The following is a 111,572-nucleotide window of genomic DNA, read 5'->3' on the forward strand; positions in this document are numbered from 1 at the left end:
CGGTTCCGCCGAGGCCCGTGATGCCGCCAGACACGCCGGACTGTCCCGCGCTGATCGCGCGGATGCTGGTGAGGCGCGTCTGCGTGAACACGAAGCCGACCGTGGCGGGGCCGAACCCGTAATTCAGGCCGGCGCCCCAGGTGCGCTGCACGCGCGACGCGAAGGTCCAGTCGCCGGTCACCGCGCCCGGATCGGTCGCGGCCTGCGCGAGTGCGTTCACGTTGCTGTTCAGCTGCAAATAGGCCGCGGCGAAGTTGAAGCCCAGGTAGCTGTACGACACGCCGCCGCTATACGCGCGGTTGTTCGCGAAAGACGTCGAGTTCGAGAACCCGTACAACGCACCGAATTTGAGGCCGCCGTAGTTCGCGCTCTGGTACTTGACCGAGTTGTTGATCCGGAACGAGTTGTTCAGGTTGTCGTTGTCGAACGGGTGGGCGAACTGGGTGCCGCCGTACTGCGTCCCGGTCAGCGACAGCGGCCCGAGATAATCGACGACGCTGTCGTACTGACGGCCGAGGGTCAGCGAACCGTAGCTGTTGTGCGATAGGCCGACAAACGCCTGCCGGCCGAATTCGCGGCCGTTTTGCTTCAGCGCGCCGTTATTGATGCCGAAACCATTTTCCAGCGTGAAGATCGCTTTCAGGCCGCCGCCGAGATCTTCGGTGCCGCGCAAGCCCCAGCGGCTGCCGTTGACCGAACCGCTCGTTTCCTGCCAGTTGCTGTGACCGCCCTGATTGTTCGTGTAGGTGATGCCTGCATCGATCAGGCCGTATAGCGTAACGCTGCTTTGTGCATGTGCTGCAGTAACGAATACACCCGACAACGCGGTGACGATCAGGGTTTTTTTCATGGATCTGTCTCCAAACAGGATGATGTCGATCGAACCTGCTGCGGACTGGCATGTTTTGCTTGACGCTTTTGCCGGCCCGGCAGAGCGGCGGTGCGCTTATCAGAAAGCCATCTTCAGTGTACGGAGTGCGCGGAGCGGGGGAGGATCACGCTTTAAGCAATAATGTATTTTGGAATCCGCAAAGATCGGCTGGCTGGCGCAAACGATTGCCCATCAAGGGTTTGCGGCGGTGCAGCGAAAAAAATGGCGATCAGGACTACGTAACGGGCGTTGCGTGATCGCGACAACGATCAGCGGCGGACGGTGGGGGCCGTAGCGCGATTATTGACACATCGGCAATAGAGGTTTGTGTGGAGCATGAATAATGAAAGGTTGTTATCTCGTTATACTGCGATCTCTGCTTTCCGAAGCAGACTTTTTCGTTGACGGAAAAGATCTCCAAACCTTTGTCGGCGCGACTTCCCAGTTGCGCTTTTTTTTTGCCCGGCTTCCGGTGCGCTATTGCGCGTACGAGCGCCGCTTGCGCTTGGCCGCAGGCGCGGCTTCCTCGGTTTCGGTCGTCGGGGGCGTGTAGGTCCAGTCTTCCATCACGTAGTGACGGGCATCCAGTGGCGATGCGAGCAGGTTCTGCCAGTGATCGCCGTGCCAGGTCGTATCGAACTCGGTGTCGCACGGCGCTTCGCGAGCGGACTCGGCCAGGGCGCGGGACTTGCGGCGTACGCGTCCGAGCCGGCTCGCGAAGCGCTTGATTCCGTCCAGCCACATGACCCTCTCCTTCCTTTCGGCGTTGAGGCAGCATGTCAATGTCCCCGGGTTTGCGCAACCCGAAAAAACCCCGAGGATTTTACCGAGTCGATTTGTCCCCGGTAGGAATTTCATGGGAAAGATTATCGGTGAGCCGATCCCGGTAATGTTGACAGGTTTTTGGTGCGAATCAATTAATTAAAGGCGACGGTGTACCGATTCCAATGGCATTAGCTCTTTTTTGATAAAACGGTCGCTAAAAATTTCCTTGACGCACCCGGATTGTCCAATTTATAAAGTCAGCACTCCGTCCTCGGGCGGCGTGCTGGTGCAGGTGCTGGCGCAATGTTTCGGGATTTCGGGAAACGGCTATAAAAATAGCTTTTTTGATCTAATCGAGTGGGGAACGAAGACATGGATACCGGTATCGTGAAATGGTTTAACGATGCTAAAGGTTTCGGCTTTATTACGTCGGACAATGGCGGTGAAGATTTGTTTGCGCACTTTTCCGAAATCAAGATGGACGGCTTCAAGACGCTGAAGGAAAACCAGCGTGTTTCGTTCGACGTCAAAGTCGGGCCGAAAGGCAAGCAGGCAGCGAATATCCAGGCGGTCTGACGCGCCGCGCATTGCCGATCACGTCCGGCCCCCGCTTCGCGGGGGCTTTTTGCTTCGTGGGGACGGAACATTCCGGTCCGGGCTGGCCGGGAGCCCGCATGCCGGTGCATACTCACGGAAGCACCGTTTTCCTGTCTCTTCATGTCCGATTCCCGTCCGTCCGATCCCGCCAGCGAGCAGCCGCTCGTCTTCGTCGACCTTGAAACCACCGGCGGATCGCCTGCCGAGCACCGCATCACCGAAATCGGCGTGGTCGAAATCGGCCCGCTCGGCGTGTCGACGTGGACGACGCTCGTCAATCCGGACCAGTCGATTCCGCCGTTTATCCAGCAACTGACGGGCATTTCGGACGCGATGGTGCGCGACGCACCGTCGTTCGCGTCGCTCGCGCCGGCGCTGTTCGAGCGGCTCGACGGCAAGCTGTTCGTCGCGCACAACGCGAGTTTCGACCGCGGTTTCCTGCGCGCCGAATTCGAGCGCGCCGGCCTCGCGTTCAATCCCGATGTGCTGTGTACGGTGCGGCTGTCGCGCGCGCTGTTTCCGCGCGAGTCACGGCACGGGCTCGACGCGTTGATCGAACGGCATGGCCTCGTTCCGGCTGCGCGCCACCGGGCGTTGGCGGATGCCGACCTGATCTGGCAGTTCTGGCGCCAGTTGCACGACATCGTGCCGCTCGAGCGGCTGCGCGACCAGATCGCGCGCACGACGCGCCACTTCCGTCTGGGCGGCGACTTGACCGAGGCCTGGCTCGATACCGCGCCCGCCGGGTGCGGCGCGTATGCGCTGTTCGGGGAGGGTGACGCGGCGCTCTACGTCGGCCGGAGCGTGCGCGTGCGGCAGCGGCTGCGCGCGTTGCTGACCGGCGAGCGCCGATCGTCGAAGGAAATGCGGCTCGCGCAGCAGGTGCGGCGCGTCGAATGGCGCGAGACCGGCAATGAATTGGGTGCAATGCTCGCCGAAGCGCAATGGATCGCGCGGCTGCGCCCGTCGTACAACCGGCGTCCCGCGGCGGACACCGCCCGTGCCGGCGGTGCGGCCTGGCCGTTCGAGGGCGCCGTCGCGTTCGAGGCGCACGGCGAGCGCCGTCTGTTTCACGTGATCGACGGCTGGCGTTATCTCGGCTCGGCGGAGTCACTCGACGCGGCTGCGCGGCTCGTGGCTGACGCGGAAGAGGGTGCGTTCGAACCCTTCACCCACCGCCTGCTGCAGACGCATCTCACGCGCGGCCTGCAATTGATTCCGCTCGCCGCGCTCACGCCCGCGGGTTGAGCGCAGCGGCGCGACACGCGCCTCGCCGTGTCAGCCGATCGCGCTTGCGCCGCCGGCCGAGCAGACGTGCGACAGCGCGGTGTCGAGTGCTTGGGTCTGCGTGGCGTCGTAGCGCGTGAGCGTCTTCCAGTTCGTGATGCTGCGCGCGAGCCGCGCCTGGCAATCGGGCGCATTGCGCAGTGGCCCGACCTGGGCGAGGCCGGCGAGCATTTTCTGCGTCAACCGGTCGAGCGCCGGGCGCGTGCTGGTCGCGAGATCGGGCGGCGTGCCTTCGGGCGGCCGCGTCGCGCGCCACGTCGCGAACAGGGCGTTCTGCACGTCCTTGCTCGCGGCGATCTGATCCTCGAAGAACTGCCGTGCGAACGCAGGATCGACGCCGGCCTGTGCCGCGCGCTTTTCGACCGATGCGAGCAGGGCCGCTTCGCGCGGCTGGTCCTCGATCGCCTTGTGATTCGCCCATTTCCAGCGCGCGACCGGTTCGGCGAGCGCGAGGCGCTGCGACGCGAGCGCGACCACGTTGGTGAGGGCGGTGTCGTCGCCGTCCGCGCTGGCGATGCGCGGCGACGACAAGAGGGCGACGCCGAGCGCGGCGACAGCAACGCTGGCACGAATGGCTTGCTTCATTGGAATGATCGGGAGAGCCGGGCGGGCCGGAGGTGGAAAACCAGAAGAATAGACGAAGACAGTCGCGCGGCGTAGCGACGCGACAGGAGAATCAGCAGGCGAGCTGATCCGGCACCGTCAGGCTGTTGCGGCCCGGGTGCGAGGCGAATTGCGCGCGATGCGCAGAGATGAACCGCACGATAGCGATGATCGACACGTGGCGGTTACAGAACCGAACAGGCGTTCACTTCGGCGAGTACAGCTTGTGCTGCTCGTCGAAGAATGCCCGAACGTGCTCGGGCAATTCGGCGAGGAATTCCACGCCGACGGGTTCCGGATCCGGGCTCATCACTTGCTCGGGCGGTGGCATGCGAGTTGGTCTTTCGTCCATGGTCGTTTCTCCAGCAGGTTGGATAATTATCAACCTCGTGCTTGGATTTATGCCAGAGGCGAATCGTTAGATTTTGTCTCTGTTGTATTAACGGCACATGCGCTGTGATGCGAAGTGCGATGCCGACTATTGCATTGTGCGCAATCGGCAACAATCGGGCCGCTTGTTATACTTGCGCGCACTTTTTCCTGGGCCGCGATGAAACGAACGACGCGATGGATCAGCCTCGTCTGGCTGGCGCTGGTACTGAACGTACTGTCGCCCGTCATCGGCTACGCGCGTCTTGCGTCGAGCGGTTCCGGCGAGCTCACGCTCGAGTTGTGCAGTGCAGCGGGCGCCCGCCAGATCGTGCTCGCGCAGGCGGGCGACGACCGCGACACGTCGTCGTTCGACCATGCCGGCGTACCGCACTGCGTGTACTGCCCGGGCTTCGCGGCGAACGTCGCGCTCGGCACGAGCCTGCCCGCGATGCCGGGCTTCGTGCGCACTTTCGCCTACCGCGCGGCCGCCCCGGCCGTTCCCGATTTTCCCCGCAAGGGCATCCGTCTCGCGCAGCCGCGCGCCCCGCCTGAAAACGCCTCGATCTGATTGATGTCGTTCGCGCGCCCCGGTGGCGCGCGTGCCGCCCGCGGCCGGGTCCGCGTGCCACGCCGTCCGTGCGCGGCGCGCGCTCGCGTCCGGCGGCGTCCGATCACGTTTTCAGGAAATCATTCATGTTGTCTACCTTCGCCGCGCGGCCGTCGCGCGGACGGCTCGCGCTCGCGTGCGCGGCCGCTTTTGCGTGGCCTGCCGCCCATGCGGCCTCGACGGACGACGCACGCGTCGATCCCGCTCGCAGTGGTGTCGATCGTCCTGCCGGTGCCGCCGTGCCGTCCGCGCCGGCCGGCGATACGCTGACCGCCGTCAGCGTCACCGCGCAGCGCCAACCCGTCGATCCGGATACGCCGGCCGTCGTCCAGTCGATCACGCGCGAGCAGATCGATGCGCACACCAACGTCACCACCGAGGACGCGCTGAAGTACGCGCCGAACCTGATGGTCCGCAAGCGCTATATCGGCGACCGCAACAGCGTGTTTGCGGGCCGCGACTTCAACGAACTGCAGAGCGCGCGCGGGCTCGTCTACGCCGACGGCGTGCTGCTGTCGAACTTGCTCGGCTCGAGTTATGCGTACCCGCCGCGCTGGTCGCTGATCCCGCCCGACGACATCGCGCGCGTCGACGTGCTCTATGGCCCCTTTTCCGCGCTGTATCCCGGCAACTCGATCGGCTCGACCGTGCTGCTCACGACGCGCCAACCGGAAAAGCTCGAGGCGTCGCTGTCGACGCAATTCTTCACGCAGCGCTACCACGACGGCTACGGATTCGCGGACAGCTTCGGCGGCAACCACCAGACCGCGCGGATCGCGAACCGCGTCGGCCGGTTCTGGTTCGCGTTGTCGCTCGACCGGCTGGAGAACAACGGCCAGCCGATGCAGTATGCGAGCCCCAATTCGGCCTACAACCCGAAGCTGGGCGCCGCCGTGCCCGTGACGGGCGCCGCGACCGACATCGGGCCCAACGGCAAGTCGCGGACGATCGTCGGCGCGCAGACGATCGAGCGGACCGAGCAGATCAACGAGACGGTCCGGATGGGCTACGCGTTCACCGACCACGTCGATGCGACGCTCACACTCGGACACTGGGAGAACCACTACCGGCAGCACGGCGAAACCTTCCTGCGCGATGCGGCCGGCAACCCGGTCTACGGCGGCAACGTGTCGATCGGCGGCCGGAACATGACCGTCGCGCCGAACGCGTTCGCGCCGCAGCGCGGCGACCAGGAGAACTGGCTGTACGCGCTCGGCCTGAACGGCCGGCTCGATTCCGGCTGGCGGCTGTCGGGCGTCGTGTCCGCGTACGACGTGTCGCGCGATGTGCTCCGCGCGGCGTCGACCGTGCAAGGCGGCGCGGGCACGCTGTTCCAGGGCGACGGCACCGGCTGGCGCACGCTCGACCTGAAGGCCGAGGCGCCGGAAGTGAAGGGCCACACGTTCACGTTCGGCTATCACTACGACAACTACTTCCTGCGCAACGTCACGTACAACACGGCCGACTGGCTGGCCGGGCCGACCACGTCGCTGTCGAGCGTCTATCGCGGCGACACGCGCACGCAGGCGCTGTTCGGGCAGGACGCGTGGCGCTTTGCGCCGGGCTGGCTCGCGACGCTCGGGCTGCGCTACGAGCGCTGGGATGCGTACGGCGGCGCGCTCGGCAACGCGGCGGGCACGCTCGGTTATGCGGACCGCGGCGCGAACGCGCTGTCGCCGAAAGTCGCGCTGCAATGGGACGCGACGGACGTCTGGCGCTTCCGGCTGTCGTTCGCGACCGGCACGCGTTTCCCGACGGTTGGCGAGCTGTTCCAGGGCACGATCTCGAACAACGCGATCGTCAACAACAACCCGAACCTGCGGCCTGAAAAGGCGATCGACTGGGACTTCACGGCCGAACGCGACGTGGGCGTCGGTGTCGTGCGCGCCAGCGTGTTCCAGAGCGACCTGCGCGACTCGATCTACAGCCAGACGACCGTGTCGGGCGCGTCGACCGTCACCAACATCTCGAACGTCGACCGCGTACGCGTGCGTGGCGTCGAACTTGCGTTCAGCGGCGAAAACGTCGGGCTGCGCGGGCTCAATCTCGATGCCAACGTGTCGGCAAGCAATGCGCAGATCCTCGCCGATGCCGCGAACCCCGCGTATGTCGGCTCGCGCTTTCCGCGTATTCCACGCATGCGCGCGAACCTGCTCGCGTCGTATCGCTTCGACGAGCATTGGTTCGCGAGTGTCGGCGTGCGTTATTCGGGCCGCCAGTTCAACACGCTCGACAACAGCGACGTGAATCCGGATGTCTACGGCGGCACGAGCTCGTTCACGGTCGTCGACCTGAAGGCGCGCTACCGTTTCGATCGTCACTGGACCGCGTCGGTCGGCATCGACAACCTGACGGACCGCCGTTACTACGTGTTCCACCCGTATCCGGGCCGCACTTTCTATGGAGAACTGAAATGGTCGCTGTGAAGTCGTTCGCGGCAGGCTGCGCGCTGTGGCTCGCGGCGCTGTCATCTGCCGGCGCGCACGACGTGCCGAAGGCCGTCGATCCGCATGCCGCGCACATGAGCATGCAGGCTGCGCCTGCGCAGCAGAAGCAGCCGCTCGCGACGGGCGCGACGTTCGACGCGCGTCACCGGTTGTGGGTCGCGTGGGTCGAAGGCGCGCACGTCGTCGTCGCGCATTCCGACGATGCGGGCCGCACATTATCCGCGCCCGTCACCGTCAACGCGATGCCCGAGCCGATCTACACGAGTGCCGAGAATCGCCCGAAGATCGCGACGAGTCCGGATGGGCGAGCGGTGTACGTGTCGTGGTCGATGCCGCTCGATGCGCCGTACACGGGCATGGTGCGCTTCTCGCGATCGCTCGACGGCGGCGCGACCTGGAGCGTGCCCGTTACCGTGCACCGCGACCGGCAGGCGATCACGCACCGCTTCGACATGATGGCCGTCGATCCGGCCGGCAACATCGCGATCGCCTGGATCGACAAGCGCGATCTCGTTGCGGCGAAGGCGGCGGGGCAGGCGTACGAAGGCGCGGCCGTCTACTACGCGGTGTCGCGCGACGGCGGTGCATCGTTCGAACCCGAACGCAAGGTGACCGACCACACGTGCGAATGCTGCCGGATCGCGATGGCGATCGATCCGGCCGGACGCATCGAGGCCGTGTGGCGCAACGTGTTTCCGGGGCAGATCCGCGATCACGCGCTTGCGGTGCTGCCCGCATCGGCATCGGAGCCGGTCGTGCCGGTGCGCGCGACGTTCTCGAACTGGCACGTCGAGGCGTGCCCCGAGCATGGGCCGGCGCTGGCGATCACGCCGGACGGCACGCGCCATCTTGCATGGTTCGGCGTCGTCGACGGTCATGCCGACGTGTTCTATTCGCGCATCGGCGCCGACGGCCGGTCGCGCGGTACGCCGTGGGCATTCGGCGCGAATCCTGCGGTGCCCGGCGAGCAGGCGTCGCATGCGGCGCTCGTCGCGCGCGGCGACGTCGTGTGGCTCGCATGGAAGGCGTTCGACGGCGACACGATGCAGATCAAGCTGCGCCGGTCGGACGATCGCGGCGAGCACTGGTCGGCGCCGCGCGTGATCGCGTCGACGTCGGGTGCGAGCGACAACCCGCAACTGCTCGACGACGCGGGCCGCATCTACCTGTCATGGCGCACGCGCAACGACGGCTATCGGCTGATCGCCGTGGAGGGCGGGCAATGAAACGGCTGATTGTGTTGATCGGCATCGTCCTCGCGAGCGTGCCGGCGTGGGCCGGCGGCGAACTGCAGCCGCTGCGTGCGGCCGATGTCGCGCGGTTATATGCGACGGCGCACGAGCGGCCGCTGGCGGTCGAGATCTGGTCGCTCGATTGCGGATACTGTCGCGAGAACGCCGCGCATCTGGTCGCGTGGCAGCGCCGTCATCCGGAGGTGCAACTCGCGATGGTCGCGATGGATGCGTACGACGACAACGGTGCGGCGATTACGCAGGCGCTCGCGCAGATGAGCCTGCCGTCGCAGGTCGCGCAGTATGCGAACGCGGAGCCGATGCCCGAGCGTCTGCGGGCGGCGCTCGATGCGGGATGGCGAGGGGAAATGCCGCGTACCGTGTGGATCGGACGCGATGGCGCACGCGAAGCGCGCAGCGGATTGCTGACGGCCGACGTGCTCGACGGCTGGTTGCAGCGCGTGAAGCGCTGAAACAGCCGGTGGCGCGCGGCGAACGGGCCGCGCGCCGGCCTGATGCGAAAACGCGCCCGAAGGCGCGTGGAGAGAATCGTCAGGCCGCTCGCTTGAATAGCCGGATCACGAACAGCAGGATCACCGCGCCGACGACCGCGACGATCACCGAGCCGATGAAGCCGCTGCCGATGCTGATGCCGAGCAAGCCGGCGAGCCAGCCGCCGATCACCGCGCCGACGATCCCGACGATGATGTCGACGATCAGCCCGAAGCCGCCGCCCTTGACGAGCAAGCCGGCAAGCCAGCCGGCGATCGCGCCGATGATGAGCCACATAATCAAGCCATGAGTCATGGTGATGTCCTCTCCTTGGGTTGAGTCGAAATGACCGGACGCCGGCTGTCGCGCCGCTAGCTGGGTGAGGGCGGCATTGCGACCCGCCGCGCCGCCCACGCAATGTAACGCGATAGACGGGTCAGAATCGTTAAGTAATGTTATGCACCCTTATCCGGATTTTCCAGGAAATTTGTCTGCCCACGGTGCGGCGCGTGCGCGGACGACGCGCGGCGAAATGAATCTGTAAGAAATGGCTGACGGTGACGTCGGTGGTTCGGGCGCCTCACCGTCCCTGCGTCGATGGCAGCATGCCCGTCTCGGGCAGTCCGTCGCTTGCGTCGGCGATCAGCCGTGCGACGGTCGTGGTATCGCCGATCGCCTCGATCGACAGCAGTGCGAAACGGGCGAGAAAGAGCGACGCATCGGCTTCGCCGACACGGGTCATCGTGCGGCACAGGTCGGTGTAGAGGGTGTCGCGTTCGGCGTCGGTCATCATGCGGTCTCCTGAAGATCGGTTGCTGCGCACGGATGGAGTGCGCGCTCGAGCGCGGCGGCCACGTCGTCGGCGCGAGCGTCGTGCCAGCGGCCGAGGACGTGCCCGTCCGGACGCACGAGATAGACGGTGCCGTCGCGCGCGCCGTACAGGTCGAACAGCCGGCCGTCGTCGTCATGGCCGCCGCAGGCCGGTTGCTGCGGCGCCGTGTGCCGTGCGAGCGTGACGAGCGCGAACGGGATCCGCGCATTCTGCAGACGCCGTTCGAGATCGGCCAGCGATGGATCGGGGGTACCGTCGGCCGTAAAGCAGAGCGCGGTGAAGCGCGCGGCGACGAGATCGGTCAGGTGGCAGTGGCGCGTGTCGCGGCCATGCGTCGCGTACAGCGTCAGCGGGCACTCCGCGAGCACCGTGCCGGGTGCCGGGCCGGCCGAGAACGTATCGCGTTCGGCCGCGTTGAGCGGCGACGTCGAATACGCGATTGCCGACGTCTGGCGCGGGTTGATCAGCGAACGCAGTGCCGGATGCCGGACCGCGAGCGTCAGCACCGCCTTGCGCATCAGCTCGAATGCAAACGACGGCGGCGCCATGAACTCGGTGCTCTTCGTGCCGTAGCGCAGGTTCTCGTGCGTCGCGAACACGCGCTCGTCCGAGTAGCTGTCGAGCAGCGCATCCGATGCGATGCCGTGGAGCACGTACGCGAGTTTCCACGCAAGGTTGTCCGCATCGTCGATGCCCGAATTCGCGCCGCGCACGCCGAAGATCGGTACGAGATGCGCGGCGTCGCCGCAGAACAGCACGCGGCCGTGCCGGTAGCGCTCGAGCGTCAGCGCGTTCGCCTTGTAGATCGTGATCCAGATCGGTGACCAGTCGCCGCGCTCGCCCATCATGTCGAGCAGGTTCTGCACGCGCGGGATCACGTTCTCCGGCTTCACGGCCGCTTCGGCATCCTCGTCGTCGCGCAGCTGGTAGTCGATCCGCCACACGTTGTCGGGCTGCTTGTGGACGAGCACGGTCGAACCCGGGTTCGACGACGGATCGAAGTACGCGAGCCGTTCGGTCGGCCGGTCGCTGTCGAGCGCGATGTCGACGATCACATAACGGCCCTCGTAGCTCGTGCCCTGGAGCGACAGGCCGAGCGCGTCGCGCACCGTGCTGCGTCCGCCGTCGCACGCGACGATCCAGTCGGCGTCGAGCGCGTAGCCGCCGAGCGGGGTGTCGACGTCCAGACGCACGCCGTTGGGCTGCCGGGTCACGCCGGTGACCTTCGTCTGCCAGCGGATCTCGATGAGTTCGGGGCGGCGCAGCGCGGCGTCGAGCAGGAATTGCTCGATGTGATACTGCGCGAGATTCACCATCGGCGGCAGCTTCTGGTTCTCGTCCTGCGGCATCGTGAAATGCAGCACTTCGTCGCGACGGTAGAAGCTGCGTCCGCCGGTCCATGGCAGCCCTACGCGCAGGAAGTCGTCGAGCGCGCCGAGCCGCTCGATGATCTCGAGGCTGCGGCGCGAGATGCAGATTGCGCGGCTGCCGTGGCAGACCGCATCGTCGGCCTCGATCAGCACGCTGCGGATGCCGTGGTTCGCGAGACCGAGCGCGACGGTGAGGCCCACGGGGCCGCCGCCGACGATCGCGACGCGATGCCGGTGCGTATCGATGCCGGCGTCGCAGGCCGGCAGGTGCGCGGGATGGCGCTCGGCGACGAACGGATAGGGCTTGAATTCGATGGCCATCGTTGGCTTCCTGGGTAGTCCGGTTCGACAGGCACGCATCGGTGGCGCGATGCGTGCAACAGGTCGATGCAGTATGGAAGCCGGCCGGCCCGCCGCTGTCCCCATTCCGGGTACAGCGGCGCGCTGGAATCATCTCGCTGCGCTTGCGGCGGGCAGATCGGGCAGGGGCAGGCTCAGGGCTGCATGCACAGCACGAACAGCTCGCGCTGGCTCGAGATGCCGAGGCGCCGGTATGCGCGCTTCTGGTAGGTGACGACGCTCGATGCCTTCACGCCGATCGTCTCGCCGATCTCGTGCGCGGTCCGGCCTTCGAGTACGCCGCGCAGCACGTCGAGTTCTCGCTTGGACAACGCGGGGCATGCAATGCGCAGTCGCGCGAGCATCCGTTGCGGGATGTCGATCTGCGCCGTGCCGGCAAGCGCGTAGTGATGCTTCGCGGCCTGCACGATCAGCGGCGCGAGCGCCTCGATCGACGCGATCTCGCGCGGCTGGAACGCGCCGCTGCGATGTGCGCGGTACAGGTTGAGCGACAGCCAGACCGCATCGCCGGGCTGCATCAGCAGCGCCAGCCGGTCGGACACATCGGGGCCGCGATAGCAGGCGGCGCGATACGCTTCGTGACCGATTTCGTCGCCGGTCTGCTGATGCAGCAGAACGTCATGACGACGTGCACCGCGATGCGCGGTCGACACGATCTGCTGGTTGCCGTCGAGCGCGTAGAAATGTCGCGCGTAGGTGTCGGCGATGTCGCGCAGATAGCGGCCGCCGCGATGATCGGCGACCGACATCGTGCGCGGGCGGTTGCCGAATTCGTACGCGAAGATCGTGCACTGCGTGATCGACAGCGCATCGTCGAACAGTTTCAGGACCTCGGCCGCGAACGCGTTCGGATCGTTGCCGCCGATCGCGGCGACGAGGCTCGTTGCGCGGGATACGTCCAGTTGCCCGGTGAGATTCGGTCGCTCGAGACGCCAGGTGCGCATGATGCGAAGGAGAGGGCGGAGTGGTCCGGCGATTGTAATCGGCGGCGCGCGGCGCGTGAGTCGGGAGATGCCCGCAAGCGGAGATGGCGCGGGAGAGGACGGGCGCGCGATTTCGGCGCCGGAAAAGAGAAAAGGTCTGACAAGCGATGCTTGTCAGACCTTTATGTCTTGGTGCCGGAGATAGGAGTCGAACCTACGACCTTCGCATTACGAATGCGCTGCTCTACCAACTGAGCTACACCGGCAGCAGAGAAATGAAATTATATGGTCAAATCCGAGATCTTGGCAATAGGTTTTGCGAACTTTTTTCAGCTTGCTGCTGCTGCTTCGCGAAACCATCGATCCGGCGGACCTTCCGCTTTCACTTCACTGCGATGCGACCGGTCAGGGCCACATCGCGAGGCGCGATTCTACTTGTGTCTCGCACCTCCGTCCAGTGCTGCAGTGCAAATTATTTCGCGTCGTCGTGATAACCGGTCACACGCTCGACTTCGTTCTTCGAACCGAGGAACACGGGCACGCGCTGGTGCAGGCCCGTCGGCTGCACTTCCATGATGCGCTGCGTGCCGGTCGTCGCGGCGCCGCCTGCCTGTTCGACGATGAACGACATCGGGTTCGCTTCGTACATCAGGCGCAGCTTGCCCGGGCGATCCGGCGTGCGCTTGTCGGCCGGGTACATGAAGATGCCGCCGCGGTTCAGGATGCGGTGCACGTCGGCGACCATCGACGCGATCCAGCGCATGTTGAAGTTGTCGCCGCGCGGGCCGTCCTTGCCGGCGTTCAGTTCGTCGACGTAGCGCTTGACCGGGTCGTACCAGTGGCGCGCGTTCGATGCGTTGATCGCGTATTCGCGCGTGTCGGCCGGGATCTGCATGTTGCTTTGCGTGAGCACCCACGAGCCGACTTCGCGGTCGAGCGTGAAGCAGTTCACGCCGTTGCCGGTCGTCAGCACGAATACCGTCTGCGGGCCGTAGACGGCGTAGCCGGCCGCGACCTGCTGCGTGCCGGGTTGCAGGAACGATTCCTCGGTGGCCTGCTTGCCGTCCGGGCAGCGCAGCACCGAGAAGATTGTGCCGATCGACACGTTCACGTCGATGTTCGACGAGCCATCGAGCGGGTCGAACACGAGCAGGTATTCGCCGCGCGGGTAGTTCGCGGGGATCGGGAAGAACGTTTCCATTTCTTCCGACGCCATTGCGGCGAGGTTGCCGCCCCATTCGTTCGCGTCGAGCAGGATCTCGTTCGACAGGATGTCGAGCTTCTTCTGCACTTCGCCCTGGACGTTCTCGGTGCCGGCAGTGCCGAGCGCTTCGCCGAGCGCGCCCTTCGACACGTTGTAGCTGATCGCCTTGCACGCGCGTGCGACGACTTCGATCAGCAGGCGCAGGTCGGCGGGGAGGTTGTTGGTCTCACGTTGCTGTTCGATCAGGAATTTCGACAGCGTGGTGCGGCGGGCAATGGACATGACAGGCTCCGAAAGGCCAAAAGAATCCTTGAATGGCCGTAATTTTACCCGCCGCGCTTTCCGTGCCGCCGGCTTTTTTCGTCCGGTTACATGGCCGGGCGGCCGAGTCGGCCCGGTTTCAGGCGTCGGCGCCAGGCGGAATGCGCATGGTCGCGGCGGCACCACGCGCGGTCAGACCCCGCGATCGGCCCCGGGTCCAGTTGCATTCGCGCAATAAAAAAGCCGGCGCCGCGACAGGCGGCGCCGGCTGTATCGCGCGTACGCGATGCGGTCGATTGCGTTATGCGAGCGCCTTCTCGACGATCTCGCGCACGTCGCGCGATTTCGCACCGGCGGCGACCTGCTCGAGCGCTTCGCGCATCCGGTCGCGCAGGGCAGGCGTGTAGCGGCGCCACAGTTCGAGCGAGCGGGCGAGGCGCGCCGCGACCTGCGGGTTGATCGCGTCGAGCGCGAGCACCTGTTCGGCCCAGAACGCGTAACCCGAGCCGTCCGCCGCGTGGAATTGCGCGGGGTTGGCCGCGCAGAAGCTGAAGATCAGCGAGCGCGCGCGGTTCGGGTTCTTCAGGTTGAACGCGGGGTGCGCGAGCAGCTTGCGAACCTTCGTGAGCGTCGGCTGCGCGGGCGTGCCGCGTTGCGCAGCCTGCATCGCGAACCACTTGTCGATCACGAGCGCTTCCTTCTCGAAGCGACGGTAGAAGTCGTCGAGCGCATGCTCGGCCGACCCGTTCCCGCCCGCGGCCGCCGCGGACAGCAGCGCGCCGAGCGCAGCCGCGCGATCGGTCATGTTGTTCGCCGCGTCGTACTGCGCGGTTGCGAGGCGCACGGCGTCGGCCGGGTCGTCGAGTTCGGCGAGATACGCGAGCGCGAGGTTCTTCAGCGCGCGGCGGCCGGAGGCCTCCGGCGTCGGCTCGTAGGCGCCGGGCGTCTGGTGCTGTTCGTAGGCGGCGAGCCAGTCGGCGCGCAGCGCGGTCGCGAGCTGGCGGCGCACGAACAGGCGTGCGCGATGCACGGCGGCCGGGTCGGCCTCGGCCATCTGGTCGGCGAGATAGGTTTCCGACGGCAGCGTCAGCGCGAGTTCGCGGAACGCCGGCGACAGCGTCGCGTCGGTCAGTACGCGGCGGAACGCGGCGACGAAGTTCGCGCCGAGCGTGAGCGGTTCGTTCGCGGCGGCGCGTGCGGCGAGCGTCAGCAGCGCGCGCGTCGCGAGGCGCTGGCCGGCCTCCCAGCGGTTGAACGGATCGCTGTCGTGCGCGAGCAGGAACGCGAGATCGTCGTCGCTGTAGTCGTACTCGACGATCACCGGCGACGAGAAGTTGCGCAGCAGCGACGGCAGCGGTTGTTCCGGCACGTCGACGAACGTGAAGGTCTGCTCGGTATCGGTGAAGTCGAGCACGCGCGTCGTGCCCGCCGCGGCGGCTTCGCCGTCGAGACGCAGCGGCAGATCGCGGCCGTCGCGGCCGATCAGGCCGATCGCGAACGGGATCAGCAGCGGTCCCTGCTGCGTTTCTCGCGCGGCCGGCGACGCGTCGCCGTAGCCCTGCGCGAGCGTGACCGTATAGCGGCGCGCGGCCGCGTCGTACGCGGTCTTCACCGTCACGCGCGGCGTGCCGGCCTGGCTGTACCAGCGCTCGAACTGCGCGAGGTCGCGGCCGTTCGCGTCGGCCATCGCGTGACGGAAGTCGTCGCAGGTCACCGCATGGCCGTCGTGGCGCTTGAAGTACAGGTCCATCCCCTTGCGGAAGCCGTCGCGGCCGAACAGCGTCTGGTACATCCGCACGACTTCCGAGCCTTTCTCGTAGACTGTCATCGTGTAGAAGTTGTTGATCTCGACGTAGCTTTCCGGGCGCACCGGGTGTGCCATCGGGCCCGCGTCCTCGGCGAACTGCAGCTGGCGCAGCACGCGCACGTCCTCGATGCGCTTGACCGCGCGGGCTGCCGATTCGACCTCGTCGCCCGCGGCCATGTCGGCCGAGAATTCCTGGTCGCGGAACACCGTCAGGCCTTCCTTCAGGCTCAACTGGAACCAGTCGCGGCAGGTCACGCGGTTGCCCGTCCAGTTGTGGAAGTACTCGTGGCCGACCACCGATTCGATGTTCGCGAAGTCGGTGTCGGTCGCGGTCTCGGGGTTCGCCAGCACGTACTTCGTGTTGAAGATGTTGAGCCCCTTGTTCTCCATCGCGCCCATGTTGAAGTCGCCGACCGCGACGATCATGAAGCGGTCGAGATCGAGCTCGAGGCCGAAGCGTTTCTCGTCCCAGCGGATCGAGTGGATCAGCGAATCCATCGCGTGACGCGTCTTGTCGAGATCGGCCGGCTCGACCCACACCTGCAGCAGCTTTTCCTTGCCCGAGCCGGTCGTGATCTTCTCCTCGATCGCGACGAGCTTGCCCGCGACGAGCGCGAACAGGTAGCTCGGCTTGCGGAACGGGTCTTCCCATTTCGCGAAGTGGCGGCCGTCGGGCAGGTCGCCCGAATCGACGAGGTTGCCGTTCGACAGCAGCACCGGGTACGCGGCCTTGTCGGCGCGCAGCGTCACCGTGTAGGACGCCATCACGTCGGGGCGGTCGAGGAAGTAGGTGATGCGGCGGAAGCCTTCGGCTTCGCACTGCGTGAAGAAGTTGCCGCTCGACACGTAGAGGCCCGACAGCGTCGTATTCTGGTCGGGCGCGCAGGCGCTTTCGAGCGTCAGTTCGAATGCTTCGGGGACGTTCTCGACGGTCAGCCCGTGCTCGTGCGCGCGCACGGCGCCATGCGGCGCGCCATCCAGCCATGCGCCGACGAATTCGAGCGCTTCGCCCAACAGCTCCAGGTGCGGCGCGGGCGCGGCGTCCGGGTTGCGGCGCACGCGCATCGTATTCCTGACGATCGTGCGGGCCGGCGCGAGATCGAATTCGAGCGCGACGGAGTCGATGAGGAAGGCCGGCGGCGTGTAGTCGGCGCGGCGGATCACGGTGGAGGAAGCGTTGTCGGACATGGTCGTCGAGATCGGTGGAGTGGGGGACGGGCCCGCGGCACGGGCCGGGCGAACCGGGCCATTGTACAAAGGCTTGCGGCTGCGTGCCGGGCGAACTTTTTACCGGTTCCGGGAGTCCGCGTATTATCGGCATCCCGTCCGGTTCGCGCGGTGCGACCAACGGGTGACGGATCGACGAGGATCAACATGAAACGCGAATGGATTTTTCGCGGTGCGGGCTGGGCGGCGGCGCTGTGCGTGGCGCTGCTGACGGGCTGCACCAGCTACGTGACGACCCAGGTCACGGCCTTCTCCGACTGGAGCGGCAGCGACGCGACACGCACCTATGCGTTCACGCGCACCGATGCGCAGAAGAACAGCATCGAGCAGTCGACCTACGAGCCGATCGTCGGGAACGAACTGTCCGCGTACGCGTTCCGGCAGGTGCCGCAGGCGCAGGCGCGGTATCTGGTCGGGCTGACCTATGCGGTCGGCAGCGATCTCGTGACGGTGCCGCAGCCGGTCTATTACGACCCGTGGTTCGCGCCCGGGCCGTACTGGGGGCGCGGGCCGTGGGGCCCGTGGGGGCCCTGGGGGCCGATGCCGGCCGGCTATGTCGCGCAGACGTACCAGGTGTTCGATTACACGCTCGGCATCCGCATCACCGAGCGCGCGACGGGCAAGGAGGTCTACAACGTGACCGCGCGCACGACCGGCGACAACGGCACGCTGCTGTACGCGATGCCGTTCCTCGCGCGCAGCGCGCTCGCCGATTTCCCGTTGTCGAACGGCGCGGTCCGCTCGGTCCGGCTGCCGGTCGACAAGCACGGCGGGCCGGCGGCGCCGGCCGCCAACGAGCGCGCGGTGCCGGCTGCGCCGGCTTCGGGCGCGGCCGTCGCGAAGTAACGCGGCGTTTGCCTCGGCGCGGCCGCCCGGCCGCGCCGGCCACCTCCGTTCGTCAGGCCCCGATGCCCAGCAGCGCCAGTGCGCCGAGCACGACGAACAGCACGGCCGCGGTCCCGTGCACGAGCTTCGTCGGCAGACGGTGCGCGAAGCGGTCGCCGAGCAGGATCGCGGGCACGTTCGCGAGCATCATCCCGAACGTCGTACCGGCCACGACCCCGATGTAGTCCTGGAAGCGCGCGGCAAGTGCGACGGTCGCGATCTGCGTCTTGTCGCCCATTTCCGCGAGGAAGAACGCCACGAGGGTCGCGCCGAACACGCCGAGCCGCGAACGGTTGGCATTCGCTTCGTCGGCATCGAGCTTGTCCGGCACGAGGATCCACAACCCCATCGCGATGAACGAGAACGCGAGCGCCCAGCGCATGATCGACGGCGTGACGAGCACGCCGAGCCATTCGCCGAGCGCGCCGGCGAAACCGTGGTTGACGAGCGTCGCGACGAGCACGCCGAGAATGATCGGCACCGGCTTGCGATAGCGCGCGGCCAGTACGAGGGAAAGCAGTTGGGTCTTGTCGCCGATTTCAGCGAGGGCGACGGCGCCGGTGGAGATCAGGAAGGCTTGGGACACGTATGGGGTTCCGCGGGCCGATGTTGTGCGTGCGAGCGACGATCCACGGCGCGCCGGGCCCTGATGCGGCGCGCTATGAACCATCGGTCTCGCCAGGCCAAGGTGGCTGCGCCCGCCATGGCCAAATGGCCAAGTCTGTTGACGGACGCCTCCGTCACGATGCGCGCCGGGGGCGCGGGACATCGAGCGGAGCGGCTACTCCCCAATGAGGGGCGAATTCTAGCACGGTGCGCGATGCGCGCGAAAGCGTGCCGGGTAGCGCCGCGCGAAGCGTCGGGGCGCGATCGGCGCGTGGCAGGCTGCGCGCATGCCCGGCATGCGCGGTGACGGATATGCCGCCGCGCCTGCCGGGACGTGCGCCCCGGCGCGCAGTGACGTGTTACGCGGCGGCGCGGCGTGCGGCGCCGCGCTTGTGGACGAGCTCGCCGGCCGCGTAGGTGCGGTACACCGCGCGGTCGTCGCCGAGCAGCGCGAACGCGAACAGCAGTTCCTCGAGCGAATCCGCGCGTTTCGTGCGGCGCGCGAGCAGCGGCGTGGCCTGCGGATCGAGCACGACGAAGTCGGCCTCGGTGCGCGGCGCGAGCGTGCCGACCGTGTCGGCGAGGTCGAGTGCCTGCGCGGCGCCGGCCGTCGCGAGCCAGAACATCCGCGTGGCGGTCAGGTGGTGGCCCGACAGCCGCGCGACCTTGTGCGCCTCGTTCATCGTCTGCAGCATCGAGAACGACGTGCCGCCGCCGACGTCGGTGGCGAGCGTGACGGGCACGTCATATTCGCCGGCCTTGTCGAAATCGAACAGCCCGCTGCCGAGGAAGAAGTTCGACGTCGGGCAGTGCGCGACGACGGTGCGCGTCTCGGCCATCCGGCGGCGGTCTTCGTTGTCGAGGTGGATGCAGTGGCCGTACACGGCGCGCGGACGCAGCAGCCCGTAGCGGTCGTAGATATCGAGATAGCTGCGATGGCCGGGGAACAGCTCGGCCACCCATTTCACCTCGTCGACGTTTTCCGCGACGTGGCTCTGCACGAACACGTCCGGATGGCGGCGCGCGAGTTCGCCGCACGCCTCGAGCTGCGCCTCGGTCGACGTCGGCGCGAAGCGCGGCGTCAACGCGTACATCTGGCGGCCCTTGCCGTGCCAGCGGTCGATCAGCTCGGCGCTGTCGTCATAACCCGATTGCGCGGTGTCGCGCAGGAATTCGGGGCAGTTGCGGTCCATCAGCACCTTGCCCGCGATCATCCGCAGGTCGCGCGCGTCGCTCGCCGCGAACAGCGCGTCGGCCGACTGCTTGTGCACTGTGCAGTAGACGAGCGCGCTCGTCGTGCCGCAGGCGAGCAGTTCGTCGACGAAGAAGTCGGCGACTTCGCGCGCATGCTCGGGATCGCCGAACTGGCGCTCGGTCGGGAACGTGTACTTGTCCAGCCACGGCAGCAGGCCCGGCGCCGGCGACGCGATCATGTCCGTCTGCGGATAGTGGATGTGCGTGTCGATGAAGCCGGGCACGATCAGCTTGTCGCGCAGGTCATGGACGATCGCGTCGCGCGCGAGCGTCGCGGCGAGCTGCGCATACGGGCCGGCCGCGACGACCTTGCCGTCGTCGACAATCAGGAGACCGTCGGTCTCGTAGTTCGCGGCCTGGCTCGATTGTGCCGGGTCGCCGTTGAAGGTCAGCAGTTGGGAACGAAAAGCGGTTTGCGTCATGACGAATGGTCCTGCATCAAGGTAAGGCGAACAGAAGAAAACGATCGACGCCGCGCGGGCGACGGCATGGATGACGCCGTCCGCGCGGGGGCGGGACGGCGCTTCGCGAGCGGCCGCGACGCACGGTGTGCGGCATGGCCGGATGCGATTGCGCGGGCGTTCGTGGCGGCCGAAGCCGCCATCGCGTGGTTGCCGGCGAACCTCGCAACAGTCGCGAGCGCGACCGGTGCGGCGGCGCACGGAGCGGCAAGCCGCGACGGCACGCGCGGGCAGGCGACGATCGCGCTGCACGCGTTCGCGCCGGGCGCACGCATGCGATCGGCCCGGCGCGTGGCCGAACCGGTGGTCGCGAAGCGGATGCCGTTGCCGTGATTCATCTGTCTAGCGCGCCTCGATGCCGGCCGTCACGCGGCCTGCCAGTACGCGTCGAGGCGCGCGTACAGTGCGTCGCGCTGCGCGGGGTCGATGAACGACGCCTCGAAGCCGTTGCGGATCACCGCATGGACTTCGGCATCCGTGAGGCGCAGCCCTTCGGCCGTCGCGAAGTAGTTTTCATTGACGTAGCCGCCGAAATACGCCGGATCGTCGGAGTTGATCGTCACCGCGACGCCGCGCTCGAGCAGCGCCTTCAGCGTGTGCTTCGCCATGTCGTCGAACACGCACAGCTTCAGGTTCGACAGCGGGCAGACGGTGAGCGCCGTGCGCGTCCTGGCGAGGCGTTCGACGAGCGCCGCGTCCTCGATGCTGCGCACGCCGTGGTCGATCCGGTCGACCTTCAGCACGTCGAGCGCTTCGTAGATGTAGGCGGGCGGGCCTTCCTCGCCCGCATGCGCGACGAGCTTCAGCCCGAGCGCGCGCGCCTTCTCGAACACGCGTGCGAACTTCGTCGGCGGATGGCCGAGCTCGGACGAGTCGAGGCCCACGCCGATCAGCCGGTGGCGATAGCGCTCGAACAGCGGCAGCGCGGATTCGAACGTCGCGAGCGCGTCCTCTTCGGACAGGTGGCGCAGGAAGCACAGAATCAGTTTGCTCGACAGCCCGCGCTGCTCCGCATCGGCGAGTGCGCGCTCGATGCCCGCAACGACCGTCTCGATCGGCACGCCGCGTTCGGTGTGCGTCTGCGGGTCGAAGAACAGTTCGGTGTGGACGACGTTGTCGGCGAGCGCGCGTTCGCAGTACGCGGCCGTCATGTCGTGGAAATCCTGCTCGGTCAGCAACACGCTCGCGCCTGCGTAATAGATGTCGAGGAACGACTGCAGGTCGGTGAACGCGTAGGCGGCGCGCAGCGCGTCGATCGAGTCGTACGCGAGCTTCACGCCGTTGCGCTGCGCGAGCGCGAAAATCAGTTCGGGCTCGAGCGAGCCTTCGATATGGATATGCAGCTCCGCTTTCGGCGCGCGGGCAATCTTGTCCTTGAATGTCGGGGTCATGGCGTCGTTCTTGGTCGGTCAGTGGGTAGGGGAAGCCTGCGCGGGTGCGTTCGCCTCGACGGCCTGCAGCAATTGTGCAGCCACCGAGATCGCGATCACTTCGGGCGCCTTGTCGATGATGCCTTCGACACCGATCGGGCAGCGCATCCGCGCGACCTGGGCCGGGTCGATGCCGATGGCCGCGAGGCGATGATCGAACTGCACGCGTTTCGCGTGCGAGCCGGTCATCCCGAAGTACGCATAGTCGCCGCGCCGCAGGATGCGCTCGGCCAGCACGAAATCGAGTGCGTGGTCGTGCGTCATCACGACGAAGTAGGACTGCGGCGGTGCCGTGTCGACGGCGTCGGCCGGGGCAGCGGCCGCGTCGATCGCGAGGTTGCCGATGCCGGCGAGCGCTTCCGCCGGCGGGAACACCGCATCGGCGCCGTCGACCCAGCGCACGTGGCACGGCAGCGTCGCCAGCACCTTCACGAGCGCGGTGCCGATGTGCCCGGCGCCGAACAGCATGACGGGGAACGCATACGGCGCGATCGTTTCGGTCATCAGCGACACGCCGCCCGTTTCCCACAGCAGGCAGTCGGCACGCGCGGCCGGCGATTCGGGCTCGCTCAGCAGCGGCGCGCCCGGCGAGGGGCCGAATGATACGCTACGCACGGTCGCGGCGCCGGCCGCGACGCGTTTCGCCAGCGACATGATCCAGCCGAGATCGCCGACGTCGAGCCGCTCGAACGCGAGCACGACCGCGCCGCCGCAGCACTGGCCGAGGCTCGGGCCGAGCGCGAGCCGCTCGAGCCTGCGCGCGTGGGGTACGTGCGCGCCATCCTTCAGCAGATGCCGCGCGATCTCGATCGCCTTCCATTCCAGATGACCGCCGCCGATCGTATGGCGCGCCGTGTCGCGCGTGACCAGCATCTTGGTGCCGGCTTCGCGCGGCGCGGAGCCGTCGGTATGCGCGACCGTCACGAGCACGGCCGCTTCGCCGTGCGCGAGCAGTTGCTGCAGATCGCCGAGCCAGGCTTCCATCAGCACGCTCCGTTCGGCAAAACGCGGCACGACACGCGACGCGGGCTGGCGAGCGCGGCGGCAACGAGGACGGACGGGAGCGGGGCAGGCCGGCCGCACGGCTGATGCGGTGCGGCGGCAGCGCACTGACGGCGCGCGCGAACGGCGCCGCCGGTCGCGCGGACGCCATGAGGGTGACGGATGCGGATGGTTTGCGTTGTCATGATGAATTCACTCGACATTGCGGATCGGGCGCGCGTTACGCAGGGGTGGTGAGACCGCCTGGCCTCGCGCACGTAGATCGCCATCCAGTCGCGAAGATAGCACCGCAATACGGCGGGAACATTGCCGGGCGGTGATCCGGGCTATCAGGAGGCGATCATGTCGATCATAGGCCCGTCGCGCGGTATCGGGGCGCCGATGCGTGCACATCGGGCCGAAACGCAGGCGTGACGGGGCGTGGGCGCGAAAGTCGCGCGACGCGCGTTCGCCCGGAGATCCCGGCGGCGGCGGAGTAGGTGTTTACGCGTGGCCGGCCAGGCGCGGCCAGCCAGGCGTGACCGGCAAAAGCGTCAGTCAGAGCCGAATGATGGCAAACCGGCGTGCGCGGCCCGGTCGATCGGGCCGCGCGCGCCTGAGGCCGCGATAGCGGCCGGCCGGTCAGGCCGCGAGCTTGCGGCGATGGCGCCAGAGGCTCGCGACGACGGCAAGCAGGATCGCGGCGAAGCCGATCAGCGCCCAGCCGGGCAGCAGGATGCCGAAGATCGGCGGGTAGACGGTTTCGCACAGCCCGGCGACCTTGAACATGCCGGGGAACCACTGTGCGGGCGGCAGGCTGTCGACGATCGGCTGCAGCGTGTCGAAGCCGCAGCTGAAGCCCGGATTCATCTGGATCGACAGGTGTCGCGCGGCCGTGCCGACGCCGCCGGCCGCGGCGACCGCGATCAGCAGCTCGAGCACCCAGATGACGCGCCAGTTGCGTATCCCGGCGGCCAGGAACGCGAAGATCCCGATCGCGGCGAAGAAATAACGCTGGATGATGCACAGCGGGCACGGATCTTCGTTCTTCACGTACTGCAGGTACAGCGCACCGGCCAGCAGGGCGATGCACACCCATCCGAGCAGCATCAGCAGGCGGCGTTCGCGGCGTAGCGCAAGCGTGTAGTCGTTCATGTCGGCGGGGTTCCTCGTGGGGTCGGTCCGGAAAACAATCGCGCGATTTTAGCGCGAACGGTCTGGCACGAAACTGACAGCGCGCGTGCGGCACCCTGCCGCACCGCGCGGACTGCCCGCCGGCGCTCGGTCTGCGCGGTCAGCGGATCGTGTTCAGCACCGCCTCGACCGCCTGGCCGATCGCGAGCAGCGCGTCGTCGCGATGCGGCGCCGCCGCGAGCATCAGGCCGACCGGCGCCGCGTCGCGCGGATGGCACGGCAGCGACAGCGCGCATGCATCGAGGAAGTTGAACGCGCTCGGGTTGCGCAGGATCAGCGCATTGGTGCGCGTGAACGCGGCGTCGTCCGCTTCGAGTTCGGCGATGCGCGGCGGCACGACCGGCACCGTCGGCGCGACGAGCGCATCGAAGCGCGACCAGACCGTGTGCGCGGCTTCGTCGAGCATCGCGGCGCGCGCGGCAAGCAGGTCGAGATAGTCGGCCGCGCTCGCGGGTTCGCCCTTCAGGATCCGCGTGAGCACGCGCGGGTCGTACTGGTCGCGATGCTGCGCGAGCAGCGGGCGATGCCACGCGTACGCCTCGATCGGCGAGAAGCCGAAGCGGTTGATGTCCGGCAGCCGGTCGAGCGCGGGGAAGCGCACTTCCGTGACGATCGCGCCGGCGGCTTCGAGATGCTTCAGCGCGGTGTCGAGCGCGGCCGCGACGTCGGCATCTACCCCGTCCGTCACGTGGTTCGTCAGCACGCCGAGCCGCACGCCTTCGAGCGGCCGTGCGGCCGGCACGTGCGGTTCGAGGCCCGCGAGCATCCGGTCGACCAGCGCGCAACAGGCGACCGTCAGGCCGATCGGGCCGAACGAGTCGAGCGTGGTCGACAGCGGCACGCCGCCTTGCGTCGGGATCCGGCTCGCGGTCGGTTTGAAGCCCGTCAGCCCGCACAGCGCGGCCGGAATGCGGATCGAGCCACCCGTGTCGGTGCCGAGCGCGACGGCGGCCATCCCGTCGGCGACCGACGCGGCCGCGCCGGACGACGAGCCGCCGGAAATCCGCGCATCGCCCGGCACGTCGCGGTGGTACGGCGAGCGCGGATTGCCATAGTGCGGATTCAGCCCGAGCCCCGAGAACGCGAACTCGCTCATGTTCGTGCGGCCGACCAGCACCGCGCCCGCGCGCTTGAGCCGCGCGACGGCGACCGCATCGGTGCGCGCGGCCGGCGCGCCGTCGAGCACGCGCGAACCCGCGCGTGTCACCTGGCCCGCGACGTCGAACAGATCCTTGACCGACACGGGAATGCCCGCGAGCGGCGACAGCACGGTGCCCGCGGCGCGCAGCCGGTCGTGCGCGTCGGCGGCCGCGCGCGCGTTGTCGGCATCGACCTGGGTGAAGACGGCGGCGCCCTGGCCGGACGGATCGGCGATCCGGTCGAGCGCGGTGTCGACGAGCGCGCGGCTCGTGGTCCGGCCGGCGGCGAGGTCGGCGGCGAGCCGGGCGAGCGGGGGGAAGGGCGTGAAAGTGGTCATGGGCGGCTCAGGGGCGAAGATGTTGAAGAAGCGTGGAGCGGAACGAATCGATATGGCCTTCGACGGCCGCGCGCGCGCCGGCGGCGTCGCGCGCGGCGAGCCGTTCGAACAGCTCGCGATGCTCGTGCTGGACGTCGGCGAGATGGCGCGGTTCGGACAGCGTGACAAACCAGAAGCGCAGCGAGCGCTCGTGCAGCGCGCGGAGGATCTCGGCAAGGACCGCATTGCGCGCGGCCGCGGCAATCGCCTGATGAAACGCGCGGTCGAGCTCCATCATGCCCTCGACGTCGTGCGTATCGACGCAGGCCTGTCCGTCGTCGAGCAGCGCGGCCATGCGTGCGAGATCGTCGGGTGTTGCATGGCGCGCGGCGAGTTCGGCGCAGTGCGCTTCGTTGATGCGCCGCACGTCGATTACCGCGACGATGTCGTCGAGCGACAGCGGCTGCACCATCAATCCCTTGCGCGGCATCACGGACAACAGTCCTTCGAGCACGAGCCGATGGACGGCCTGGTGCACCGGCGTGCGGCCGATCCCCGTGCGCGCGACGAGGTCGGCTTCGTTGAGCGCGGCGCCCGGCTTCAGGCGCATCGTGATGATGTCGCGCTGGATCAGCGCATAGGCGCGGTCGGCGAGACTCGCCGCCGGCGCGACGGGCCGGTCGCGGATGACGTCGGTCAGCGCATTCATGCGGGTTGCGGCGCGGCGGCCGGATGGGGCGCGATCATGGCGCGGGCGATCGGGAAGCGTGGACGATGCCTGGATATTATTGTGATATATCACTGGTGTCCAGTGCGGGCGACGGGACATCGGTGTGGTCCGCACGCGAACCGGGACGCTCCCCGGTGTGGTTTGCCACCGGCTTGCAACAATATCGACAGGATGTTGCAGGTTTACCGCGCGATCGTGCACTGAAGCATAATGAATCCTCGTCTATCCATACGCGTGAGCGACGTACCAGACCATCGTCATGAGCGAAAACACGCCTTCCCCGGCCGGTCTGCCCGGCAACTCTTCCGTTTCTTCCGATTCCCTCCGTTCCGATCCGGCGAAAGCGCCCGATGCGCCGGCAGCACAGGCCGCCGCGCAGAACGTGGCCGTTGACGGCGCGTCGCCGGTCACGGCTGCGTCCGAGCCGGGCGCCCCGGGTTCGACGAACGCCGCCGGCGCCGTGCCGCCGAAACCTGGCGCGCCGCCGCCCGGCTTCGGCGCGCCGCCCGATTTCGATACGCCGCGGCCGCCGCCCGCGAGCGCGCAGAATGCGCCGCCGGCGTACCTGAAGCAGAGCGACACGCCGTGGTCGGTGTTCGGCCGGATCGTGGCCGCGCGTGCGCGCCGGTGGTTCGACCGCGCGGGCCAGCGCATCACGCAGCGCACGCTGCGCATCGGCGTGTCGGCGCGGATCTTCCATCCGGAACCGGGCGCGAAGGGGCTGCGAGGCAAGACGCTGCAGTATCTCGAGGAATCGATCGCACACTGGGTGATGTCGCGTGACGTGCTCGTGTTCATGATTCCGACGGTCGGCCACCAGGGCATGATTCACCCGAGCAACATCCGCCTGCGCGACTACGCGAAGCATCTCGACGGCCTGCTGCTGCAAGGCGGCGCCGACGTGTCGCCGCAAACCTACGCGGCGTCGGACGCGCGCCCCGAATGGCCGGGCGATCGTGTGCGCGACATGTACGAACTCGAGCTGCTGCACGAGTTCGTCGAGTCCGGCAAACCGGTCCTCGGCGTGTGTCGCGGTTGCCAGCTGATCAACGTCGCGTTCGGTGGCTCGCTGTATCAGGACATCGCGACCGACGTGCCGACCGCGAACGTGCACGTGAGCGAGCATTACGACCAGCATCGTCACGCGATCCGCTTCCCCGATTCGTCGACGCTCGCGAACATGTTTCCCGGGCGCAGCGAAGCGATCGTCAACTCGATCCACCATCAGGCGATCCGTGATCTCGGCCGCGATCTGAACATCGAGGCCGTGTCGGCCGGCGACGGGATCATCGAGGGCATCCGCCATCGCCGTTCGCCGTTCGTCGTCGGTGTGCAATGGCACCCCGAGTTTCATCGGGCGGGCGGTTCGGAGCTGCTCGACTGCACGCCGCTGCTCGATGCGTTCCTGCGCGCGGCACGCGAAACCCGCCTGTAAAAAGCCGGATTTTTTACATCGCACGACGGCCGGCCGCATCCCGATAAATTCGAGATGCGGCCTTTTGGTTTTGAACGATAATCGCGAGTTCCGATTCGTTCGCCGGAGTCTGACGTTGGCTTTCCGAAACTTTTCCCCTGCACGATGCGCAACGTGGATCGTTGCATTGGCCGCCTGCACGCAAGCAGGTGCGGTCTGGTCCGCCGACGCGACCGCGCCGGTCGCCGGTACGCGTCCGGCGGTCACGAGCCTGAGCGGCGATGCGTCGCGAGCGGCGTCCGCAGCGGCCCCGGACGCCACCGTGCAAGGCAATGTCGCCGAGCTGACGCAGATGCTGCACGACGGCCGGATCGTCGAGATGCGCACGACGTACAACGGCAGCTACGGCGCGAGCCTGATGTTCGATCCGCGCGAGATGACGTACTACGTCGCGCTGTTCCAGGACAAGAATCTGTGGCGCGTGATCCGGTCGCAGGAGAAGAACCGCGCGGAGATGGTGTACGCGAACTTCGTCCAGCAAACCGTGCAGCTCGCCGATATCGAAATCCGCCGTACCGAGCTGCAGGCGCAGAAGGCGTTTCTCGAACGCGTGATCGCGCTGCAGGCGAATCGTGCGCAACAGTTGCAGGCCGACCTGAGCGTCGCGCGCAGCCAGCAGGCCGAAGTCGCGCAGCGGCAACGGTCGGCCCAGGAGCAGACGCAGGCGCTGCAGGTCGAGAAGCGGGCCGCGCAGCTGCAGTTGCGCGATCTGCAGGAGCAGGTGCGGCAACTCGAGAAGCAGACCGAGACGGGGCTGCCCGCGCACAAGTAACGATTCGTCAGACGGACGCACAGACGAACGAAACCCGGCGAAGCGATCTTCGCCGGGTTTTTTATTGGACGGCCGTCAGCGCGCGAACGCGTCCGGCGTTTCGGTCACACGGCGGTGGGACAGTTGCGACGTCCAGTCGAAACCCGCGGCGGGCGCGTGCGTCGCGCGGGCAGGCTGGGTGGCGCCCAGCGCGCTTGCCATTGCGATCAGCGTGAGCGGATCGTCGAGCGTGTCTGTTGTGTGTGGCGGCGGGGCGAGCCGATCGTGTGTGCGGGTGTGGGCGGCAGTGCTCTGGATCGGCGGACGTGCGGCCAGGTGCGACACGGTCGCGGTCCGGGCCGGTGCTGCCGTCGGGCGCTCGCCGTTTGTCCGATGCGGCAACGCAGCCGCGGTGCGCTGCGCGTCGGACGTTGGCTTTGGATAAAGCGCCGGCGGACGAGGCGCGACACGGTGCGTGGCCGACGGTGCTTCGGCCATTTTCGCGACCGGGGGCGCCACCGTGCGCTGCGGCGTTGCATTCGTCGACGTACCCGGATGAACCGCGGCGACCCGCACGGTGCCGGTCGATGACGTGGCGTGATCCGGCGCAACGGTGGCCGTATGAATCGCGTTCGCAGGCCCGAAACCCGTGGGCGATTCATACGCGGCAATCAGCCAGCCGATGATGCCGAGCGCGCCGATACTCCAGCAGATTGCGTACATCGCACGCCGGTCGCGAGCGCCGTCGGCGTTCCGTCGGGAGCGCAGGCCGGCCGACGCGGTTTCCCGCGTAACCGTCGACCCGGCCGAAATCGGCGCGGCCGCCGCCGGCAGCGGATGCCAGCGGCATGCGCGGTGCGGCCTGTCGACGTCGATGCAGGACGTCGTCAGTGTCGCGAGGCAGCGCTTGTCGGGCCGCGCACCGGGCGCGCCGCGAAAGGTCCATTCGCGACCGAACGACGGTACGCGATCGAGCGGGGCGGCGCGAGGGCGGGCGAGCGCGCCTTCGACGGGGACGAGGGGCGATGGGGTCATGAGGGCGGTATGTCGTGCGACACGGGTGACCGTGCCGGGGCGGCGCGGCAATGTCGTCGCAAATCGTGACATTGTGGTCAGCCGGCGCGGGTCGGTCGATCAGATCAATCTGATTTTTGCTTGCGTTTTCGGCCGACTCGTACGAGTCGAATGTCGCGACGGCAACTGCAGGGGCGGCACAAGGCAAATGTCGGCTTCGCGTGGCATCATTCGCGAACCATGTCGGTGCGCGCGTCGTTGCGCGGCGTGCCGCCGGCGGGCAGCGATGCCCTTGCGCACCGGTCAGGCCCGGCGCGCAAGGGCATCGTCGGATCCATGCGGCGCGGATTCGCGCCATCCGAGCTGAGCGAGAAAAACATGTCCACAGCGTCACACGCCATCGCGCAGGAATCGAAATTCCGCACCGTGTTCCGGGTCGTCAGCGGCAACTTCCTGGAAATGTACGACTTCATGGTCTACGGGTATTACGCGTCGGCCATCGCGAAAACCTACTTTCCGAGCGGCAACGCATTCGCGTCGCTGATGCTGTCGCTGTCGGTGTTCGGCGCGGGCTTCCTGATGCGACCGGTCGGCGCGATCGTGCTCGGCGCGTACATCGACCATCACGGCCGCCGCAAGGGGCTGATCCTGACGCTCGGGCTGATGGCGCTCGGTACGCTCACGGTGGCCGCGGTGCCCGGTTACGCGACGATCGGCGTGCTCGCACCGGCGCTCGTGCTGCTCGGCCGGCTGCTGCAGGGTTTTTCGGCGGGCGTCGAACTCGGCGGCGTGTCGGTCTACCTGTCGGAGATCGCGACGAAGGGCCACAAGGGGTTCTATACCTCGTGGCAGTCGGGCAGCCAGCAGGTGGCCGTCGTGTTCGCCGCGTTCGTCGGCGTGCTGCTGAACCGCGCGCTGCCGGCCGAGGAGATGACCGCGTGGGGCTGGCGCATTCCGTTCCTGATCGGCTGTCTAATCGTGCCGTTCCTGTTCCTGATCCGTCGTTCGCTGAAAGAGACCGACGAGTTCCTCGCGAAGCGTCATCGTCCGACGATGGGCGAGATCATGCGCTCGATGCTCGACAACTGGGGCATCGTGGTCGCCGGCATGGGGATGGTGATCATGACGACGGTGTCGTTCTACCTGATCACCGCCTATACGCCGACCTTCGGCAAGGAAGTGCTGCACCTGTCGTCGCTTGACGCGCTCGTCGTGACCGTCTGCGTGGGGATTTCCAACCTCGTGTGGCTGCCGCTGTCCGGCGCGTTGTCCGACCGCATCGGCCGCCGCCCGGTATTGATCACATTCACGGTGCTCACGCTCCTGACGGCTTACCCGGTCGTGCTGTGGCTCGTCGGCGATCCGTCGTTCCTGCGGCTGCTCGCGGTCGAGCTGTGGCTGTCGTTCCTGTACGGGTCGTACAACGGCGCGATGGTCGTGGCGCTGACCGAGGTGATGCCGTCCGACGTGCGCACGGCAGGCTTCTCGCTCGCGTACAGCCTGGCAACGACGATCGGCGGCTTCACGCCGGCGATCTCGACGCTGCTGATTCACGAGACGGGCAACAAGGCCGCGCCGGGGCTGTGGCTGAGCGTCGCCGCGATTTGCGGGCTGATCGCGACGCTCGTGCTGTATCGCACGCCCGAGGCGCGCAATCAGTACAAGGCGGCCTGACAAGTATCCGCACATCGCGCGGCGTCGGCCGCATGCATCACATAAAAAAGGGAGCGCGCCGCGCTCCCTTTTTTCGTCTGCGTTCAGGCTTCGCGCAGTGCGCCGGCGACCGCGGCCGCCACGTCGAGCCATTGTCCCGGCGCGGGCTGGCGGGCGATTTTCGCGTGCGGATACCACGGGCAGTCGTCGCCGGTGAACCAGCGCCAGTCGGGCGCGAATGGCAGCATGACCCACAGCGGCTTGCCGAGCGCGCCTGCAAGGTGCGCGACCGCCGTATCGATCGTGACGACGCCGTCGAGCCGCTCGATCAGCGCGGCCGTGTCGGCAAAGTCGTTCAGCCGTCCGTCGAGGCGATGCACGCGCGGATGCGCGTCGATGCGCGCGCGTTCGTCGTCGTCGAGCGCGGGCTGCAGCACGATCCAGTCGATGTCCGGCAGCGCGAGCAGCGGCGCGAGCGCGTCGAACGGCATCGAGCGGTTTTCCTGCGCCTGCCGGCGCCCCGACCACGCGAGGCCGAACTTGCGCTTCGATTGCCCGCCGAGCGAGCCGCGAAAGCGCCGGCGGGCGCCTTCGGGGGCGTCGAGGTAGCGCGAGCCGCCGACGATGTCGTCCGGTTGAAGCCCGAGCAGGAACGGCAGGCTCATCAGCGTGCAGGCGACATCCGCGTCAGGCGGCTTCGCGGCACCCTGTGCGACGAGCGTCACGCGCCAGCGCGACGCGACCGGCGCCAGCAGCGGGACGAGTTCCGGCTGGACTTCGAGCACGACGCGCGCGCAGCGTGCGCGGGCAAGCGGCACGAAGCGGACGAACTGCAGCGTGTCGCCGAAGCCTTGTTCCGCGCGGATCAGCAGCGTGCGCGACGCGATCGGCTCGCCTTGCCAGCGCGGCAGCGTGCCGAGCGGCGTCGCGCCCGGCGTCTCGTGGCGCGCCTCGTACGCGGGCAGGCCGCGCGTGAAGTCGCCGAGCGTCAGCAGCGTGACCGCGCGGTGCAGCCGTGCGAGCGTGAGATCGGGCGCGACGCGCAATGCCTGGTCGAATGCGCGCAGCGCCATCTCGTGCGCGCAGAGCGCGTGATGTGCATTGCCGAGGTTGAGCCAGGCCAGGCTGAACGACGGATCGAGGCCGACGGCGCGCTCGTAGTAGGGCAGCGCGTCGCGGTGGCGCGCCTGCGCGCACAGTGCGTTCGCGAGCCCGAACAGCGCGAGCGGAAACGGCGGATGCAGCGCGAGCGCGGCTTCGAACGCGGCGGCCGCTTCGACGTGCCGGCCGACCGCATCGAACGTGTTGCCGAGATTGAAATGCGCGGCGACGAAGCGCGGCTGCGCGGCGATCGCGGCCTGGAAGTGCGCGATCGCGTCGTCGGCGCGGCCCATCGCGCTCAACGCCATTGCGAGGTTGTTGTGCGCGCCTGCATGCCCGGGCCGCAGTTCGAGCGCGCGACGAAAAGCGGCGAGCGCGTCGTCGTGGCGGCCGAGCGCATTCAGCGCGTTGCCGAGATTGTTGTGGATCGATGCGTCATCGGGCGTGAGCCTGAGTGCGCGGCCGAATGCATCGATCGCATCGTCGTGGCGCTGCAGCGCCGCATACGCGTTGCCGAGGTTGTAGTGCGCGAGCGGAAATTCGGGCGCGAGCGTGAGCGCGTTGCGAAAGCGATCGATCGCTTCGTCGAGCCGGCCGAGTGCCTTCAGCGCGTTGCCGAGATTGAGCTGCAGTGCGGCATCGCCCGGACGCAGCGCGACGGCGCGGCCGACGAGATCGGCCGCCTCGGCGTGCTGGCCCTGCTGGTGCCGAAGCACGCCGAACAGGTGCAGCGCGTCGGCGTCGGCGGGGTTGACGTCGAGCGCGGCGCGATAGCCGTGCTCGGCGTCGACAAGCCGGCCCGCGCGGTGTGCGGCGTATGCTCGGTCGAATGCGGATTCCATGACGCGAAAGCTGGCGGAAAACGCGTATTTTCCCACACAGCGCACCGGTGCCGCGTATCGGCCGGTCGGCATATGGCCCCGTCACGCGGAGCGGCGTAGACTTGCAGGGTCGTGTGTCATCGAGGTTCTCATGACTGACACCCTGCCTGATATCCCGCCCGTGCTGATCGTCGGCGCGGGGCCGACCGGTCTTGCCGCGGCGATGAGCCTCGCGCGGGCCCGTGTGCCGGTGCGCATCATCGATCGGCTCGCTGCGCCTGCGCCGTTTTCGCGCGCGATCGGCATCCAGGCACGCACGCTCGAACTGCTGGAGCAGCATCGCGCGGTCGAACCGTTTCTCGCGCTCGGCCATCGCGCGCATGCGGCCACGCTGCATGCCGACGGCCGCGTGATCGCGCGGCTCGATTTCGATCCGCTGCAAACGCGTTATCCGTATCTGCTGTTTCTCGACCAGAGCGTCACCGAGCGCCTGCTCGCCGAGCACCTGGCCCAACTCGGCGTGACGATCGAGCGCGGCACGACGCTGACCGCGTGCGCCGGCGGCGGCACATCGCTCGACGTGTCGCTCCGTGGCGCCGACGGTCGCGACGAGTCGTTCGCGCCGTCGTACCTGATCGCCGCCGACGGCGCGCACAGCACGGTCAGGCATCTGCTCGGCCTGGGCTTTGCGGGGCAAGCGTTCGAACAGACCTTCCTGCTCGCCGATTTCGCGGCGATACCCGACTGGCCGGACGAAGAGATCCACCTGTTCACCACGCCCGAAGGTATTGCGGGCCTGTTTCCGATGGGAGGCGGCCGTTATCGGCTCGTGGCCGACCGGCCGCCCGGCAGCGACGCGTCGCCCGATGCGCTGGCTCCGTCGCTCGCGGAGTGCGACGCGATCGTGCGTGCCCGTGCCGGCGCGTCGATCTCGCCGAGCGATCTCGTGTGGTCGTCCTATTTTCATCTGCACAGCAGGATGGTCGATCGGCTGCGGCACGGCCGCGTGTTCTTCGCGGGTGACGCCGCACACGTCCACAGCCCGGCCGGCGCGCAGGGCATGAACACCGGCATTCAGGAAGCGTTCAATCTCGGCTGGAAGCTCGCGCGCGTACTCGGCGCGGGTACGTCCGAGCGGCTGCTCGACACGTATCACGCGGAGCGCCATCCGATCGAGCGCGACGTATTGCGGCAGACCAGTCTTGTCACGCAGATCGTCGAAGCCGATCGCGGCGCGATGAAGCTGCTGCGCGACCATGTCGTGCCGCTGCTGGCATCATTCGGGCCGATGCGCGACGCGGTGCGGCGCTCGGTCAGCGAGCTCGGCGTGCAGTACCGGAAGAGTCCGCTTACCTTGGAGCGCGTGCTCGACGGCGGCCCGCGTGCCGGCGAGCGGGCACCCGACGCGCTCGTGCACGTGATCGACGGCCCGCTCGGTCAGGCGCCCGGAACGGCGCGGTTATACGACCTGCACGATCCGGCGAGCTTCACGCTGCTGCTGCTCGAGGAGCCGGTGAGTGCCGATACCGGTGAGGCACCGCCGATGGCGGCCGATGCGCAGGCGCTCGTGCAGGGGCTCGAGCGGATCATGCCGGATGCGGTGCGCGCGTGGCGCGTCACCGATGCCGAAGGCGACGGTACGGCGGGGCTTGCGCAGGTGTACGGCCGCTCGCGGCCGTCGTTCTATTTGTTGCGACCCGACGGCTACGTCGCCGCGCGCGGGCGGACGGCGATCGACGCGAACGCGCTGTTGCACCACTGCGAAAACTGGTTCGCGGGCATGTCGCCGCCCGCGTAGCGGCGCGGTCAGGCGCTCGCCGCGACGGGCACGAGCGATGCGCGGTGCGCGGCGATCGCGTCGCGTACGATCGGCGCCGCGCGTTGTGCGGCTTCGTTCGACGGATCGTCGAGTGCGGCGAGAAACGCGCGGCGCATCCGCGGCTCCCAGAAGCGCCGGATATGTTCGGCGATGCCGGTCAGCGCTTCGTCGCGATCGGGCATCGATTCGAAGAATGCGCCGATCTGGTTGGCCATGTCGATCAGGTGTCCGTTGTCCATCGCATCCTCACTTGCCGGTCGTCACGGCGGCGGGCGCTGCCGCGCGGCGCTCGAGCAGGTCGACCTGTTCCGCGCTGAAGCGCGCGTATGCACGCTGCCAGTCGGACGGCTGGGCAACCGGCATCACCTGCACGGCCGTCACCTTGTATTCGGGGCAGTTCGTCGCCCAGTCGGAGCTGTCCGTCGTGATCACGTTCGCGCCCGATTCGGGGAAGTGGAACGTGGTGTACACGACGCCCGGCTGCATGCGTTCCGTCACGAGCGCGCGCAGCACCGTGTGCCCGGCACGCGACTCGATGCCGACCCAGTCGCCGGCGCGGATCCCGCGATCCTGCGCGTCGTGCGGATGGATCTCGAGGCGGTCCTCTTCGTGCCACCGGACGTTTTCGGTCCGGCGCGTCTGCGCGCCGACGTTGTATTGCGACAGGATGCGGCCCGTCGTCAGGATCAGCGGATAGCGCTGCGTGACCTTTTCCGGCGTCGGAATGAACTTGGTGATCACGAACCGGCCCTTGCCGCGCACGAACGCGTCCGTATGCATGGTCGGCGTGCCTTCCGGCGCGTGCTCGTTGCACGGCCACTGGATGCTGCCGAGTGCGTCGAGCTTTGCGTACGACACGCCCGAGAAGGTCGGCGTGAGCCGCGCGATCTCGTCCATGATTTCCGACGGATGCGTGTAGTGCATGTCGTAGCCGAGCGCCTGCGACAGCAGCAGCGTCACTTCCCAGTCCGCGTAGCCCGCGAGCGGCGGCATCACCTTGCGCACGCGCGAGATGCGGCGCTCCGCGTTCGTGAACGTGCCGTCCTTCTCGAGGAAGGTCGAGCCGGGCAGGAGCACGTGCGCATATTTCGCGGTTTCGTTCAGGAAGATGTCCTGCACGACGATGCATTCCATCGCCGACAGCGCGGCCGCGACGTGCTGCGTGTTCGGGTCCGACTGGACGATGTCCTCGCCCTGGCAGTAGAGCCCCTTGAAGCTGCCGTCGAGCGCCGCGTCGAACATGTTCGGGATGCGCAGCCCCGGTTCCGGCTGCAGCGTGGCCGACCACGCCTGTTCGAACTGCGTGCGCACGATCGTGTCGCTGATGTGCCGGTAACCGGGCAGTTCGTGCGGGAACGAGCCCATGTCGCACGAGCCCTGCACGTTGTTCTGGCCGCGCAGCGGATTGACGCCGACACCTTCGCGGCCGATGTTGCCGGTCGCCATCGCGAGGTTCGCGATGCCCATCACCGTCGTCGAACCTTGCGCGTGTTCGGTGACGCCCAGGCCGTAGTAGATCGCGGCATTGCCGCCCGTCGCATAGAGGCGCGCGGCGGCGCGTACCTGCTCGGCCGGCACGCCCGTCACGTCCGCGGTCGCCTCGGGCGAATTGTCGGCGTGCGATACGAAGTCGCGCCATTGCTCGAAGGCGCGCGCCTCGCAGCGCTCGGCGACGAATGCATCGGCGACGAGCCCTTCGGTGACGATCACGTGCGCCAGCGCGTTGACGATCGCGACGTTGGTGCCGGGGCGCAACTGCAGGTGGTGCGTGGCCTTGATGTGCGGGCCGTCGACGACGTCGATGCGACGCGGGTCGATCACGATCAGCTTCGCGCCTTCGCGTACGCGCCGCTTCATCCGCGAGCCGAACACCGGATGCCCGTCGGTCGGGTTCGCACCCATCACGACGATCACGTCGGCCTGGCCGACCGACGCGAACGTCTGCGTGCCGGCCGATTCGCCGAGCGTCGTCTTGAGGCCATAGCCGGTCGGCGAATGGCACACGCGTGCGCAGGTATCGACGTTGTTGTTGCCGAACGCGGCGCGCACCAGCTTCTGCACGAGGTAGGTTTCCTCGTTCGTGCAGCGCGACGACGTGATGCCGCCGATCGAGTCGCGGCCGTACTTCTGCTGCAGCTTGCGGAACTGCGTTGCCGCGTAGGTGAGTGCTTCCTCCCAGCTCACTTCGCGCCACGGGTCGGTGATCTTTTCGCGGATCATCGGCTTCGTGATGCGGTCCTTGTGCGTTGCGTAGCCCCATGCGAAACGTCCCTTCACGCACGCGTGCCCTTCGTTCGCGAGGCCGTTCTTGTGCGGTGTCATCCGCACGACCTGCGTGCCCTTCATCTCGGCCTTGAACGAGCAGCCGACACCGCAGTACGCGCAGGTCGTGACGACCGAGTGTTCGGCCTGCCCGAGCTGCACGACGGATTTTTCCTGCAGCGTGGCCGTCGGGCATGCGGCGACGCAAGCGCCGCACGACACGCATTCCGACGCCATGAACGATTCGCTTTCGCCCGCGGCGACGCGCGATTCGAAGCCGCGCGCGGCGATCGTCAGCGCGAACGTGCCCTGCGTTTCCTCGCAGGCGCGTACGCAGCGGTTGCAGACGATGCACTTCGACGGGTCGTACGTGAAGTACGGGTTCGATTCGTCCTTGCGGTCGTCCAGGTGATTCGCGCCGTCGAAGCCGTAGCGCACTTCGCGCAGCCCGACGACGCCCGCCATGTCCTGCAGCTCGCAGTCGCCGTTGGCGGGGCAGGTGAGGCAGTCGAGCGGATGGTCGGAGATGTACAACTCCATCACGTTACGGCGCAGCGACTGCAGCCGGTCCGACTGCGTGCGCACCTTCATGCCCGCTTCGGCAGGTGTCGTGCACGACGCCGGATAACCGCGCCGGCCTTCGATCTCGACGAGGCACAGCCGGCACGAGCCGAACGGCTCGAGCGAATCGGTCGCGCAGAGCTTCGGAACGTTGACGCCGGCTTCGATGGCCGCGCGCATCACCGACGTGCCGGCCGGCACCGTCACCGGCTGGCCGTCGATTTCGAGCGTGACGTCGGTGTCCGCATACCGTTGCGGCGTGCCGTAGTCGGTATCGTCGAACGGGTCGCGGGCGCGCGCCTGGGCGGCGCTCTTGCACGCGCATTGGCCTGAGCCGCAGCCGCCTTGGCGGACGTTGTTCGTGTCGAGTGACATGCAGGGCTCCTTCTGGGTCAGGCCGCAGCCTTGACCGGGCCCGACGCGGCATTCTTGCCGGCAGCGAGCCCGAAATCTTCGGGGAAATGGTCGAGCGCGGACAGCACCGGGTAGGGCGTCATGCCGCCCATCGCGCACAGCGAACCGGCCAGCATCGTGTCGCACAGGTCGCGCAGCAGCGTGACCTGCCGCTCCGACGTATCGCCGTGGCGGATGCGTGCGATCGTCTCGACGCCGCGCGTCGAGCCGATCCGGCACGGCGTGCACTTGCCGCACGATTCGATCGCACAGAATTTCATCGCGTATTCGGCAAGCTCGGCGAGGTTCGACGTGTCGTCGTGCAGCACGATGCCGCCGTGACCGACCACCGCGCCGATCGCCGTGTACGCTTCGTAGTCGAGCGGCACGTCCCACTGGTGATCGGGCAGGTAGGTGCCGAGCGGACCGCCGACCTGCGCGGCGCGCGCGGGCCGGCCGCTTGCGGTGCCGCCGCCGAAGTCGAACAGCAACTCGCGCAGCGTGACGCCGAACGCGAGCTCGACGAGGCCGCCGTGACGGATGTTGCCCGCGAGCTGGAACGGCAGCGTGCCGCGCGAGCGGCCCATCCCGTAGTCGCGATAGAACGCGGCGCCGCGCGCGAAGATCACCGGTGCCGTCGCGAGTGTGATCACGTTGTTGATGACGGTCGGCTGGCCGAACAGGCCGGCGAGCGCGGGCAGCGGCGGCTTCGCGCGCACGACGCCGCGCTTGCCCTCGAGCGATTCGAGCAGCGCCGTTTCCTCGCCGCACACGTACGAGCCCGCGCCTTTCGCGACGTGCAGCTCGAACGCGTGCGCGGAGCCGAGCACGTGTTCGCCGAGCCAGCCGGCTTCGCGCGCGCGGACGATCGCGGCTTCGAGCGTGGCGATCGCGTGCGGGTATTCGCTGCGCACGTAGATGTAGCCGACCGTCGCGCCTGTCGCGATGCCCGCGATGATCATCCCTTCGATCAGGCAGTACGGATCGCATTCCATCATCAGGCGATCGGAGAACGTGCCCGAGTCACCTTCGTCCGCGTTGCAGACGACGTACTTCTGCGCGGCGCGCGCGTGCCGCACCGTGCGCCACTTGATGCCGGCCGGGAATGCCGCACCGCCGCGGCCGCGCAGCCCCGATTCGATCAGCGTCTCGCACGCGGCATCGCCGTCGAGCGCGAGCGCGTTCTTCAGGCCGGCGAGGCCTTCGTGTTGCAGGTAGTCGTCGATCGACAGCGGATCGGTCAGGCCGATGCGCGCGAACGTGAGGCGCTGCTGGCGTGCGAGATAGGGCAGCGCGTCGACGAGGCCGACGCCGCTCGGATGCGCGCCGCCTTCGAGCCAGTTCGCGTCGAACAGGGACGGCACGTCGGCGGCCGACAGGTTCGCATAACCGACGCGGCCGGCGGCCGTGCCGACCTCGACGAGCGGCTCGAGCCACAGCAGCCCGCGCGAGCCGTTGCGGACCAGCTCGATGGCGACGCCGCGCCGTTCGGCTTCCGCGGCGATCGCGGCCGCGAGTGCGTCGGCGCCGAGTGCCAGCGCGGACGAATCGCGCGGAACGTAGATGCGGATCGTCATGCGGCCTCCGGCGTGTGGGCGACCGCATCGGCAAGCAGCGCGTCGAATTTTTCCGGCGTGACCTTGGCGTGAAGCACGCCGTTCACCGTCAGCGACGGCGACTGCGCACACAGTCCGAGGCAGTAGACCGATTCGAGCGCAACGGCGTCCGGCGCGTGTGTATCCGCGGCATCGCCGTGCGCCGCGTCGAACCGGCAGCCCGTGCGGGCTTCAGCATGCGCGGCCAGCGCTTCGCAGCCCATGCTGCGGCACGCCTCGGCGCGACACATCTGGATCGTGACGCGCGCAGGCGGCGCGGTGCGGAAGTGGTGGTAGTAAGTCAGTACGCCGTGCACTTCCGCGCGCGACAGATTGAGTGCCCTGGCGAGCGGCGCGACGCAGCCCGGCGGCACGTAGCCCGCGTCGTCCTGGATCGCGTGCAGGATCGCGACCAGCGACCGGCCGGCGCGCGCATGGCGCTCGACGAGCGCGTCGGGCGCATGGGGGTTCGGGGACATCGGTTATGCTCCTCCAAAGTCTCATATGCGCTCGGAATTCATATAGTGCGCATTGCGGCTTCGTTCTGATTGATTTCGACCAACGATAAGCGGAAGATTTCGCGGTCGCAATAGGAAATCGGAGTGCATAATTGATTCGAGTCGAATGCGACGCGTATCTGACCGTACGCGACACGAACGGTCGCACCGCCAGCCTGTCGGACGTCGCGCCATTGCTGGAGCTCGTGGCCGACACGGGCAGCATTGCGCAGGCCGCCCAGGCGAAAGGGCTGTCCTACCGGCACGCGTGGGGCATGTTGCGCGCGCTGGAAGCGTGCATTGGCGGGGAGTTGATCGAAACCGCGCGGGGCAAGGGGTCGACGCTGTCGGCGCTCGGCCAGGCCGTCGTCGATGCGCAGCGCCTCGCGCGCAGCCGGCTCGACGGGAACCTGCGGATGCTGGCGGCCGAAGTGGCCAGCGACCTGAGTCGGCGGCTCGCGCAGCGCGACGGCGCCGTCCGCATTCACGCGTCGCATGGCTATGCCGTCGCGACGCTCGTATCCGCGCTCGTCGATGCGCAGGCGGCCGTCGACATCAAGTATCGCGAGAGTGTCGAGGCCGTGCAGGCGCTTGCACGCGGCGAATGCGACCTGGCCGGCTTCCATCTGCCGCGCGGGGCGTTTCGCGCGCAGTGCGCGCAGATCTACCGGCCGTGGCTCGACGACACGCGTCACGTGCTGATTCACCTGACGCGCCGCCAGCAGGGGCTGTTCGTGCCGCGCGGCAACCCGAAGCAGGTCCGCGGGCTCGCGGATCTCGCGCGCAATGACATCCGTTTCGTCAACCGGCAACCCGGGTCAGGCACGCGCATGCTGCTGGATCTCGCGCTGCGCGCGATCGGCATCGATCCCGAGCGCATCGACGGTTACGCGTCGGCCGAACTCACGCATTCGGCGATCGCCGCATTCGTCGCGAGCGGGATGGCCGATCTCGGCTTCGGCGTCGAGCCGGCCGCCCATCATTTCGGGCTCGACTTCATCCCGGTTGTCGACGAGGACTATTACTTCGCGTGCGAACGCGCGCGGCTCGATGCGCGGCCGCTCGCCGGCGTGCTGGCACTGCTGCGCGACGCTCGCTTCGTCGAGCGCGTCGCGCATCTCGACGGCTACGATCCTGCCGCGTGCGGGACGCTGACGAGCATCGCGACGGGGCTGGCCGGCGACGACGGCACGAGCGCGCCGGACGGCAATTCCCGGTAACGGGGACGCGATCGGACCGCGCTGCAGCGGCGGGGGATTTGCGCTACGCTTGCCGCTTGATCAACGTTCCAACAAGCACGCCGTTCAGGCGTCATCCCGCCATGAAATTTTCCGTTCCCCTCGCCGCGGCAGCGTTGACCGCGGGGCTGCTGGTCATTGCTTCACCGTTTGCGCTCGCGCAGAATTCCCCGGGGGTGCCCGGCGGCATCCTGAACGACCAGTTTCGCCTGAACGAGCATCCGCAAATGCCGTTCGCGGCGTCGGCGCCGTCGCAGAAATACCAGGGCAGCAAGAAGTCGGCGTTGCGTCGCAAAGGTGACCTGGGCGACCCGAACGGCTGCAACCTGAAGTGCCCGATGGATAGCCAGTAACGCGCGGACAGGCGCGTCCGTACCGTGGTGATGCGGCCCGGGTTCGACACGAAGGGACGCAACCCACGCACCGGGTTGGCCACCTGAACTGCGACTGTACGAATCCCGTACGATTCCGATTCCGTTCGAGCCCCGCGAAGCGTTGCCGCTTCGCGGGGCTCGTGCTTTTCGGCGAGGCTCAATGCGACGCGATGCCGGACGCCGCCGGGTTTCGCGCATCGCCGGCCCGCCGGGAAATCTAGGGTTAACCCTAGAATCAGGAAGGATGTCTTCCAGAAACCTGCCTTATTCTTAAGCATCCGCCTACATAAACTTCGGGTTGTCAGCGATGAACAAGGTGTTCACCGCGAACACAGACAAATCTGGAGGTAGGTCATCATGAAGTCGCTCGTTCAAGCCGTTGTCGTTGCCGCCGCTCTCGTTGCTCCGGTCGTGTCGTTTGCGCAGTCGGGCTCGACGATCACCCGCGCGCAGGTCCGCGCCGAACTGGTCCAGCTCCAGCAGGCCGGATACAACTCCGCCCGCGGCGAAGATCCGCACTATCCGGAAGCGATCCAGGCTGCAACGGCGCGTGTTGCGGAGCAGCAGCGCAGTGCGCTGGCGCAAGCGCAAGGTGCCGATGCCAGCGGGTACGGTGCGCAGGCACAGGGCGCATCGGCATCGGGTTCGCGTGCAATGGGCGTGCGCCCGGCCACCGCTGAAGAAATGAAGTCGCTGTATCGCGGCAGCTAAGCCGCGTGTTGCCCGGTGTGCATGAGCGCCGGGGGCGAATGATGCGTCGCCCCTCAGGCTGCGGCACCCGGGTTGGCCGTTGCCCGGCGCGACCGATGATTGCGCGGGCGCGGCAGAGCATCCGTCACCTCCTGCCGTCGGAACATCGGCGGCATTCCGCCCGGCCCGCCTGTGGCTGGGCGCTTTTTCGGACGGCGAGGGGCGTGTGCGTTTTTGCCGGCAACAAAAAACCCCGCAGACTTGCGTCATGCGGGGTTCGTGCGACGAGCGCAGAATTTGGTGGAGGCGGCGGGAATCGAACCCGCGTCCAGAAGCGCTCTACGACTAGTTCTACATGTTTAGTTCAGTCATTTGATTTAACCGCAGCGACGCGGACGAACACGCTGCACTTCGGCGATTCGCTAGATTTTCGACCCTGGCGTCGCGACGCCGACAGGGCTTAACTGACGTAAATGACCTCTGGCGGTATTGCTACCGGTCTTGCGACACTAGCCCGTCAGTGAACTAGGCAGAGGACGGCGGCCCTTAGGCTGCCAGTGCGAACGTATCGTCGTTTGCAGTTACGATTTTCCCATTGATTAACGAGGTGACGGGTCCTCGACATGCCCTAGCCGCTTCACAACCCCTGTCGAAACCAGGTCGCCCCCGCGGATAAGATCAAACATTATAGCCCAACATCGCGCAGCAGATCGCGCAGTTCCTGCGTCGTGTCGACGAGATGCTGGGCCTGCCAGTCGGACGGTGCGGCGCCGTCGCCGCAATAGCCGTACGCAGCCGCGACCGTCGCCATGCCGGCAGCGCTGCCGGCCTGAATGTCGCGCAGGTCGTCGCCGACGTAGACGATGCGCGCGGGCGCGAGCGTCAGCTGGTCGGCCGCATGCAGCAGCGGGGCCGGGTGGGGCTTCGGGTGCGGCGTTGTGTCGCCCCCGACGACGCACGCGGCGCGCGGCGCGAGACCGAGCAGATCGACGAGCGGTGCCGTGAGTCGCATTGCCTTGTTCGTGACGATGCCCCAGCGCACGCCGCGCGCATCGAGCTCGTCGAGCACGTCGTCGATGCCGGGAAACAACGTCGTATGCACGCACAGATCCGTCGCGTAGTTGGTCAGGAACTCGTCACGCATCGCTTCGTAGCCGGGCGTTTGCGGATCGATGCCGAATGCGCCGCCGAGCAGGCCACGCGCGCCGGCCGAAGCCAGCGGCCGCAGCACGTCGAGCGACGTTTCGGGCAGGCCGCGGACGCGCTGCATCTTGTTGACGGCCGCCGCGAGATCGGGCGCCGTGTCGGCGAGCGTGCCGTCCAGGTCGAACAGCACGGCATCGCAGTGCAGCAGGCGCGGTTCGTCGAGTGCGGCTCGCGCGGTCGAAAGGGGAGTCGTCATGCAGGTCGGAGGGTCACGCGCCGCGGCGGCACGCGACGAGGTAGTTGATGTCGGTGTCGTTCGACAGAGCGAAGCGCTTGCCGATCGGGTGATACGTGATGCCCTTGATCTCCACGATGTGCAGATCCGTCGCACGCACGAAGCCGGCCAGTTCCGACGGGCGGATGAAGCGCGCGTAGTCGTGCGTGCCCTTCGGCAGCATTTGCGCGATGTACTCCGCGCCGATCACGGCGAACAGGTAGGACTTCAGGTTGCGGTTCAGCGTCGAGAAGAACACCCAGCCACCGGGCTTCACGAGCGTCGCGCACGCGGCGACGACATCGCCGGGCGACGGCACGTGCTCGAGCATCTCCATGCACGTGACGACATCGTAGGTGCCCGGTTCGCGGGCAGCGATCGCTTCGGCGGCGATGGCCTCGTAGTCGACCGAGATGCCGCTTTCGAGGCTGTGCAGGTCGGCCACGCCGAGCGCTTCGGTCGACAGGTCGATGCCTTTCACCTGTGCGCCGAGTCCGGCCATCGATTCGGACAGGATACCGCCGCCGCAGCCGATGTCGAGTGCGCGCTTGCCGGCCAGGTGCGCATGCGCGTCGATCCAGCCGAGCCGGACCGGGTTCAGGTCGTGCAGCGGCTTGAATTCGGCATTCGGATCCCACCACCGATGGGCGAGGTCGCTGAATTTCTGGAGTTCGTGGGGATCGGCGTTGGTCATGTCGGCAAACGGGCTACGGAAGGAGGGCGGTGCTTCGGTTCGTCAGCCCCGAGTATATAAGAAGCGGACGAGCGGCGAGGCGGCGAGCACCCGGACGGGCATCAACGAAAAAGCCCCGCCGGAGCGGGGCTTTGAAACGGTCGAAAACCGCGGCTTAGTTTGCCGGAACGGTCGTCGTCGTCGTTTGCTGCGTACCAACCACTTCGACTTCCACGCGGCGGTCCGGTGCGAGGCAGGCGATCAACTGCTTGCGGTTCTTCTGGTTGCAGCCAGTCGTAACCGGGTTGCGCTTGCCCTTGCCTTCCGTGTAGATCTTGTTGGCCGGCACACCCTTGCTGACCAGGTACGACTTCACGGCTTGTGCACGGCGCAGCGACAGACGGTCGTTGTACTTGTCCGAACCGATGCGGTCCGTGTAGCCCGTTGCGACGACCACTTCCGTGTTCATGCCTTCGATCTTCGAAGCCAGTTCGTCCAGCTTTTGCTTGCCCAGCGGCTTGAGCGTTGCCTTGTCGAAGTCGAACAGTGCGTCAGCTTGATACGTGATCTTCTGGCTCGTGATGGCCGGCGGAGCGACCGGAGCGACCGGCGGCTGCGGTGCCTGGGCGACCAGTGCGCCATCGCACTTCGCGTTGGCGGTGGCCGGCGTCCAGAATGCATCGCGCCAGCAGAGCTCGTTCGTGCCGTTCATCCACACCCATTCGCCCGTGCCGTTCACCCAGTTGTCATTGACGGCTTGACGCGACGCCGGCACCGACTGTGCCGAAGCGGATGCAGCCATAACTGCGGTAGCTGCAATGAACGCGAGCTTTGAAAGTTTATTCATATTTCTCCTCTCGAAATTGAGATTACCGCAGGTTTACTGCGAGCCTGTTGACGGTGACAAGTCATACATTGCTCGAAGTATAACATTGGTGCGGCACAAAAATGCGGCACCGCTCTGTGTAGACTTTAGACTTCGAGCAGCGTCTAACCCTCAGTGCGTTGGCATTTTGCCATATCGTTCCCTTCCTACGAAAAAAAATCCTCCCCACCCTAAGATCGCCTCAACGTTTGTGGTGCATGCGCAACACCGGCCTGCCGTAACTTTCAGGGATTGTCAAGAGTGTGTCCGAGAAATTGCGCGGATGAACGTATCTGTTTACTCGTGCGCGTGAAACAGGCATGACGAAATCGCCTGCGACGTCGAGTCGCAGGCGATTCCGGTCAGCTCGCCGCCGCCGCAATTTTCGCTATTTATATATAGAGGGGGAGGCGAATTGGCGGCTGATGGGCGCATGTTAGAATCTCGCGTTGCGTTGCGCATGCAGCGCCCACGCGAAAGGCGTTCGCCGTCTTCGCTCCGAAACGATACGGATACATGGATCAATTCGCCAAAGAGACCCTGCCCACCTCCCTAGAGGAGGAAATGCGCCGTTCGTATCTCGATTACGCGATGAGCGTGATCGTCGGACGTGCCCTTCCGGATGTCCGCGATGGCCTGAAGCCCGTGCACCGGCGTGTGTTGTTCGCGATGCACGAACTGAACAACGACTGGAACCGCGCGTACAAGAAATCGGCGCGTATCGTCGGTGACGTGATCGGTAAGTACCACCCTCACGGCGATACCGCGGTGTACGACACGATCGTGCGGATGGCGCAGGACTTCTCGCTGCGCTACATGCTGATCGACGGGCAAGGCAACTTCGGCTCGATCGACGGCGACAACGCCGCGGCGATGCGTTACACCGAAATTCGCATGGCGAAGATCGGTCACGAACTGCTCGCCGACATCGACAAGGAAACGGTCGATTTCGAGCCGAACTACGACGGCAACGAAACGCAGCCGTCGGTCCTGCCGTCGCGTATTCCGAACCTGCTGATCAACGGCTCGTCGGGCATCGCGGTCGGCATGGCGACCAACATCCCGCCGCACAACCTGAACGAAGTCGTCGACGCGTGTCAGCACCTGCTGGGCAACCCGGAAGCGACGATCGACGAGCTGATCGAGATCATCCCGGCGCCGGACTTCCCGACGGCCGGCATCATCTACGGCGTCGCCGGCGTGCGCGACGGCTACCGCACCGGGCGCGGCCGCGTCGTGATGCGCGCGGCCACGCACTTCGAGGAGATCGACCGCGGCCAGCGGATGGCGATCATCGTCGACGAGTTGCCGTACCAGGTGAACAAACGCTCGCTGCTCGAGCGGATCGCCGAACTCGTCAACGAGAAGAAGCTCGAAGGCATCTCCGACATCCGTGACGAGTCCGACAAGAGCGGCATGCGTGTCGTGATCGAACTCAAGCGCGGCGAAGTGCCGGAAGTGGTGCTGAACAACCTGTACAAGGCGACCCAGCTCCAGGACACGTTCGGCATGAACATGGTCGCGCTTGTCGACGGCCAGCCGAAGCTGCTGAACCTGAAGGAAATCCTGCAGTGCTTCCTGTCGCATCGACGCGAAGTGCTGACGCGCCGCACGATCTACGAACTGCGCAAGGCCCGCGAACGCGGCCACGTGCTCGAAGGTCTCGCGGTCGCGCTCGCGAACATCGACGAGTTCATCGCGATCATCAAGGCCGCGCCGACGCCGCCGATCGCGAAGCAGGAGTTGATGGCGAAGCCGTGGGATTCGTCGCTCGTGCGCGACATGCTGACGCGCGCCGAAGCCGAGAACGCATCGGCGGGCGGCCGCTCCGCGTATCGTCCGGAAGGCCTGAACCCCGCGTTCGGGATGCAGAACGACGGGCTGTACCGTCTGTCCGAGACGCAGGCCCAGGAAATCCTGCAGATGCGTCTGCAGCGCCTGACCGGTCTCGAGCAGGACAAGATCATCGGCGAATACCGCGAAGTGATGGCACAGATCGCCGACCTGCTGGACATCCTCGCGCGCCCCGAGCGGATCACGACGATGATCGGCGAGGAGCTGACCTCGGTGAAGGCCGAATTCGGCGATGCGCGCCGCTCGAAGATCGAGCTGAACGCGACCGAACTGAACACCGAGGATCTGATCACGCCGCAGGACATGGTCGTCACGATGTCGCATGCGGGCTACGTGAAGTCGCAGCCGCTGTCCGAGTACCGCGCGCAGAAGCGCGGCGGTCGCGGCAAGCAGGCGACGCAGATGAAGGAAGACGACTGGATCGAGACGCTGTTCATCGCGAACACGCACGACTACATCCTGTGCTTCTCGAACCGCGGCCGCGTGTACTGGGTCAAGGTCTATGAAGTGCCGCAGGGCTCGCGCAACTCGCGTGGCCGCCCGATCGTCAACATGTTCCCGCTGCAGGATGGCGAGAAGATCAACGTGGTGCTGCCGGTCAAGGAATTCTCGGCCGACAAGTTCATCTTCATGGCGACGTCGCTCGGCACCGTGAAGAAGACGCCGCTCGAGGCATTCAGCCGTCCGATGAAGAAGGGCATCATCGCGGTCGGTCTCGACGACGGCGACTTCCTGATCGGCGCGTCGATCACCGATGGCGCACACGACGTGATGCTGTTCTCCGACGCCGGCAAGGCCGTGCGCTTCGACGAGAACGACGTGCGTCCGATGGGGCGCGAGGCGCGCGGCGTGCGCGGCATGCAGCTCGAGGACGGGCAGCAGGTCATCGCGATGCTGGTTGCCGGCAGCGAGGAGCAGACCGTGCTCACCGCGACCGAGAACGGCTTCGGCAAGCGTACGCCGATCACCGAATACACGCGTCACGGCCGCGGCACGAAGGGTATGATCGCGATCCAGACGTCCGAGCGCAACGGCAAGGTCGTGGCTGCAACGCTCGTCGACGCCGAGGATCAGATCATGCTGATCACGACGGCCGGCGTGTTGATTCGCACCCGCGTATCCGAGATCCGCGAGATGGGGCGTGCCACGCAAGGTGTTACACTCATCAGTCTCGATGAGGGTACCAAGCTCTCTGGCCTGCAGCAGATCGCGGAGGCCGAAGAGGGCGATGGCGAGGCCGACGAGGCGTCGGACGGCGAAGCCTGAAGAACGGATGAGACTCTGGCCGCCGCGGGCGCAAAGCGCCGCGGCCGGCGAGCAACCATTCATATTTCCAAAAGGGAGTGATGATGCAAAAGCAATTCAAGCAACTGGTTCTGCTGGCTGCACTGGTGCCGACGTTCGCGATGGCGCAAGCGCTGTCGAATTCCGCACCGGCGCCCGCCGCGGCAGCTGCGCCGATCGACGCCGACAAGAAGGCTGCGATCAAGGATCTGCTCGACGCGATCGACGCGCCGAAGCTCGTGTCGGCAATCGGCAACAGCGCCGAAATGCAGGCCAAGCAACTCGTGCCGGCGATCCTGTCGGACGCGCTGTCGGAAAACAAGACGATGAACGACAAGCAGAAGCAAGCTGCCGTTCCGACGCTGCAGAAGAATGCAGTGCCGAAGCTGGTTGACGGCGCAGGCAAGGTGTTCGGTACGCAGCAATTCCAGAACGACGCGATGTCGGCTCAGTACGACGCATACGCGAAGTACTACAGCACGTCGGAGATCAAGGATCTGACGACGTTCTACAAGAGCCCGACGGGCCGCAAGTTCATCCAGGTTCAGGATCAAGTCGGTCGCGACGTGGTCAACGGCCTGATGCAGAAGTACATGCCGCAAGCGATCCAGGCGACGCGCACGCAGGCTGACAAGGAAGTTGCAGCAGTCAAGCCGGGCAAGTAAGCCGTCCGGGCACGCACCCGGCCATTCGGCCGGGTTTGGCGGGAGCCTGACGACAGTGCGATAATGGCCGTTTGCGCGCGAGCGCAAGCGGCCATTTCCATTCTGGCGCGGTTCTGCCGGCGGCAAGCCGGTCGCGTCCCTCCCGAGGTTTTCACGATGCGCGTCTTTAATTTCTCCGCCGGCCCCGCGGCGATGCCCGAGGAAGTGTTGCGGCAGGCCGCCGACGAAATGCTCGATTGGCATGGTAGCGGCATGAGCGTGATGGAGATGAGCCATCGCGGCAAGGAGTTCATGTCGATCCACGAGGCCGCGCTGACCGATCTGCGCGACCTGCTCGGCGTGCCGGCAAGCCACCGGATCCTGTTCCTGCAGGGCGGCGGTATCGCGGAAAACGCGATCGTGCCGATGAACCTGCTCGGGTCGCGCAAGACCGCCGACTTCGTCGTGACGGGATCGTGGTCGCAGAAATCGTTCGGCGAGGCGAAGAAGTACGGTACACCGCATCTCGCCGCGACCGGCAAGACGGAAGACGGCTTCACGCGTGCGCCCGCGCGCGCCGAATGGCAGCTGTCGGACGATCCGGCCTACGTGCATCTGTGCACCAACGAGACGATCGACGGCGTCGAGACGTTCGAGATCCCCGATCTCGGCGACGTTCCGCTGGTCGCGGACGTCTCGTCGCACATCCTGTCGCGCCCGATGGACGTCGCGAAATACGGCGTGCTGTTCGGCGGCGCGCAGAAGAACATCGGGATGGCCGGCGTGACGGTCGTGATCGTGCGCGAGGATCTTCTCGATCGCGCGCAGTCGATCTGCCCGTCTGCGTTCGAATGGAAGACCATCGCCGCGAACAACTCGCTGTACAACACGCCGCCCACCTACGCGATCTACATCGCGGGCCTCGTGTTCCAGTGGCTGAAGCGGCAGGGCGGCCTCGAAGCGATCGAGGCCCGCAATATCGAGAAGGCGAAGCTGCTCTACGACACGATCGATGCGAGCGGCTTCTATCTGAACAAGGTCGAGCCGGCAGCACGTTCACGGATGAACGTGCCGTTTTTCCTGGCCGACGAAACGCGCAATGAAGACTTCCTTGCCGGCGCAAAGGCGCGCGGGCTGCTGCAGCTGAAGGGCCACAAGTCCGTCGGTGGCATGCGGGCGTCGATCTACAACGCGGTGCCGCTCGAGGGCGTGAAAGCGCTCGTCGAGTACATGAAGGACTTCGAGCAGCGCGGCGCCTGACGGCGACGCTGCTCAAACAGCACGGCAAAACGCATGGACGACGAACTGAATTCCCGCCTGAAACCGCTGCGCGATCGCATCGACGCGATCGACGCGCAGCTGATCGCGCTCCTGAACCAGCGCGCCGCGGTGGCGCTGGAGGTGGGCGAGGTCAAGAAGCATTTCAACGCGCCGGTGTTCCGGCCGGAGCGCGAGCTGCAGGTGATCGCGCGGCTGCAGGACATGAGCGCGGGGCCGCTCGCGAGCGAGCACATCAGCGCGATCTGGCGCGAGATCATGGCCGCGAGCCGCGCGCTCGAGCAGACGATCCACGTCGCGTTCCTCGGGCCGGTCGGCACGTACAGCGAACAGGCGATGCTCGAGTATTTCGGCCAGTCGATCGAAGGGCTGCCGTGCCCGTCGATCGACGAGGTGTTCCGCTCGGTCGAGGCCGGCGCATCCGCGTTCGGCATCGCACCGGTCGAGAATTCGACCGAAGGGGCCGTGTCGCGCACGCTCGACCTGCTGCTGCAGACGCAACTGCTGATCAGCGGCGAACTCGCGCTGCCCATCCATCACAACCTGCTCACGCAAAGCGGCACGCTCGACGGCGTGAAGCGCGTCTGCGCGCATGCGCAGGCACTTGCGCAATGCCAGCAGTGGCTCGCGGCGAATGCGCCGCAGCTCGAGCGGCAGGCCGTGGCGAGCAACGCGGAGGCTGCGCGTCTCGCGGCGGCCGATCCGAGCGTCGCGGCGATCGCGGGCGACCGCGCGGCCGCGCACTACGGCTTGCAGATCGCGTTCTCGCTCATCCAGGACGATCCGCACAACCGCACGCGTTTCGTGATCATCGGCAAGCAGCCGGCCGGGCCAAGCGGTCACGACCAGACGTCGCTGATCGTCTCCGTGAAGAACGAGCCGGGCGCCGTATTCAAGCTGCTCGAACCGCTTGCGCGGCACGGCGTGTCGATGACGCGCTTCGAGTCGCGTCCGGCGCGCGTCGGCACGTGGGAGTACTACTTCTACATCGACATCGAAGGGCACCGGGACGATGCGGCGGTCGCGGCCGCGCTCGCGGAGCTCGGCCAGAAGGCCGCGTTCCTGAAGATACTCGGCTCGTATCCGAGCGCACGCTGATGCGTGACGGCCCGTCGCCTGCATGCGCAGGCGTCGCGGTCGGGCGGGCAGGGCAGGCCGGTCGGCGCTGCCGAAGGCGGGTTCGGGCAGCACCCGGTGCAGGTTGCGCCGGGCGCGGGCCCGTTGCCCGGAATCTGGAATTCCGTGTGCGGGGCGTCGTTCCGCGCGCGTAACTTGGCTCTTGTCGTGTCAGGCTTTGCATTCAACAAACTGGTCATTTTCGGCGTCGGCCTGATCGGCGGATCGCTGGCTCGCGCGCTGCGCGAGCGCGCGCCGGGTGGCGCGGGCGAGATCGTCGGCGTGGGCCGCTCACGCGCATCGGTCGAGCGCGCGCTGTCGCTCGGCGTGATCGATCGCGCGGCGGCGCTCGACGACGACGCGCAGTTGCGCGACGCGCTTGCCGGCGCCGATCTCGTGCTGCTGGCCGCGCCTGTCGCGCAGACGGGGCCGCTGCTCGCGCGCATCGCGCCGTGGCTCGCCGATGCGACGATCGTCACCGATGCGGGCAGCACCAAGTCCGATGTCGTGGCGGCCGCGCGCGAAGCGCTCGGCGCGCGGATTGCGCAGTTCGTGCCGGGGCACCCGATCGCCGGTCGCGAGTCGAGCGGCGTCGAAGCCGCGTTGCCCGACCTGTACGTCGGCCGCAACGTCGTGTTGTGCCCGCTGCCGGAGAACGCGCCCGAATCGGTCGCGCGAATCGACGCGATGTGGCGCGCGACCGGCGCTGACGTGCGCACGATGAGCACCGAGCAGCACGATCGCGTGTTTGCGTCGATCAGCCATCTGCCGCACGTGCTGTCGTTTGCGCTCGTCGAGCAGATCCTCGGCGAGGCGGACGCGGAACTGAAATTCTCGTACGCGGCGGGCGGCTTCCGCGATTTCACGCGCATTGCCGCGTCGAGCCCGGAGATGTGGCGCGACGTGTGCGTCGCGAACCGCGCGGCGCTGCTCGACGAACTCGACGGCTACACGCGCGTGCTCACGCGGCTGCGCGCGGCGATCGACGCCGGCGACGGCGCGGCGCTCGAAGCCGTGTTCACGCGCTCGCGCGCCGCGCGCAAGGCATGGCAGGAGCGCGGCGGCAAGCCCGCTGCCGAACCGGACAAGAAATAACAGGACGATTCCCATGGACTATCTCGATCTCGGCCCGTACTCCAGCGCATCGGGCACCGTGCGCCTGCCCGGCTCGAAGAGCATTTCGAACCGTGTGCTGCTGCTCGCGGCGCTTGCCGAAGGCGAAACGACGATCACGAATCTGCTCGACTCCGACGACACGCGCGTGATGCTCGATGCACTCGGCAAGCTCGGCGTGAAGCTCGCGCGCGACGGCGACACCTGCGTCGTCACGGGCACGCGCGGCGCGTTCACCGCGAAGACGGCCGACCTGTTCCTCGGCAACGCGGGCACGGCCGTGCGGCCGCTGACCGCCGCGCTCGCGGTGAACGGCGGCGACTATCGCGTGCACGGCGTGCCGCGCATGCACGAGCGGCCGATCGGCGATCTCGTCGACGGCCTGCGGCAGATCGGCGCGCAGATCGACTACGAGCTGAACGACGGTTTCCCGCCGCTGCTGATCAAGCCTGCGACGATCTCGGTCGACGCGCCGATCCGCGTGCGCGGCGACGTGTCGAGCCAGTTCCTCACCGCGCTGCTGATGACGCTGCCGCTCGTGAAGGCGAAGGACGGCAAGACCGTCGTCGAGGTCGACGGCGAACTGATCTCGAAGCCGTACATCGACATCACGATCCGGCTGATGGAGCGCTTCGGCGTGACCGTCGAGCGCGACGGCTGGCAGCGCTTCGTCGTGCCGGCCGGCGTCCGCTACCGCTCGCCGGGGCGGATCATGGTCGAGGGCGACGCGTCGTCGGCCTCGTACTTCCTCGCGGCCGGCGCGCTTGGCGGCGGCCCGCTGCGCGTCGAGGGCGTGGGGCGCGCGAGCATCCAGGGCGACGTCGGTTTCGCGAATGCGCTGATGCAGATGGGCGCGAACGTGACGATGGGCGACGACTGGATCGACGTGCGCGGCATCGGCCACGACCACGGCAAGCTCGAGCCGATCGACATGGATTTCAACCTGATCCCCGATGCGGCGATGACCATCGCGGTCGCGGCGCTGTTCGCGAACGGGACGAGCACGCTGCGCAACATCGCGAGCTGGCGCGTGAAGGAGACCGACCGCATCGCCGCGATGGCGACCGAACTGCGCAAGGTCGGCGCGATCGTCGAGGAAGGCCCCGACTATCTCGTCGTCACGCCGCCGGAACAGCTCACGCCGAACGCGGCGATCGACACGTACGACGATCACCGGATGGCGATGTGCTTCTCGCTCGTCAGCCTGGGCGGCGTGCCCGTGCGGATCAACGATCCGAAGTGCGTCGGCAAGACGTTCCCCGACTATTTCGACCGCTTCGCCGCGCTCGCCAAAGCCTGACCCGACTGTTCCGATGAAATCGACCCGACCCTTTCACCCGACTCCCGTCATCACGATCGACGGCCCGACCGCTTCCGGCAAGGGCACGGTCGCGGCGCTCGTCGCCGCGCACCTCGGCTTCCACCTGCTCGACAGCGGTGCGCTGTACCGCCTCGCGGCGCTCGCCAGCGTGCGCTACGGCATCGCGGCGGAGGACATCGACGCGCTCGTGAAGCTGATCGACGATCTCCACATCACGTTCCGCGAAGGCTGCGCGCAGCTCGACGGCGTCGATGTGTCGAACGACATCCGCGCCGAGGCGGTCGGCAACCGCGCATCGGCCATTGCCGTGCACGGGCCGGTGCGTACCGCGCTGGTCGCGCGCCAGCGCGCGTTCCGCAAGACGCCGGGCCTCGTTGCCGACGGGCGCGACATGGGGACGGTGATCTTCCCGGACGCCGTGCTGAAGGTGTTCCTGACGGCCAGCGCCGAGGCCCGCGCGACCAGGCGGCATAAGCAATTGATGCAAAAAGGTTTTTCTGCTAATATAGATGACTTGCTCCGGGATCTTCGTGAACGTGATGCGCGCGACAGCAATCGCGCGGCCGCGCCGCTGAAGCCTGCAGCAGATGCCAGGTTGCTCGATACGTCGGCACTTTCGGTTGATGAAGCAGTCGACCAGGTGCTGCAGTGGTACCGGGCGCTCGGCCAGCCCGCCTGAAACGGCGGGCAGCGGTAGGTGCTCCGCGCCGTAAGCGCGGAGCGTGTTTCGAACCCTTAACCCCGTGTGGACCTCGATCTGGCCCTTTCAGCCTGCCATTCCGGCCGGCGTGGCACAGCGATCCATGCACTATCAGATTTTTATGTCCGACCTGCAAACCTCCACCCCGAATACCGAATCCTTTGCGGCTCTGTTCGAAGAGTCGCTGACCCGCCAAGACATGCGCGCCGGCGAAGTGATTTCCGCCGAAGTCGTGCGCGTCGACCACAACTTCGTGGTCGTCAATGCAGGCCTCAAGTCCGAGGCTTACATTCCGATCGAGGAATTCCTGAACGATCAGGGCGAGGTTGAGGTGCAGTCGGGCGATTTCGTGTCCGTCGCGATCGACGCACTCGAAAACGGCTACGGCGACACGATCCTGTCGCGCGACAAGGCGAAGCGCCTTGCATCGTGGCTGTCGCTGGAAAAGGCTCTCGACAACAACGAACTCGTCACCGGCACGATCACCGGCAAGGTGAAGGGCGGCATGACCGTGATGGTCAACGGCATCCGCGCGTTCCTGCCGGGTTCGCTGGTCGACACGCGTCCGGTCAAGGACACGACCCCGTACGAAGGCAAGACGCTCGAGTTCCGCGTGATCAAGCTCGATCGCAAGCGTAACAACGTCGTGCTGTCGCGTCGTGCAGTGATCGAAGCAACCCAAGGCGAAGAGCGCGCGAAGCTGCTCGAGACGCTGAAGGAAGGCGCGATCGTCAACGGCGTGGTCAAGAACATCACCGACTACGGCGCATTCGTCGACCTCGGCGGCATCGACGGCCTGCTGCACATCACCGACATCGCATGGCGTCGTGTGCGTCACCCGAGCGAAGTCCTGTCGGTTGGCCAGGAAGTCACCGCGAAGATCCTCAAGTTCGACCAAGAGAAGAACCGCGTCTCGCTGGGCATCAAGCAACTGGGCGACGATCCGTGGGAAGGCATCTCGCGCCGTTACCCGTCGGGCACGCGCCTGTTCGGCAAGGTCACGAACATCACCGACTACGGCGCATTCGTCGAAGTGGAATCGGGCATCGAAGGCCTCGTCCACGTGTCGGAAATGGACTGGACCAACAAGAACGTTGCGCCGTCGAAGGTTGTCCAGCTGGGCGACGAAGTCGAAGTCATGGTCCTCGAGATCGACGAAGACCGTCGTCGTATCAGCCTCGGCATGAAGCAGTGCAAGCCGAATCCGTGGGATGACTTCAGCCGCAACTTCAAGAAGGGCGACAAGATCACGGGCGCAATCAAGTCGATCACCGACTTCGGCGTGTTCATCGGTCTGCCGGGCGGCATCGACGGCCTGGTCCACCTGTCGGACCTGTCGTGGAGCGAAACCGGCGAAGAAGCCGTTCGCAAGTACAAGAAGGGCGACGAAGTCGAAGCCATCGTGCTCGGTATCGACGTCGAGAAGGAGCGTATTTCGCTCGGCATCAAGCAGCTCGAAGGCGACCCGTTCAGCAACTACGTTGCAATGAACGACAAGGGCTCGATCGTCGACGGCGTCGTGAAGACGGTCGATGCGAAGGGTGCGGTCGTGACGCTGACGGGCGACGTCGAAGGCTACCTGCGTGCGTCGGAAATCGCGCAGGATCGTGTCGAAGACGCACGCAACGTGCTGAAGGAAGGCGACAAGGTCAACGCGATGGTGATCAACATCGATCGCAAGTCGCGTGGCATCAACCTGTCGATCAAGGCGAAGGATTCGGCTGAGCAACAGGAAGCGATCCGCGGCCTGCAAGCCGACACCAGCTCGGCTGCGACCGGTACGACCAACCTCGGCGCGCTGCTGAAGGCGAAGCTCGACGGCCAGAACCAGTAAGCCTCACGAGGTCTGCTGAAGTATGACCAAATCCGAGTTGGTCGCGCAGCTGGCATCGCGATTTCCGCAACTTGTCCTCAAGGATGCGGATTTCGCGGTGAAAACGATGCTCGATGCGATGTCTGACGCTCTGGCGAAAGGGCACCGCATCGAAATTCGGGGTTTCGGCAGCTTCGGCCTCAACCGTCGCCCGGCACGTGTCGGACGCAACCCGAAGTCGGGGGAGAAAGTGCAGGTGCCCGAGAAGTTCGTGCCGCACTTCAAGCCTGGCAAGGAATTGCGCGAACGCGTCGACGGCCGCGCCGGTGAACCGCTGAAGGCTGACGATCCGGACGACGAGCGTTGAGCGTCGTTCGGTTTGACCGGAACCCGTCCGGCGAAGGCTGAAAAGAAAAGCGCCCCTTGCGGGCGCTTTTTTCATTTCCGGCGACCGCGGCGCAACGGGGCGCGCAGGATCTGCGCAGCCGCGGAAACGCTTCCTTTACAATACGGGTCGATTCGGTGCGGCGAAGGGGAGTCGCGCGCCGCGGCAAACCTCAACAAAGAGAGGGCTTCATGAAGTTTATCGTCTGGCTGATCCGGGTATTGGTGTTCGTGCTGCTGCTGGTGCTTGCGCTGGCCAATACGCAAACCGCGACGCTGAATTTCGTTGCCGGCTACGCATGGCAAGCGCCGCTGATCCTGATCGGCCTGGCATTCTTCGCCGTGGGGCTGCTGGCCGGCCTGCTGTCCGCGCTGCCTTCGATCTTCCGCCTGCGTCTCGAGAACGGGCGCCTGAAGCGCGATCTGCGCGCGGCGCGCGAAACGCCGACCGTCATCGACCAGCCGCCGATGCCGCCCGTCATTTAACACGGACGCCGCGCGACAATCGCGCGGTTTTCGTCTCTGCTTCGATATTTCGCATGGATCTGGATTTCTGGTGGTTGCTCGCGATTCCGGTCGCGTTCGCGCTCGGTTGGGCGGCGTCACGCTATGACCTGAAGAATCTCCTGTCGGAGAGCGCCAACTTGCCGCGATCGTATTTTCGCGGCCTGAACTTTCTGTTGAACGAACAACCCGACAAGGCGATCGACGCATTCATCGAGGTCGCCAAGCTCGATCCCGAGACGGTCGAGCTGCACTTCGCGCTCGGTAACCTGTTCCGTCGTCGCGGCGAAACCGACCGTGCGATTCGCGTGCACCAGAACCTGCTGAGCCGCACGGACCTGCCGGTCAACGAGCGCGACCACGCGCTGTACGAGCTCGGCCAGGATTTCCTCAAGGCAGGCCTGCTCGATCGCGCCGAGGAGGCGTTCCACAAGCTCGCCGACGGCGACTACGCGCTCGGCGCACAGCGGGCGCTGCTGACGATCTATGAGATCGAGAAGGACTGGAACAAGTCGATCGATACCGCGAAACGCATCGAGTCGATGAGCGACAAACCGCTCGGCGCCGAAATCGCGCAGTTTCACTGCGAGCTCGCGCAGGACGCGCTGCAGCGCAAGAACGCAGCCGCGGCGGCCGAACAGCTGCAGCTCGCATTGACCGTGAACCCGCAGAACGTTCGCGCGACGATCCTGTCCGGCGATGCCGCGCAGGCGGACGGCAACCACGCGGCCGCGATCGAGCACTGGAAGCGCGTCGAGGCGCAGAACCCGGCGTATCTGCCGCTCGTCGCCGACAAGCTGATGAAGGCCTATGTCGCGCTCGGCAAGAACGTCGAAGGCGCCGAGCTGCTGATGGGGTATGTCGATCGCTATCCGTCGAACGACCTGCTCGACGTCGCGTATCAGCACATCGCGGGGTTGCGCGGCCAGGACGCGGCGCACACGCTCGCACGCACGCAGATGGAGAAATCGCCGAACCTGTCGGGGATGCTGCACCTGCTCGATGCGCAGATCGCGGCGGCTGACGAGCCGCGTCGTAAGGAACTTGAAATGATGCGTGCGCTGATCAAGCAGCGCACGAAAAATCTGCCACGGTATACGTGCCAGAATTGCGGTTTCCGGGCACGCCTCTTCTATTGGCAGTGCCCCGGATGCAGCGGCTGGGAAACCTATGCGCCGCGCCGCGTCGAACCTGCGATGCCGGGCTGATCCCGGCACGCGGAGCCAACGCGCTGCGGTTGCCGCCGGGCTCGTCCCGGCGGCCAAGTTAGTCAATTACCGGGAAGTACCGGAACATCTATGAAAATCACCATCATCGGCACCGGCTACGTCGGTCTAGTCACGGGCGCATGCCTCGCGGAGATCGGTCACGACGTCTTCTGTCTCGACGTCGATCCGCGCAAGATCGACATCCTGAACAACGGCGGGATGCCGATTCACGAACCGGGGCTGCTGGACATCATCGCGCGTAACCGCGCGGCGGGGCGGTTGCGTTTCTCGACCGACATCGAGGCGAGCGTCGCGCACGGCGAGATCCAGTTCATTGCGGTCGGCACGCCACCCGACGAGGACGGCTCGGCCGACCTGCAATACGTGCTCGAGGCCGCCCGCAACATCGGTCGCCACATGACGAGCTTCAAGGTGATCGTCGACAAGTCGACGGTGCCGGTCGGCACCGCGCAGCGCGTGCGCGGCGTGGTCGACGAAGCGCTTGCCGCTCGCGGGCTCGCGGGCAGCGTCGCGCATCGCTTCTCGGTCGTGTCGAACCCGGAATTCCTGAAGGAAGGCGCGGCGGTCGAGGACTTCATGCGTCCGGACCGGATCATCATCGGCGTCGACGACGACGAGACGGGCACGATCGCGCGCGAGAAGATCAAGAAGCTTTACGCGCCGTTCAACCGCAACCACGAACGCACGATCTACATGGACGTGCGTTCGGCCGAATTCGCGAAATATGCGGCGAATGCGATGCTTGCAACGCGCATCTCGTTCATGAACGAGATGTCGAATCTCGCCGACAAGGTCGGTGCCGACATCGAGGCCGTGCGCCGCGGGATCGGCTCCGATCCGCGCATCGGCTACCACTTCCTGTACGCAGGTGTCGGCTATGGCGGCTCGTGCTTCCCGAAGGACGTCCAGGCGCTGATCCGCACGGCGGGCGAGAACGGCCAGCCGCTGCGCATCCTGGAAGCCGTCGAGGCGGCCAACCATGCGCAGAAGGACGTGCTGATCGGCAAGATCGAGCAGCGCTTCGGCGCCGATCTCACCGGCCGCGAGTTCGCGGTCTGGGGCCTGGCGTTCAAGCCGAACACCGACGACATGCGCGAGGCGCCGAGCCGCCGCCTGATCGCCGCGCTGCTCGAGCGCGGCGCGACCGTGCGCGCGTACGATCCGGTCGCGGTCGACGAGGCGCGGCGCGTGTTCGCGCTGGATTTCGACGGCAATCCGGACGCGCTGGCGCGGCTGCATCTCGTCGATACGCAGGACGTCGCCGTGACGGGCGCGGACGCGCTCGTGATCGTGACCGAATGGAAGGAATTCCGGAGCCCCGATTTCACGCGCCTGAAGGCCGAACTGAAGGCGCCGGTGATCTTCGACGGGCGCAACCTGTACGAGCCGGACGCGATGGCCGAACTGGGCATCGACTACTACGCGATCGGACGGCCGTATGTCGATCCCCAGTCGTCTTCCCGTGGCTGACCCTACGATGAATACTCTTCGCGAAGTCGTTCCGGTGCCGCGCGCGCAGCTCGCGCGCTCGCGCGTGCTTGTCGTCGGCGACGTGATGCTCGATCGTTACTGGTTCGGCAACGTCGATCGCATTTCGCCGGAAGCGCCCGTGCCGGTCGTGCATGTGCAGCGTCAGGAAGAGCGGCTCGGTGGTGCGGCGAACGTCGCGCGCAATGCCGTGACGCTCGGCGGCCAGGCCGGGTTGCTGTGCGTCGTCGGTTGCGACGAACCCGGCGAGCGGATCGTCGAGCTGCTCGGCAGCAGTGGCGTGACGCCTCATCTCGAGCGCGACCCGGCGCTGCCGACCACGATCAAGCTGCGCGTGCTCGCGCGCCAGCAACAACTGCTGCGCGTCGACTTCGAGGCAATGCCGACGCATGAAGTGCTGCTCGCGGGGCTCGCGCGCTTCGACGCGCTGCTGCCGCAGCACGACGTCGTGCTGATGTCGGATTACGCGAAAGGCGGCCTGACGCACGTCACGACGATGATCGAGAAGGCGCGTGCGGCCGGCAAGTCCGTTCTGGTCGACCCGAAGGGCGACGACTGGGCGCGCTATCGCGGCGCGTCGCTGATCACGCCGAATCGCGCGGAATTGCGCGAAGTGGTCGGGCAGTGGAAGTCGGAAGACGATCTGCGTGCGCGGGTTGCGAAGCTGCGTGCGGAACTCGACATCGACGCGCTGCTGCTCACGCGCTCGGAAGAGGGAATGACGCTTTTTTCCGCCACCGGCGAACTGCATGCACCGGCGCTCGCGCGCGAGGTGTTCGACGTGTCGGGCGCGGGCGATACCGTGATCGCGACGGTCGCGACGATGCTCGGCGCGGGCGTGCCGCTGGTCGATGCCGTCGTGCTTGCGAATCGCGCGGCAGGCATCGTGGTCGGCAAGCTCGGCACGGCCACGGTGGACTACGACGAACTGTTTCACTGAGCGCATTCGGCGGCGCGACGAGCGCGCCGCACGAGTGGCTCGCATTTTTCAGGCAGGACGATCATGACCCTCATCGTCACCGGCGCAGCCGGTTTTATCGGCGCGAACATCGTCAAGGCGCTCAACGAGCGCGGCGAGACGCGCATCATCGCGGTCGACAACCTGACGCGCGCGGACAAGTTCCGCAATCTCGTCGATTGCGAGATCGACGACTATCTCGACAAGACGGAATTCGTCGAACGCTTCGCGCGCGGCGATTTCGGCAAGGTACGCGCGGTGTTCCACGAAGGCGCCTGTTCGGACACGATGGAAACCGACGGCCGCTACATGATGGACAACAACTTCCGCTACAGCCGCGCGGTGCTCGACGCATGCCTCGCACAGGGCGCGCAGTTCCTGTACGCATCGTCGGCCGCGATCTACGGCGGCTCGACGCGTTTCGTCGAGGAGCGCGAGGTCGAGGCGCCGCTGAACGTCTACGGCTATTCGAAGTTCCTGTTCGACCAGGTGATTCGCCGCGTGCTGCCCACCGCGAAGAGCCAGATCGCCGGCTTCCGCTATTTCAACGTGTACGGCCCGCGCGAGACGCACAAGGCGCGCATGGCGTCGGTTGCGTTCCACAACTTCAACCAGTTCCGCGCGGAAGGCAAGGTGAAGCTGTTCGGCGAGTACAACGGTTATGCGCCGGGCGAGCAGACGCGCGATTTCGTGTCGGTCGAGGACGTGACGAAGGTGAACCTGTTCTTCTTCGATCATCCGGAGAAATCGGGCATCTTCAACCTCGGCACGGGTCGTGCGCAGCCGTTCAACGATATCGCGTCGACGGTCGTGAACACGCTGCGCGCGCTCGACAACCTGCCGCCGCTGACGCTCGCGCAGCAGGTCGAGCAGGGGCTGGTCGAATACGTGCCGTTCCCCGATGCGCTGCGCGGCAAGTACCAGTGCTTCACGCAGGCCGACCAGACGAAGCTGCGCGCGGCCGGCTACGACACGCCGTTCCTGACCGTGCAGGAAGGCGTCGACCGCTACGTCCGTTGGCTGTCCGGCCAGGTTTAAGCGGACGCGTTGCATCGATAGACTGGGTCTCACGGTCGGCAGCCGCCGGCCGTTTTTCATCGGAGATCCAGCACATGATCAGGAAATGGTTTGCCGCAGCGGCCATGTTCGGCGCGATCGCGTCGGCCTGGGCGGCCGTCGACGTCAACACGGCGAACGAGGATGCGCTCGTCGGCATCAAGGGCATCGGCCCGGCGCGGGCGAAAGCGATTCTCGACGAACGCGGCGCACGCGGTCCGTTCAGGAATGCGGACGATCTCGCGTCACGCGTGAAAGGCATGGGCGGCCATACCGTCGAGCGACTTCAGCAGCAAGGGCTGACGATAGGCGCGGCCGGCTCAGGCGCGGCGGGCTCAGGCACGGCCCCGTCGGCCGCGGCCAAGCCGGCAGCAGCAAAGCCTGCCGCCGCGCCTGCCCGCACCGCGCAGAAGTAACGCGCAGCGCGCGACAGACACAGAGCTCCTTCAGTCGCCGTCGTTGAGACGGCTTCCCGCGGCATGCCGCGGGTTTTTTGCGTGCGTACGCGCTCACGCATCGCGCGGCACGCGTATTCCATCGTCTCAAAGGGGTTGCCGGCGCGAGCGGCGGTGCTGGTTTACAATCGATCGATTGATCGGCCTCGCACTCACGGTATCTCCATGGCTTACAAAACTATCGAAGACACGATCGGCAATACGCCGCTCGTGCAACTGGTCCGCTTGCCGGACGACGAGATTCGCGCGCGCAACAACGTGGTGCTCGCGAAGCTCGAAGGCAACAATCCGGCCGGTTCCGTGAAGGATCGCCCGGCGCTGTCGATGATCAGCAAGGCCGAGGCGCGCGGGCGCATCAAGCCGGGCGATACGCTGATCGAGGCGACGAGCGGCAACACGGGCATCGCGCTGGCGATGGCCGCGGCGATCCGCGGCTACAAGATGGTGCTGATCATGCCGGAGGATCTGTCGGTCGAGCGCCGCCAGAGCATGGCCGCTTATGGCGCCGAAATCGTCCTGACGCCGGTGAAGGGCGGGATGGAGCTGGCGCGCGATCTCGCGGACCAGATGCAGCGCGAAGGCAAGGGCGTGATCCTCGACCAGTTCGCGAACCCCGACAATCCCATTGCGCACTACGAAGCGACGGGCCCGGAGATCTGGCGCGATACCGAAGGGCGCATCACGCACTTCGTGTCGGCCATGGGCACGACGGGCACGATCATGGGCACGTCGCGTTACCTGAAGGAACAGAACCCGGCGATCGAGATCGTCGGTGCGCAGCCGGAAGACGGCTCGCGCATTCCGGGCATCCGCAAGTGGCCGGAAGCGTACATGCCGACGATCTTCGATCGCAGCCGTGTCGACCGCGTCGAGAGCGTGAGCCAGGCCGCGTCGGAAACGATGGCGCGCCGGCTCGCGGCGGTCGAAGGCATCTTCGCGGGCATTTCGTCGGGCGGCGCATGCGAAGTCGCGATGCGCATCGCGCGTCAGGTCGAGAATGCGACGATCGTGTTCATCATCTGCGATCGCGGCGACCGTTACCTGTCCACGGGTGTGTTCCCCGCGTGAGCGCGGGGTGGCATGCGTCGCGCATGCGATAAAAAAAACGCCGCGCGAGCGGCGTTTTTTCTTTGGCCGGGCGGTGCTTACTGCGACTGCGCGTCGGCGTCGGCCGGGCTCAGCGCGCCGCTCGCTTCCATCTGCGCCTTCACGGCTTCGCCGAGCTGGTACACGGTGAGTGCGTAGAAGAAGCTGCGGTTGTAGCGCGTCAGCACGTAGAAATTCTTGAGACCGAGCATGTATTCCGTCGCACGCCCCGGCGACGGCAGGTCGACCACCGTCACGGGCGTGCCGGCTTCGGTGGTGATGTTGACCGTCGGTTCGTTCAGCGTCATGCCCGCGCGCAGCAGTTGCGACAGCGCCCAGTGCGGTTCGGGCTGGCCGTCGGCGGCGGCTTGTGCGATGCCCAGGCTGCCCGTATCGGGCGTGATCTGCCAGACCACCGGACGATCGGTTTCCCAGCCGTGCTGCTTCAGGTAGTTCGCGACGCTGCCGATCGCGTCGACCGGGCTGCTGCGCAGATCGACATGGCCCGTGCCGTCGAAGTCGACCGCATATTCGCGGATGCTGCTCGGCAGGAACTGCGGAATCCCGATTGCGCCCGTATACGAACCGAGCACGGTGGTCGGATCGAGCTGGTTGTCGCGAGTCCAGACCAGGAAATCCTCGAGGTTCTTGCGGAACGTCGCCTGGCGGCTGTCGCGATTCGGCGTGTCCGGGTAGTCGAACGTGAGCGTCGTCAGCGCGTCGAGCACGCGGAAATTGCCCATGTAGCGGCCATAGATCGTCTCGACGCCGATGATGCCGACGATCACCTCGGGCGGCACGCCGAATTCCGCGGAGGCGCGCTGCAGCGTTGCCTGGTTCGCCTTCCAGAACTTCACACCCGCGTTGATGCGGATCGGCTCGATGAAGCGCGAGCGATAAACGCGCCAGTTCTTGACCGTCGGCGACGCGGCGGGCTTCACGAGCTTGACGGCCGTCGCCGAATAGCTGATGCGCGAGAACAGCGCATGCAGGCTCGTCGAGTCGAAGCCGTTGCGGCTGACCATCTCGTCGATGAACGCGTCGACCTTCGCGTTGTTCGCGTAACGCTGCGGAACGATTTCCTCTTCGAAGGTCTGGCCCGGTGGCGACGGCTGCTGGGGCTGTGCCTGCGCGACGAGCTTGCCGGCGGACTTCGCGGGTTGCGTCTGCGCGCCGGCGGGCGTGGCGCCGAGGGCCGCGACGACGGCGGCGGCAACGAGCGGGCCGCGAACACGGAACAGTGCGGAGAGAAGGGCGGCAGGCTTGCTGGAATTCATGTCGAAGCGGGCGGACAGGGCGATTGTGTTCGGCGCAGTATACCTGCGCATCCGGCGCGTCGGGGCGAAGCGGGCCCCCGTTGTGGTAAGTTAGCGGCGAATTCGCGGCAGACGATGGACATCATTGATGGAGACCTGCGGCGCACCGCGCGCTGCCGATGACAGCTTATGGCAACCGCTTTCTATACGCACCCCGACTGCATGCTGCACGAGATGGGGGAATGGCATCCGGAATGCCCGGCCCGATTGTCGGCGATCCAGGATCAACTGATTGCGAGCCGCATCGACGACCTGATCGTGCACGAAACCGCGCCGTTCGCGAGCGAAGTGGCGCTGGGCCGTGTGCATACGCAGGCGCACATCGACTACATCCGGAGCATGACGCCGGTCGACGGCTACGTCGAGATCGATCCCGATACGCTGATGAACCGCGATACGTGGCGCGCGGCGCTGCGTGCGGCCGGCGCCGCGATCGCGGCGACCGACGCGGTGATCGAAGGCCGCTACGCGAATGCGTTCTGCGGCGTCCGGCCGCCCGGCCACCATGCGGAGCCCGCGCGCGCGATGGGTTTCTGCTTCTTCAACAACGTCGCGATCGCCGCGCGGCATGCGCTCGACGTGCACGGTCTCGAGCGCGTCGCGATCATCGATTTCGACGTGCACCACGGCAACGGCACCGAGGCTGCGTTCGCGAACGACGAGCGCGTGCTGATGTGCAGCTTCTTCCAGCATCCGCTGTACCCGTTCTCGGGCGTCGATCACCAGGCGCCGAACATGGTCAACCTGCCGATGCCCGCGCGCAGCAACGGGATGGCGATCCGCGAAGCCGTCGACATGTTCTGGCTGCCGCGTCTCGACGCGTTCAAGCCGCAGATGCTGTTCGTGTCGGCCGGCTTCGATGCGCATCGCGAGGACGACATCGGCAACCTCGGCCTCGTCGAGGCCGACTTCGAATGGCTGACCGCGCAGATCGTCGACGTCGCGCGCCGTCATGCGCAGGGCCGCATCGTGAGCTGCCTCGAAGGCGGCTACAACCTGTCCGCGCTCGGGCGCAGCGTCGTCGCGCACCTGCGCGTGCTGGCCGGCATCTGACCGGCCGGCCGGGCCGCGCGCGCTCAGCGCGCCGGCGCGCGCGCGTGAATCCACGCGATCAGCGCGTCGATCACGCGGTCGCGTTCGAGATCGTTCATCGTTTCGTGGAAGCCGCCTTCGTATAGCGTCAGCGTACGATCGGGCGAGCCGACCCGCGCGCCGAACGCGCGGCTGCCGTCGGGTTCGGTCAGCTTGTCCTCGGTGCCGTGATAGACGAGTACCGGTACGCGCAGCGCGCCGCGGCCGCTTTCGATGCGCGCCATCGCATCGAGTATCTCCGCGCCGGTGCGCGCGGGCACCGCGCCGTGATGCACGAGCGGATCGGCGCGATTGGCCGCGACGATGGCCGGATCGCGCGACAGCAGCGCCGCATCGATCCTGATCGCGGGGAAGGTCGGCCATGCGCGGCTGATGATACGGCTCACCGCCAGCATCCAGCGCGGCACGTCGCGCCCCGGCGCGAGCGCCGGGCTCGACAACACGAGGCCCGTCAGCGCGTGGCCGCGGGCCGGCGCGCGTTCGATCGCGTACAGCGCCGCGACCGCGCCGCCCATGCTGTGTCCCATCAGGAACAACGGCGAATGACCGCGCGCCGCTTCGGCGACCAGCGCATCCGCATCGTTCAGGTAGCCGTCGAAGCGCTCGACCCACGCGCGTTTGCCCGGCGACTGGCCGTGCCCGCGCAGATCGATCGCGAGCACGTCGATGCCGGCCGCGTTGAGCCGGCCGGCGAGCGCGGCATAACGGCCCGCGTGTTCGGCGAGGCCGTGCACGAGCGCGATCGTCGCGCGCGGCGGCACCGTGCCGTCGCCGGCCGGCCAGCGGTACGACGCCAGTTCGAGCCCGTCCGCGGTACGCAGCCGGCCCATTTTCGGCGCGGGCGGCGACGAAGACGCCGATCCGGCGGTGGCGGGTGCGGCGGCCGGCGTGGTGGTGGCGGTCATCTGGCGTGTCCCCTGTTCGTTGGCATGCGTGTTCCGGATCATAGTCGCGGCATTCCTGCGGCGGGCCAGCAGCGCCCCTCTAATTTCGTGTAGTTATGAAAAGATCGAAATCGATTATTAAGGGGAATGAGGGGTTTGCGGTAAAATCGACGGTTATTCCAGATCCTTCGGCGGCCGACTGGCGGGCCAACTCGCCAGCCGGCCGCCGTTTTGTTTACATGATCGAATTACGCAATCTTTCGCAGCGTTTTCCCGGGCCGAGCGGCTGGGTCGAGGCGTTGCACAACGTCAACCTGACGATCCCGCAGGGCGAGGTGTTCGGCATCATCGGCCGAAGCGGCGCCGGCAAGAGCACGCTCGTGCGCACCATCAACCTGCTTACGCGGCCGACCGAAGGCAATGTCGTCGTCGGCGGGCGCGATCTCACGCTGCTGCCGGCCGGCCAGTTGCGCGAGGCACGCCGCGAGATCGGCATGATTTTCCAGCACTTCAACCTGCTGTCGTCGCGCACGGTGTTCGACAACGTCGCGTTGCCGCTCGAACTGGCCGGCGCAAGCCGGGCCGACATCGAGGCTGCCGTGCTGCCGCTGCTCGACCTCGTCGGGCTGTCCGCGCAGAAGGATCGTTATCCGGCGCAGATCAGCGGCGGACAGAAGCAGCGCGTCGGCATCGCACGCGCGCTTGCGAGCCAGCCGAAGGTGCTGCTGTCGGACGAAGCGACGTCCGCGCTCGATCCCGAGACCACGCGTTCGATCCTCGACCTGCTGAAGCGCATCAACCGCGAACTCGGCCTGACGATCGTGCTGATCACGCACCAGATGGAAGTGATCAAGCAGGTGTGCGATCGCGTCGCGGTGCTCGATGCGGGGCGCGTGGTCGAGGAAGGCCGCGTGATCGACGTGTTCCTGCAGCCACATCACGAAGTGACGCGCGCGCTGATCGGCGACGTGATCGCGCAGGAGCTGCCGCCCGCGCTGAAGGCGCGTGTGGCCGAGCGGCTGAAGACGGGCAGCGGGCATCTGCTGCGGCTCGCGTTCACGGGCTCGGGTGTCGACCAGCCGATCCTGTCGGAGACGATCCGCCGGTACGAACTCGATTTCAACATCCTGCACGGCCAGATCGACGAGATCCAGGGGCAGGCATTCGGTTCGCTCGCGGTGCTCGCGGGCGGCGAGCCGGGCAAGGTCGGGCAGGCGCTCGCGTTCCTGCGCGAGCAAGGTGTGGTGGTAGAGGAGCTTTCGTATGTTGAGTGAGATGTTCGATATGTTCGTGCAGTCGTTCTGGGAGACGCTGATCATGGTCGGTATCTCCGGGGCGGTCGGCGCGCTCGTCGGGCTGCCGCTCGGCGTGCTGCTCTACCTGACCGACCGCCAGGGCGTGCTGCAGAACCTCGCGGTGAATCGCGTGCTCGGCGGCATCGTGAATGCCGTCCGTTCGACGCCGTTCATCATCCTGCTGGTTGCGGTGATTCCGTTCACGCGGCTCGTCACGGGTTCGTCGATCGGCACGGCCGCGGCGGTCGTGCCGCTGACGCTCGCGGCGGCACCGTTCATCGCACGTCTCGTCGAGACGGCGCTGCGCGAAGTCGACCGTGGGCTGATCGAGGCCGCGCAATCGATGGGCGCGACCACGTCGCAGATCGTCTTCAAGGTGCTGTTGCCCGAATCGCTGCCGGGCGTCGTGGCGGGGCTGACGATCACGTTCGTGTCGCTGGTCGGTTACTCGGCGATGGCCGGCGCGATCGGCGGCGGCGGGCTCGGCGATCTCGGGATCCGCTACGGCTACCAGCGTTATCTGCCGGAAGTGATGTGGACGGTGGTCGCGATCCTGATCGTGTTCGTGCAGATCGTGCAGTCGTTCGGCGACTGGCTCGTGCGCCGGCTGAGCCACAAATAAGACCAGATTGATCCGTTAGGGGAGACACGATGCAACGACGCTTCATGTTGAAGTTCGCGGCGGCACTCGGTGCGGCCGCGCTGTTCGCGGGCGCGCACGCGCAGGCCGAAACCATCAAGGTGGGTGTGACGGGCGGGCCGCACGCGCAGATCATGGAGGCGGTGAAGAAGGTCGCGGCGAAGAGCGGCCTCGAGATCCGCATCGTCGAATTCTCCGATTACGTGCAGCCGAACGCCGCGCTCGCGGCGGGCGACCTCGACGCGAACAGCTACCAGCACGATCCGTATCTGCAGGCGCAGGTGAAGGATCGCGGCTACAAGCTGATCAAGGTCGCGGATACCGTCACGTTCCCGATGGGCATCTATTCGAAGCGCGTGAAGTCGCTGGCCGAACTGAAGCCGGGCGCGCGCGTCGCGGTGCCGAACGATCCGACCAACGGCGGCCGTGCGCTGCTGTTGCTGCAAAAGCAGGGTCTCCTGAAGCTGCGCGCGGATGCCGGGCTGAAGGCGACGCCGCTCGATATCGTCGACAATCCGCGCAAGCTGAAGATCGTCGAACTCGATGCGGCGCAGATTCCGCGCTCGCTCGGCGACGTCGACGCGGCCGCGATCAATACCAACTACGCGATGGAAGCGGGGTTGAAACCGAAACAGGACGCGATCGCGATCGAGGGCCCGAACGGTCCGTACGCGAACATCCTCGCGATTCGCGAGGCGGACCGGAACAAGCCGTGGGTCGCGAAACTCGTTGCCGCCTATCATTCGGCCGACGTGAAGCAGTTCATCGAAGGCAAGTTCGGCGGCGCGGTCATAACCGCCTGGTAACGGGCGCAGCACGGGGCGCCCGGCGAGATTAGAGTCGATGATCGAAACCCCGGGCTTTGCGTCCGGGTTTTTTCTCTTTTAAAATAGAACGATCGTTCGCTATCATTGGCGCGTCGCCAAGAAGCGGTATCCTCGACAGCCACGATGGATGGGTCCGCTTGGCCGCGCAGTCATGAGGCCTCGCTATAAAATGGCCTCTGGTCGTATTCGTAACTTTGGAGCGTGTGCATGAAAATCCTGGTGCCAGTGAAAAGAGTGGTCGATTACAACGTGAAGGTCCGCGTGAAGTCGGACAACACGGGTGTCGACATCGCGAACGTGAAGATGTCGATGAACCCGTTCGACGAAATCGCCGTTGAAGAAGCCGTGCGCCTGAAGGAAGCGGGCGTCGCGACCGAAGTGATCGCCGTGTCGGTGGGCGTCACGCAGGCGCAGGAAACGCTGCGCACGGCGCTGGCGATCGGCGCGGATCGCGCGATCCTCGTCGAATCGACCGACAGCGTCGAGCCGCTGGCCGTCGCGAAGATCCTGAAGGCGCTGGTCGACAAGGAGCAGCCGCAACTGGTGATCCTCGGCAAGCAGGCGATCGACGACGATTCGAACCAGACGGGCCAGATGCTGGCCGCGCTGGCCGGCCTGCCGCAAGCGACGTTCGCGTCGAAGGTGACGGTGGCAGACGGCAAGGCCACGGTCGCACGCGAAGTCGACGGCGGCGCGGAAACGCTGTCGCTGACGCTGCCGGCGGTGATCACGACCGACCTGCGCCTGAACGAGCCGCGCTACGTGACGCTGCCGAACATCATGAAGGCGAAGAAGAAGCCGCTGGAAACCGTGAAGCCGGAAGACCTGGGCGTGGACGTCGCGCCGCGTCTGAAGACGCTGAAGGTGGTCGAGCCGCCGAAGCGCGCGGCCGGCGTGAAGGTGCCGGACGTGAAGACGCTGGTCGAGAAGCTGAAGACCGAAGCCAAGGTGCTGTAAGAGGGAGCGCAAAGAAATGACGATTCTGGTGATTGCAGAACACGACAACGCGTCGGTCAAGGCCGCGACGTTGAACACGGTGGCGGCGGCAGCGAAGATCGGTGGCGACATTCACGTGCTGGTCGCGGGCCACAACGCACAAGCGGCGGCAGACGCAGCGGCGAAGATCGCAGGTGTGTCGAAGGTGCTGCTGGCCGACGCGCCGCAGCTCGAAGCGGGCCTGGCTGAAAACGTCGAAGCGACCGCGCTGAACATCGCGAAGGACTACTCGCACATCCTCGCGCCGGCCACGGCGTACGGCAAGAACATCGCGCCGCGTATTGCCGCGAAGCTGGACGTCGCGCAGATCTCGGACATCACGGCGGTCGATTCGGCCGACACGTTCGAGCGCCCGATCTACGCGGGCAACGCGATCGCGACGGTGCAGTCGAGCGATCCGGTCAAGGTCATCACGGTGCGTGCGACGGGTTTCGATCCGGTCGCGGCCGAAGGCGGCAGCGCAGCGGTCGAGAAGATCGCGGCAGCGGCGGACGCCGGCAAGTCGCAGTTCGTGAGCCGTGAAGTGACGAAGCTGGACCGTCCGGAACTCACGAGCGCAAGCATCATCGTGTCGGGCGGCCGCGGTCTGGGCAGCGGCGAGAACTACACGAAGGTGCTGGAGCCGCTGGCCGACAAGCTGTCGGCGGCACTCGGCGCATCGCGCGCGGCAGTCGACGCAGGCTACGTGCCGAACGACTATCAGGTCGGCCAGACCGGCAAGATCGTCGCGCCGCAGCTGTACATCGCGGTCGGCATCTCGGGTGCGATCCAGCACTTGGCCGGCATGAAGGATTCGAAGGTGATCGTCGCGATCAACAAGGATCCGGAGGCGCCGATCTTCAGCGTGGCCGACTACGGCCTCGTCGGCGACCTGTTCGCGCTCGTGCCGGAGCTCGTGACCGAGCTCGGCTGACGCGGCTTGACGCTTCAGCGGTAAGCACACGAGAAAAGGGGCGCGATGAGCGCCCCTTTTTTTACGCCATCGACGGAAGAGAAACGAAGGAGGCACACCATGAGTTATGTCGCACCGGTCAAGGACATGCTGTTCGTGCTGAAGGAACTCGCGGGCATCGACGCCGTTGCGCAGTTGCCGGGCTTCGAGGATGCGGGTTACGACACGGCGCAGGCCGTGCTCGACGAGTCCGCGAAATTCTGCGGCGAGGTGCTGGCGCCGCTGAACGTCGAAGGCGACCGCAACCCGAGCAGCTGGAAGGACGGTGTCGTGACCGCGACGCCGGGCTTCGCGCAAGCGTTCCGCCAGTTCGTCGAAGGTGGCTGGCAGGGGCTGCAGCATCCGTCCGAGTACGACGGCCAGGGCCTGCCGAAGCTGATCGCGACGCCGTGCATCGAGATGCTGAACGCGTCGAACCTGTCGTTCGCACTGTGTCCGCTGCTGACCGACGGCGCGATCGAGGCGCTGCTGACGGCCGGCACCGACGAGCAGAAGCAGCGCTACGTGCCGAAGCTGATCTCGGGCGAATGGACCGGCACGATGAACCTGACCGAGCCGCAGGCGGGCTCCGATCTGGCGCTGGTGCGCTCGCGCGCCGAGCCGCAGGGCGACGGCACGTACAAGGTGTTCGGCACGAAGATCTTCATCACGTGGGGCGAGCACGACATGGCGGACAACATCGTCCACCTGGTGCTGGCCCGCACGCCGAACGCGCCGGAAGGCGTGAAGGGCATCTCGCTGTTCATCGTGCCGAAGTTCATGGTCAACGACGACGGCTCGCTCGGCGCGCGCAACGACGTGCACTGCGTGTCGATCGAGCACAAGCTCGGGATCAAGGCGAGCCCGACGGCGGTGCTGCAGTACGGCGACCACGGCGGCGCGATCGGCTACCTGATCGGCGAGGAGAACCGCGGCCTCGAATACATGTTCATCATGATGAACGCGGCGCGCTTCGGCGTCGGGATGCAGGGGATCGGCGTGGCCGACCGGGCGTACCAGAAGGCGGCCGAATTCGCGAAGGAACGCGTGCAGAGCCGCCCGGTGGACGGGTCGGCCAAGCAGTCGGTGACGATCATCCATCACCCGGACGTGCGCCGCATGCTCGGCACGATGCGCGCGCTGACCGAAGGCGCGCGGGCGCTGGCGTACGTGGCAGCCGCGCACAGCGACGTTGCCCACCGCCATTCGGACGAGGCGACGCGTGGCCGTCATCAGGCAATCTACGAGTATCTGGTGCCGGTCGTGAAGGGCTGGAGCACGGAGATGGTGAACGACGTGGCGAGCCTGGGCGTGCAGGTGCACGGCGGGATGGGCTTCATCGAGGAGACGGGCGCGGCGCAGTACTACCGCGATGCGCGGATCCTGGCGATCTACGAAGGGACGACGGCGATCCAGGCGAACGACCTGGTCGGGCGCAAGACGATGCGCGACGGCGGCGCGGTGGCGAAGGCGCTGATCGCGGAGATCGACGCGACGGTGGCGGCGCTGGGCAAGCTGGACGGCGCGGCGGCGGCATCGATGAAGGCGCAGCTGGAGAAGGGTGCGCGTGCGCTGTCGTCGGTGGTGGACTACGTGGTGGCGAACGTGAAGCAGGACCCGAACGCGGTGTTCGCGGGCAGCGTGCCGTACCTGAAGCTGGCGGGCGTGGTGCTGTGCGGGTGGCAGATGGCGCGCGCGCTGGTGGCGGCGCAGGCGAACCGCGCGAGCGATCCGGCGTTCTTCGATGCGAAGATCGCGATCGCGCAATGCTACGCGGAACACGTTCTGGTGCAGGCAGGCGGGCTCGAAGCGTCGATCATTGGCGCGAAGGGCAACGAGAGCGTGCTCGCGTTGACGGAAGACCAGTTCTGATCCCGCGCCACGCATTCGGCGAAACGAAAAAGGCGCCCCGCGGGGCGCCTTTTCTTTTGAGGCGAACCGGCCCGTCTTGTTGCGGGCAGCTGCGGCTTATGCGTATGCCGGGCGCGTCTGGCCGGCCACGTCCTTCAGGTAACGATGCACCGACAGGTCGTCGGCCTGGATCGCCGGCATCTTGCCCGAGATCAGGTCCGCGAGCAGCTGGCCCGAGCCGCACGACATCGTCCAGCCGAGCGTGCCGTGGCCGGTGTTCAGGAACAGGTTCGACACCGGCGTGCGGCCGACGATCGGCGTGCCGTCCGGCGTCATCGGGCGCAGGCCCGTCCAGAACGTCGCCTTCGACGTATCGCCGCCGCCCGGGAACAGGTCGTTCACGCACATTTCGAGCGTTTCGCGGCGCGCAGCGCGCAGCTTCTTGTCGAAGCCGACGATTTCCGCCATGCCGCCGACGCGGATGCGCTGGTCGAAACGCGTGATCGCGATCTTGTAGGTCTCGTCGAGCACGGTCGACACGGGCGCGGCCGCTTCGTTGACGATCGGCGCGGTGATCGAATAGCCCTTCAGCGGATAGACGGGGATCTTCATCAGGTTCGAGATGAAGCGGGTCGAGTACGAACCGAGCGCGACGACGTACGCGTCCGCGCGCACCGTCTCGCTGCCGCACTGCACGCCGGCGATCTTGCCGCCCGCGATCGCGAGCGCATCGATCGGTGTGTTGTAGCGGAACTTGACGCCAAGCGATTCGGCGAGCGCCGCGAGGCGCGTCGTGAACAACTGGCAATCGCCCGTTTCGTCGCCCGGCAGGCGCAGGCCGCCCGTCAGCTTGTGCGATACGGCGGCGAGCGCCGGTTCGGCATTCTTCAGTTCGGCCGGCGACAGCAGTTCGAACGGCACGTTCGCTTCCTGCAGCACGGCGATGTCCTTCGCCGCGCCGTCGAGTTGCTGCTGCGTGCGGAACAGTTGCAGCGTGCCGCCCGTGCGGCCTTCGTACTGGATGCCCGTGTCGGCGCGCAGCGCCTGCAGGCAGTCGCGGCTGTATTCGGCGAGGCGGACCATGCGGCCCTTGTTGACCGCATAGCGCTCGGGCGTGCAGTTGCGCAGCATCTGCCACATCCACTGGAGCTGGAAGCGCGTGCCGTCGAGGCGGATCGCGAGCGGCGCGTGCTTTTCGAACATCCATTTGACGGCCTTCAGCGGCACGCCGGGCGCGGCCCACGGCGCGGCATAACCGGGGGAGATCTGGCCTGCATTCGCGAAGCTCGTCTCGAGCGCGGGGCCCGCTTCCCGGTCGATCACCGTGACTTCATGACCGGCGCGCGCGAGGTAATACGCGCTTGCCACGCCCACCACACCGCTGCCCAGAATGACGACTCGCATAGCTGCTCCAGATGGAAGGGACCAGGTCGAGGCCGGGCGCACCTGCGGCTCCGTGTAACCTCTAACTGATCTAGTTTTTTGCGCTATGGTATTGTCGAATGTCCAGTTTTTGTTATCGTATTTTTCCGGTTTTCAGCATAAACAAATGAGAACGCAACGTCAGCCCGTACGCTCGCTCGACAAGCTCGATCGGCGCATCCTCAAACTGCTCCAGGACGACGGCCGGATGGCGATGAAGGACCTCGCGGAACAGGTCGGACTGACCGTTACGCCGTGCATCGAACGCGTGCGGCGCATGGAGCGGGACGGCGTGATCACCGGCTATCACGCGCGGGTCGACCCTGGCCAATTGGGTGCCGCGCTGCTGGTGTTCGTCGAGATCACGCTTGGCCACAAGGGCGGCAACATGTTCGAGCAGTTCCGCCGCGAGGTGATGAAGATCGACGAGGTGCTCGAATGCCATCTCGTGTCCGGCGATTTCGACTACCTGATCAAGGCGCGGATCGGCGAGATGGCCGACTACCGGAAACTGCTCGGCGATATCCTGCTGCAGTTGCCGGGCGCCGTGCAGTCGAAGAGCTATGTCGTGATGGAGGAAATCAAGGAGACGCTGACGATTGCGGTCGGCGAGTGACGTGCCGGCGGCCCATTGTCGGGCCCCTTATCCCGCCCTTGGCATGCAGCACCCAATACTGTATAAATATACAGTATTGGGTGCTGGCGAATGGGTGCGCGCATGGACGATCGGTCCGACAACGAATTTCCGATAGCGCCGCCCGCGCCCCGCAAGGGGCGCGGTGCGGTCGACAATCTGCAGGGGCGGTATGAAATCGCGCAGCGTGAAGCGGTCGACGACGGCTGGGCGCACGAGTCGGACGATGCCGATTTCCCCGCACCGCTGCGCACGCAGGTCTTCGAGGAGCGTGCGAAGAGCATCCTGACGCACAACCAGTCGCCCGACATCCCGTTCAGCGTATCGCTCAATCCGTATCGCGGCTGCGAGCACGGCTGCATCTACTGCTTCGCGCGGCCGACGCACAGCTATCTCGGCCTGTCGCCCGGGCTCGATTTCGAAAGCCGCATCTACGCGAAGATCAATGCGGCCGAACTGCTCGAGCGTGAGATTTCGCGCAAGCGCTACGTGCCGGAGCCGATCGCGCTTGGCGTCAACACCGACGCCTACCAGCCGGTCGAGCGCGACCTGCGCATCACGCGCAGCGTGATCCAGGTGATGCACGATCACGGGCTGCCGTTCGCCGCGATCACGAAATCGTCGCTGATCGAGCGCGATCTCGACTTGCTCGCGCCGATGGCTGAACGCGGGCAGGTGATGGCGGCGGTCACGATCACGACGCTCGATGCCGATCTCGCACGCACGCTCGAGCCGCGCGCGGCGACACCGGCGCGCCGGTTGCGCACGATCCGCGCGTTGCGCGATGCGGGTGTGCCGGTCGGCGTGAGCATTGCACCGGTGATTCCGTTCGTCACCGAGCCCGACATGGAGCGCGTGCTCGAGGCGTGCGCGGAAGCCGGCGCCACGCACGCGAGCTACATCATCCTGAGGCTGCCGTGGGAGGTTGCACCGCTGTTCAAGAACTGGCTCGCCGCGCATTTTCCCGATCGCGCGGAACGCGTGATGAACCGTGTGCGCGACATGCGCGGCGGGAAAGACTACGACTCGGATTTCTCGAAGCGGATGAAGGGCGAGGGGATCTGGGCCGACCTGTTGCGGCAGCGCTTCCGTCAGGCCGTCAAGCGGCTCGGGCTGAACGAGCGCACGAACGGCATTCTCGATCTGTCGCAGTTTCGCGGTGCGCCGGTCGCCGCGGCGTCGGTGCCGCGCGGTGCTGCTCGCGCAGCCGGCACGAAGTCGCGCGACGACATGCAGCTGAACCTGTTCTGACCGGCGCGTCATGCGGGCGCGCGAAGGGCGCCGGTGTTTGGGAGCGGGCGCTTACTGCGAAATCTGCTTCGCTGCTTCGACCTGCGATTCGAAATACGTCTGGAACGACAGCGCTAGCGCGGTCATCAGCAGGAACGCGCCGATCAGCAGCGAGAAGATCACGACAAAGATCACGGTCCAGCCCGACCGGCTGTGCTTGCCCGTTTCGGCGTTGAATTGCGCGTCCCACTTTTCGTCGGGGCGCAGCCCGTAGACGAGTGCGGCGAGGAATGCCGCCAGCAGCGAGATCGCGCCGGGTACCGCGAGCCACCAGCCGAGGCCGGCACTGCGCTGGGTTGCCGCGAGCAGGAGGAAGCCCGGAATGCCGACGATCGTCGCGAGCAGGTGTGCCCAGCCGTACACGTCGCGAAAGCCGTACAGATAGAAGCGGTGCGCGCCGAGCGATCCGAACAGGAATGCGAGGGCGGCGGTGAGCGTCTTGGAGCGGAAGCGGCGGGACGGTGCGGTGCTGCTGGACATGGATGGCGGCGTATTGTCGTTGGCATGGGCGGCCGGCGGGCCGGCGCGGGCACGCGGCCCGGCACGCATTCTACGATGCCCGGTCGGGCCCGGTCACCCCCAGCCTGCGTCAAGGTGCCGCATAGGTTACGCGGTAGATTGCACCTGCGTAGTCGTCGCTGACGAGCAGCGAACCGTCCGGCAGCGGCAGCACGTCGGCCGGGCGTCCCCATACCGTGCCGTCGGGCCGCAGCCAGCCGGTGACGAATGGCGTCTGGCGCGCCTGGCTGCCGTCCGCCGATACGACGACGCGCATCACGCGGTAGCCGACCTTCGTGCTGCGGTTCCACGAACCGTGTTCGGCAATGAACACGTTATTGCGATACGACGCCGGAAACATCGGCCCGGTATAGAAGCGGATGCCGAGCGCCGCGACGTGCGCGCCCAGCTTCAATACGGGCGGCACATAACGGCGGCATACGCCGGCGCTGCCGAATTCGGGGTCGGGTGTGTCTCCGCCATGGCAGTATGGAAAGCCGAAGTCGAGGCCGGCACGCGGCGCGCGGTTCAGCTTGTCGTCGGGCACGTCGTCGCCCATCATGTCGCGCCCGTTGTCGGTAAACCAGAGCTCGCCCGAATCGGGGTGCCATGCGAAGCCGACCGTATTGCGCACGCCGCGGGCGACGACCTCGCTGCCGCTGCCGTCGGCCTTCATCCGGGCGATGATCGCGTAGCGGCTGCGATCGGCGAGACAGACGTTGCACGGTGCGCCGGTCGGCACGTACAGTTTGCCGTCGGGGCCGAACGCGATGAATTTCCAGCCGTGATGGTGTTCGGTCGGCAGCGCGTCGGTCACGATAACGGGCGCGGGCGGTTTGGCGAGCCGGTCGTCGATGCGGTCGAGGCGCAGGATGCGCGACACGGCGGATATATAGAGTGCGCCGTCGCGGTAGGCGACGCCGACCGGCATGTCGAGCCCGGACGCGATCACGTAGCGTGCGCTGATCCGGCCCTCGTGCATCACGAATGCATGCACGCGGCCTTCCCGGGTGCCGACATACAGGATGCCGCGCGGCGACCACGCCATTTCGCGCGCGGTCGGTACCGCGTCGGTCAGCACGTCCACATGGAAACCGGGCGGCACGACAAGTTCTTCCACCGGCAATGGCGCGGCAAGCCCCGTTGCGGACGCGAGGCAGGCAAGGCCGGCAAGCAGTGCCACGAAACGGCGCTGCGCGCGGCGCGTCGAGGCGGCGCGAAGGAGCGGCATGACGGGGGAGAGCATCCTGGACACGACGATTGTATGCCCGGCGCAGAGGCCATCCGTGGATTTTTTCCGCGTAAGTGTTTGTTGTACCTCTGGTTTCCGGCTATAATCGCGTGTTTCAGTAGTTTCGAACCCGGTTTTCCGAAGGACATCATATGGTTATCATCCGTCTGGCTCGTGGCGGCTCGAAGAAGCGCCCGTTCTACAACATCGTTGCTACCGATTCGCGTAACCGTCGTGACGGCCGCTTCATCGAGCGCGTCGGCTTCTACAACCCGGTCGCTACGAAGGGCGAATCGCTGCGTATCGCTCAGGATCGTCTGACGTACTGGCAAGGCGTTGGCGCACAACTGTCGCCGACCGTCCAGCGTCTCGTGAAGGAAGCGCAAAAGGCGCAACCGGCTGCCTAACATGGCACGGTGTGCCGGTCGTGCCGGCTGTGAGGTGGATTGATGGCGGGTCACGATTCCGGTAATGCAAGGCGCGGGCGTGCGTCATTCGGCGCATTCGTCCGCAAGCCGGTCGAGCGCGACGTTGTCGCGAACGCCGGTCCGGCTGCCGAACAGGGTGGCCATGAAGCGACGCAAGCGTGGCCTGACGACGCCGTCGAGGTCGGGGCGGTGGTCGACGCCTACGGCCTGAAGGGCTGGGTCAAGGTGGCGACGCATGCCGATGCCGGTCGCGGCGGCGACGCGCTGCTTAACGCGCGCCGCTGGTGGCTGGAGCGCGGTGCGGAGCGGCTTTCCGTCCGCATCATGCAGTCGAAGACGCACAGCGACACGGTCGTTGCGCAACCCGCGGGCGTCAGCGACCGCGATGCCGCGCTGGCTATGCGCGGCTTTCGTGTGTTCGTGCGCCGGGAAGATTTCCCGGCATTGGCCGCGGACGAATTCTATTGGGTCGACCTGATCGGTCTCGAAGTCGTCAACGAGCAATCGGTGGCGCTCGGGAAGGTGAGCGGGATGATCGACAACGGCGTGCATTCGATCATGCGTGTCGAGTATCCGGCGACCGGCAAAGACGGTCAGCCGACCACCGACGAACGGCTGATTCCGTTTGTCGGCGTCTACGTCAAAACGGTGGATCAGGCGGCGCGTCGTATCGTCGTCGACTGGGAAGCCGATTACTGAAATGAACCAGGTTACCGAGAGCGCGGTGCAGTTCGACGTCGTCACGCTCTTTCCCGAGATGTTCCGCGCACTGACCGACTGGGGAATCACCAGCCGGGCCGTCAAGCAAGGGCGCTTCGGGCTGCGCACCTGGAACCCGCGTGATTTCACGACGGACAACTACCGCACGGTCGATGATCGTCCGTACGGCGGCGGTCCGGGCATGGTGATGCTGGCCAGGCCGCTCGAGGCCGCGATCGGCGCCGCGAAAGCGGCGCAGGCGGAGCAGGGCATCGCGAGCACGCGCGTCGTGATGATGTCGCCGCAGGGCGCGCCGCTCACGCACGAGCGGGCGATGCGGATGGCGCAGGAGCCAGGCGTTGTCGTGCTGTGCGGCCGCTACGAAGCGATCGACCAGCGTCTGCTCGATCGTTGTGTCGACGAGGAGATCAGCCTCGGCGATTTCGTGCTGTCCGGCGGAGAACTGCCGGCGATGGCGATGATGGATGCCGTCGTGCGCTTGCTGCCCGGTGTGCTGAACGATTCGCAGTCGGCCGTGCAGGACAGTTTCGTCGACGGCCTGCTCGATTGTCCGCACTACACGCGCCCGGAGGAATACGATGGCGTGCGCGTACCGGACGTGCTGCTCGGCGGGCATCATGCCGAGATCGAGCGGTGGCGGCGCCAGGAAGCATTGAGGAATACGTTGCGGAAGCGGCCGGACCTGATCGTCCGGGCGCGCCGCGAGAAGTTGCTGAGCCGTGCCGACGAGGCCTGGCTTGCGAACCTCGCACGCGAAGCGAAGGACGCCTCTTGAGGCGGCGTCGCGGGCGGGAATTGGCGGTGTCGTGCATGCGTGCGCGGCGCCTGATGTGAATCCATCCTCTATCGGGGCCAGGCCTGGAAGCAGGCGGGTGCCAACGCCGACACGATGGCATAAGGAGTCAGTAATGAATCTGATCGCAAAACTTGAGCAGGAAGAAATCGAGCGCGCGCTCGCCGGCAAGACGATCCCCGAATTCGCCCCGGGCGACACGGTGATCGTGAACGTGAACGTGGTTGAAGGTACCCGCAAGCGCGTTCAGGCTTACGAAGGCGTCGTGATCGCGATTCGCAGCCGTGGTCTGAACTCGAACTTCATCGTCCGCAAGATCTCGTCGGGCGAAGGCGTCGAGCGTACGTTCCAGACGTACTCGCCGCTGCTGGCGAGCATCGTCGTGAAGCGCCGCGGTGATGTGCGTCGTGCGAAGCTGTACTACCTGCGCGAGCGTTCGGGCAAGTCGGCTCGAATCAAGGAAAAGCTGGTGTCGAAGGATCGCGCCGCAGCAGCTTCCCAAGAGTAAGAGCTGTAAGGAAAAAGCACCCACCCGGGTGCTTTTTTCATTCTGGCGCGACAATATGCTCGATACGACACGAACCCGAGAGCCCCATTGAATCGCCGCCCCATCATCGATCCCGAAGTCTTGCCGGTCGAAGGCACCGGCGCCGGCCTGCCCGCCATCGATCCCCGCCTGATGACGCCGTCCGGCCTGCGCGACCGTTTCGCGCGCACGCCCGAATGGAGCGTCGAGCCCGGCGAGGCGAAGCTGCAGGAGGGCATCGATCCGCGTAGCGCGGCCGTGCTGATGCCGCTCGTCGTCCGCGAGTCGGGTCTCACCGTGCTGCTGACCCAACGCGCCGATCACCTGAACGACCATGCCGGACAGATCAGCTTTCCCGGCGGCCGGCGCGAACCGTTCGATCGCGATGCGACCGCCACCGCGTTGCGCGAGTCGAAGGAGGAAATCGGACTCGCCGCCGAACGCGTCGAGATCCTCGGCGCGCTGCCCGACTACCTGACCGGCACCGGCTTCTGCGTGTCGCCGGTGGTCGGCCTCGTGCATCCGCCGTTCACCGTGCAGGCCGACACGTTCGAAGTGGCCGAGATTTTCGAGGTGCCGCTCGCGTTCCTGATGAATCCCGCGAACCATCAGGTCCGCGTGTTCCGTTGGGATGGCGGCGAGCGTCGTTTTTTTGCGATGCCTTATCCGAACGACAAACCAGACGGGCATTACTTCATCTGGGGCGCAACTGCCGGCATGTTTCGCAATCTGTACCGCTTCTTGGCCGCCGGCTAGGCGCGCACACCGGCCGGCGCGCGCGGCCGGCTGCCGGGCGGCCGCGCTGGCAGCCATGCGGGGCTTACGCTGTGCTATCGTTATGCAAAAAATGACATAACTCCGAAGACGGCGCCACGCATGACTTTCTTTTCGGTTCTCCTCGCCCTCATCATCGAACAGGTCCGCGCGTTGTCGCCGAACAATCCGGTGTTCGCGCTGTTCCAGTTTCATGCGGAAACCGTCGCGCATGGTCTCGACGCAGGCAAGCAGAAGCACGGTATCCTCGCATGGCTCGCGGTCGTGCTGCCGTGGGTGCTGATCGTCGCGCTGATCTATTTCCTGCTGTTCAAGGTGAGCTTCGTGCTCGCGTTCTTGTGGAACGTCGTCGTCGTGTATTTCACGCTAGGCTTCCGCCAGTTCAGCCACTACTTCACCGACATCCACCTCGCACTCAACAACGACGACGTGCCGCGCGCGCGCGAAATCCTGCACGAGTGGACGGGCATCGACACGGTCGACATGCCGGTCGGCGAAATCGTCCGCCATACGCTGATTCACGCGGTCGTCGCATCACATCGCCACGTGTTCGGCGTGTTCTTCTGGTATGTGCTGCCGATCGGCCCGGCCGGCGCCGTGCTGTACCGGATCTCCGAATACCTCGCGCGTAGCTGGTCGACGCCGGGCGACGACCGCACGGCCGCATTCTCGACGTTCGCGCAGCGCGCGTTCTTCGTGATCGACTGGATTCCCGCGCGGCTGACCGCGCTCGGCTTCGCGATCGTCGGCAATTTCGAGGATGCGATCTACGCATGGCGCAACCACACGCGCCAATGGCCCGACCCGAACGACGGCGTGCTGCTGGCAGCCGGCAGCGGGGCGCTCGGCGCGCGTCTCGCGGGGCCGCTCGCGGAACCGTCGAGCCTCGATGCGCTGGCGGTCGGCGACAGCGGTCCGTTGACGGTCGGTGACGATTGCACGCCGCGTACGCTGCAATCGGCAGTCGGCCTCGTCTGGCGCGCGGTGATCCTGTGGATGATCCTGCTGCTGATGCTGACGCTCGCCGTCTGGGTGTCGTGACAGGGCAGTGCAGTATCCGATGAAAGGCAAAGGCCGGCTTGATGCCGGCCTTTTTGCTGTGGGTCAGTCGTCGAGCGGATCGCGTACGGCGCCGCATTGCCAGCACGCGGTGAACTGGGCCTCGAGCGCTTCGCCGCATTGCCGGCAGCGCCATGGCGAGGCGCCGGCCGACGGGCCGTGCGATGCCGCATCGAGGAGCCGGCGCGCGAGCGCGTCGTCGCGTTCGTCGTCGAGCCACAGCTCGGGCGTGCAGGCGTCGGCGGGCAGGCCGCCGAGCGCGCCGGTCGCGTAGCAGTTATGCAGCTCGCAACCGATGCCGGCCACCTGAAGCACGTTGGCCCAATGCTGCGCCGTCGCGAGATTGGGTGCCTTGAAACGCATGGCCGCTCCTGTCGGTGAAGGCCGGCCCCGCAACGCGCAGCCGGCCGCCGTGCGCGCGTCGCGCGATCAGCGGACGATCTGGCTTGCCTCGTGCACGAGCTGCGCGTACAGCGCGTGCCGCGACGGCGCGATGCGGCCGTCGGAGACGGCTTCGAGGATCGCGCAGCCGGGCTCGTGCAGATGATGACAATTATAGAAACGGCAGTCCGCGAGCAGCGGCCGGAACTCCGGAAACGCGCGCTCGAGACGGCCCTCCGTCAGGTGGTAGAGGCCGAATTCCTGGAAGCCCGGCGAATCGATCAGTGCGCCGCCACCCTCCAGCGGGTAGAGGCGCGTGAACGTCGTCGTGTGGCGGCCGCTGTTGAGCGCGGCCGAAATCTCGCGCGTCGCGGCTTCGGCATCGGGAACGAGCAGGTTCACGAGCGTCGACTTGCCCATCCCGGACTGGCCGAGCAGGATCGTCGAATGTCCGGCGAGGTGCGGCATCAGTTGCGCGCGCGCGTCGTCGGGCGAGCCCTTTACCGACAGTTCGAGCACGTCGTAGCCGAGCGCGCGGTACGGAGCGAGGCGCTCGCGCGCGACCGGCAGCGCGGCCTCGACGTCGATCTTGTTCAGCACGACGATCGGCTTCAGCTCGTTCGCCTCGGCGGCGATCAGCGCGCGGCCGAGCAGGTCCTCGCTGAAATAGGGCTCGGTCGCGAGCACGATCAGCAACTGGTCGAGGTTGGCGGCGAAGAGCTTCGACTTGAACTGGTCGGAACGGTACAGCAGGTTGCGCCGTTCGCCGATCTCGACGATCACGCCCTGGTCGGCCGACGCGATTTCGTACGCGACGCGGTCGCCGACTGCAATGTCGCTCTTCTTGCCGCGCGGGAAGCACTGCAGCATCGGGCCGCCGTCGTCGGGCGCGACGATGTAGTGGCGCCCGTGCGCCGCGATCACGCGGCCTTCGACACGCTGCGCGCCCGACGCGCGCGGGGCCGGCTTGCGGGAGGTCGGCCGGCTCATGCGTGCTGCATCAGGCGGTCGATCCGCTGCGAGGCGGGCGGATGCGAGTAGTAGAAGGCCGTGTAGACGGGGTCGGGCGTCAGCGTCGACGCGTTGTCCTCGTAGAGCTTCACGAGCGCGCTGACGAGATCCTGCGCGTCGGTCTGGCTGGCCGCGAACGCGTCGGCCTCGAATTCGTGCTTGCGCGACGTGAGGCTGCTGAACGGCGTCGCGAAGAACAGGAACACGGGAATCGCGAGGAAGAACAGCACGAGCGCGGCGCCCGCGTTGCTCGTGTCGAGCGACGGCACGACGCCGAGGCCCGTATAGAACCACGTGCGCTGCGCGAGCCAGCCGAGCAGCGCGAGCAGCACGAGACTCAGCACGAACGACACGAGCATCCGCTTCATCACGTGGCGGCGCTTGAAGTGGCCGAGTTCGTGCGCGAGCACGGCCTCGATTTCCTGGCCGGACAGGCGCGCGAGCAGCGTGTCGAAGAACACGATCCGCTTCGATGCGCCAAAGCCCGTGAAATACGCGTTGCCGTGCGCCGAGCGGCGGCTGCCGTCCATCACGAACAACCCCTTCGCCGCGAAGCCGCAGCGCTTCATCAGCGACTCGATGCGCGAGCGCAGCGCGTCGTCCTTCAGCGGCTCGAACTTGTTGAAGATCGGTGCGATGAAGGTCGGGTAGATCAGCAGCACCAGCATCTGGAACGCGACCCAGACGATCCAGGTCCACAGCCACCACAGGCTGCCGGCCTGGTTCATCAGCCACAGCACGACGAACAGCAGCGGCAGGCCGAGCACGGCGCCGAGCAGCGAGTTTTTCAGCATGTCGGTGAAGAACAGCCGTTTCGTCATCCGGTTGAAGCCGAAACGCTGCTCGATCCCGAACTGGCGGTAATACTCGAACGGGATGTCGATCACGCTCGTGATCACGAGCACCGCGGCGACGAGCGCGACCTGCTGCCCGTAGCCGCGGCCGAACCAGCCGGTCAGCAGCGTGTCGAGCGCGCCGACGCCGCCGAGCAGCGTGAGGCCGACCAGCACGGCGGCGCTGACGACGATCTCGAGCATCGTCAGCCGGGTGCGCTCGACCGTGTAATCGGCCGCGCGCTGGTGGGCGGTCAGCGGGATGGTGGCGCTGAACTGCGCAGGCACGCCGTTGCGGTGCGCGGCGACGAAGCGGATCTGCCGTGACGCGAGCCACAGCTTGGTGACGACCATCGCGAGCACGGCGAGCGCGAACAGCAGGGTGAACGAAAAGGGTGACATCGAAGGCGCCAAAGGGTTCTATGCGAGAATTATATGTTCTTGCGGACCGGGCTCGCTGACGCGATGCCGGCCGCCCGGGCGGCGCCGCGCGCCGTCCGCCATTTTCCAGGATGACTCATGACCGATACCGCCGCTTCCACCAGCCAGCCCGCGCTCGTGCGCAACGAGTTGAACCTCGTCTGGCTCGACATGGAGATGACGGGCCTCGACCCGGATAACGACCGCATCATCGAAATCGCGGTCGTCGTGACCAATTCCACGCTCGACATCGCCGTCGAAGGCCCGGTGTTCGCGATCCACCAGAGCGACGAAACGCTGGCGAAGATGGACGAATGGAACAAGTCGACGCACGGCCGCTCGGGCCTGATCGACCGCGTGCGCGCGTCGACCGTGACCGAGGCGGAAGCCGCCGCGCAGCTGCAGGCGTTCCTCGCGCAGTACGTGTCGCCCGGCAAGTCGCCGATGTGCGGCAACTCGATCTGCCAGGACCGCCGCTTCATGGCGCGCTGGATGCCGGAGTTCGAGAAATTCTTCCACTACCGCAATCTCGACGTCAGCACGCTCAAGGAGCTGTGCCGCCGCTGGCAGCCCGCGATCTACAAGGGCTTCCAGAAGCGCGCGATGCACACGGCGCTCGCGGACATCCACGAGTCGATCGACGAGCTGAAGTACTACCGCGAGCATTTCCTGATTCCGGCCGCGTCGGCGTCGGCATCGGCTTCGACAGGCGAGTCCGCGCCGGCCGCCTGAGCGGGCCGGCACGCGCTCAGCGAGGCGCGCGCTGCGCGCTTTTCGGCCGGAACGCCGCGACCACCGCGGCGTCGGTCTCGATGTACGGGCCGCCGATCAGGTCGATGCAGTAGGGCACCGCGGCGAAGATGCCGGGCACGGTCGACTTGCCGTCGGCGTCGCGCAGCCCTTCGAGCGTTTCCCGGATCGACTTCGGCTGGCCGGGCAGGTTGACGATCAGCGCCGCATGGTCGGCCATCTCGCGGATCACCGCGACCTGCCGCGACAGGATCGCGGTCGGCACGAAATTCAGGCTGATCTGCCGCATCTGTTCGCCGAATCCCGGCATTTCCTTCGTCGCCACGGCAAGCGTGGCCTCGGGCGTCACGTCACGGCGCGCGGGGCCGGTGCCGCCCGTCGTCAGCACGAGGTCGCACCCGGCGACGTCGACGAGCTCGGCGAGCGTGGCGGAGATCGTCGGCGCATCGTCCTGGATCAGGCGTGTTTCCGCGCGCCACGGCGAGACCAGCGCGCCGGCGAGCCATTCCTGCAGCGCCGGAATGCCCTTGTCCTCGTAGACGCCCGTGCTCGCGCGATCGCTGATCGACACGAGGCCGACGACGAGTTCGTCAGGATGATTACGCTTCGTCGTCGTCATGGTCGTCTCCGGCGTCGTCCGATGCTTCGTCGTCCGCATCGGTCGTGCCGCTCGCGGTCTTGATCCACTGGAACAATTCGCGGAAATAGCGCGGCGGCTTGCCTTGCTGCGCTTCCTTGCGTGCGTTGCGGATCAGCGTGCGGCCTTCCTGGATGTCGGCTTCCGGGTGCTGGCGCAGGAATTCGGTCAGCGCGTCGTCATTGGCGAGCAGCTGTTCGCGCGTGCGCTCGATCCAGTGCAGGCGGGCCGTCGCGGCCTTGTTCACGCCGCGCTGTGCGTCGAGGGCGGTGCGCAGCGCGGCCGTCTCGTCGTCGGTCAGCGAGCGCATTACGCGGCCGACGTACTGGAGCTGGCGGCGCTTGCCTTCGTGATCGGTGATCCGGCGCGCCTCGCGAACGGCGTCCGACAGGCTTTCGGGCATCGGCATGCGCTTCAGCGCGTCTTTCGGCAGATCGACAAGCGCCTGGCCGAGCACCTGCAGCTCGTGCATCTCGCGCTTCAATTGGGATTTGCTGGGGCGATCGTAGCCGTTGTCGTCGTCCTCGACGGCATGCTCGATCGGCTGGATTCGGGTTTTGCGTGTCATAGGCGGCATTGTATCGCGGCGCGGACACCCCAAGCTTGTCGGTGCGCGGCCCCGGACCTTGCTATGATCGCGGGATACGCAACATTTTGAACATGCGGGCGCCCGCCCGCCACCGGATACCAAGACGATGGCAGCCAATCTCGACGTACAAGCGCGCTATTTCCCGCACACGCAGGACCAGCTCAAAGAAATCGCCTCGGACATCCTTCGCCATGCGAAGGCACTCGGCGCGACGGACGCCGCGACCGAAATCTCCGAGGGCGACGGCCTGTCGGTGTCGGTGCGGCGCGGCGAAGTCGAAACGATCGAGCACAACCGCGACAAGATGGTCGGCGTGACGGTGTTCCTCGGCAAGAAACGCGGTAACGCGAGCACGTCCGATTTCTCGCCGGCCGCGATCAAGGATACCGTCGCCGCCGCCTACAACATCGCGCGTTTCACGGCCGAGGACGAAGCGGCCGGCCTCGCCGAGGCCGAGCTGCTCGAAACCGACCCGCGCGACCTCGATCTCTACCACCCGTGGGCGCTGACGGCCGACGAAGCCGTCGAGCTCGCCCGCCGCGCGGAAGACGCCGCCTTCGCGGTCAGCCCGCAGATCCGCAATTCGGAAGGCGCGAGCGTGTCGGCCCAGCATTCACAGTTCGTGCTTGCGACGTCGCGCGGCTTCCTGTCCGGCTACCCGTACTCGCGCCACTACATCGCCTGCGCGCCGATCGCGGGCAGCGGCCGTCACATGCAGCGCGACGACTGGTATTCGTCGAAGCGCAGCGCGATCGATCTCGCGGCACCGGAAGCGGTGGGCCGTTACGCGGCCGAGCGCGCGCTCGCGCGGATGGGCGCGCGTCGTCTCGACACCCGCAAGGTGCCCGTGCTGTTCGAGGCGCCGCTCGCGGCCGGCCTGCTCGGCGCGTTCGTGCAGGCCGTGAGCGGTGGTGCGCTGTACCGCAAGACGTCGTTCCTCGTCGACAGCCTCGGCAAGCCGGTGTTCGCGCCGCACATCCAGGTCGTCGAGGATCCGCACGTGCCGCGCGCGATGGGCAGCGCGCCGTTCGATGAGGAAGGCGTGCGCACGCGCGCGCGCAGCGTCGTCAAGGACGGCGTCGTCGAAGGCTACTTCCTGTCGACCTATTCGGCACGCAAGCTCGGCACGCAAACCACCGGCAACGCGGGCGGCTCGCACAACCTCGCGCTGCGCAGCTCGAACACGCAGCCGGGCGACGATTTCGACGCGATGCTGAAGAAGCTCGGCACGGGCCTGCTGCTGACCGAGCTGATGGGGCAGGGCGTGAACTACGTGACGGGCGACTATTCGCGCGGCGCGGCGGGCTTCTGGGTTGAGAACGGCGTGATCCAGTATCCGGTCGAGGAAATCACCGTCGCGAGCACGCTGCAGGAAATGTTCCGGCATATCGCCGCGATCGGCGCCGATTCGATCGTGCGCGGCACGAAGGAAACCGGCTCGGTGCTGATCGAGCAGATGACGATCGCCGGGCAGTAAGCGGCGCGCGGCGCCTGCCGCCATGAAACGAAAAAGCCCGACCGGCGTGAGCCGGTCGGGCTTTTTTCATTGTGCGCGACGCGTCAGCCGTGCTTGCGCGCGTAGACGACGAACGCATAGCCGAACGTGTTCGGCGCGGCCGCCTCGTGCGCTTCGCGCGAGACTTCCTGCCAGTGCGCGGCGTCGGGCGCCGGGAACGATGCATCGCCGTCGAAGTCGGCATCGATCTCGGTGACGACCAGCTTGTCGGCGAGCATGAGGCCTTCCGCGTAGAGTTGCGCGCCGCCGATCAGGAATGCCTCGGGCACGCCGTCGCGCGCGGCGAGCGCCAGTGCATCGGCGAGCGACGTGACCGTGTCGCAACCATCGAAGCGACGCGCCGCGTCGCGCGTGACGACGATATTGCGACGGCCCGGCAGTGGCCGGCCGATCGACTCGTGGGTCTTGCGGCCCATCACGATCGGCGCACCCATCGTCGTGCGCTTGAAGAAGGCGAGATCTTCGGGAAGTTTCCAGGGCAACTGGTTGTCGCGGCCGATGATGCCGTTGCGGGCACGCGCGACGATCAGGGTCAACGTCGTCATGAAGGTCGGGGAAGAGGAAAACCGGAATGGCGCCGATTCTACCGGAACGGCGACGTGTGCCGGATTCCGTGCACACGTGCATGCGTCAGCGCTCTTGCGTTGCGAGCCGCGACACGTGATGCAATGCGTCGTGGCGATCGACTGAATAAAAAAAGTGCCCGCCGGGGGACGGAGCACAAAACTGTTTCGTGTTGCGGGATCGGCGACGCCGGTTCGGATCGATGCTTCCGGCCTGTTCAAATCAATACGGAATCCTTATCGAATGGATCGGCGCATGCATCACTGACGCGTACTGCCTTGCGCGTTGTGTTCCATCGCGTGCTGCACGTCGCCTGATTGCGGAACCGGGAGCGGCATCGGCAACTGGGGCGGCGGCGGGATCTCGTCCCACAGCGTCACCGAGGTCTTGCCGGTCGACTGCGATTGCGGTGCCGACACGGTCACGATGCCGAACCCGTTGCCGTACTGCATGCTCGGCGCATTTTCGGCCAGCAGCATCGCGCGATCCGGCGTCACGCTTTCGTCTGCATACGCCGACGCGAGCGGGCCCGCGGCCACGAGCGCAATTGCCACCGATACGAAAGAAAGTAAAAGATGTTTGCGCATGGTTGCGGTCTCCGGTGTATTCCGTATCCAGCGAAATACATGCCATCGTGCCGGGACCGTTGTCGCAACTGCGATTCGTGCGCAAGCGTTGAGAATTGTGGCTGAAAACGCCTGAAAATGTTTCAGGCGTGAAACGAGGGGGCTCGGGAATACTGCGGATTCAATCGATACGCTTCAAGGATGAAAATCTGCTCATGTGTTGATGAAAGAACGCCTCGCTGCACAAGTGCTATGTGCAGATGATTGACATGCATCGACCTCCTGAGCGATTCGGCCGTATCGCCCATGGCGCTGAAATCGGTTTGTCGTATTCGGTGCCTATAACTAAGCTGTCGTGACCAAAATAACTGGACGCGAGATAAGCGCCATCATGCGAGGCTTTGCGTTGCCGCGCATCGGCATGGCGAATCGATCTGCCCTCGGCTGACCCGATTCGATCCTTTTCGCACGTGACCTTCCTGGCGTGCGCGGCAATCGTTAGACGGTTGATGAACGGGGTGAGGATATGGGAGCCGATCAGCGGCACGTGATCTACTATTCGCGCGAACCGAACGACGCGTTGCGCGGCCATTTCGACGAATGCGGCTGGCGTGTCGATCTCGCAGAGACCGTGCGCGACGTACGACGCGTCGTGCAGCACGGTGTTGCAACGGCCGGCCTGCTCGATTTTTCGCCGGGCTTCAAGCCCTCGGACCTGCGCGAACTCGAATCCTGTCTGACCATTCAGCACATCGGCTGGATCGCGGCGACGCGGCGCGGCCAGTTGCAGGATGCGACGCTGCGCCATCTCATTCGCGACTATTGCTTCGACTACGTGACGATGCCGTACGAGACGTCGCGGATCGTCGAGACCGTCGGTCATGCGCACGGCATGGTCGCGCTGACCGATTCCGTTGCGCCGCCCGTCGGCGCAGGACGCAGCGAAGGCGAGATGGTCGGTACCTGCGATGCGATGCTCGGGCTCTTCAGGACGATTCGCCGCGTCGCGGCGACCGACGCGCCGGTGTTCATCTCGGGCGAATCGGGTACTGGCAAGGAACTGACGGCGGTCGCGATTCACGAACGTTCATCGCGTGCACAGGCGCCGTTCATCGCAATCAATTGCGGGGCGATCCCGTCGACGCTGCTGCAGGCCGAGCTGTTCGGCTATGAGCGCGGCGCGTTCACCGGCGCGAACCAGCGCAAGATCGGCCGCGTCGAGGCCGCCAACAGCGGCACGCTGTTTCTCGACGAGATCGGCGACCTGCCGCTCGAAAGCCAGGCAAGCCTGCTGCGGTTCCTGCAGGAAGGCAAGATCGAGCGGCTCGGTGCGCACGTGTCGGTGCCCGTCGATGTGCGTGTGATCTGCGCGACGCACGTGGACATGGAAGCGGCGTTGCGCGAAGGGCGGTTCCGCGAGGACCTGTACCACCGCCTGTGCGTGCTGAAGATCGAGGAGCCGCCGCTGCGTGCGCGCGGCAAGGACATCGAGGTGCTCGCGCGTCACATGCTCGAGCGCTTCAAGGGCGATGCGCATCGCCGCCTGCGCGGTTTTTCCCCTGACGCGGTGGCCGCGCTGTACGGCTATTCGTGGCCGGGCAACGTGCGCGAGCTGATCAACCGTGTGCGCCGCGCGATCGTGATGTCGGAGGGCCGTATGATCACCGCGGCCGATCTCGAGCTGAACGATTACGCGACGCTCGCGCCCGTGTCGCTGCTGGAGGCGCGCGAGGCGGCCGAGCGGCAGGTGATCGAGCAGGCGCTGCTGCGCCATCGCGGCCGTTTCGCGGATGCCGCACGCGAACTCGGCGTGTCGCGCGTCACGCTCTACCGGCTGATGTGCGCGCATGGAATGCGCGATCGTGGCGATACGCTGGCAGGGTTTTCGGCGCCGTTGCCGGAGCTTCCGCATCACGCTTGCTAAAATTGGCGGGTACGGCCGCCCTCGCGGCCGAAGGAACCCGCATGAAACAGTACCTCGACCTCGTTCGTACCATTCTCGATACTGGCACCTGGCAGGAGAACCGCACGGGGATCCGCACCATCAGCATGCCGGGCGCGATGCTGCGCTTCGACCTGCAGCAGGGCTTCCCGGCCGTGACGACCAAGAAGCTCGCGTTCAAGTCCGCGATCGGCGAACTGGTCGGTTTCCTGCGCGCATCGCGCAGCGCGGCCGAGTTTCGGGCGCTCGGCTGCAAGGTATGGGATGCGAACGCGAACGCGAACGCGCAGTGGCTTGCGAACCCGTATCGCCAGGGCGTCGACGATCTCGGTGACGTGTACGGCGTGCAATGGCGCCAGTGGCCGGGCTACAAGGTGCTCGACGCGGGCGCCGACGCGCAGATCGCCGATGCGACGCGCCGCGGCTTCCGGATCGTCACGCGTTTCGACGAAGACGGTGCGCCGAAGGTGTTGCTGTACAAGGCGATCGACCAGTTGCGCCAGTGCCTGGACACGATCATGGAGAACCCGGCCGACCGTCGGATCCTGTTTCACGCATGGAATCCGGCCGTGCTCGATCAGATCGCGCTGCCTGCGTGCCATCTGCTGTACCAGTTCCTGCCGAATGCGACGAAGCGCGAGATCTCGCTGTGCCTGTACATCCGCAGCAACGACGTCGGACTCGGCACGCCGTTCAACCTGACGGAAGGGGCGGCATTGCTGTCGCTCGTTGGCCGGCTGACGGGCTACACGCCGCGCTGGTTCACGTATTTCATCGGCGACGCGCACATCTACGAGAACCAGCTCGACATGCTGCAGCAGCAGCTCACGCGCGAGCCGTACGAAAGCCCGCGGCTCGAGATCGCCGAGCGCGTGCCCGAATACGCGAAGACGGGCGTCTATGCGCCCGAGTGGCTGGAGCAGATCGAGCCGTCCGATTTTTCGCTCGTCGGCTACCGTCACCATGAGCCGCTGACCGCGCCGATGGCGGTCTGATCGCCCGGCTCGGGCGCGCGATTTCATCGATTCGCGCCCGCAGAAACAAGGCCCGACCGGCTGATGCCGGTCGGGCCTTTTTGTTTCATGTTTGCGGCACTTACTGGCGGTGCCGCTCTTCGTGACCGCCTTGCGGCGGCGGGTTGTTCTGGCGCGGTGCCTCGACGTGCGGCGCCGGTTGCGGCCGCGGTTCCACGTGCGGCGCGGGCATCGCCGGCCGCGGCTCCATGCGCGGCGCCTGCGGCTGCGGGCGCGGCATTTCATGCACGGCGGGGGCCGGCGGACGGTACTCGTTCACACGCGGCGGCGCGACATCGCGGTGCGGCGCGGGCTGCGCGAAGTCGGCGCGCGGTCGCGGTGCCGGGGCGGCCCGTTCCGGTTGCGGCTGCGCATGCTGGGCCGGCGTCGGGATGTCGGGGCGCGGACGCGGCTGCGGAATCTGCGCCGTATTGTCGAACCGTGGTTGCGGCAGCGCGCGCGGCGCTTCGTTCCGGCCGCCGGGCTGCGCGCCCTGCGGGGCCGGCACACCTTCCTGACGCGGGACCGCCGCGCTGCGCACCGGCGGCAGCGCATTCTGGCCTGCCGCATGCAGCGCGGTCGGCGGGGCGGGGCGCTGGCGGTCCATCGGCGCGTGCGGCTGCATCCACGCGGGCGACGGGGCCTCGGCCGCGCGCGCGTTGCCGATGCCCGGCAGCGCGTTGCCGGCCGTCGGCGGATGCGGGACACCGTTGCCGGGCCCGAATGCCTGATGCGGCACCGGCGTGCCGGGAGCCTGCGGCATACCGCCGTTCGCGAAGCGCGGGGCATTGGGGTTTTCGCCGTTCGCCGGCCGCTCGGCATTCGGCGCACCCGGTACCGGCGTGCCCGGCCGTGCGGCCTGCACCGCGGGCGGCTGGCCTTCGCGTGGCGCACGTGCCGGCTGCACGACAGGGCCGTGCGGATTCACGAGCTGCACGTTGTGCATCGCCCATGCGCCGCCGTTCGGGTTGCCCGGAACGTGGACCGGGCGAGCCGCATAGTCGGCCGGCACGTTCGTCTTCACGACGGGAGCGCCGGCACCCGGCACGCGCCCGCCTTGCTGTGCGAGGTGAGCGGCGGCCTGGTCGCGATACGCGGCCGGCACGGCGGGATTGCGCGTCGCGACGTACGGATGCTGTGCGATCGCAGCCGGCGGACGGTAGCTGGCATTGCGCAGCCCGCCGGTAAAGCTCTGGCGCACCGGTGCAATGCCGGGCGTGCCCGACATCACGTGCGCATTGCGCCATTGCTGCGGATCGACGTGCTGCGAGAAGTGCGCGACGGGCTGGCCGTGCACGAACGCGGAGGCCGGCACGGCCGTGATGGCGTGCGGCGCGCGGAAGTTCACGTACGTCTTGTTGATGTTGGTGATATTGGTGATGTTCGTCACGTTCACGGTCTTGTTCACGTTGACGTTGACGTTGTTCACCACGATGTTGCGGTTCACGCGGTCGTAGTAGTGCGGGCTCCAGCCGCCCCAGCCCGGGTGCCACGGTTCGCCGGGGCCGAGCGCGAACCATGCGCAGCCGGCCGCGGCGACGCCGCCGACCGTGAGCGCGACGCTCCAGTCGGGACCGCCGCCACCGCCCACGAACGCAACGAGCGCCGGCGCATAGACAGGCGGCTGGCTGACGACCATCGGGCCCGGCACCCATGCCCAGCTGTCGTCCACGTATGCCCAGCGGCCATAGTGATACGGTGCGAAGCCCCACGGGGCGTCGTCGACCCACGTCCAGCCCCACGGTGCCTGCCAGATCCAGTGGCCGTCGTGATACGGCGCCCAGTCGGCCGGCGTATCGTTTGGCACCCATACCGAGCCGTAATTCGGGGTTTCGCGCCACGTGCCGTTCGCGTCGAGATCCTGGTAGCCGGGGATGTCGCGGGACACGTAGCGGGCCGACACCGAGCGCTCCTCCGCCGCGTCGCGGCTGGCGGCCCACTGGTCGAGCGCATCGGGGCCGGGGGCGGCCGATTGTTGCGCGACTTGCAGGTCGGTGCCCGTGAACACGACCTGCTGCCCGGGCGACAGCGGGTACTGGCCGTTGCTGCCGTAGACGGTCGCGCTGCCGCTGCGCACCGTGACCGTCGTGCTCGCGCCGTTCGGCGCGACGTCGACGCGATAGTCGCCGGGGCCCGTGATGCCGAGCGCGAGGTTCGGCGTGTCGATTTCGTACGACCCGCCGGCCGGCAATTCGCGCACGTGCGTCGATACGGTGCCGAGGCCCACTTTCAGCTGCGTCGTCGTGTCGTCGAGGTTCAGCACCGACAGGCTCGTCGAATCGCCGAGCCGCACCGCGGTCGAGCCGATGTGCAGTTCCGAGCGTGCGCCGGCATCGTTCCAGAGCTGGTCGCCGGTCGTCAGCGGCCGGTTCACGGCGGCATACGACCAGGTATCGGTGCCGGCCGGTTCGGTCGTCACGGCGCCCGACAGATAATTGAGCCGCGCGACGCGGCTGGGCGGGTCGCCGCCCGGTTGCCGGGCCGCGGCTGCATACGGCGGAGCATCGGACGATTGCGCGAATGCGGGGGGCAGTGCCGCAAGCGCGACGAACGCGAGCAGCGTGTAGCGGGCGGTTCGCTTGAGCGTGAACAGGGTGGCCATGATGAGCGTCTTCGTCGTTATCGCGGCGCGTCGATTCGTGCCGTTGAGTTCACAATATCCGCTCGGCCTGTTTCAATGCTCGGTGTTTTGTAAGCCGGATGGCACGCGATGTAACAAAACCTGTCCATCGCGCGCCGTTGTCGTGCAGCCGCAATGCCGGCGTCAAGCTGACGTAAGCCACCCGTCGAAAACCTGCTGTCCGGGCACGGTTACGCGAAGCACGCGCGGCCGTGCGGAGCGCTCGATCCAGCCGTGCGCGCAGAAGCTCTCGAGCAGCGCCGCGCCGAGCGCGCCGCCGAGATGCGAGCGCCGCTCGCTCCAGTCGAGACAGCCGCACGCGAAGCGGCGCCGGCGCGTGCGCTGCTGCGCGACGTCGATACCCCATTGCGCGAGCGCCTGGGTGCCGAGTTCGGTGGTCTCGATTTCATTGCCGTCGGCGAGCAGCCAGCCGCGCGCGGTGAGCCCGTCGAAGATGCGCACCGCGAGCTCGCCGGCCATGTGGTCGTAGCAGGTGCGTGCATAGCGCAGTTCGGCCGGCACCGTGCGCGACGGCGGCGGAACCGGGCGGTGCGGCGCGGCCGCGCGGGCGACGTTCGCGAGCGCTTCGAGCGACGCCGCGATGTCGGCCGATGCGATGCGGTAGTAGCGGTGCCGGCCGCGCACGTCGAGCGCGAGCAGGCCGCCTTCGGTCAGCCGCGCGAGGTGGGCGCTTGCGGCGGACGGCGACAGCCCCGCGATCATCGTCAGTTCGCCGGCCGGTCGTGCGCTGCCGTCCATCAGCACCCACAGCATCGCGGCGCGCCCGGGGTCGGCGATCAGTGCGCCGATGCGGCTCAGGCCCGGAAAGTGGTGGTCGTCATGATCGGTCATCGTCGTGTCTCGTCAGGCGGGATGAGTTGCAGTGTAGTGGGTGCGGGCATTCGATGTTTCGGATCTGGATGAAATGTCGGATGCAGTGGCGCCGGCGCGGGCACCGTTCATGCGGCGGACCGGAACTGCGACCCGTTGCGGGGCGCGCGTAGAATGGCCTGACGCGGCGGCAGCGGGCCGCCGCACGTGACACGATGCAACGATGAAGACGATTTTCTGTTTGTTGGCGGCCGCGCTCGTTTGTGCGGCCTGTGCGCAGGGCGGCGCGGGTGCGTCCGGCGAGCGGGGCGGCAGCATCGAGATGTACGGGACGATCGACCAGGGCATCACGGTGCGCCGCTGACGGGTGCCAGCCGGGTGCGTTGCGGGTGCGGTTGCCGCAGCCGCGCCACACGGGGCGTACCGCGACGCGTTGCCGCAGCGCAACGTATAATGGCCCGATTACAGCGCCCCTGCCGCCTGGAGCCAACAAGATGTCCCAACCGTCCCCCGTACCGGCCGCCCTCGACCGCACCGAAACCGTATTCCGCTTCCTCGCCGAGCCGTCGTCCGTAAACTTCGGCGGCAAGGTGCATGGCGGCGCGCTGATGAAGTGGATCGACGAGGTCGCGTATGCGTGCGCGGCCGTCTGGTCGAGCCGCTATTGCGTGACGGTCAGCGTCGGCAACATCCGCTTCCAGCGTCCGATCCTGGTCGGCAATCTTGTCGAGCTGAAGGCGCGCGTCGTCGCGACGGGCCGCACCAGCATGCACATCCATGTGTCCGTGCATGCCGGCGATCCGAAGGGCGGCGTGCTGCGCCAGACGACCGATTGCCTCGTCGTGTTCGTCGCGGTGGACGAGAACGGCAACCCGGTGCCGGTGCCGCCGTTCGTGCCCGAGACGCCCGAGCAGAAGGTGCTCGCGAAGTACGCGGCCGACGTGCGGGCCGCGCTCGACAAGATCGTCGAGATGAAACCGGAAGAGGTCGCGAAGGGCGCGGTCTGACCGCAATGGGCGCCGCGCAGCTCGCGCCGCGCCCATTGCCCTGCCGTTACTGCGATCCGATCATCTGCTCGGGACGTACCCACGCATCGAATTCCGCCTCGGTCAGGTAGCCGAGCGCGAGCGCGGCTGCCTTCAGCGTCGTGCCTTCCTTGTGCGCCTTCTTCGCGATCTGCGCGGACTTGTCGTAGCCGATGTGCGGGTTGAGCGCCGTCACGAGCATCAGCGATTCGTTCAGCAGCAGGTCGATGCGCGTGCGGTTCGGCTCGATGCCCACCGCGCAGTGGTCGTTGAAGCTCCGCGCGCCGTCGGCGAGCAGTCGCACCGACTGCAGCACGTTGTGCGCGATCATCGGCCGGAACACGTTCAATTCGAAATTGCCGCTCGCGCCGCCGACGTTGACCGCGACGTCGTTGCCGAACACCTGGCAGCACAGCATCGTCACGGCTTCCGACTGCGTCGGGTTCACCTTGCCCGGCATGATCGAGCTGCCCGGCTCATTCTCCGGAATCGACAACTCGCCGAGACCGCAGCGCGGCCCGCTCGCGAGCCAGCGGACGTCGTTCGCGATTTTCATCAGGCCGGCCGCGACCGTCTTCAATGCGCCGTGCGCGAACACCAGCGCGTCGGCGGCCGCCATGACCTCGAACTTGCTCGGCGCCGTCACGAACGGCAGCTTCGCCAGCCGGCCGATTTCGTCGGCGACGCGCACCGCGAACTCCGGATGCGCATTCAGCCCCGTGCCGACCGCGGTGCCGCCGAGTGCAAGTTCGTACAGGTGCGGCAGTGCCGATTCGACGTGGCGGATGCTCTGGTCGAGCTGCGCGACGTAGCCGGAAAACTCCTGGCCGAGCGTGAGCGGCGTGGCGTCCTGCAGGTGCGTGCGGCCGATCTTCACGATGTCGGCGAACGCCTTCGACTTCGCGTCGAGCGTCGTGCGCAGCGTGCGCAGTGCCGGCAGCAGGTGGTTGACGATCGCGTACGCGGCCGCGACGTGCATCGCGGTCGGGAACACGTCGTTCGACGACTGGCCGCGGTTCACGTCGTCGTTCGGATGAACCTTGCGCGCTTCGCCGCGCTCGCCGCCCATCAGTTCGCTCGCGCGATTCGCGATCACCTCGTTGAGGTTCATGTTGGTCTGCGTGCCGGAGCCCGTCTGCCACACGGCGAGCGGGAATTCGCGCGGATGCTTGCCGGCGATGATCTCGTCGGCCGCGTCGATGATCGCGCGCGCCTTGTCGTCGGCGAGCACGCCGAGCGACTGGTTCACGGCCGCCGCCGCACGCTTGACGATCGCCAGCGCGTGGATCAGCTCGGGCGACTGCTTCTCGGTCGAGATCCGGAAATTCTGCAGCGAGCGCTCGGTTTGCGCGCCCCAAAGTCGGTCGGCCGGCACGGCGATTTCGCCGAACGTGTCGCGTTCCATCCGAACTGCTTCGTTCATGATGCACTCCTCCTGGAAAGGGGAAAGGCCGCGCGTCGTCGCGCGGCATCAGACGTATCGTGAGGCAGTCGCGCCGCTCGCGCGGCGTCTCGAGGTGTTCAGCCGACAAGCATAGCGCCGGCCGCGATTTCGCGTCGTGTCGCGCTCAGCGCGGCGACGTCGCAAGTGACGCGCTCTTCAGATGAAAGCGCCACGCCATCAGCACGGCCACGCTGGCAAGGCCGGCCGCGAGCCCCCACCAGAGGCCCCGGGCACCGAGGCCCACGTGGAACGCGAACCAGTAGCCGGTCGGAAAACCGATGCCCCAGTAGCCGAGGGTCGCCGCGAGCATCGGGATGCGCGTGTCCTTCAGGCCGCGCAACGCGCCCGACGCGACGGTCTGCGCGCCGTCGACGATCTGGAACACCGCGGCGATGCCGAGCAGCGACGCGGCGAGCGACACGGTGGCCGCGTTCGACGGATCGTCGAGGTTCAGGTACAGGCCGACGATCGCATGCGGCGCGACGATCAGCACGATGCCCGACAGCGTCATGAACGCGACACCGAGGCCGAGTGCGACGAAGCCCGCATGCCGCGCGGCGACGGGCGCCCCGGCGCCGACCCAGTAGCCGACCCGCACGTTGGCGGCCTGGCCGATCGCGAGCGGTACCATGAACGCCACCGACGCGACGTTCAGCGCGATCTGGTGCGCGGCCAGCGACGTCGCACCGAGCACGCCGATGGTCAGGCCGGTTGCGAGGAACAGCGTCGACTCGACCCCGTACGTGATCGCCACCGGCCAGCCGATGCCGATCAGTTCGCCCATCATGGGCAGTTTCGGGCGCGCGGCGGTGACGAAATGACGGAAGCGTTGCCGGCCGTGCAGCAGCCAGATCAGTGCGAGCGCGGTGAGCCAGATCGTGATCGTCGTCGCGACCGCGGAACCGAGGAAGCCGAGGCGCGGCAGCCCGAACGCGCCGTGGATCAGCCCGTAGTTCAGCACGGCATTGACGCCGACGCCGCCGATCGACACCCACAGCAGCCGCTTGGCGGCGCCGATCGCCGGCAGGAACGCGCGCATCAGCCCGACGCCGATCAGGCTGCCGAGTGCCGCGTAGCGCAGGATGCCCGTGTATTCGCCGACGTGATGCGCGAGCAGCGGCGGCTCGTGGAACATCAGCAGGATCGGTTCGGACAGCGACAGCGCGACGATCGCGGGAATCGCGAGCAGCACGGACAGCGCGAAGCCCGTCCAGTAGATGTGCGGCACGCGGTGCTCGGCCTGCGCGCCGCGCGCGTGCGCGACGCTCACGCTGACCGACGACAGCACGCCCTGCAGGATGGTGACGATGACGAAGAAGAAGTTCGCGCCGAGCCCGCCCGCCGCGAGCGAATCGGGGCCGAGCGAACCGAGCAGCACCGTGTCGGTGACGCTCATCGCCATCTGCGAGAGTTGCGCGATCGCGAGGGGGGCGGCGAGGCGCGCGGTATCGGCGGCGTGACTGGATAGCGACGGCGGCGCGGCGGCCGTCCGCGTAAAAGCGGAATGCGACATGGAATGGGCGCTCGCGCGGGAGCGGGCCCGCGCTGTATGTATTTATTTTGAGAGACGGTTAGCTTACGGCTTTATTCGTACCGTGTCGAACGCGCGCGCCGATGGCCATGTCTCGGACAGGGGGAACCCCAGGGCCGGTTCCCGCTGGTCCGTTATTCGGGCGAGCGGGCCCTACGCTTCGCGCACCGCGATGCGCGTGTCGCCCAGCAACACGACCTGGCCCGCGCGGATCTTGCAGGTCTTGCGCAGCTCGACCGCGCCGTCGACTTTCACCGCGCCGGACGCGACGATCAACTTCGCGGTGCCGCCGCTGTCCGCGAGGCCGGTGATCTTGAGAAGGTTGTGCAGCTCGACGTAGTCGCCGGTCAGCGTGAAATCCAGATTGGGCATGACGAGGAAGGTGCGCGTTGCGCGGGAGGAATCGCCCCGCATCATACGGCACCGCGGGCCGGCGCGCGAGCGTGGGCGGCCGCGGCATGCAGTTGTTAAGGACTGTGAGCGATTCGTCAGCAAATGAAACGGTGGGTAACAGTCTGAGAGATTCGAGAACCGGCCGTGCGCGCCGCGGGTCTTTTGTCGTACCTGCTGCGTGTTGCGGCGGGGGACGCGACAGGCCGCATCGCTGCGGTCGACGCTCACAATTTCTTGAGGAGAATTGCCATGTCCAAGATTCGTACGATGCTGATCGGTGCCGCGCTGACGGCGTTCGCCACTTCGGCCGCGTTTGCCCAGACGGGCACGGCGGCGCAGGGTGCAGCCGGTGCCGGCATGCAGGCGCAGACGCCGGCGGCGGGTGTCGGAGCAGGCGTGCAGGGCAGTGCAGGCGCGAACGCGTCGGGCAATGCGGTGGGCGGCGCAACCGATGCAGTCGGCGCGGCAGCCGATGGCGCGAAGGATACGGCGTCGTCGGCCGTCCACTCGGCCAAGAAGCACACGAAGCATGCCGCGAAGTCGGCCAAGAGCCATGTCGGCTCGGCCAAGGCGAAGGCCGGCGAAGCGACCGAAGGCGGCGCATCGGTCGGCGCGGAGGGCGGTGCATCGACCCAGGGCGCTACGCAGTAAGCGGTGCCCGGCGCTGTCGCGACGCTCGCCCCGGGCGGCGCGACGCGACGGCGGTTATCCGGCGGCCCGGTTCGTTTCGCTCGAACCGGGCCGTTTTCATGGGTTCATGCGTGCCGTTACGGCCGGCGCTGTCCCTGGCTTTGCCCCTGTCCCTGCGCCGGCCGAGCGGCAGCCGGCGTGAATACGCTGCGCAGCCACACGGCGAGCCGCGCGAACACGTCGTACGGCTCCTCGACGAAGATCTCCGGCTTCAGCAGCCGCAGGTATTCCATGATCTGCTGCGCTTCCTGCTTCTGGAACGAGCCATGCGCGAGCCCGAGCCGCAACAGCCCGCGCAACTCGCCGAGCTTGTCGCGCGCGGTGCTGCCGACGCTCATCTCGCACGCGAGCTTCGCCTCGTAGATGCGTTGCCGCAGCGATTCCGCGAGCCGCCACGCGGGCGTCTGCATCAGTTCCTCGAGCGTCTGGATGTCCTGCGCCGCGCCCTTGATCTGCGCGGCGAGCGGGTCGATCAGCGACGGGTCGCCCTGCGCTTCGGCGACGATCGCCTTCGCCCAGTCGCGGCAAGCCTTCGCGAGTTCGTCGGGGGTCCATTCGGAGCGCGACGCGAAGCCGAAGCCGAATTCGCCGGCCTGCCGCATCAGGATCGCGACGACGTCCGGAAATTCCTTGTCGAGCGTGCGCTTTGCCCACGCGTACTGGCCGCCCTGCAGCATCCGCTGCACGGCGTGCTCGGTCAGCGGCACCATGTTGTCGAGCAGTTTGGCGCGCAGGAAATCCTCGAACGACGGCGTCGCGAACTGCGGGTCGAGTTTCAGCGACACGCGAACGAACGCGTCGTAGTCCTTGCGCAGGGACTCGAGCGTGTCGTCCTTGAGGGAAAGGGTGATCTGGCCCATGAATCTTCTCGATGGCGGCCCGCGCAAGCCGACGGCCGGCACGGCGCACCGGGGCGGGCGCAGCGTCGACTGACCGGTGCGCGCCGAGGCCGGTGGCGGGTCTTCATTCCCTTTATCGGCGCGCCGGACGAAAACTTGAGCGCGCGTGGCCGAGCGTTCGCTCAGGCGGGCAGCCAGTGCGGCAGCACGATCCCTTGCCAGAAAAAGAACACCGCGAGCCCCGCTGCGATCGTGACGAGCGGGCGGCGGGTCGCCGCCGACACCAGCACGGCGGCGAGCGCGCCGACGAGCTGCGGATTGCGCCAGGTCAGCTCGGCCGTGCCGCCGTGCGGCGAGACGGTCATCGGCACGATGATCGCGGTCAGCACGGTGACGGGCACGAAGCCGAGTGCGGTCCGCACGAGCGGCGGGAAGGCCAGCCGCTCGCCGAACAGGAACAGCGTCGAGCGGATCGCGTACGTGATGACGGCCATCCCGAGAATCAGCAGCGCGTAGTTCACGATGCGGCCTCCGTGCGCGAGCCGGCGCGTGCGCGTTCGTGGAGCAGCGTGAGCGCGACGCCGATCGCGACGCCGGCGGCGACCGCGCCGAGCAGCCCGAGCTTGTATGGCCAGCCCTGCCAGAAGTACGCGAGCGTGCCGGCCGTCGCGGCCGCCGCGAAATAACGCAGCGTGCCGAGCTGCGGGACGACGATCGCGATGAAGGTTGCGGCCATCGCGAAGTCGAGGCCGAGCGACTGCAGGCCCGGGAAGGCCGCGCCGAAGCCGATGCCCGCGAGCGTCCAGACCTGCCAGTTCAGGTACATCGCGAGCCCGGACCCGAAGAAATAGTGGGGGCCGATCGTGCCGGGCGCGAAGTGCCGGTAGTGTGCATAGGCGACCGCGAACACCTCGTCGGTCATCAGCGCCCCGAGCGTCGCGCGCCAGCGCAGCGGCAGGTGCGCGACATAGGGCGCGAGCGTCGCGCTGTACAGCAGGTGGCGCAGGTTCACGATCAGCGTCGTCGCGAGTACGACGACGAAGCTCGCGCTGCCCGCGATCAGGCCGAGCGCGATGAACTGCGCGGAGCCCGCGAACACCGCGAGCGACATCAGCGCGCCGTGCCATGCGGCGAGCGGGCCGCCGCCGACGAGCGTGCCGAAAATCACGCCGAACGGCGCCGCGCCGATCATCATCGGGATCGTGTCGCGCGCACCGTCGAGCCATTCGTTCAGCGGGCGGCGAGGGGGTGACGCGGGTGACGGGTTCGAAGAGCGCTTTTCCATGAACTGCAGGATAGCGGGCCGGCGGTGTGCCGGCTTGTATGTTCTTGCTCTCGTGGGGGCGTGGTAGCGCGGCCGCCGGATGCGGGGTGCGCGATGCCGCGTGTCAGCTTGCCTGCCAGCGCCCCGGCGGCACGCCGAACATCCGTTTGAAATGCCGGGTGAAGTGGCTCTGGTCGACGAAACCGCTGGCCGCCGCGACATCGGCGACGGGCACGCCCGCGCGCAGCGGCGCCAGCGCGCGCTGCAAGCGCAACTGGTTGCGCCATGCATGCGGTGGCATGCCGGTCGTGCGGGTGAACAGGCGCGCCGCGTGGAACGGCGACAGGCCGGCCGCTTGCGCGACTTCGTCGAGTGTCACGGTGCACGTGAGATCGGCGGCGAGCCGCTCGCGCATCGCTTCGACGCGCGGTTCGTCCGCGGCGAGCGGCGCCGGTCGCGGCAGCGCGTCGGCATGGCGCACGATCAGCGTCGACAGCGCGTCGAGCATCGCCATTTCGGCGGCGAGCGGATCGTAGATGCGGGGTGCGTTGGATGCCGGATCGTCGGTCGCCTGCCCGTGCGCATGCGAGGACAGGGCGCGCTCGCTGCCGGCTTCCATCATCCGGTGCGCAAGCGTGAGCCGGGCCGCGAGATCGGCGTCGCGAATCACGTCGGGGGCGAACCACGGCGCATCCTGCGGGCGGCCCGCGATCGCACTCGTGAGTGCGCGGATGAATTCGACCGGCATGTAGCTCACGCGGTAGCACCAGCCTTCGTCGGCCGCGCGCGAACCCGTATGCACTTCGCCGGGATTGATCACGGGCACGGTGCCGGTTTCGGCGACATAACCGCTGCCGCGATAGGTGAAGCGTTCCGCGCCTTCGAGAATCACGGGAATCGTGTACGCGTCGTGCCAGTGGGGCGCGAACGTGTGGTCGCGATAGGTGGCCGTGACGAGATCCGCATCCGGCAGCAGCGGCGTGCGCCAGTAGCGTGCGGAGTCGGGAAGGCGGGTGGCGGACATGATCGGGCGCGGGAGCGGTCGAACCGACAGTGTATCGCTCGCGCGCCCGTCCGGTGCGGGCCTTACTTGACCGGAATCGTCGTGCCGGCCGGCATCGGCACCGCGGTGACGGCGTTCTTCGGGCTGCCGCTGACGATGCGGTCGCTGTAGGTCAGGTAGACGATCGTGTTGCGTTTCTTGTCGACCACGCGCACGACGTGCAGCGTCTTGAAGATGAACGACATGCGCTCGCTGAACACGTCGGTCTGCTGCTTGAGCGGCTCCTTGAAGCTGATCGGGCCGACCTGCCGGCACGCGATCGACGCTTCGCTCGGATCCTCGGCGACGCCGAGCGTACCCTTGATCCCGCCCGTGCGTGCGCGCGACACGTAGCAGGTCACGCCCTGGACGACCGGATCGTCATACGCTTCGACGACCACGCGGTCGGAGCCCGTTACGCGGAAATGGGTGTTGACGCTGCCGACTTCCTCCGCGTGCGCGAGCGGTGCCGCGGCGAATGCGGAAAGCAGGAGGGCGAGGGGGGCGCAGGAAAGGAGGCGATGCTTCATCGATGGAACCGGATACGGATGCGGGACGAAGACTCTAGCATGCGCGCGGCCGGGCCACGAAAGGCGCAAGGGCGGCCGGAAAAACAAAAGGCCCGTCGAATGACGGGCCTTTCGCTGTCTGGCTCCCCGACCTGGGCTCGAACCAGGGACCTACGGATTAACAGTCCGGCGCTCTACCGACTGAGCTATCGGGGAATAAATCGGTACATCTGCGTTTGCGTCACCAGCAAAAAGCCCGTTCAATTTCAACGGGCATTTGCGTTTTTGGCTCCCCGACCTGGGCTCGAACCAGGGACCTACGGATTAACAGTCCGGCGCTCTACCGACTGAGCTATCGGGGAACAAACAGCAGAGAAACGAGATTGTATGGAGTGTTCGCTAACCTGTCAATACTTTTGGGCCGCAGCGAACAAAAAATTTCTGCGGCCGCCGCGCGATCAGCGCTCGAGCAGGTGCAGCTTGTCCTGCACGTCCTTCCACTCGTCCGCATCGGCCGGTGCCGGCTTGGTCTTCGTGATCGACGGCCAGCCCTTTGCCAGCTCGGCGTTCAGCTCGGTGAACTGCTGCTGGTCGCCCGGAACGTCCTCTTCGGCATAGATCGCATTGGTCGGGCATTCGGCGACGCACACGGCGCAGTCGATGCACTCGTCCGGATCGATGGCGAGAAAGTTGGGACCTTCACGGAAGCAATCCACCGGGCACACATCCACGCAGTCCGTGTATTTGCACTTGATGCAGCCTTCGGTCACAACGTGAGTCATTAAAACGCTCCTGCTTGGCGGTATATATGGGGTGGCGTTTGCGCCAAAAGCGGCATTGTAACTGAAGCGCAAAACCCGCATGGCGTGGTCGGCTATCCGGCTTATATCGTTTCGTGATTAGTTTATGGGGACCCGCCCAGGGGGGGGCCGCCTAGGGGCCGAAGGGGCGCGCCACCGGGAACCCGCGCACCGTGCGCCGGCGCGACAAGGCGGCAGGCGGTTTCCCGATGGTCGGGCACGCATTCGGGTAACATGGCCGACAGACCGGGCGGCGCGTGGTGCGCCGGGGCCCTGTCACGATATTGGCGGTGCCGTAAACATGATCATCACTTCGCTGCTCGACACGGATCTCTACAAGTTCACGATGATGCAGGTCGTCCTGCATCACTTTCCCGCTGCAAGCGTCGAATACCGTTTCCGGTGCCGCACGCCCGGCGTCGATCTCGTGCCGTACATCGACGAGATCCGCGACGAGGTGCGCGGCCTGTGCTCGCTGCGTTTTACCGACGTCGAACTCGACTACCTGCGGCGGATGCGCTTCATCAAAAGCGATTTCGTCGACTTCCTCGCGCTGTTCCACCTGAACGAAAAGTACATCTCGATCACGCCGTCGCCGAAGGGCAACGGCGAGATCGACATCGAGATCACGGGGCCGTGGCTGCACACGATCCTGTTCGAGATCCCGGTGCTCGCGATCGTCAACGAGGTCTATTTCCGCAACACGCAGCGCGAGCCCGACTATCGCGAAGGCCGCGAGCGACTGCGCGAGAAGATCAAGCTGCTCGGCGCGAAACCCGAGTTCGCCGACTGCAAGATCGCCGACTACGGTACGCGCCGGCGCTTCTCGAAGGTCTGGCACGAAGAGGTCGCGCTCACGCTGCGCGACGGCCTCGGCCCGCAGTTCGCGGGCACGAGCAACGTGCTGTACGCAATGAAGCACGACATCACGCCGCTCGGCACGATGGCTCACGAGTACCTGCAGGCGTGCCAGGCGCTCGGCCCGCGGCTGCGCGATTCGCAGATCTACGGCTTCGAGATGTGGGCGAAGGAATACCGCGGCGACCTCGGGATCGCACTGTCGGACGTCTACGGGATGGATGCGTTCCTGAACGACTTCGACATGTACTTCTGCAAGCTGTTCGACGGCGCGCGCCACGATTCGGGCGATCCGTTCGAGTGGGGCGAGCGGATGCTGCGTCATTACGAGGCGAACCGTTGCGACCCGCGCACCAAGGTGCTGGTGTTCTCGGACGCGCTCGACATCCCGAAGGTCATGCAGCTGTACGAACGATTCCGCGGCCGCTGCAAGCTCGCGTTCGGCGTCGGTACGAACCTCACCAACGATCTCGGCTACGTGCCGCTGCAGATCGTGATCAAGATGGTCCGCTGCAACGGCCAGCCGGTCGCGAAGCTGTCGGATTCGCCGGGCAAGAGCATGTGCGACGACAAGGCGTATCTCGCGTACCTGCGCCAGGTGTTCGGCATCGCGCAGCCGGTCGAGGAAGACGCGTCGAAGTGAGCGTCGGCCGGACGGCCAAAGCTGCGGCGCGGCGAGGGCGGCCGGTATAATCCGACGGTATCGCCCGCCAACGTCACGAGGACCGTTCATGGACACTTCCGCTGCCCGTCGCCAGATCCTCGCGCGCATCCGCGCGGCGCAGGGGCGCGCGGCCGAACCCGACGCAGCGGAGCACGACGGCGTCGCCGACTATCTCGCCCGTCATCCGCAAGGTCCGCGCCCGCCGGCGCCGGCCGATCTCGTCGCCGCATTCGTCGAAGAAGCCGCGCGTCTGTCGACGACGGTCGACGAAGTCGCGACGCTTGCCGACGCACCCGCCGCCGCCGCGCGTTATCTTTCCGCTCACGGCCTGCCGATGCAGGCCATCGCATGGCGCACGCTGGCCGATCTCGACTGGGCGGGCGCAGGCCTGTCGGTCGAATGCCGCAAGCCGCGCGACGGCGATCTCGTCGGCCTCACCGGCTGTTTTTGCGCGACCGCCGAAACGGGCTCGCTGGTGCTGCTGTCCGGCCCCGATACCTACGCGTCGGCCGGCCTGCTGCCGGAGACGCACATCGCGATCGTGCCCGCGTCGCGGATCGTTGCCGGTCATGAAGACGCGTTCGCGCTGATCCGCACGGAGCACGGCGAATTGCCGCGCGCGGTCAATTTCGTGTCGGGCCCGTCGCGCACGGGCGACATCGAGCAGACCATCGTACTGGGCGCGCACGGCCCGTACCGCGTTCACGCGATCGTCGTACGGGGCGCATGACGCACCCGCAGCATCCACTACCACTCGAACAAGGAAGTTCTGCATGAAACGACATGCCGCCTGGGCGGGCATGGCGTCGGGAATCGCGCTTGGCGCCGTTCCTGCGCTCGCATCGGCCGCCACGCTCGACGGTGCCACGCTGTCCGCGCTCTGGGGCATCCCGTTCGCCGGGATCCTGCTGTCCATCGCGCTGTTCCCGCTCGTCGCCCCGGTGTTCTGGCATCACCACTTCGGCAAGATCGCAGCCGGGTGGGCGGTCGTGTTCCTGATCCCGTTCGCGTTCGCCTTCGGCGCGGGCACCGCGTTCGGCACGCTCGTGCATGCGCTGCTCGAGGAATACATCCCGTTCATCGTGCTGCTCACCGCGCTCTACACGGTCGCGGGCGGCATCTGCGTGAACGGCAACCTGCACGGCTCGCCGAAGCTGAACACTGCGATCCTCGCGCTCGGCACGCTGCTCGCGAGCGTGATGGGCACGACGGGCGCCGCGATGCTGCTGATCCGGCCGCTGCTGCGCGCCAACGACAACCGCAAGCATGTCGTGCACGTCGTGATCTTCTTCATCTTCCTCGTCGCGAACGCGGGCGGTTCGCTGTCGCCGCTCGGCGATCCGCCGCTGTTCCTCGGTTTCCTGAACGGCGTGAGCTTCTTCTGGACGACCACGCATCTCGCGCTGCCGATGCTGTTCATCTGCGTCGTGCTGCTCACACTGTTCTTCGCGCTCGATACGTACTTCTACCGCAAGGGCGGCGAGGAGCGGCCGGCCGCGCTCGATCCGACGCCCGACGGCGCGGCGCTGTCGATCGACGGCAAGATCAACTTTGTGCTGCTGCTGGCCGTGGTCGCCCTCGTGCTGATGAGCGGCATCTGGAAGCCGGGCATCACGTTCGACGTGTGGGGCACGCACGTCGCACTGCAGAACCTTGCGCGCGATGTCTCGCTGGTGGTCGTGACGCTCGCGTCGCTCGCGCTGACGCCACGTTCGGCGCGCGAGGGCAACGCGTTCAACTGGGCGCCGATCGAGGAAGTCGCGAAGCTGTTCGCGGGAATCTTCGTGACGATCGCGCCGGTGATCGTGATCCTGCGCGCGGGCGCGGACGGCGCGTTCGCGCAGATCGTTCATCTCGTCACGGGGCCGGACGGCAAGCCGATCGACGCGATGTACTTCTGGGCGACCGGCATCCTGTCGTCGTTTCTCGACAACGCACCGACCTATCTCGTGTTCTTCAACCTCGCGGGCGGCGATGCACAGACGTTGATGACGACCGGCGCCTCGACGCTCGCCGCGATTTCCGCGGGCGCGGTGTTCATGGGCGCAAACAGCTATATCGGCAATGCGCCGAACTTCATGGTGAAGGCGATCGCCGAATCGCGCGGCGTGAAGATGCCGAGCTTCTTCGCGTATCTCGGCTGGGCGCTCGTCGTGCTGATACCCGTATTCCTGCTGACGTCGTGGCTTTTCTTCCCGGCGTAAGCTGACGATTTTCAACCTCGCGCGGGCGATCGCGGCGGCGCACGGCGTGCCGCGACGGGCCTGCTGCATGCGGAGATGGCGATGCAGAAGATTCTGGTCGCGCGTCCGATCTTTCCGGACGTGATCGAACGGCTCGAGCAGTATTTCGAAGTCGATTGGAACAATGGCGACGCGCTTGCCGCCGACGCGCTCGCCGCGCGTCTGGCCGACAAGGACGGCGCGCTGACGGCGGGCGACCCGGTCGGCGCGGCGGCGCTCGCGGCGGCGCCGCGCCTGCGCGTCGTGGCGAACATGGCGGTCGGCTACAACAACTTCGACATGGCCGCGTTCAACGCGGCGAACGTGCTCGGTACCAACACGCCCGACGTGCTGAACGAGTCGACCGCCGATTTCGGCTGGGCGTTGATGATGGCTGCCGCGCGCCGTATTGCCGAATCCGAACACTGGTTGCGTGCCGGCCACTGGCAGAAGTGGGCGTACGACGGTTTTCTCGGCAGCGACATTTACGGATCGACGCTCGGCATCATCGGGATGGGCCGCATCGGCCAGGCGCTCGCGCGTCGCGCGCGCGGCTTCGGGATGCAGGTGATCTATCACAACCGGTCGCGGGTCGCGCCCGAGATCGAGGCCGAGCTGAATGCCGAATACGTGTCGAAGGATGCGCTGCTCGCGCGCGCCGATCACGTCGTGCTCGTGCTGCCGTACACGAAGGAGAACCATCACACGATCGGCGCGGCCGAGCTCGCGAAAATGAAGCCCACCGCGACGCTGACCAACATCGCGCGCGGCGGGATCGTCGACGACGCGGCGCTGGCCGTCGCGCTGCGCGACGGGACGATCGCCGCGGCCGGCCTCGATGTGTACGAAGGCGAGCCGGCCGTGCATCCGGCGCTGCTCGAGGTGCCGAACGTCGTGCTGACGCCGCATATCGCGAGCGCGACCGAAAAGACCCGTCGCGCGATGGCGAACCTTGCCGCCGACAACCTGATCGCCGCGCTGGGCGAGGGGCCGCGCGCGGGGCAGCCGCCGAATCCGATCAACCCTGACGTGATCGGGAAGCCGCGCGCATGACGATGACGTTGTTGCTTGCGGCGGTCGTCGTGCTGGCCATCGCGCTCGCGGTGGCGATCGTCGCGCTCGTGCGTGGCGGCGGCCGCCACGACGATGTGGCGGTCCTCGGCGACCAGATCGAGGACGCCGCGCATGCGCAGTCGCGTGCGGTCGAGCGGCTTGAGCGCGAATTGCGCGGCGAGATCGTCGAGAACGCGCGCGGCTCGCGCACCGAGCTGGCCGGCAGCTTCGCGCAGCTTCAGCAGACGCTCGCCGCGCAGCTGACGAGCGTGGCGACCGTGCAGAACAACCAGATCGAGGGCTTCGCGCAGCAGCTCGGCAAGCTCGTCGCCGGCAATGCGCAGCAGTTCGACGCGATGCGCGAGAGCGTGCAGCGCCAGGCGCAGCAGGCGCGCGAGGAGCAGACGGGCGCGCTCAGGCTGTTCGGCGATACGTTGAACCGGCAGCTCACGCAGCTGACCGAGGCGAACGACCGCCGGATCGGCGAGGTGCGCGCGACGCTCGAACAGCGGCTGAAGGAAATCGAGACCAACAACGCGGCGAAGCTCGAGGAAATGCGCCGCACGGTCGACGAGAAACTGCACGCGACGCTCGAGCACCGGCTCGGCGAATCGTTCAAG

At 66.8% G+C, this 111,572-nt stretch carries 108 protein-coding genes, 3 tRNA genes, 1 other RNA gene and 1 riboswitch (2 of these 113 cut by a window edge); of the genes, 58 read left to right on the top strand and 54 right to left on the bottom strand.

Going from position 1 to position 111,572, the window contains the following annotated elements:
• Positions 1–850 carry the 5' portion of a porin gene (locus ACN22W_RS05040; protein ID WP_419686567.1) on the bottom strand. The gene continues 296 nt to the left of window position 1, outside the view, so the window shows 850 of its 1,146 coding nt (coding positions 1–850); it begins with the start codon at positions 848–850; its stop codon lies off the left edge, out of view.
• Positions 851–1,348: 498 nt separating this feature from the next.
• Positions 1,349–1,615, bottom strand: coding sequence for a hypothetical protein (locus ACN22W_RS05045; RefSeq protein WP_129513973.1), 267 nt, complete (start codon positions 1,613–1,615; stop codon positions 1,349–1,351).
• Between the two features lie 393 nt (positions 1,616–2,008).
• Here ACN22W_RS05045 and ACN22W_RS05050 point away from each other — a divergent pair, with 393 nt between their 5' ends.
• Both ACN22W_RS05050 and ACN22W_RS05055 read left to right on the top strand, forming a co-directional pair.
• The gene (locus tag ACN22W_RS05050) at positions 2,009–2,212 is read left to right on the top strand and encodes a cold-shock protein (protein ID WP_011351289.1); all 204 of its coding nucleotides are present in this window, start codon (positions 2,009–2,011) and stop codon (positions 2,210–2,212) included.
• A 141-nt stretch (positions 2,213–2,353) separates the two neighbouring features.
• The gene (locus ACN22W_RS05055; protein ID WP_419686569.1) at positions 2,354–3,481 is read left to right on the top strand and encodes an exonuclease domain-containing protein; all 1,128 of its coding nucleotides are present in this window, start codon (positions 2,354–2,356) and stop codon (positions 3,479–3,481) included.
• Between the two features lie 30 nt (positions 3,482–3,511).
• Here ACN22W_RS05055 and ACN22W_RS05060 read toward each other — a convergent pair whose 3' ends face one another.
• Complete coding sequence (locus tag ACN22W_RS05060) at positions 3,512–4,105, bottom strand: chorismate mutase (protein WP_419686570.1); 594 nt, start codon at positions 4,103–4,105, stop codon at positions 3,512–3,514.
• A gap of 223 nt (positions 4,106–4,328) precedes the next feature.
• Positions 4,329–4,475 (bottom strand): hypothetical protein, encoded by a 147-nt coding sequence (locus ACN22W_RS05065; protein ID WP_009690993.1) that lies wholly within the window; start codon positions 4,473–4,475, stop codon positions 4,329–4,331.
• Between the two features lie 198 nt (positions 4,476–4,673).
• Here ACN22W_RS05065 and ACN22W_RS05070 point away from each other — a divergent pair, with 198 nt between their 5' ends.
• The 4 genes from ACN22W_RS05070 to ACN22W_RS05085 all read left to right on the top strand — a co-directional run bounded on the left by ACN22W_RS05070 (position 4,674) and on the right by ACN22W_RS05085 (position 9,254).
• Positions 4,674–5,063 (top strand): DUF2946 domain-containing protein, encoded by a 390-nt coding sequence (locus ACN22W_RS05070; RefSeq protein WP_419686572.1) that lies wholly within the window; start codon positions 4,674–4,676, stop codon positions 5,061–5,063.
• Between the two features lie 125 nt (positions 5,064–5,188).
• Positions 5,189–7,528, top strand: a complete 2,340-nt coding sequence (locus tag ACN22W_RS05075) for a TonB-dependent receptor (RefSeq protein WP_419686573.1) — start codon at positions 5,189–5,191, stop codon at positions 7,526–7,528.
• Positions 7,516–8,775 carry an exo-alpha-sialidase gene (locus ACN22W_RS05080; RefSeq protein WP_419686575.1) on the top strand — a complete coding sequence of 420 codons (1,260 nt, stop codon included), beginning with the start codon at positions 7,516–7,518 and terminating at the stop codon, positions 8,773–8,775. Before ACN22W_RS05075 ends, ACN22W_RS05080 begins: the two co-directional genes overlap by 13 nt.
• The gene (locus ACN22W_RS05085) at positions 8,772–9,254 is read left to right on the top strand and encodes a TlpA family protein disulfide reductase (protein ID WP_419686577.1); all 483 of its coding nucleotides are present in this window, start codon (positions 8,772–8,774) and stop codon (positions 9,252–9,254) included. Before ACN22W_RS05080 ends, ACN22W_RS05085 begins: the two co-directional genes overlap by 4 nt.
• A 79-nt stretch (positions 9,255–9,333) precedes the next feature.
• Here the strand turns inward: ACN22W_RS05085 and ACN22W_RS05090 are convergent, their stop codons facing one another.
• The 7 genes from ACN22W_RS05090 to pepN form a co-directional block, all read right to left on the bottom strand.
• Positions 9,334–9,588 carry a GlsB/YeaQ/YmgE family stress response membrane protein gene (locus ACN22W_RS05090; RefSeq protein WP_027788093.1) on the bottom strand — a complete coding sequence of 85 codons (255 nt, stop codon included), beginning with the start codon at positions 9,586–9,588 and terminating at the stop codon, positions 9,334–9,336.
• Positions 9,589–9,853: 265 nt separating this feature from the next.
• Positions 9,854–10,066, bottom strand: a complete 213-nt coding sequence (locus ACN22W_RS05095) for a hypothetical protein (protein WP_419686579.1) — start codon at positions 10,064–10,066, stop codon at positions 9,854–9,856.
• Positions 10,063–11,796 carry an FAD-dependent oxidoreductase gene (locus ACN22W_RS05100; protein ID WP_419686580.1) on the bottom strand — a complete coding sequence of 578 codons (1,734 nt, stop codon included), beginning with the start codon at positions 11,794–11,796 and terminating at the stop codon, positions 10,063–10,065. The genes ACN22W_RS05095 and ACN22W_RS05100 overlap by 4 nt, the downstream gene beginning before the upstream one ends.
• A 173-nt stretch (positions 11,797–11,969) precedes the next feature.
• Positions 11,970–12,779 carry a helix-turn-helix transcriptional regulator gene (locus tag ACN22W_RS05105; protein ID WP_419686581.1) on the bottom strand — a complete coding sequence of 270 codons (810 nt, stop codon included), beginning with the start codon at positions 12,777–12,779 and terminating at the stop codon, positions 11,970–11,972.
• Positions 12,780–12,948: 169 nt separating this feature from the next.
• Positions 12,949–13,024, bottom strand: a tRNA-Thr gene (locus ACN22W_RS05110).
• Between the two features lie 206 nt (positions 13,025–13,230).
• Entirely contained in the window at positions 13,231–14,244 is a 1,014-nt protein-coding gene (locus tag ACN22W_RS05115; RefSeq protein ID WP_419686582.1) for a class 1 fructose-bisphosphatase, read from the bottom strand.
• Between the two features lie 280 nt (positions 14,245–14,524).
• Positions 14,525–17,218 carry an aminopeptidase N gene (gene pepN / locus ACN22W_RS05120; protein ID WP_419686583.1) on the bottom strand — a complete coding sequence of 898 codons (2,694 nt, stop codon included), beginning with the start codon at positions 17,216–17,218 and terminating at the stop codon, positions 14,525–14,527.
• Positions 17,219–17,404: 186 nt separating this feature from the next.
• Here pepN and ACN22W_RS05125 point away from each other — a divergent pair, with 186 nt between their 5' ends.
• Entirely contained in the window at positions 17,405–18,103 is a 699-nt protein-coding gene (locus ACN22W_RS05125) for a DUF4136 domain-containing protein (protein ID WP_419686584.1), read from the top strand.
• A gap of 52 nt (positions 18,104–18,155) precedes the next feature.
• Here the strand turns inward: ACN22W_RS05125 and ACN22W_RS05130 are convergent, their stop codons facing one another.
• Both ACN22W_RS05130 and guaD read right to left on the bottom strand, forming a co-directional pair.
• Positions 18,156–18,728, bottom strand: coding sequence for a TMEM165/GDT1 family protein (locus ACN22W_RS05130; RefSeq protein ID WP_419686585.1), 573 nt, complete (start codon positions 18,726–18,728; stop codon positions 18,156–18,158).
• A 78-nt stretch (positions 18,729–18,806) separates the two neighbouring features.
• Positions 18,807–18,944: riboswitch (yybP-ykoY riboswitch) on the bottom strand.
• Positions 18,945–19,107: 163 nt separating this feature from the next.
• A complete protein-coding gene (guaD, locus tag ACN22W_RS05135; RefSeq protein WP_419686587.1) occupies positions 19,108–20,424 on the bottom strand; it encodes a guanine deaminase in 1,317 nt (438 codons plus the stop codon).
• A gap of 66 nt (positions 20,425–20,490) precedes the next feature.
• Between guaD and ACN22W_RS05140 the strand changes: the two genes are divergently transcribed.
• On the top strand, positions 20,491–20,796 hold the full coding sequence (locus ACN22W_RS05140; protein ID WP_419686588.1) for a hypothetical protein: 306 nt from the start codon (positions 20,491–20,493) through the stop codon (positions 20,794–20,796).
• Between the two features lie 32 nt (positions 20,797–20,828).
• Here ACN22W_RS05140 and ACN22W_RS05145 read toward each other — a convergent pair whose 3' ends face one another.
• The 5 genes from ACN22W_RS05145 to ACN22W_RS05165 all read right to left on the bottom strand — a co-directional run bounded on the left by ACN22W_RS05145 (position 20,829) and on the right by ACN22W_RS05165 (position 26,233).
• On the bottom strand, positions 20,829–21,854 hold the full coding sequence (locus ACN22W_RS05145) for an adenosine deaminase (protein WP_129513989.1): 1,026 nt from the start codon (positions 21,852–21,854) through the stop codon (positions 20,829–20,831).
• Between the two features lie 18 nt (positions 21,855–21,872).
• Positions 21,873–22,877 carry a xanthine dehydrogenase accessory protein XdhC gene (gene xdhC / locus ACN22W_RS05150; RefSeq protein ID WP_419686590.1) on the bottom strand — a complete coding sequence of 335 codons (1,005 nt, stop codon included), beginning with the start codon at positions 22,875–22,877 and terminating at the stop codon, positions 21,873–21,875.
• A 639-nt stretch (positions 22,878–23,516) separates the two neighbouring features.
• On the bottom strand, positions 23,517–24,029 hold the full coding sequence (locus ACN22W_RS05155) for a disulfide bond formation protein B (RefSeq protein WP_048249655.1): 513 nt from the start codon (positions 24,027–24,029) through the stop codon (positions 23,517–23,519).
• 139 nt (positions 24,030–24,168) lie between these two features.
• On the bottom strand, positions 24,169–25,545 hold the full coding sequence (locus ACN22W_RS05160; protein ID WP_193097864.1) for an amidase: 1,377 nt from the start codon (positions 25,543–25,545) through the stop codon (positions 24,169–24,171).
• A 7-nt stretch (positions 25,546–25,552) separates the two neighbouring features.
• Positions 25,553–26,233 (bottom strand): GntR family transcriptional regulator, encoded by a 681-nt coding sequence (locus ACN22W_RS05165; RefSeq protein WP_419686591.1) that lies wholly within the window; start codon positions 26,231–26,233, stop codon positions 25,553–25,555.
• A 280-nt stretch (positions 26,234–26,513) separates the two neighbouring features.
• Between ACN22W_RS05165 and ACN22W_RS05170 the strand changes: the two genes are divergently transcribed.
• Positions 26,514–27,689 carry a gamma-glutamyl-gamma-aminobutyrate hydrolase family protein gene (locus tag ACN22W_RS05170; protein WP_048249651.1) on the top strand — a complete coding sequence of 392 codons (1,176 nt, stop codon included), beginning with the start codon at positions 26,514–26,516 and terminating at the stop codon, positions 27,687–27,689.
• A gap of 115 nt (positions 27,690–27,804) precedes the next feature.
• Complete coding sequence (locus tag ACN22W_RS05175) at positions 27,805–28,500, top strand: DUF2968 domain-containing protein (RefSeq protein WP_419686593.1); 696 nt, start codon at positions 27,805–27,807, stop codon at positions 28,498–28,500.
• A 75-nt stretch (positions 28,501–28,575) separates the two neighbouring features.
• Here the strand turns inward: ACN22W_RS05175 and ACN22W_RS05180 are convergent, their stop codons facing one another.
• The gene (locus ACN22W_RS05180; protein WP_419686595.1) at positions 28,576–29,514 is read right to left on the bottom strand and encodes a hypothetical protein; all 939 of its coding nucleotides are present in this window, start codon (positions 29,512–29,514) and stop codon (positions 28,576–28,578) included.
• 206 nt (positions 29,515–29,720) lie between these two features.
• On the bottom strand, positions 29,721–29,873 hold the full coding sequence (locus ACN22W_RS05185; RefSeq protein ID WP_419686596.1) for a hypothetical protein: 153 nt from the start codon (positions 29,871–29,873) through the stop codon (positions 29,721–29,723).
• Between ACN22W_RS05185 and ACN22W_RS05190 the strand changes: the two genes are divergently transcribed.
• Positions 29,872–31,167, top strand: coding sequence for an MFS transporter (locus ACN22W_RS05190; protein WP_048249731.1), 1,296 nt, complete (start codon positions 29,872–29,874; stop codon positions 31,165–31,167). The genes ACN22W_RS05185 and ACN22W_RS05190 overlap by 2 nt on opposite strands.
• 83 nt (positions 31,168–31,250) lie before the next feature.
• On the opposite strand, the gene ACN22W_RS05195 is transcribed toward ACN22W_RS05190, so the two are convergent.
• The gene (locus ACN22W_RS05195) at positions 31,251–33,089 is read right to left on the bottom strand and encodes a tetratricopeptide repeat protein (protein WP_419686598.1); all 1,839 of its coding nucleotides are present in this window, start codon (positions 33,087–33,089) and stop codon (positions 31,251–31,253) included.
• 130 nt (positions 33,090–33,219) lie between these two features.
• Here ACN22W_RS05195 and ACN22W_RS05200 point away from each other — a divergent pair, with 130 nt between their 5' ends.
• Positions 33,220–34,866: an FAD-dependent monooxygenase gene (locus ACN22W_RS05200; protein ID WP_419686600.1), complete on the top strand. Its 1,647-nt coding sequence runs from the start codon at positions 33,220–33,222 to the stop codon at positions 34,864–34,866.
• A gap of 8 nt (positions 34,867–34,874) precedes the next feature.
• On the opposite strand, the gene ACN22W_RS05205 is transcribed toward ACN22W_RS05200, so the two are convergent.
• From ACN22W_RS05205 to ACN22W_RS05220, 4 genes are read right to left on the bottom strand one after another with little or no spacing between them, the layout of a single operon-like run.
• Positions 34,875–35,126, bottom strand: a complete 252-nt coding sequence (locus ACN22W_RS05205; protein ID WP_048249644.1) for a formate dehydrogenase subunit delta — start codon at positions 35,124–35,126, stop codon at positions 34,875–34,877.
• Positions 35,127–35,133: 7 nt separating this feature from the next.
• The gene (gene fdhF, locus ACN22W_RS05210; protein ID WP_419686602.1) at positions 35,134–38,085 is read right to left on the bottom strand and encodes a formate dehydrogenase subunit alpha; all 2,952 of its coding nucleotides are present in this window, start codon (positions 38,083–38,085) and stop codon (positions 35,134–35,136) included.
• A gap of 17 nt (positions 38,086–38,102) precedes the next feature.
• Positions 38,103–39,680, bottom strand: coding sequence for a formate dehydrogenase beta subunit (locus ACN22W_RS05215; RefSeq protein ID WP_419686604.1), 1,578 nt, complete (start codon positions 39,678–39,680; stop codon positions 38,103–38,105).
• A complete protein-coding gene (locus ACN22W_RS05220; protein ID WP_419686605.1) occupies positions 39,677–40,177 on the bottom strand; it encodes an NAD(P)H-dependent oxidoreductase subunit E in 501 nt (166 codons plus the stop codon). Before ACN22W_RS05220 ends, ACN22W_RS05215 begins: the two co-directional genes overlap by 4 nt.
• Before the next feature lie 131 nt (positions 40,178–40,308).
• Here ACN22W_RS05220 and ACN22W_RS05225 point away from each other — a divergent pair, with 131 nt between their 5' ends.
• The 3 genes from ACN22W_RS05225 (at position 40,309) to ACN22W_RS05235 (ending at position 42,518) form a co-directional block, all read left to right on the top strand.
• Complete coding sequence (locus ACN22W_RS05225; protein WP_419686607.1) at positions 40,309–41,415, top strand: substrate-binding domain-containing protein; 1,107 nt, start codon at positions 40,309–40,311, stop codon at positions 41,413–41,415.
• Between the two features lie 101 nt (positions 41,416–41,516).
• Positions 41,517–41,786 (top strand): hypothetical protein, encoded by a 270-nt coding sequence (locus tag ACN22W_RS05230; protein ID WP_193099450.1) that lies wholly within the window; start codon positions 41,517–41,519, stop codon positions 41,784–41,786.
• A gap of 378 nt (positions 41,787–42,164) precedes the next feature.
• Positions 42,165–42,518: a DUF4148 domain-containing protein gene (locus ACN22W_RS05235; protein ID WP_011351324.1), complete on the top strand. Its 354-nt coding sequence runs from the start codon at positions 42,165–42,167 to the stop codon at positions 42,516–42,518.
• A 277-nt stretch (positions 42,519–42,795) separates the two neighbouring features.
• On the opposite strand, the gene ssrA is transcribed toward ACN22W_RS05235, so the two are convergent.
• The 4 genes from ssrA to ompA form a co-directional block, all read right to left on the bottom strand.
• Positions 42,796–43,165, bottom strand: a transfer-messenger RNA (tmRNA) gene (gene ssrA / locus ACN22W_RS05240).
• A gap of 17 nt (positions 43,166–43,182) precedes the next feature.
• Positions 43,183–43,899 carry a phosphoglycolate phosphatase gene (gph, locus tag ACN22W_RS05245; RefSeq protein ID WP_193097872.1) on the bottom strand — a complete coding sequence of 239 codons (717 nt, stop codon included), beginning with the start codon at positions 43,897–43,899 and terminating at the stop codon, positions 43,183–43,185.
• A 13-nt stretch (positions 43,900–43,912) separates the two neighbouring features.
• Positions 43,913–44,611, bottom strand: a complete 699-nt coding sequence (gene ubiG, locus ACN22W_RS05250; RefSeq protein WP_006486844.1) for a bifunctional 2-polyprenyl-6-hydroxyphenol methylase/3-demethylubiquinol 3-O-methyltransferase UbiG — start codon at positions 44,609–44,611, stop codon at positions 43,913–43,915.
• A 154-nt stretch (positions 44,612–44,765) separates the two neighbouring features.
• Complete coding sequence (gene ompA, locus ACN22W_RS05255; RefSeq protein ID WP_412022258.1) at positions 44,766–45,437, bottom strand: outer membrane protein OmpA; 672 nt, start codon at positions 45,435–45,437, stop codon at positions 44,766–44,768.
• Between the two features lie 534 nt (positions 45,438–45,971).
• Here ompA and gyrA point away from each other — a divergent pair.
• The 16 genes from gyrA to cysM all read left to right on the top strand — a co-directional run bounded on the left by gyrA (position 45,972) and on the right by cysM (position 63,720).
• Positions 45,972–48,575, top strand: a complete 2,604-nt coding sequence (gene gyrA / locus ACN22W_RS05260) for a DNA gyrase subunit A (RefSeq protein WP_129514003.1) — start codon at positions 45,972–45,974, stop codon at positions 48,573–48,575.
• Positions 48,576–48,658: 83 nt separating this feature from the next.
• Complete coding sequence (locus ACN22W_RS05265) at positions 48,659–49,258, top strand: DUF2059 domain-containing protein (RefSeq protein WP_048249730.1); 600 nt, start codon at positions 48,659–48,661, stop codon at positions 49,256–49,258.
• A 156-nt stretch (positions 49,259–49,414) separates the two neighbouring features.
• Positions 49,415–50,497 (top strand): 3-phosphoserine/phosphohydroxythreonine transaminase, encoded by a 1,083-nt coding sequence (gene serC / locus ACN22W_RS05270; protein ID WP_048249631.1) that lies wholly within the window; start codon positions 49,415–49,417, stop codon positions 50,495–50,497.
• A gap of 33 nt (positions 50,498–50,530) precedes the next feature.
• Positions 50,531–51,613, top strand: coding sequence for a prephenate dehydratase (gene pheA, locus ACN22W_RS05275; RefSeq protein ID WP_193097874.1), 1,083 nt, complete (start codon positions 50,531–50,533; stop codon positions 51,611–51,613).
• 186 nt (positions 51,614–51,799) lie between these two features.
• Positions 51,800–52,726, top strand: a complete 927-nt coding sequence (locus ACN22W_RS05280) for a prephenate dehydrogenase (protein ID WP_193097875.1) — start codon at positions 51,800–51,802, stop codon at positions 52,724–52,726.
• Positions 52,727–52,739: 13 nt separating this feature from the next.
• Positions 52,740–54,044, top strand: a complete 1,305-nt coding sequence (gene aroA, locus ACN22W_RS05285; protein WP_419686609.1) for a 3-phosphoshikimate 1-carboxyvinyltransferase — start codon at positions 52,740–52,742, stop codon at positions 54,042–54,044.
• Positions 54,045–54,057: 13 nt separating this feature from the next.
• Entirely contained in the window at positions 54,058–54,744 is a 687-nt protein-coding gene (gene cmk, locus ACN22W_RS05290) for a (d)CMP kinase (protein WP_048249628.1), read from the top strand.
• A 142-nt stretch (positions 54,745–54,886) separates the two neighbouring features.
• Positions 54,887–56,599 (top strand): 30S ribosomal protein S1, encoded by a 1,713-nt coding sequence (gene rpsA / locus ACN22W_RS05295; RefSeq protein ID WP_048249727.1) that lies wholly within the window; start codon positions 54,887–54,889, stop codon positions 56,597–56,599.
• A gap of 22 nt (positions 56,600–56,621) precedes the next feature.
• Positions 56,622–56,945: an integration host factor subunit beta gene (locus ACN22W_RS05300; RefSeq protein WP_006486894.1), complete on the top strand. Its 324-nt coding sequence runs from the start codon at positions 56,622–56,624 to the stop codon at positions 56,943–56,945.
• Positions 56,946–57,154: 209 nt separating this feature from the next.
• On the top strand, positions 57,155–57,448 hold the full coding sequence (locus ACN22W_RS05305) for a lipopolysaccharide assembly protein LapA domain-containing protein (protein ID WP_129514749.1): 294 nt from the start codon (positions 57,155–57,157) through the stop codon (positions 57,446–57,448).
• A 53-nt stretch (positions 57,449–57,501) separates the two neighbouring features.
• Entirely contained in the window at positions 57,502–58,674 is a 1,173-nt protein-coding gene (gene lapB, locus ACN22W_RS05310) for a lipopolysaccharide assembly protein LapB (RefSeq protein ID WP_193097877.1), read from the top strand.
• Between the two features lie 90 nt (positions 58,675–58,764).
• Positions 58,765–60,165, top strand: coding sequence for a UDP-glucose dehydrogenase family protein (locus ACN22W_RS05315; RefSeq protein ID WP_193097878.1), 1,401 nt, complete (start codon positions 58,765–58,767; stop codon positions 60,163–60,165).
• Positions 60,166–60,172: 7 nt separating this feature from the next.
• Positions 60,173–61,123, top strand: a complete 951-nt coding sequence (rfaE1, locus tag ACN22W_RS05320) for a D-glycero-beta-D-manno-heptose-7-phosphate kinase (RefSeq protein WP_051363294.1) — start codon at positions 60,173–60,175, stop codon at positions 61,121–61,123.
• Between the two features lie 63 nt (positions 61,124–61,186).
• Positions 61,187–62,179 (top strand): ADP-glyceromanno-heptose 6-epimerase, encoded by a 993-nt coding sequence (gene rfaD, locus ACN22W_RS05325; RefSeq protein WP_419686612.1) that lies wholly within the window; start codon positions 61,187–61,189, stop codon positions 62,177–62,179.
• A gap of 74 nt (positions 62,180–62,253) precedes the next feature.
• Positions 62,254–62,613, top strand: a complete 360-nt coding sequence (locus tag ACN22W_RS05330) for a ComEA family DNA-binding protein (RefSeq protein WP_129514011.1) — start codon at positions 62,254–62,256, stop codon at positions 62,611–62,613.
• 204 nt (positions 62,614–62,817) lie between these two features.
• A complete protein-coding gene (cysM, locus tag ACN22W_RS05335) occupies positions 62,818–63,720 on the top strand; it encodes a cysteine synthase CysM (protein WP_048249622.1) in 903 nt (300 codons plus the stop codon).
• 77 nt (positions 63,721–63,797) lie between these two features.
• Here cysM and mltB read toward each other — a convergent pair whose 3' ends face one another.
• Positions 63,798–65,015, bottom strand: a complete 1,218-nt coding sequence (mltB, locus tag ACN22W_RS05340) for a lytic murein transglycosylase B (protein ID WP_048249723.1) — start codon at positions 65,013–65,015, stop codon at positions 63,798–63,800.
• A 168-nt stretch (positions 65,016–65,183) separates the two neighbouring features.
• Between mltB and ACN22W_RS05345 the strand changes: the two genes are divergently transcribed.
• Entirely contained in the window at positions 65,184–66,107 is a 924-nt protein-coding gene (locus ACN22W_RS05345) for a histone deacetylase family protein (RefSeq protein ID WP_011351344.1), read from the top strand.
• Positions 66,108–66,130: 23 nt separating this feature from the next.
• On the opposite strand, the gene ACN22W_RS05350 is transcribed toward ACN22W_RS05345, so the two are convergent.
• Complete coding sequence (locus ACN22W_RS05350) at positions 66,131–67,051, bottom strand: alpha/beta hydrolase (RefSeq protein ID WP_419686614.1); 921 nt, start codon at positions 67,049–67,051, stop codon at positions 66,131–66,133.
• A gap of 218 nt (positions 67,052–67,269) precedes the next feature.
• Here ACN22W_RS05350 and ACN22W_RS05355 point away from each other — a divergent pair, with 218 nt between their 5' ends.
• The 6 genes from ACN22W_RS05355 (at position 67,270) to ACN22W_RS05380 (ending at position 73,591) form a co-directional block, all read left to right on the top strand.
• The gene (locus ACN22W_RS05355; RefSeq protein ID WP_048249619.1) at positions 67,270–68,304 is read left to right on the top strand and encodes a methionine ABC transporter ATP-binding protein; all 1,035 of its coding nucleotides are present in this window, start codon (positions 67,270–67,272) and stop codon (positions 68,302–68,304) included.
• Complete coding sequence (locus ACN22W_RS05360) at positions 68,294–68,947, top strand: methionine ABC transporter permease (protein WP_006486982.1); 654 nt, start codon at positions 68,294–68,296, stop codon at positions 68,945–68,947. The genes ACN22W_RS05355 and ACN22W_RS05360 overlap by 11 nt, the downstream gene beginning before the upstream one ends.
• 29 nt (positions 68,948–68,976) lie before the next feature.
• Positions 68,977–69,771 carry a MetQ/NlpA family ABC transporter substrate-binding protein gene (locus tag ACN22W_RS05365; RefSeq protein ID WP_419686616.1) on the top strand — a complete coding sequence of 265 codons (795 nt, stop codon included), beginning with the start codon at positions 68,977–68,979 and terminating at the stop codon, positions 69,769–69,771.
• A gap of 228 nt (positions 69,772–69,999) precedes the next feature.
• Entirely contained in the window at positions 70,000–70,749 is a 750-nt protein-coding gene (locus tag ACN22W_RS05370; protein WP_047900131.1) for an electron transfer flavoprotein subunit beta/FixA family protein, read from the top strand.
• A 16-nt stretch (positions 70,750–70,765) separates the two neighbouring features.
• Positions 70,766–71,701, top strand: coding sequence for an electron transfer flavoprotein subunit alpha/FixB family protein (locus ACN22W_RS05375; protein ID WP_129514018.1), 936 nt, complete (start codon positions 70,766–70,768; stop codon positions 71,699–71,701).
• A gap of 99 nt (positions 71,702–71,800) precedes the next feature.
• On the top strand, positions 71,801–73,591 hold the full coding sequence (locus tag ACN22W_RS05380) for an acyl-CoA dehydrogenase (RefSeq protein ID WP_419686618.1): 1,791 nt from the start codon (positions 71,801–71,803) through the stop codon (positions 73,589–73,591).
• A 96-nt stretch (positions 73,592–73,687) separates the two neighbouring features.
• Here ACN22W_RS05380 and ACN22W_RS05385 read toward each other — a convergent pair whose 3' ends face one another.
• Complete coding sequence (locus tag ACN22W_RS05385; protein ID WP_193097885.1) at positions 73,688–74,974, bottom strand: D-amino acid dehydrogenase; 1,287 nt, start codon at positions 74,972–74,974, stop codon at positions 73,688–73,690.
• Between the two features lie 145 nt (positions 74,975–75,119).
• On the opposite strand from ACN22W_RS05385, the gene ACN22W_RS05390 reads away from it, so the two are divergent.
• Together ACN22W_RS05390 and ACN22W_RS05395 are read left to right on the top strand one after the other, a co-directional pair.
• Entirely contained in the window at positions 75,120–75,608 is a 489-nt protein-coding gene (locus tag ACN22W_RS05390) for an Lrp/AsnC ligand binding domain-containing protein (RefSeq protein ID WP_012492860.1), read from the top strand.
• Between the two features lie 90 nt (positions 75,609–75,698).
• Positions 75,699–76,877 carry a PA0069 family radical SAM protein gene (locus ACN22W_RS05395; RefSeq protein WP_419686620.1) on the top strand — a complete coding sequence of 393 codons (1,179 nt, stop codon included), beginning with the start codon at positions 75,699–75,701 and terminating at the stop codon, positions 76,875–76,877.
• 51 nt (positions 76,878–76,928) lie between these two features.
• Here the strand turns inward: ACN22W_RS05395 and ACN22W_RS05400 are convergent, their stop codons facing one another.
• The gene (locus tag ACN22W_RS05400) at positions 76,929–77,396 is read right to left on the bottom strand and encodes an NINE protein (protein ID WP_034183440.1); all 468 of its coding nucleotides are present in this window, start codon (positions 77,394–77,396) and stop codon (positions 76,929–76,931) included.
• Between the two features lie 109 nt (positions 77,397–77,505).
• Positions 77,506–78,645 carry a PQQ-dependent sugar dehydrogenase gene (locus ACN22W_RS05405; RefSeq protein WP_419686622.1) on the bottom strand — a complete coding sequence of 380 codons (1,140 nt, stop codon included), beginning with the start codon at positions 78,643–78,645 and terminating at the stop codon, positions 77,506–77,508.
• 152 nt (positions 78,646–78,797) lie between these two features.
• Between ACN22W_RS05405 and rpsP the strand changes: the two genes are divergently transcribed.
• From rpsP to ACN22W_RS05435, 6 genes are all read left to right on the top strand, one after another.
• Entirely contained in the window at positions 78,798–79,052 is a 255-nt protein-coding gene (gene rpsP / locus ACN22W_RS05410; protein ID WP_006476550.1) for a 30S ribosomal protein S16, read from the top strand.
• Between the two features lie 42 nt (positions 79,053–79,094).
• Positions 79,095–79,772, top strand: coding sequence for a ribosome maturation factor RimM (gene rimM / locus ACN22W_RS05415; RefSeq protein WP_193097889.1), 678 nt, complete (start codon positions 79,095–79,097; stop codon positions 79,770–79,772).
• 1 nt (position 79,773) lies between these two features.
• On the top strand, positions 79,774–80,568 hold the full coding sequence (gene trmD, locus ACN22W_RS05420) for a tRNA (guanosine(37)-N1)-methyltransferase TrmD (RefSeq protein WP_129514025.1): 795 nt from the start codon (positions 79,774–79,776) through the stop codon (positions 80,566–80,568).
• Between the two features lie 133 nt (positions 80,569–80,701).
• Positions 80,702–81,094, top strand: coding sequence for a 50S ribosomal protein L19 (rplS, locus tag ACN22W_RS05425; protein WP_048249607.1), 393 nt, complete (start codon positions 80,702–80,704; stop codon positions 81,092–81,094).
• 87 nt (positions 81,095–81,181) lie between these two features.
• On the top strand, positions 81,182–81,868 hold the full coding sequence (locus ACN22W_RS05430) for a CoA pyrophosphatase (protein ID WP_193097890.1): 687 nt from the start codon (positions 81,182–81,184) through the stop codon (positions 81,866–81,868).
• A gap of 120 nt (positions 81,869–81,988) precedes the next feature.
• On the top strand, positions 81,989–82,927 hold the full coding sequence (locus ACN22W_RS05435) for a CobD/CbiB family protein (RefSeq protein ID WP_048249605.1): 939 nt from the start codon (positions 81,989–81,991) through the stop codon (positions 82,925–82,927).
• 63 nt (positions 82,928–82,990) lie between these two features.
• On the opposite strand, the gene ACN22W_RS05440 is transcribed toward ACN22W_RS05435, so the two are convergent.
• The 3 genes from ACN22W_RS05440 to ACN22W_RS05450 form a co-directional block, all read right to left on the bottom strand.
• A complete protein-coding gene (locus ACN22W_RS05440) occupies positions 82,991–83,308 on the bottom strand; it encodes a hypothetical protein (protein WP_048249603.1) in 318 nt (105 codons plus the stop codon).
• A gap of 66 nt (positions 83,309–83,374) precedes the next feature.
• Positions 83,375–84,316, bottom strand: a complete 942-nt coding sequence (gene rsgA / locus ACN22W_RS05445) for a ribosome small subunit-dependent GTPase A (RefSeq protein ID WP_048249602.1) — start codon at positions 84,314–84,316, stop codon at positions 83,375–83,377.
• Positions 84,313–85,572, bottom strand: coding sequence for a M48 family metallopeptidase (locus ACN22W_RS05450; RefSeq protein WP_419686627.1), 1,260 nt, complete (start codon positions 85,570–85,572; stop codon positions 84,313–84,315). The genes rsgA and ACN22W_RS05450 overlap by 4 nt, the downstream gene beginning before the upstream one ends.
• Positions 85,573–85,689: 117 nt before the next feature.
• Between ACN22W_RS05450 and orn the strand changes: the two genes are divergently transcribed.
• Positions 85,690–86,322, top strand: coding sequence for an oligoribonuclease (orn, locus tag ACN22W_RS05455; protein ID WP_412022245.1), 633 nt, complete (start codon positions 85,690–85,692; stop codon positions 86,320–86,322).
• Positions 86,323–86,338: 16 nt separating this feature from the next.
• Here orn and mog read toward each other — a convergent pair whose 3' ends face one another.
• Both mog and yjgA read right to left on the bottom strand, forming a co-directional pair.
• Entirely contained in the window at positions 86,339–86,959 is a 621-nt protein-coding gene (mog, locus tag ACN22W_RS05460) for a molybdopterin adenylyltransferase (RefSeq protein WP_419686630.1), read from the bottom strand.
• Complete coding sequence (gene yjgA / locus ACN22W_RS05465; protein ID WP_419686632.1) at positions 86,940–87,545, bottom strand: ribosome biogenesis factor YjgA; 606 nt, start codon at positions 87,543–87,545, stop codon at positions 86,940–86,942. Before yjgA ends, mog begins: the two co-directional genes overlap by 20 nt.
• Before the next feature lie 127 nt (positions 87,546–87,672).
• Here yjgA and pmbA point away from each other — a divergent pair, with 127 nt between their 5' ends.
• Entirely contained in the window at positions 87,673–89,043 is a 1,371-nt protein-coding gene (gene pmbA, locus ACN22W_RS05470) for a metalloprotease PmbA (protein WP_412022243.1), read from the top strand.
• 83 nt (positions 89,044–89,126) lie between these two features.
• On the opposite strand, the gene ACN22W_RS05475 is transcribed toward pmbA, so the two are convergent.
• Complete coding sequence (locus tag ACN22W_RS05475) at positions 89,127–89,627, bottom strand: dihydrofolate reductase (protein WP_048249596.1); 501 nt, start codon at positions 89,625–89,627, stop codon at positions 89,127–89,129.
• Positions 89,628–89,906: 279 nt separating this feature from the next.
• Positions 89,907–90,233, bottom strand: coding sequence for a hypothetical protein (locus tag ACN22W_RS05480; protein ID WP_419686633.1), 327 nt, complete (start codon positions 90,231–90,233; stop codon positions 89,907–89,909).
• Between the two features lie 505 nt (positions 90,234–90,738).
• Between ACN22W_RS05480 and ACN22W_RS05485 the strand changes: the two genes are divergently transcribed.
• Both ACN22W_RS05485 and ACN22W_RS05490 read left to right on the top strand, forming a co-directional pair.
• A complete protein-coding gene (locus tag ACN22W_RS05485) occupies positions 90,739–92,136 on the top strand; it encodes a sigma-54 dependent transcriptional regulator (RefSeq protein ID WP_129514034.1) in 1,398 nt (465 codons plus the stop codon).
• Between the two features lie 41 nt (positions 92,137–92,177).
• Positions 92,178–93,149: a thymidylate synthase gene (locus ACN22W_RS05490; RefSeq protein ID WP_048249593.1), complete on the top strand. Its 972-nt coding sequence runs from the start codon at positions 92,178–92,180 to the stop codon at positions 93,147–93,149.
• 100 nt (positions 93,150–93,249) lie between these two features.
• Here the strand turns inward: ACN22W_RS05490 and ACN22W_RS05495 are convergent, their stop codons facing one another.
• Both ACN22W_RS05495 and ACN22W_RS05500 read right to left on the bottom strand, forming a co-directional pair.
• On the bottom strand, positions 93,250–95,769 hold the full coding sequence (locus ACN22W_RS05495; RefSeq protein WP_419686635.1) for a DUF6600 domain-containing protein: 2,520 nt from the start codon (positions 95,767–95,769) through the stop codon (positions 93,250–93,252).
• 162 nt (positions 95,770–95,931) lie between these two features.
• Complete coding sequence (locus ACN22W_RS05500; RefSeq protein ID WP_129514036.1) at positions 95,932–96,639, bottom strand: ArsR/SmtB family transcription factor; 708 nt, start codon at positions 96,637–96,639, stop codon at positions 95,932–95,934.
• Positions 96,640–96,841: 202 nt separating this feature from the next.
• Here ACN22W_RS05500 and ACN22W_RS05505 point away from each other — a divergent pair, with 202 nt between their 5' ends.
• A complete protein-coding gene (locus tag ACN22W_RS05505) occupies positions 96,842–96,982 on the top strand; it encodes a hypothetical protein (RefSeq protein WP_164991999.1) in 141 nt (46 codons plus the stop codon).
• A gap of 130 nt (positions 96,983–97,112) precedes the next feature.
• On the top strand, positions 97,113–97,625 hold the full coding sequence (locus tag ACN22W_RS05510) for an acyl-CoA thioesterase (protein WP_129514037.1): 513 nt from the start codon (positions 97,113–97,115) through the stop codon (positions 97,623–97,625).
• A 46-nt stretch (positions 97,626–97,671) separates the two neighbouring features.
• On the opposite strand, the gene fumC is transcribed toward ACN22W_RS05510, so the two are convergent.
• The 3 genes from fumC to ACN22W_RS05525 all read right to left on the bottom strand — a co-directional run bounded on the left by fumC (position 97,672) and on the right by ACN22W_RS05525 (position 100,990).
• Positions 97,672–99,066: a class II fumarate hydratase gene (gene fumC, locus ACN22W_RS05515; RefSeq protein ID WP_129514038.1), complete on the bottom strand. Its 1,395-nt coding sequence runs from the start codon at positions 99,064–99,066 to the stop codon at positions 97,672–97,674.
• 145 nt (positions 99,067–99,211) lie between these two features.
• Positions 99,212–100,600 carry a multidrug efflux MATE transporter NorM gene (gene norM / locus ACN22W_RS05520; protein WP_129514039.1) on the bottom strand — a complete coding sequence of 463 codons (1,389 nt, stop codon included), beginning with the start codon at positions 100,598–100,600 and terminating at the stop codon, positions 99,212–99,214.
• 171 nt (positions 100,601–100,771) lie between these two features.
• Entirely contained in the window at positions 100,772–100,990 is a 219-nt protein-coding gene (locus ACN22W_RS05525; RefSeq protein WP_048249584.1) for an RNA-binding S4 domain-containing protein, read from the bottom strand.
• 270 nt (positions 100,991–101,260) lie between these two features.
• Between ACN22W_RS05525 and ACN22W_RS05530 the strand changes: the two genes are divergently transcribed.
• Positions 101,261–101,662, top strand: coding sequence for a hypothetical protein (locus ACN22W_RS05530; RefSeq protein ID WP_193097896.1), 402 nt, complete (start codon positions 101,261–101,263; stop codon positions 101,660–101,662).
• Positions 101,663–101,778: 116 nt separating this feature from the next.
• Here the strand turns inward: ACN22W_RS05530 and ACN22W_RS05535 are convergent, their stop codons facing one another.
• The 8 genes from ACN22W_RS05535 to fdxA all read right to left on the bottom strand — a co-directional run bounded on the left by ACN22W_RS05535 (position 101,779) and on the right by fdxA (position 106,137).
• The gene (locus ACN22W_RS05535; protein WP_048249582.1) at positions 101,779–102,561 is read right to left on the bottom strand and encodes a DUF4088 family protein; all 783 of its coding nucleotides are present in this window, start codon (positions 102,559–102,561) and stop codon (positions 101,779–101,781) included.
• Positions 102,562–102,722: 161 nt separating this feature from the next.
• Positions 102,723–103,061, bottom strand: a complete 339-nt coding sequence (locus ACN22W_RS05540) for an AzlD domain-containing protein (protein WP_048249580.1) — start codon at positions 103,059–103,061, stop codon at positions 102,723–102,725.
• Positions 103,058–103,825, bottom strand: a complete 768-nt coding sequence (locus tag ACN22W_RS05545; protein ID WP_419686640.1) for an AzlC family ABC transporter permease — start codon at positions 103,823–103,825, stop codon at positions 103,058–103,060. The genes ACN22W_RS05540 and ACN22W_RS05545 overlap by 4 nt, the downstream gene beginning before the upstream one ends.
• 103 nt (positions 103,826–103,928) lie before the next feature.
• Complete coding sequence (locus tag ACN22W_RS05550) at positions 103,929–104,828, bottom strand: AraC family transcriptional regulator (RefSeq protein ID WP_419686641.1); 900 nt, start codon at positions 104,826–104,828, stop codon at positions 103,929–103,931.
• Between the two features lie 62 nt (positions 104,829–104,890).
• Entirely contained in the window at positions 104,891–105,376 is a 486-nt protein-coding gene (locus tag ACN22W_RS05555) for a CreA family protein (RefSeq protein WP_048249576.1), read from the bottom strand.
• A 119-nt stretch (positions 105,377–105,495) separates the two neighbouring features.
• Positions 105,496–105,571: transfer RNA gene (locus tag ACN22W_RS05560), tRNA-Asn, on the bottom strand.
• Between the two features lie 70 nt (positions 105,572–105,641).
• Positions 105,642–105,717 (bottom strand) — tRNA-Asn (locus tag ACN22W_RS05565).
• 96 nt (positions 105,718–105,813) lie between these two features.
• The gene (gene fdxA / locus ACN22W_RS05570; RefSeq protein WP_034183076.1) at positions 105,814–106,137 is read right to left on the bottom strand and encodes a ferredoxin FdxA; all 324 of its coding nucleotides are present in this window, start codon (positions 106,135–106,137) and stop codon (positions 105,814–105,816) included.
• Between the two features lie 319 nt (positions 106,138–106,456).
• Here fdxA and pncB point away from each other — a divergent pair, with 319 nt between their 5' ends.
• The 5 genes from pncB to rmuC all read left to right on the top strand — a co-directional run.
• Positions 106,457–107,656 (top strand): nicotinate phosphoribosyltransferase, encoded by a 1,200-nt coding sequence (gene pncB, locus ACN22W_RS05575; protein WP_343494990.1) that lies wholly within the window; start codon positions 106,457–106,459, stop codon positions 107,654–107,656.
• Positions 107,657–107,744: 88 nt separating this feature from the next.
• Positions 107,745–108,407 carry a LutC/YkgG family protein gene (locus tag ACN22W_RS05580; RefSeq protein WP_129514045.1) on the top strand — a complete coding sequence of 221 codons (663 nt, stop codon included), beginning with the start codon at positions 107,745–107,747 and terminating at the stop codon, positions 108,405–108,407.
• Positions 108,408–108,450: 43 nt separating this feature from the next.
• Positions 108,451–109,881 carry a sodium:proton antiporter gene (locus ACN22W_RS05585; RefSeq protein WP_412022233.1) on the top strand — a complete coding sequence of 477 codons (1,431 nt, stop codon included), beginning with the start codon at positions 108,451–108,453 and terminating at the stop codon, positions 109,879–109,881.
• 81 nt (positions 109,882–109,962) lie between these two features.
• Positions 109,963–110,952 carry a 2-hydroxyacid dehydrogenase gene (locus tag ACN22W_RS05590; RefSeq protein WP_412022232.1) on the top strand — a complete coding sequence of 330 codons (990 nt, stop codon included), beginning with the start codon at positions 109,963–109,965 and terminating at the stop codon, positions 110,950–110,952.
• On the top strand, positions 110,949–111,572 hold the 5' end (the start) of the coding sequence (gene rmuC / locus ACN22W_RS05595; protein WP_419686644.1) for a DNA recombination protein RmuC. Its footprint extends 855 nt past the window's final position; the window shows 624 of its 1,479 coding nt (coding positions 1–624); it begins with the start codon at positions 110,949–110,951; its stop codon lies beyond the right edge, outside the window. The genes ACN22W_RS05590 and rmuC overlap by 4 nt, the downstream gene beginning before the upstream one ends.

This window comes from Burkholderia theae, assembly GCF_048565265.1.
GTDB classification, from domain to species: Bacteria; Pseudomonadota; Gammaproteobacteria; order Burkholderiales; family Burkholderiaceae; genus Burkholderia; species Burkholderia theae.

Bases quoted from the DNA above. Each gene is read 5' to 3' on its own strand.
- ACN22W_RS05045 (WP_129513973.1), bottom strand. From the start codon at position 1,615: ATGTGGCTGGACGGAATCAAGCGCTTCGCGAGCCGGCTCGGACGCGTA.
- ACN22W_RS05050 (WP_011351289.1), top strand. From the start codon at position 2,009: ATGGATACCGGTATCGTGAAATGGTTTAACGATGCTAAAGGTTTCGGC.
- ACN22W_RS05055 (WP_419686569.1), top strand. From the start codon at position 2,354: ATGTCCGATTCCCGTCCGTCCGATCCCGCCAGCGAGCAGCCGCTCGTC.
- ACN22W_RS05060 (WP_419686570.1), bottom strand. From the start codon at position 4,105: ATGAAGCAAGCCATTCGTGCCAGCGTTGCTGTCGCCGCGCTCGGCGTC.
- ACN22W_RS05065 (WP_009690993.1), bottom strand. From the start codon at position 4,475: ATGGACGAAAGACCAACTCGCATGCCACCGCCCGAGCAAGTGATGAGC.
- ACN22W_RS05070 (WP_419686572.1), top strand. From the start codon at position 4,674: ATGAAACGAACGACGCGATGGATCAGCCTCGTCTGGCTGGCGCTGGTA.
- ACN22W_RS05075 (WP_419686573.1), top strand. From the start codon at position 5,189: ATGTTGTCTACCTTCGCCGCGCGGCCGTCGCGCGGACGGCTCGCGCTC.
- ACN22W_RS05080 (WP_419686575.1), top strand. From the start codon at position 7,516: ATGGTCGCTGTGAAGTCGTTCGCGGCAGGCTGCGCGCTGTGGCTCGCG.
- ACN22W_RS05085 (WP_419686577.1), top strand. From the start codon at position 8,772: ATGAAACGGCTGATTGTGTTGATCGGCATCGTCCTCGCGAGCGTGCCG.
- ACN22W_RS05090 (WP_027788093.1), bottom strand. From the start codon at position 9,588: ATGACTCATGGCTTGATTATGTGGCTCATCATCGGCGCGATCGCCGGC.
- ACN22W_RS05095 (WP_419686579.1), bottom strand. From the start codon at position 10,066: ATGATGACCGACGCCGAACGCGACACCCTCTACACCGACCTGTGCCGC.
- ACN22W_RS05100 (WP_419686580.1), bottom strand. From the start codon at position 11,796: ATGGCCATCGAATTCAAGCCCTATCCGTTCGTCGCCGAGCGCCATCCC.
- ACN22W_RS05105 (WP_419686581.1), bottom strand. From the start codon at position 12,779: ATGCGCACCTGGCGTCTCGAGCGACCGAATCTCACCGGGCAACTGGAC.
- ACN22W_RS05115 (WP_419686582.1), bottom strand. From the start codon at position 14,244: ATGTCCATTGCCCGCCGCACCACGCTGTCGAAATTCCTGATCGAACAG.
- pepN (WP_419686583.1), bottom strand. From the start codon at position 17,218: ATGTCCGACAACGCTTCCTCCACCGTGATCCGCCGCGCCGACTACACG.
- ACN22W_RS05125 (WP_419686584.1), top strand. From the start codon at position 17,405: ATGAAACGCGAATGGATTTTTCGCGGTGCGGGCTGGGCGGCGGCGCTG.
- guaD (WP_419686587.1), bottom strand. From the start codon at position 20,424: ATGACGCAAACCGCTTTTCGTTCCCAACTGCTGACCTTCAACGGCGAC.
- ACN22W_RS05140 (WP_419686588.1), top strand. From the start codon at position 20,491: ATGGATGACGCCGTCCGCGCGGGGGCGGGACGGCGCTTCGCGAGCGGC.
- ACN22W_RS05145 (WP_129513989.1), bottom strand. From the start codon at position 21,854: ATGACCCCGACATTCAAGGACAAGATTGCCCGCGCGCCGAAAGCGGAG.
- xdhC (WP_419686590.1), bottom strand. From the start codon at position 22,877: ATGGAAGCCTGGCTCGGCGATCTGCAGCAACTGCTCGCGCACGGCGAA.
- ACN22W_RS05155 (WP_048249655.1), bottom strand. From the start codon at position 24,029: ATGAACGACTACACGCTTGCGCTACGCCGCGAACGCCGCCTGCTGATG.
- ACN22W_RS05160 (WP_193097864.1), bottom strand. From the start codon at position 25,545: ATGACCACTTTCACGCCCTTCCCCCCGCTCGCCCGGCTCGCCGCCGAC.
- ACN22W_RS05165 (WP_419686591.1), bottom strand. From the start codon at position 26,233: ATGAATGCGCTGACCGACGTCATCCGCGACCGGCCCGTCGCGCCGGCG.
- ACN22W_RS05170 (WP_048249651.1), top strand. From the start codon at position 26,514: ATGAGCGAAAACACGCCTTCCCCGGCCGGTCTGCCCGGCAACTCTTCC.
- ACN22W_RS05180 (WP_419686595.1), bottom strand. From the start codon at position 29,514: ATGACCCCATCGCCCCTCGTCCCCGTCGAAGGCGCGCTCGCCCGCCCT.
- ACN22W_RS05190 (WP_048249731.1), top strand. From the start codon at position 29,872: ATGTCCACAGCGTCACACGCCATCGCGCAGGAATCGAAATTCCGCACC.
- ACN22W_RS05185 (WP_419686596.1), bottom strand. From the start codon at position 29,873: ATGTTTTTCTCGCTCAGCTCGGATGGCGCGAATCCGCGCCGCATGGAT.
- ACN22W_RS05195 (WP_419686598.1), bottom strand. From the start codon at position 33,089: ATGGAATCCGCATTCGACCGAGCATACGCCGCACACCGCGCGGGCCGG.
- ACN22W_RS05200 (WP_419686600.1), top strand. From the start codon at position 33,220: ATGACTGACACCCTGCCTGATATCCCGCCCGTGCTGATCGTCGGCGCG.
- ACN22W_RS05205 (WP_048249644.1), bottom strand. From the start codon at position 35,126: ATGGACAACGGACACCTGATCGACATGGCCAACCAGATCGGCGCATTC.
- fdhF (WP_419686602.1), bottom strand. From the start codon at position 38,085: ATGTCACTCGACACGAACAACGTCCGCCAAGGCGGCTGCGGCTCAGGC.
- ACN22W_RS05215 (WP_419686604.1), bottom strand. From the start codon at position 39,680: ATGACGATCCGCATCTACGTTCCGCGCGATTCGTCCGCGCTGGCACTC.
- ACN22W_RS05220 (WP_419686605.1), bottom strand. From the start codon at position 40,177: ATGTCCCCGAACCCCCATGCGCCCGACGCGCTCGTCGAGCGCCATGCG.
- ACN22W_RS05230 (WP_193099450.1), top strand. From the start codon at position 41,517: ATGAAATTTTCCGTTCCCCTCGCCGCGGCAGCGTTGACCGCGGGGCTG.
- ACN22W_RS05235 (WP_011351324.1), top strand. From the start codon at position 42,165: ATGAAGTCGCTCGTTCAAGCCGTTGTCGTTGCCGCCGCTCTCGTTGCT.
- gph (WP_193097872.1), bottom strand. From the start codon at position 43,899: ATGACGACTCCCCTTTCGACCGCGCGAGCCGCACTCGACGAACCGCGC.
- ubiG (WP_006486844.1), bottom strand. From the start codon at position 44,611: ATGACCAACGCCGATCCCCACGAACTCCAGAAATTCAGCGACCTCGCC.
- ompA (WP_412022258.1), bottom strand. From the start codon at position 45,437: ATGAATAAACTTTCAAAGCTCGCGTTCATTGCAGCTACCGCAGTTATG.
- gyrA (WP_129514003.1), top strand. From the start codon at position 45,972: ATGGATCAATTCGCCAAAGAGACCCTGCCCACCTCCCTAGAGGAGGAA.
- ACN22W_RS05265 (WP_048249730.1), top strand. From the start codon at position 48,659: ATGCAAAAGCAATTCAAGCAACTGGTTCTGCTGGCTGCACTGGTGCCG.
- serC (WP_048249631.1), top strand. From the start codon at position 49,415: ATGCGCGTCTTTAATTTCTCCGCCGGCCCCGCGGCGATGCCCGAGGAA.
- pheA (WP_193097874.1), top strand. From the start codon at position 50,531: ATGGACGACGAACTGAATTCCCGCCTGAAACCGCTGCGCGATCGCATC.
- aroA (WP_419686609.1), top strand. From the start codon at position 52,740: ATGGACTATCTCGATCTCGGCCCGTACTCCAGCGCATCGGGCACCGTG.
- cmk (WP_048249628.1), top strand. From the start codon at position 54,058: ATGAAATCGACCCGACCCTTTCACCCGACTCCCGTCATCACGATCGAC.
- rpsA (WP_048249727.1), top strand. From the start codon at position 54,887: ATGTCCGACCTGCAAACCTCCACCCCGAATACCGAATCCTTTGCGGCT.
- ACN22W_RS05300 (WP_006486894.1), top strand. From the start codon at position 56,622: ATGACCAAATCCGAGTTGGTCGCGCAGCTGGCATCGCGATTTCCGCAA.
- ACN22W_RS05305 (WP_129514749.1), top strand. From the start codon at position 57,155: ATGAAGTTTATCGTCTGGCTGATCCGGGTATTGGTGTTCGTGCTGCTG.
- lapB (WP_193097877.1), top strand. From the start codon at position 57,502: ATGGATCTGGATTTCTGGTGGTTGCTCGCGATTCCGGTCGCGTTCGCG.
- ACN22W_RS05315 (WP_193097878.1), top strand. From the start codon at position 58,765: ATGAAAATCACCATCATCGGCACCGGCTACGTCGGTCTAGTCACGGGC.
- rfaE1 (WP_051363294.1), top strand. From the start codon at position 60,173: ATGAATACTCTTCGCGAAGTCGTTCCGGTGCCGCGCGCGCAGCTCGCG.
- rfaD (WP_419686612.1), top strand. From the start codon at position 61,187: ATGACCCTCATCGTCACCGGCGCAGCCGGTTTTATCGGCGCGAACATC.
- ACN22W_RS05330 (WP_129514011.1), top strand. From the start codon at position 62,254: ATGATCAGGAAATGGTTTGCCGCAGCGGCCATGTTCGGCGCGATCGCG.
- cysM (WP_048249622.1), top strand. From the start codon at position 62,818: ATGGCTTACAAAACTATCGAAGACACGATCGGCAATACGCCGCTCGTG.
- mltB (WP_048249723.1), bottom strand. From the start codon at position 65,015: ATGAATTCCAGCAAGCCTGCCGCCCTTCTCTCCGCACTGTTCCGTGTT.
- ACN22W_RS05345 (WP_011351344.1), top strand. From the start codon at position 65,184: ATGGCAACCGCTTTCTATACGCACCCCGACTGCATGCTGCACGAGATG.
- ACN22W_RS05350 (WP_419686614.1), bottom strand. From the start codon at position 67,051: ATGACCGCCACCACCACGCCGGCCGCCGCACCCGCCACCGCCGGATCG.
- ACN22W_RS05355 (WP_048249619.1), top strand. From the start codon at position 67,270: ATGATCGAATTACGCAATCTTTCGCAGCGTTTTCCCGGGCCGAGCGGC.
- ACN22W_RS05360 (WP_006486982.1), top strand. From the start codon at position 68,294: ATGTTGAGTGAGATGTTCGATATGTTCGTGCAGTCGTTCTGGGAGACG.
- ACN22W_RS05365 (WP_419686616.1), top strand. From the start codon at position 68,977: ATGCAACGACGCTTCATGTTGAAGTTCGCGGCGGCACTCGGTGCGGCC.
- ACN22W_RS05370 (WP_047900131.1), top strand. From the start codon at position 70,000: ATGAAAATCCTGGTGCCAGTGAAAAGAGTGGTCGATTACAACGTGAAG.
- ACN22W_RS05375 (WP_129514018.1), top strand. From the start codon at position 70,766: ATGACGATTCTGGTGATTGCAGAACACGACAACGCGTCGGTCAAGGCC.
- ACN22W_RS05380 (WP_419686618.1), top strand. From the start codon at position 71,801: ATGAGTTATGTCGCACCGGTCAAGGACATGCTGTTCGTGCTGAAGGAA.
- ACN22W_RS05385 (WP_193097885.1), bottom strand. From the start codon at position 74,974: ATGCGAGTCGTCATTCTGGGCAGCGGTGTGGTGGGCGTGGCAAGCGCG.
- ACN22W_RS05390 (WP_012492860.1), top strand. From the start codon at position 75,120: ATGAGAACGCAACGTCAGCCCGTACGCTCGCTCGACAAGCTCGATCGG.
- ACN22W_RS05395 (WP_419686620.1), top strand. From the start codon at position 75,699: ATGGGTGCGCGCATGGACGATCGGTCCGACAACGAATTTCCGATAGCG.
- ACN22W_RS05400 (WP_034183440.1), bottom strand. From the start codon at position 77,396: ATGTCCAGCAGCACCGCACCGTCCCGCCGCTTCCGCTCCAAGACGCTC.
- ACN22W_RS05405 (WP_419686622.1), bottom strand. From the start codon at position 78,645: ATGCCGCTCCTTCGCGCCGCCTCGACGCGCCGCGCGCAGCGCCGTTTC.
- rpsP (WP_006476550.1), top strand. From the start codon at position 78,798: ATGGTTATCATCCGTCTGGCTCGTGGCGGCTCGAAGAAGCGCCCGTTC.
- rimM (WP_193097889.1), top strand. From the start codon at position 79,095: ATGGCGGGTCACGATTCCGGTAATGCAAGGCGCGGGCGTGCGTCATTC.
- trmD (WP_129514025.1), top strand. From the start codon at position 79,774: ATGAACCAGGTTACCGAGAGCGCGGTGCAGTTCGACGTCGTCACGCTC.
- rplS (WP_048249607.1), top strand. From the start codon at position 80,702: ATGAATCTGATCGCAAAACTTGAGCAGGAAGAAATCGAGCGCGCGCTC.
- ACN22W_RS05435 (WP_048249605.1), top strand. From the start codon at position 81,989: ATGACTTTCTTTTCGGTTCTCCTCGCCCTCATCATCGAACAGGTCCGC.
- ACN22W_RS05440 (WP_048249603.1), bottom strand. From the start codon at position 83,308: ATGCGTTTCAAGGCACCCAATCTCGCGACGGCGCAGCATTGGGCCAAC.
- rsgA (WP_048249602.1), bottom strand. From the start codon at position 84,316: ATGAGCCGGCCGACCTCCCGCAAGCCGGCCCCGCGCGCGTCGGGCGCG.
- ACN22W_RS05450 (WP_419686627.1), bottom strand. From the start codon at position 85,572: ATGTCACCCTTTTCGTTCACCCTGCTGTTCGCGCTCGCCGTGCTCGCG.
- orn (WP_412022245.1), top strand. From the start codon at position 85,690: ATGACCGATACCGCCGCTTCCACCAGCCAGCCCGCGCTCGTGCGCAAC.
- mog (WP_419686630.1), bottom strand. From the start codon at position 86,959: ATGACGACGACGAAGCGTAATCATCCTGACGAACTCGTCGTCGGCCTC.
- yjgA (WP_419686632.1), bottom strand. From the start codon at position 87,545: ATGACACGCAAAACCCGAATCCAGCCGATCGAGCATGCCGTCGAGGAC.
- pmbA (WP_412022243.1), top strand. From the start codon at position 87,673: ATGGCAGCCAATCTCGACGTACAAGCGCGCTATTTCCCGCACACGCAG.
- ACN22W_RS05475 (WP_048249596.1), bottom strand. From the start codon at position 89,627: ATGACGACGTTGACCCTGATCGTCGCGCGTGCCCGCAACGGCATCATC.
- ACN22W_RS05480 (WP_419686633.1), bottom strand. From the start codon at position 90,233: ATGCGCAAACATCTTTTACTTTCTTTCGTATCGGTGGCAATTGCGCTC.
- ACN22W_RS05485 (WP_129514034.1), top strand. From the start codon at position 90,739: ATGGGAGCCGATCAGCGGCACGTGATCTACTATTCGCGCGAACCGAAC.
- ACN22W_RS05490 (WP_048249593.1), top strand. From the start codon at position 92,178: ATGAAACAGTACCTCGACCTCGTTCGTACCATTCTCGATACTGGCACC.
- ACN22W_RS05495 (WP_419686635.1), bottom strand. From the start codon at position 95,769: ATGGCCACCCTGTTCACGCTCAAGCGAACCGCCCGCTACACGCTGCTC.
- ACN22W_RS05500 (WP_129514036.1), bottom strand. From the start codon at position 96,639: ATGACCGATCATGACGACCACCACTTTCCGGGCCTGAGCCGCATCGGC.
- ACN22W_RS05505 (WP_164991999.1), top strand. From the start codon at position 96,842: ATGAAGACGATTTTCTGTTTGTTGGCGGCCGCGCTCGTTTGTGCGGCC.
- ACN22W_RS05510 (WP_129514037.1), top strand. From the start codon at position 97,113: ATGTCCCAACCGTCCCCCGTACCGGCCGCCCTCGACCGCACCGAAACC.
- fumC (WP_129514038.1), bottom strand. From the start codon at position 99,066: ATGAACGAAGCAGTTCGGATGGAACGCGACACGTTCGGCGAAATCGCC.
- norM (WP_129514039.1), bottom strand. From the start codon at position 100,600: ATGTCGCATTCCGCTTTTACGCGGACGGCCGCCGCGCCGCCGTCGCTA.
- ACN22W_RS05525 (WP_048249584.1), bottom strand. From the start codon at position 100,990: ATGCCCAATCTGGATTTCACGCTGACCGGCGACTACGTCGAGCTGCAC.
- ACN22W_RS05530 (WP_193097896.1), top strand. From the start codon at position 101,261: ATGTCCAAGATTCGTACGATGCTGATCGGTGCCGCGCTGACGGCGTTC.
- ACN22W_RS05535 (WP_048249582.1), bottom strand. From the start codon at position 102,561: ATGGGCCAGATCACCCTTTCCCTCAAGGACGACACGCTCGAGTCCCTG.
- ACN22W_RS05545 (WP_419686640.1), bottom strand. From the start codon at position 103,825: ATGGAAAAGCGCTCTTCGAACCCGTCACCCGCGTCACCCCCTCGCCGC.
- ACN22W_RS05550 (WP_419686641.1), bottom strand. From the start codon at position 104,828: ATGTCCGCCACCCGCCTTCCCGACTCCGCACGCTACTGGCGCACGCCG.
- ACN22W_RS05555 (WP_048249576.1), bottom strand. From the start codon at position 105,376: ATGAAGCATCGCCTCCTTTCCTGCGCCCCCCTCGCCCTCCTGCTTTCC.
- fdxA (WP_034183076.1), bottom strand. From the start codon at position 106,137: ATGACTCACGTTGTGACCGAAGGCTGCATCAAGTGCAAATACACGGAC.
- pncB (WP_343494990.1), top strand. From the start codon at position 106,457: ATGATCATCACTTCGCTGCTCGACACGGATCTCTACAAGTTCACGATG.
- ACN22W_RS05580 (WP_129514045.1), top strand. From the start codon at position 107,745: ATGGACACTTCCGCTGCCCGTCGCCAGATCCTCGCGCGCATCCGCGCG.
- ACN22W_RS05585 (WP_412022233.1), top strand. From the start codon at position 108,451: ATGAAACGACATGCCGCCTGGGCGGGCATGGCGTCGGGAATCGCGCTT.
- ACN22W_RS05590 (WP_412022232.1), top strand. From the start codon at position 109,963: ATGCAGAAGATTCTGGTCGCGCGTCCGATCTTTCCGGACGTGATCGAA.